Source organism: Streptomyces sp. WAC00040 (genome assembly GCF_056835925.1).
The window spans coordinates 3,513,775-3,629,117 of record NZ_JAKQZE010000001.1 but is presented as its reverse complement, the minus strand read 5'-3'; the positions used below and the strand labels follow the sequence as shown (position 1 = coordinate 3,629,117).

At 70.0% G+C, this 115,343-nt stretch carries 86 protein-coding genes, 1 tRNA gene, 3 rRNA genes and 1 riboswitch (2 of these 91 only partly in view); of the genes, 26 read left to right on the top strand and 64 right to left on the bottom strand.

Annotated elements, in window-relative coordinates:
• The 3 genes from MDN94_RS16755 to MDN94_RS16745 all read right to left on the bottom strand — a co-directional run.
• Nucleotides 1-1,502 carry the 5' portion of a DNA translocase FtsK gene (locus tag MDN94_RS16755; protein ID WP_482726562.1) on the bottom strand. 1,252 nt of this gene lie to the left of the window's left edge, so only the first 1,502 of its 2,754 coding nucleotides appear in the window; its start codon is at nucleotides 1,500-1,502; its stop codon lies beyond the left edge, outside the window.
• A gap of 148 nt (nucleotides 1,503-1,650) precedes the next feature.
• Nucleotides 1,651-2,334, bottom strand: a complete 684-nt coding sequence (locus MDN94_RS16750; RefSeq protein ID WP_482726561.1) for a response regulator — start codon at nucleotides 2,332-2,334, stop codon at nucleotides 1,651-1,653.
• A gap of 274 nt (nucleotides 2,335-2,608) precedes the next feature.
• Nucleotides 2,609-8,074 carry a HAMP domain-containing protein gene (locus tag MDN94_RS16745; protein ID WP_482726560.1) on the bottom strand — a complete coding sequence of 1,822 codons (5,466 nt, stop codon included), beginning with the start codon at nucleotides 8,072-8,074 and terminating at the stop codon, nucleotides 2,609-2,611.
• A gap of 266 nt (nucleotides 8,075-8,340) precedes the next feature.
• Here MDN94_RS16745 and MDN94_RS16740 point away from each other — a divergent pair, with 266 nt between their 5' ends.
• The gene (locus MDN94_RS16740) at nucleotides 8,341-10,992 is read left to right on the top strand and encodes a SpoIIE family protein phosphatase (protein ID WP_482726559.1); all 2,652 of its coding nucleotides are present in this window, start codon (nucleotides 8,341-8,343) and stop codon (nucleotides 10,990-10,992) included.
• A gap of 75 nt (nucleotides 10,993-11,067) precedes the next feature.
• Here the strand turns inward: MDN94_RS16740 and MDN94_RS16735 are convergent.
• The 7 genes from MDN94_RS16735 to thyX all read right to left on the bottom strand — a co-directional run bounded on the left by MDN94_RS16735 (nucleotide 11,068) and on the right by thyX (nucleotide 20,644).
• Nucleotides 11,068-11,140 (bottom strand) — tRNA-Thr (locus MDN94_RS16735).
• A gap of 172 nt (nucleotides 11,141-11,312) precedes the next feature.
• Nucleotides 11,313-11,429 (bottom strand): 5S ribosomal RNA (gene rrf / locus MDN94_RS16730).
• A gap of 75 nt (nucleotides 11,430-11,504) precedes the next feature.
• A 23S ribosomal RNA gene (locus MDN94_RS16725) occupies nucleotides 11,505-14,629 on the bottom strand.
• Between the two features lie 278 nt (nucleotides 14,630-14,907).
• Nucleotides 14,908-16,435: ribosomal RNA gene (locus MDN94_RS16720) — 16S ribosomal RNA — on the bottom strand.
• Together the 16S, 23S and 5S rRNA genes with 1 tRNA gene alongside form the textbook arrangement of a ribosomal RNA operon.
• 523 nt (nucleotides 16,436-16,958) lie before the next feature.
• Nucleotides 16,959-18,644: a ribonuclease J gene (locus MDN94_RS16715; RefSeq protein ID WP_482726558.1), complete on the bottom strand. Its 1,686-nt coding sequence runs from the start codon at nucleotides 18,642-18,644 to the stop codon at nucleotides 16,959-16,961.
• A 165-nt stretch (nucleotides 18,645-18,809) separates the two neighbouring features.
• Nucleotides 18,810-19,709, bottom strand: a complete 900-nt coding sequence (dapA, locus tag MDN94_RS16710) for a 4-hydroxy-tetrahydrodipicolinate synthase (protein ID WP_482726557.1) — start codon at nucleotides 19,707-19,709, stop codon at nucleotides 18,810-18,812.
• 194 nt (nucleotides 19,710-19,903) lie between these two features.
• On the bottom strand, nucleotides 19,904-20,644 hold the full coding sequence (gene thyX / locus MDN94_RS16705) for an FAD-dependent thymidylate synthase (protein WP_482726556.1): 741 nt from the start codon (nucleotides 20,642-20,644) through the stop codon (nucleotides 19,904-19,906).
• A 201-nt stretch (nucleotides 20,645-20,845) separates the two neighbouring features.
• Here thyX and MDN94_RS16700 point away from each other — a divergent pair, with 201 nt between their 5' ends.
• Both MDN94_RS16700 and MDN94_RS16695 read left to right on the top strand, forming a co-directional pair.
• Nucleotides 20,846-21,112 (top strand): hypothetical protein, encoded by a 267-nt coding sequence (locus tag MDN94_RS16700; protein WP_441266338.1) that lies wholly within the window; start codon nucleotides 20,846-20,848, stop codon nucleotides 21,110-21,112.
• 121 nt (nucleotides 21,113-21,233) lie between these two features.
• Complete coding sequence (locus MDN94_RS16695; protein ID WP_482726555.1) at nucleotides 21,234-21,782, top strand: hypothetical protein; 549 nt, start codon at nucleotides 21,234-21,236, stop codon at nucleotides 21,780-21,782.
• A 36-nt stretch (nucleotides 21,783-21,818) separates the two neighbouring features.
• On the opposite strand, the gene MDN94_RS16690 is transcribed toward MDN94_RS16695, so the two are convergent.
• The 6 genes from MDN94_RS16690 to eccD form a co-directional block, all read right to left on the bottom strand.
• Nucleotides 21,819-22,271 carry a hypothetical protein gene (locus MDN94_RS16690; protein WP_482726554.1) on the bottom strand — a complete coding sequence of 151 codons (453 nt, stop codon included), beginning with the start codon at nucleotides 22,269-22,271 and terminating at the stop codon, nucleotides 21,819-21,821.
• 9 nt (nucleotides 22,272-22,280) lie between these two features.
• Nucleotides 22,281-23,033: a 4-hydroxy-tetrahydrodipicolinate reductase gene (gene dapB, locus MDN94_RS16685; protein ID WP_482726553.1), complete on the bottom strand. Its 753-nt coding sequence runs from the start codon at nucleotides 23,031-23,033 to the stop codon at nucleotides 22,281-22,283.
• An 18-nt stretch (nucleotides 23,034-23,051) separates the two neighbouring features.
• A complete protein-coding gene (locus MDN94_RS16680; RefSeq protein WP_482726552.1) occupies nucleotides 23,052-24,431 on the bottom strand; it encodes a M16 family metallopeptidase in 1,380 nt (459 codons plus the stop codon).
• Complete coding sequence (locus MDN94_RS16675; RefSeq protein WP_307708593.1) at nucleotides 24,428-26,644, bottom strand: polyribonucleotide nucleotidyltransferase; 2,217 nt, start codon at nucleotides 26,642-26,644, stop codon at nucleotides 24,428-24,430. The genes MDN94_RS16680 and MDN94_RS16675 overlap by 4 nt, the downstream gene beginning before the upstream one ends.
• A 274-nt stretch (nucleotides 26,645-26,918) precedes the next feature.
• A complete protein-coding gene (rpsO, locus tag MDN94_RS16670; protein ID WP_482726551.1) occupies nucleotides 26,919-27,209 on the bottom strand; it encodes a 30S ribosomal protein S15 in 291 nt (96 codons plus the stop codon).
• Nucleotides 27,210-27,429: 220 nt separating this feature from the next.
• The gene (gene eccD, locus MDN94_RS16665) at nucleotides 27,430-28,908 is read right to left on the bottom strand and encodes a type VII secretion integral membrane protein EccD (protein WP_441266342.1); all 1,479 of its coding nucleotides are present in this window, start codon (nucleotides 28,906-28,908) and stop codon (nucleotides 27,430-27,432) included.
• A 186-nt stretch (nucleotides 28,909-29,094) separates the two neighbouring features.
• On the opposite strand from eccD, the gene eccCa reads away from it, so the two are divergent.
• On the top strand, nucleotides 29,095-33,045 hold the full coding sequence (gene eccCa / locus MDN94_RS16660) for a type VII secretion protein EccCa (protein ID WP_482726550.1): 3,951 nt from the start codon (nucleotides 29,095-29,097) through the stop codon (nucleotides 33,043-33,045).
• A 124-nt stretch (nucleotides 33,046-33,169) separates the two neighbouring features.
• Nucleotides 33,170-33,415 (top strand): DUF397 domain-containing protein, encoded by a 246-nt coding sequence (locus MDN94_RS16655; RefSeq protein ID WP_441266344.1) that lies wholly within the window; start codon nucleotides 33,170-33,172, stop codon nucleotides 33,413-33,415.
• Nucleotides 33,416-33,482: 67 nt separating this feature from the next.
• Here the strand turns inward: MDN94_RS16655 and MDN94_RS16650 are convergent, their stop codons facing one another.
• The 4 genes from MDN94_RS16650 to eccB form a co-directional block, all read right to left on the bottom strand.
• Complete coding sequence (locus tag MDN94_RS16650; protein ID WP_159686316.1) at nucleotides 33,483-33,779, bottom strand: WXG100 family type VII secretion target; 297 nt, start codon at nucleotides 33,777-33,779, stop codon at nucleotides 33,483-33,485.
• Nucleotides 33,780-33,836: 57 nt separating this feature from the next.
• The gene (locus tag MDN94_RS16645; protein WP_441266345.1) at nucleotides 33,837-34,175 is read right to left on the bottom strand and encodes a WXG100 family type VII secretion target; all 339 of its coding nucleotides are present in this window, start codon (nucleotides 34,173-34,175) and stop codon (nucleotides 33,837-33,839) included.
• Nucleotides 34,176-34,313: 138 nt separating this feature from the next.
• Complete coding sequence (gene mycP / locus MDN94_RS16640; protein WP_482726549.1) at nucleotides 34,314-35,558, bottom strand: type VII secretion-associated serine protease mycosin; 1,245 nt, start codon at nucleotides 35,556-35,558, stop codon at nucleotides 34,314-34,316.
• Between the two features lie 9 nt (nucleotides 35,559-35,567).
• Complete coding sequence (gene eccB / locus MDN94_RS16635) at nucleotides 35,568-37,109, bottom strand: type VII secretion protein EccB (RefSeq protein WP_482726548.1); 1,542 nt, start codon at nucleotides 37,107-37,109, stop codon at nucleotides 35,568-35,570.
• A gap of 220 nt (nucleotides 37,110-37,329) precedes the next feature.
• Here eccB and eccE point away from each other — a divergent pair, with 220 nt between their 5' ends.
• The 8 genes from eccE (at nucleotide 37,330) to MDN94_RS16595 (ending at nucleotide 48,793) form a co-directional block, all read left to right on the top strand.
• Entirely contained in the window at nucleotides 37,330-38,625 is a 1,296-nt protein-coding gene (gene eccE, locus MDN94_RS16630) for a type VII secretion protein EccE (RefSeq protein ID WP_482726547.1), read from the top strand.
• Complete coding sequence (locus tag MDN94_RS16625; RefSeq protein WP_441266349.1) at nucleotides 38,625-39,344, top strand: hypothetical protein; 720 nt, start codon at nucleotides 38,625-38,627, stop codon at nucleotides 39,342-39,344. The genes eccE and MDN94_RS16625 overlap by 1 nt, the downstream gene beginning before the upstream one ends.
• Nucleotides 39,345-39,627: 283 nt before the next feature.
• Entirely contained in the window at nucleotides 39,628-42,732 is a 3,105-nt protein-coding gene (locus tag MDN94_RS16620; protein ID WP_482726546.1) for an SCO5717 family growth-regulating ATPase, read from the top strand.
• A gap of 199 nt (nucleotides 42,733-42,931) precedes the next feature.
• Nucleotides 42,932-44,815 (top strand): ABC transporter substrate-binding protein, encoded by a 1,884-nt coding sequence (locus MDN94_RS16615; RefSeq protein ID WP_482726545.1) that lies wholly within the window; start codon nucleotides 42,932-42,934, stop codon nucleotides 44,813-44,815.
• 3 nt (nucleotides 44,816-44,818) lie between these two features.
• Entirely contained in the window at nucleotides 44,819-45,868 is a 1,050-nt protein-coding gene (locus tag MDN94_RS16610) for an ABC transporter permease (protein WP_482726544.1), read from the top strand.
• Nucleotides 45,865-46,827: an ABC transporter permease gene (locus MDN94_RS16605; protein WP_482726543.1), complete on the top strand. Its 963-nt coding sequence runs from the start codon at nucleotides 45,865-45,867 to the stop codon at nucleotides 46,825-46,827. Before MDN94_RS16610 ends, MDN94_RS16605 begins: the two co-directional genes overlap by 4 nt.
• On the top strand, nucleotides 46,824-47,795 hold the full coding sequence (locus MDN94_RS16600) for an ABC transporter ATP-binding protein (RefSeq protein ID WP_482726542.1): 972 nt from the start codon (nucleotides 46,824-46,826) through the stop codon (nucleotides 47,793-47,795). The genes MDN94_RS16605 and MDN94_RS16600 overlap by 4 nt, the downstream gene beginning before the upstream one ends.
• A 14-nt stretch (nucleotides 47,796-47,809) precedes the next feature.
• Nucleotides 47,810-48,793, top strand: coding sequence for an ABC transporter ATP-binding protein (locus tag MDN94_RS16595; protein ID WP_482726541.1), 984 nt, complete (start codon nucleotides 47,810-47,812; stop codon nucleotides 48,791-48,793).
• A 74-nt stretch (nucleotides 48,794-48,867) separates the two neighbouring features.
• On the opposite strand, the gene MDN94_RS16590 is transcribed toward MDN94_RS16595, so the two are convergent.
• From MDN94_RS16590 to rimP, 9 genes are all read right to left on the bottom strand, one after another.
• Nucleotides 48,868-49,824, bottom strand: a complete 957-nt coding sequence (locus tag MDN94_RS16590; protein WP_482726540.1) for a bifunctional riboflavin kinase/FAD synthetase — start codon at nucleotides 49,822-49,824, stop codon at nucleotides 48,868-48,870.
• A gap of 41 nt (nucleotides 49,825-49,865) precedes the next feature.
• Nucleotides 49,866-53,648 (bottom strand): serine protease, encoded by a 3,783-nt coding sequence (locus tag MDN94_RS16585; protein ID WP_482726539.1) that lies wholly within the window; start codon nucleotides 53,646-53,648, stop codon nucleotides 49,866-49,868.
• A gap of 266 nt (nucleotides 53,649-53,914) precedes the next feature.
• Nucleotides 53,915-54,814, bottom strand: coding sequence for a tRNA pseudouridine(55) synthase TruB (gene truB, locus MDN94_RS16580; protein ID WP_482726538.1), 900 nt, complete (start codon nucleotides 54,812-54,814; stop codon nucleotides 53,915-53,917).
• On the bottom strand, nucleotides 54,811-55,254 hold the full coding sequence (gene rbfA, locus MDN94_RS16575; RefSeq protein WP_100109456.1) for a 30S ribosome-binding factor RbfA: 444 nt from the start codon (nucleotides 55,252-55,254) through the stop codon (nucleotides 54,811-54,813). Before rbfA ends, truB begins: the two co-directional genes overlap by 4 nt.
• A 27-nt stretch (nucleotides 55,255-55,281) precedes the next feature.
• On the bottom strand, nucleotides 55,282-55,575 hold the full coding sequence (locus MDN94_RS16570) for a DUF503 domain-containing protein (protein ID WP_005311234.1): 294 nt from the start codon (nucleotides 55,573-55,575) through the stop codon (nucleotides 55,282-55,284).
• Between the two features lie 178 nt (nucleotides 55,576-55,753).
• Nucleotides 55,754-58,849, bottom strand: coding sequence for a translation initiation factor IF-2 (infB, locus tag MDN94_RS16565; RefSeq protein WP_482726537.1), 3,096 nt, complete (start codon nucleotides 58,847-58,849; stop codon nucleotides 55,754-55,756).
• A 153-nt stretch (nucleotides 58,850-59,002) separates the two neighbouring features.
• Nucleotides 59,003-59,281 carry a YlxR family protein gene (locus MDN94_RS16560; RefSeq protein ID WP_364601568.1) on the bottom strand — a complete coding sequence of 93 codons (279 nt, stop codon included), beginning with the start codon at nucleotides 59,279-59,281 and terminating at the stop codon, nucleotides 59,003-59,005.
• Nucleotides 59,282-59,411: 130 nt separating this feature from the next.
• Nucleotides 59,412-60,407: a transcription termination factor NusA gene (gene nusA, locus MDN94_RS16555; RefSeq protein ID WP_441266359.1), complete on the bottom strand. Its 996-nt coding sequence runs from the start codon at nucleotides 60,405-60,407 to the stop codon at nucleotides 59,412-59,414.
• A gap of 2 nt (nucleotides 60,408-60,409) precedes the next feature.
• Nucleotides 60,410-60,907, bottom strand: coding sequence for a ribosome maturation factor RimP (gene rimP / locus MDN94_RS16550; protein ID WP_482726536.1), 498 nt, complete (start codon nucleotides 60,905-60,907; stop codon nucleotides 60,410-60,412).
• Between the two features lie 152 nt (nucleotides 60,908-61,059).
• Between rimP and MDN94_RS16545 the strand changes: the two genes are divergently transcribed.
• From MDN94_RS16545 to MDN94_RS16535, 3 genes are read left to right on the top strand one after another with little or no spacing between them, the layout of a single operon-like run.
• Entirely contained in the window at nucleotides 61,060-61,614 is a 555-nt protein-coding gene (locus tag MDN94_RS16545; RefSeq protein ID WP_482726535.1) for a hypothetical protein, read from the top strand.
• Entirely contained in the window at nucleotides 61,611-62,066 is a 456-nt protein-coding gene (locus MDN94_RS16540; RefSeq protein WP_482726534.1) for a ferritin-like domain-containing protein, read from the top strand. Before MDN94_RS16545 ends, MDN94_RS16540 begins: the two co-directional genes overlap by 4 nt.
• Nucleotides 62,067-62,087: 21 nt before the next feature.
• On the top strand, nucleotides 62,088-62,951 hold the full coding sequence (locus MDN94_RS16535) for an aminoglycoside phosphotransferase family protein (RefSeq protein ID WP_482726533.1): 864 nt from the start codon (nucleotides 62,088-62,090) through the stop codon (nucleotides 62,949-62,951).
• Between the two features lie 282 nt (nucleotides 62,952-63,233).
• Here the strand turns inward: MDN94_RS16535 and MDN94_RS16530 are convergent, their stop codons facing one another.
• The 13 genes from MDN94_RS16530 to MDN94_RS16470 all read right to left on the bottom strand — a co-directional run bounded on the left by MDN94_RS16530 (nucleotide 63,234) and on the right by MDN94_RS16470 (nucleotide 81,368).
• On the bottom strand, nucleotides 63,234-64,928 hold the full coding sequence (locus MDN94_RS16530) for a proline--tRNA ligase (RefSeq protein ID WP_482726532.1): 1,695 nt from the start codon (nucleotides 64,926-64,928) through the stop codon (nucleotides 63,234-63,236).
• Between the two features lie 65 nt (nucleotides 64,929-64,993).
• Nucleotides 64,994-65,563, bottom strand: a complete 570-nt coding sequence (locus MDN94_RS16525) for a GNAT family N-acetyltransferase (RefSeq protein WP_482726531.1) — start codon at nucleotides 65,561-65,563, stop codon at nucleotides 64,994-64,996.
• Between the two features lie 50 nt (nucleotides 65,564-65,613).
• Nucleotides 65,614-66,456, bottom strand: coding sequence for a GNAT family N-acetyltransferase (locus MDN94_RS16520; RefSeq protein ID WP_482727091.1), 843 nt, complete (start codon nucleotides 66,454-66,456; stop codon nucleotides 65,614-65,616).
• A 175-nt stretch (nucleotides 66,457-66,631) separates the two neighbouring features.
• The gene (gene ispG, locus MDN94_RS16515) at nucleotides 66,632-67,801 is read right to left on the bottom strand and encodes a flavodoxin-dependent (E)-4-hydroxy-3-methylbut-2-enyl-diphosphate synthase (RefSeq protein WP_159686382.1); all 1,170 of its coding nucleotides are present in this window, start codon (nucleotides 67,799-67,801) and stop codon (nucleotides 66,632-66,634) included.
• A 169-nt stretch (nucleotides 67,802-67,970) separates the two neighbouring features.
• A complete protein-coding gene (locus MDN94_RS16510) occupies nucleotides 67,971-69,272 on the bottom strand; it encodes a M50 family metallopeptidase (protein ID WP_482726530.1) in 1,302 nt (433 codons plus the stop codon).
• On the bottom strand, nucleotides 69,269-70,519 hold the full coding sequence (gene dxr / locus MDN94_RS16505; protein ID WP_482726529.1) for a 1-deoxy-D-xylulose-5-phosphate reductoisomerase: 1,251 nt from the start codon (nucleotides 70,517-70,519) through the stop codon (nucleotides 69,269-69,271). The genes MDN94_RS16510 and dxr overlap by 4 nt, the downstream gene beginning before the upstream one ends.
• A gap of 87 nt (nucleotides 70,520-70,606) precedes the next feature.
• Nucleotides 70,607-72,565, bottom strand: a complete 1,959-nt coding sequence (locus MDN94_RS16500; RefSeq protein ID WP_482726528.1) for an acyl-CoA dehydrogenase family protein — start codon at nucleotides 72,563-72,565, stop codon at nucleotides 70,607-70,609.
• A gap of 351 nt (nucleotides 72,566-72,916) precedes the next feature.
• A complete protein-coding gene (locus tag MDN94_RS16495; protein WP_482726527.1) occupies nucleotides 72,917-73,612 on the bottom strand; it encodes an ester cyclase in 696 nt (231 codons plus the stop codon).
• A gap of 251 nt (nucleotides 73,613-73,863) precedes the next feature.
• On the bottom strand, nucleotides 73,864-74,304 hold the full coding sequence (locus MDN94_RS16490; protein ID WP_482726526.1) for a VOC family protein: 441 nt from the start codon (nucleotides 74,302-74,304) through the stop codon (nucleotides 73,864-73,866).
• A gap of 271 nt (nucleotides 74,305-74,575) precedes the next feature.
• Nucleotides 74,576-76,021 (bottom strand): aldehyde dehydrogenase family protein, encoded by a 1,446-nt coding sequence (locus MDN94_RS16485; protein ID WP_482726525.1) that lies wholly within the window; start codon nucleotides 76,019-76,021, stop codon nucleotides 74,576-74,578.
• Nucleotides 76,022-76,151: 130 nt separating this feature from the next.
• Nucleotides 76,152-77,111 (bottom strand): EamA family transporter, encoded by a 960-nt coding sequence (locus MDN94_RS16480; RefSeq protein WP_482726524.1) that lies wholly within the window; start codon nucleotides 77,109-77,111, stop codon nucleotides 76,152-76,154.
• Nucleotides 77,112-77,383: 272 nt separating this feature from the next.
• Nucleotides 77,384-78,967: a PucR family transcriptional regulator gene (locus MDN94_RS16475; protein ID WP_482726523.1), complete on the bottom strand. Its 1,584-nt coding sequence runs from the start codon at nucleotides 78,965-78,967 to the stop codon at nucleotides 77,384-77,386.
• A 178-nt stretch (nucleotides 78,968-79,145) separates the two neighbouring features.
• Nucleotides 79,146-81,368: a type IV secretory system conjugative DNA transfer family protein gene (locus tag MDN94_RS16470; protein ID WP_482726522.1), complete on the bottom strand. Its 2,223-nt coding sequence runs from the start codon at nucleotides 81,366-81,368 to the stop codon at nucleotides 79,146-79,148.
• Between the two features lie 404 nt (nucleotides 81,369-81,772).
• On the opposite strand from MDN94_RS16470, the gene gabT reads away from it, so the two are divergent.
• Both gabT and MDN94_RS16460 read left to right on the top strand, forming a co-directional pair.
• Nucleotides 81,773-83,107, top strand: coding sequence for a 4-aminobutyrate--2-oxoglutarate transaminase (gene gabT, locus MDN94_RS16465; protein WP_482726521.1), 1,335 nt, complete (start codon nucleotides 81,773-81,775; stop codon nucleotides 83,105-83,107).
• Nucleotides 83,108-83,209: 102 nt separating this feature from the next.
• The gene (locus tag MDN94_RS16460) at nucleotides 83,210-84,028 is read left to right on the top strand and encodes a phosphatase PAP2 family protein (protein WP_482726520.1); all 819 of its coding nucleotides are present in this window, start codon (nucleotides 83,210-83,212) and stop codon (nucleotides 84,026-84,028) included.
• Here MDN94_RS16460 and MDN94_RS16455 read toward each other — a convergent pair.
• The 8 genes from MDN94_RS16455 to MDN94_RS16420 all read right to left on the bottom strand — a co-directional run bounded on the left by MDN94_RS16455 (nucleotide 83,979) and on the right by MDN94_RS16420 (nucleotide 93,692).
• On the bottom strand, nucleotides 83,979-85,787 hold the full coding sequence (locus MDN94_RS16455; RefSeq protein WP_482726519.1) for a chitinase: 1,809 nt from the start codon (nucleotides 85,785-85,787) through the stop codon (nucleotides 83,979-83,981). The genes MDN94_RS16460 and MDN94_RS16455 overlap by 50 nt on opposite strands.
• Before the next feature lie 58 nt (nucleotides 85,788-85,845).
• Entirely contained in the window at nucleotides 85,846-86,349 is a 504-nt protein-coding gene (locus MDN94_RS16450; protein WP_482726518.1) for a hypothetical protein, read from the bottom strand.
• 149 nt (nucleotides 86,350-86,498) lie between these two features.
• On the bottom strand, nucleotides 86,499-87,911 hold the full coding sequence (locus MDN94_RS16445; protein WP_482726517.1) for an NAD(P)/FAD-dependent oxidoreductase: 1,413 nt from the start codon (nucleotides 87,909-87,911) through the stop codon (nucleotides 86,499-86,501).
• A 55-nt stretch (nucleotides 87,912-87,966) separates the two neighbouring features.
• Entirely contained in the window at nucleotides 87,967-88,764 is a 798-nt protein-coding gene (locus tag MDN94_RS16440; protein ID WP_441266383.1) for an ABC transporter permease, read from the bottom strand.
• A complete protein-coding gene (locus MDN94_RS16435) occupies nucleotides 88,764-89,693 on the bottom strand; it encodes an ABC transporter permease (RefSeq protein ID WP_482726516.1) in 930 nt (309 codons plus the stop codon). Before MDN94_RS16435 ends, MDN94_RS16440 begins: the two co-directional genes overlap by 1 nt.
• Nucleotides 89,690-90,841 (bottom strand): ABC transporter ATP-binding protein, encoded by a 1,152-nt coding sequence (locus tag MDN94_RS16430; RefSeq protein ID WP_482726515.1) that lies wholly within the window; start codon nucleotides 90,839-90,841, stop codon nucleotides 89,690-89,692. The genes MDN94_RS16435 and MDN94_RS16430 overlap by 4 nt, the downstream gene beginning before the upstream one ends.
• Before the next feature lie 37 nt (nucleotides 90,842-90,878).
• On the bottom strand, nucleotides 90,879-92,126 hold the full coding sequence (locus MDN94_RS16425) for a polyamine ABC transporter substrate-binding protein (protein ID WP_482726514.1): 1,248 nt from the start codon (nucleotides 92,124-92,126) through the stop codon (nucleotides 90,879-90,881).
• Nucleotides 92,127-92,177: 51 nt separating this feature from the next.
• Nucleotides 92,178-93,692, bottom strand: a complete 1,515-nt coding sequence (locus MDN94_RS16420; RefSeq protein WP_482726513.1) for a gamma-aminobutyraldehyde dehydrogenase — start codon at nucleotides 93,690-93,692, stop codon at nucleotides 92,178-92,180.
• Between the two features lie 175 nt (nucleotides 93,693-93,867).
• Here MDN94_RS16420 and MDN94_RS16415 point away from each other — a divergent pair, with 175 nt between their 5' ends.
• Entirely contained in the window at nucleotides 93,868-94,422 is a 555-nt protein-coding gene (locus MDN94_RS16415; RefSeq protein WP_482726512.1) for an NADAR family protein, read from the top strand.
• Between the two features lie 44 nt (nucleotides 94,423-94,466).
• Here the strand turns inward: MDN94_RS16415 and MDN94_RS16410 are convergent, their stop codons facing one another.
• Nucleotides 94,467-95,165 (bottom strand): DUF4190 domain-containing protein, encoded by a 699-nt coding sequence (locus tag MDN94_RS16410; protein WP_482726511.1) that lies wholly within the window; start codon nucleotides 95,163-95,165, stop codon nucleotides 94,467-94,469.
• Between the two features lie 150 nt (nucleotides 95,166-95,315).
• On the opposite strand from MDN94_RS16410, the gene MDN94_RS16405 reads away from it, so the two are divergent.
• Together MDN94_RS16405 and MDN94_RS16400 are read left to right on the top strand one after the other, a co-directional pair.
• Nucleotides 95,316-96,341: an adenosine deaminase gene (locus tag MDN94_RS16405; protein WP_482726510.1), complete on the top strand. Its 1,026-nt coding sequence runs from the start codon at nucleotides 95,316-95,318 to the stop codon at nucleotides 96,339-96,341.
• A gap of 1 nt (nucleotide 96,342) precedes the next feature.
• Nucleotides 96,343-97,050: a glycerophosphodiester phosphodiesterase gene (locus tag MDN94_RS16400; protein ID WP_482726509.1), complete on the top strand. Its 708-nt coding sequence runs from the start codon at nucleotides 96,343-96,345 to the stop codon at nucleotides 97,048-97,050.
• 236 nt (nucleotides 97,051-97,286) lie between these two features.
• Here the strand turns inward: MDN94_RS16400 and MDN94_RS16395 are convergent, their stop codons facing one another.
• From MDN94_RS16395 to MDN94_RS16380, 4 genes are all read right to left on the bottom strand, one after another.
• Nucleotides 97,287-97,484, bottom strand: a complete 198-nt coding sequence (locus tag MDN94_RS16395; RefSeq protein WP_482726508.1) for a hypothetical protein — start codon at nucleotides 97,482-97,484, stop codon at nucleotides 97,287-97,289.
• A complete protein-coding gene (locus tag MDN94_RS16390) occupies nucleotides 97,481-98,029 on the bottom strand; it encodes a hypothetical protein (protein WP_482726507.1) in 549 nt (182 codons plus the stop codon). Before MDN94_RS16390 ends, MDN94_RS16395 begins: the two co-directional genes overlap by 4 nt.
• Before the next feature lie 36 nt (nucleotides 98,030-98,065).
• Complete coding sequence (locus MDN94_RS16385) at nucleotides 98,066-98,596, bottom strand: HXXEE domain-containing protein (protein WP_482726506.1); 531 nt, start codon at nucleotides 98,594-98,596, stop codon at nucleotides 98,066-98,068.
• A gap of 204 nt (nucleotides 98,597-98,800) precedes the next feature.
• Nucleotides 98,801-100,240: a gamma-aminobutyraldehyde dehydrogenase gene (locus MDN94_RS16380; protein WP_482727090.1), complete on the bottom strand. Its 1,440-nt coding sequence runs from the start codon at nucleotides 100,238-100,240 to the stop codon at nucleotides 98,801-98,803.
• A 164-nt stretch (nucleotides 100,241-100,404) separates the two neighbouring features.
• Between MDN94_RS16380 and MDN94_RS16375 the strand changes: the two genes are divergently transcribed.
• The 5 genes from MDN94_RS16375 (at nucleotide 100,405) to MDN94_RS16355 (ending at nucleotide 105,554) form a co-directional block, all read left to right on the top strand.
• Nucleotides 100,405-100,920: an Lrp/AsnC family transcriptional regulator gene (locus MDN94_RS16375; protein ID WP_307708535.1), complete on the top strand. Its 516-nt coding sequence runs from the start codon at nucleotides 100,405-100,407 to the stop codon at nucleotides 100,918-100,920.
• Complete coding sequence (locus tag MDN94_RS16370; RefSeq protein WP_482726505.1) at nucleotides 100,905-102,284, top strand: aspartate aminotransferase family protein; 1,380 nt, start codon at nucleotides 100,905-100,907, stop codon at nucleotides 102,282-102,284. The genes MDN94_RS16375 and MDN94_RS16370 overlap by 16 nt, the downstream gene beginning before the upstream one ends.
• Nucleotides 102,285-102,467: 183 nt before the next feature.
• Nucleotides 102,468-103,196: an ABC transporter ATP-binding protein gene (locus MDN94_RS16365; RefSeq protein WP_482726504.1), complete on the top strand. Its 729-nt coding sequence runs from the start codon at nucleotides 102,468-102,470 to the stop codon at nucleotides 103,194-103,196.
• Entirely contained in the window at nucleotides 103,178-104,287 is a 1,110-nt protein-coding gene (locus MDN94_RS16360) for a hypothetical protein (protein WP_482726503.1), read from the top strand. Before MDN94_RS16365 ends, MDN94_RS16360 begins: the two co-directional genes overlap by 19 nt.
• Before the next feature lie 154 nt (nucleotides 104,288-104,441).
• Entirely contained in the window at nucleotides 104,442-105,554 is a 1,113-nt protein-coding gene (locus MDN94_RS16355) for an LOG family protein (RefSeq protein WP_482726502.1), read from the top strand.
• Here the strand turns inward: MDN94_RS16355 and MDN94_RS16350 are convergent.
• The 9 genes from MDN94_RS16350 to rpsB all read right to left on the bottom strand — a co-directional run.
• Nucleotides 105,548-106,585, bottom strand: coding sequence for an ABC transporter ATP-binding protein (locus tag MDN94_RS16350; protein WP_482726501.1), 1,038 nt, complete (start codon nucleotides 106,583-106,585; stop codon nucleotides 105,548-105,550). The two genes, MDN94_RS16355 and MDN94_RS16350, sit on opposite strands and share 7 nt — an antisense overlap.
• Nucleotides 106,585-108,201 (bottom strand): ABC transporter permease, encoded by a 1,617-nt coding sequence (locus MDN94_RS16345; protein ID WP_482727089.1) that lies wholly within the window; start codon nucleotides 108,199-108,201, stop codon nucleotides 106,585-106,587. The genes MDN94_RS16350 and MDN94_RS16345 overlap by 1 nt, the downstream gene beginning before the upstream one ends.
• Before the next feature lie 38 nt (nucleotides 108,202-108,239).
• Nucleotides 108,240-109,340: a thiamine ABC transporter substrate-binding protein gene (locus tag MDN94_RS16340; protein ID WP_482726500.1), complete on the bottom strand. Its 1,101-nt coding sequence runs from the start codon at nucleotides 109,338-109,340 to the stop codon at nucleotides 108,240-108,242.
• A riboswitch (TPP riboswitch) is annotated at nucleotides 109,336-109,457 on the bottom strand. Its footprint overlaps the gene before it by 5 nt.
• A gap of 63 nt (nucleotides 109,458-109,520) precedes the next feature.
• The gene (gene rlmN, locus MDN94_RS16335) at nucleotides 109,521-110,627 is read right to left on the bottom strand and encodes a dual-specificity RNA methyltransferase RlmN (protein ID WP_189473355.1); all 1,107 of its coding nucleotides are present in this window, start codon (nucleotides 110,625-110,627) and stop codon (nucleotides 109,521-109,523) included.
• 611 nt (nucleotides 110,628-111,238) lie between these two features.
• The gene (locus tag MDN94_RS16330; protein ID WP_482726499.1) at nucleotides 111,239-112,387 is read right to left on the bottom strand and encodes a phosphatidate cytidylyltransferase; all 1,149 of its coding nucleotides are present in this window, start codon (nucleotides 112,385-112,387) and stop codon (nucleotides 111,239-111,241) included.
• Nucleotides 112,387-112,944 carry a ribosome recycling factor gene (gene frr, locus MDN94_RS16325; RefSeq protein WP_005311329.1) on the bottom strand — a complete coding sequence of 186 codons (558 nt, stop codon included), beginning with the start codon at nucleotides 112,942-112,944 and terminating at the stop codon, nucleotides 112,387-112,389. Before frr ends, MDN94_RS16330 begins: the two co-directional genes overlap by 1 nt.
• A 127-nt stretch (nucleotides 112,945-113,071) precedes the next feature.
• Complete coding sequence (pyrH, locus tag MDN94_RS16320; protein ID WP_482726498.1) at nucleotides 113,072-113,836, bottom strand: UMP kinase; 765 nt, start codon at nucleotides 113,834-113,836, stop codon at nucleotides 113,072-113,074.
• Nucleotides 113,837-113,997: 161 nt separating this feature from the next.
• Entirely contained in the window at nucleotides 113,998-114,834 is an 837-nt protein-coding gene (gene tsf / locus MDN94_RS16315; protein WP_482726497.1) for a translation elongation factor Ts, read from the bottom strand.
• Nucleotides 114,835-114,939: 105 nt separating this feature from the next.
• On the bottom strand, nucleotides 114,940-115,343 hold the 3' end of the coding sequence (gene rpsB / locus MDN94_RS16310) for a 30S ribosomal protein S2 (RefSeq protein WP_453455079.1). It continues 502 nt past the right edge of the window; the window shows 404 of its 906 coding nt (coding positions 503-906); its start codon lies off the right edge, out of view; the stop codon is at nucleotides 114,940-114,942.

The following is a 115,343-nucleotide window of genomic DNA, read 5'->3' as shown; positions in this document are numbered from 1 at the left end:
TTGGTGAGGGCCGTGATGCGCTCGACCTTTACGGCGGGGCCGAGTTCCACCTCGTACCGCGTGACCGTCGGACCGCGGGTGAAGCCCGTGACGGCGGCGTCGACCTTGAACTCCATGAACACGTTGGTCAGCGAGGCCACGACCGCGTCGTTGGCGGCGCTGCGGGTCTTGCCGGGGCCGCCTCGCTCGAGCAGGTCGAGCGACGGCAACGAGTAGGTGATGTCCCCCGACAGTTGGAGCTGCTCGGCCCGCGGCGGCAGGGGCTGGGACTCGTCGGGCGCCGGCTTCGTCAGGTCGGGTACGGCTCCCTTTGCCCCGGGGGCCTTCTGCTCGCGGCCGGGCATCTCCGGTTCCCGTGCGGTGGGGACGGGGGAAGCGGCACGCTGCCGCTCCGCGGTGACGTCCCGGGTGAGATCGGCGACGAGCGGCGAGGGCGGCATACCGTTCAGTACGGCTCCGTCGAGCGCGGCGGCCGCCGCCGCGGCGACGTCGACCGCGTCCATCTCCCTGCCCAGGGCCGGCTGGGCCGACGGCCTGCGCGGCCGGCGGCGCCGGGAGAGGGCCTCCTCCTCCGCCGCGGCCGGGCCGGCTTCCGCGACTGTGCGGCCGCGGCCGGCCGAACGGCCCGGCCGGGCCGGCCGGGCCGGCAGAGCCTCGCGCCACTGCTCGTCGTACCGCTCGTCGTCCGTCTCGGCGTCGGGGCCGGGCAGCGGCTCGATGATGCCGAGCTTGGAGCCGAGCAGCCGCAGCCGCTGAGGGATGGCGTTGACAGGCGTGGCGGTGACCACGAGCAGGCCGAAGACGGTGAGCAGTACGAGCAGCGGCACCGCGAGCACCTCGCCCATGGCGAAGATCAGCGGTTTGGACACGGCCCAGCCGATCAGGCCGCCCGCGTCCTGGATCGCCTCTGTACCTTCGCCCCGGCCGGGCGAGCCGCACGCCATGTGCACCTGACCGAGCACGCCGAGGACCAGAGCGGAAAGGCCGATGACGATACGGCCGTTGGCCTCCGGCCGCTCCGGGAAGAGGATCAGCCGCACGGCGATCGCGCCCAGCAGTATCGGCGCGAGCAGATCGAGCCTTCCGAAGGCTCCGGTGATGAGCATTTCCACGAGATCGCCGACGGGGCCGCGCAGATTCGACCAGGTGCCCGCCGCCACGATCAGCGCCAGGCCGAGCAGCAGCAGAGCCAGCCCGTCCTTGCGGTGCGCCGGGTCGAGACCCTTGGCTCCACGCCCTATGCCGCGGAACATCGCTCCGACGGCGTGCGCGATCCCGAGCCAGACGGCACGCACCAGCCGGTACACACCCCCGGTGGGAGAGGGTGCGGGCTTCGGCGCGACCACCTTCTTCGCCGCCGCCTTTTTCGGAGGCACGGCCTTCTTGGCGGCGCTCTTCTTTGCGGGCGCTGCCTTCTTCGCGGCGCCGGTCGTACGGCCGGCGCGCGGCTTCGCGGTGCCCGCCGTGCCCTGGGAACCCTTGCCGGACGTACGTGAGGCCATGGTGGTGAGGTTACCGGTGTCGACCGCAACGGACACGTGTGCCCACTGCTTCACCCGTTCGTGTCGTTGCTGATGGTGCGAAGAACTGACGTGACATCAAGCGCCGGTCGGACACCGGCAGGTGCCCGACGCCCGGCGCCTGATGCCGCTAGTTCTGCGAGGGAAGGGTCGGCGAACCGCCGCCCGTACCGGGTTCCAGGGCGTCAAGAGCCCTGCGCAGTCCGGTGAGTTTGCGCTCGAGGTGGGCTGCCGTCGCCACGGCCGCCGCGTCCGCCGAGTCGTCGTCGAGCTGCTTGGAGAGGGCCTCTGCCTGCTCCTCGACGGCGGCGAGCCGCGCGGACAGTTCGGCGAGGAGACCCGCGGATTCCCGGCCGGCTCCCGTTTCCGTCTGGTTGCCGCCCTCGAGCTGGAGGCGCAGCAGCGCCGCCTGCTCGCGCAGTTGGCAGTTCTTCATGTAGAGCTCGACGAAGACGGAGACCTTAGCGCGCAGCACCCACGGGTCGAAGGGCTTGGAGATGTAGTCCACGGCGCCCGCGGCATAGCCACGGAAGGTGTGATGGGGGCCGTGGTTGATCGCGGTCAGGAAGATGATCGGAATGTCCCGCGTCCGCTCCCGGCGCTTGATGTGCGCGGCGGTCTCGAATCCGTCCATTCCGGGCATCTGGACATCCAGCAGAATGACCGCGAAGTCGTCCGTCAGCAGCGCCTTGAGCGCTTCCTCCCCTGACGATGCCCGCACCAGCGTCTGATCGAGCGCTGAGAGAATGGCCTCCAACGCGAGCAGATTCTCCGGCCTGTCATCGACCAGGAGGATCTTGGCCTTCTGCACCATGCCCCGTCCTCCTCGCCCCGGCATGGGGTCTCCCCAGCTCGATGAGCCGGGGGACGCACCGGGCGCCGCCCCAGGGGACGACTCCCTTGCGCCGCCCGTCCTTGTGCCGGTCATCGTAGCCGCACCCCGCCCGTCGCCACACCCTGTCACCGTGATGTCACTGTGCACGTACCGCAAACGTGGGGGGAGACCGGATAGTTCCCCGGATCCTCCCCTCCCACACGCCTCCGGCCAAAGTCGATCAGCGACTCGCACACAATCACACGACCTGCTGTCACTTCTCGCGCATCCACTGCTCCATCACCGACAGGAGATGGTCGGGATCCACCGGCTTGGTCACATAGTCGGATGCCCCGGACTCGATGGCCTTCTCCCGGTCGCCCTTCATGGCCTTCGCCGTGAGCGCGATGATCGGCAGGCCCGCGAACTGGGGCATCCGCCGGATCGCCGTGGTCGTCGCGTACCCGTCCATCTCCGGCATCATGATGTCCATCAGTACGACAGTCACATCGTCGTGCTGCTCCAGGACTTCGATGCCCTCCCGGCCGTTCTCCGCGTACAGCACGGACAACCCGTGCTGCTCCAGAACACTGGTGAGCGCGAAGACATTGCGGATGTCGTCGTCGACGATCAAAACCTTCTCACCGTCGAAGGTGAACACCCGCCGCTGCTCCGGACCCTCCTGCTCGCCGGCCGCCCACGGCTCCTGTCCGGGCGTCTCCCCCGGCTGCCCCGCGCCCGGCGACGGCTCCAGGGCCGCCTGGGCCTTGCGGCGCCGCCGCAGCAGAGCCGCGGGGCCGGTGGCAGCCGCCTGGGTCGGCTGCGGCCGCACCTGCGCCCCGCCGTCCTCCGCGACGCCCTCCTCGCCCGGACGGCTTCCGACACCGCCCGGTCCGAGCTGCGGGTAGCCCTGCGGCGGCAGTTCGCTCGGGTGGAGCGGCAGGTACAGGGTGAACGTCGAACCGCGCCCCGGCTCGCTCGCCGCGTGGATCTCGCCACCGAGGAGCCGCGCGATCTCCCGGCTGATCGACAGTCCGAGGCCCGTACCGCCGTACTTACGGCTGGTCGTCCCGTCGGCCTGCTTGAACGCCTCGAAGATCACCCGCATCTTGCCGGCCGCGATCCCGATGCCCGTGTCGGTCACGGAGAAGGCGATCAGGTCCCCGTCCGGGTCGCGCAGCGATCCCGCCTCCAACAGCTGCTCGCGGATCGACTGCGGCACATCCGCACCGGCCGGCCTGATCACCAGCTCGACCGCACCGCTGTCGGTGAACTTCACCGCGTTGGACAGCAGATTGCGCAGCACCTGCAGCAGCCGCTGTTCGTCGGTGTGCAGCGTCGCCGGCAGCTCCGGTGAGACGCGGACGGAGAAGTCGAGTCCCTTCTCCGCCGTCAGTGGCCGGAACGTCGCCTCGACGTAGTCCACCAGCTGCACCAGCGCGATTCGGGTCGGGCTCACGTCCATCTTGCCCGCCTCGACCTTCGACAGGTCGAGGATGTCGTTGATCAGCTGCAGCAGATCGGAACCGGCGCCGTGGATCGTCTCCGCGAATTCCACCTGCTTCGGGGAGAGATTGCCCTCCGCGTTGTCCGCGAGCAGCTTGGCCAGGATGAGCAAGGAGTTGAGCGGCGTCCGCAGCTCGTGCGACATGTTCGCCAGGAACTCCGACTTGTACCGCATGGAGACCGCGAGCTGTTCCGCCCGCTCCTCCAGCACCTGCCGGGCCTCCTCGATCTCGGTGTTCTTCACCTCGATGTCGCGGTTCTGCTGCGCCAGCAGCTCGGCCTTCTCCTCCAGTTCGGCGTTGGACTCCTGGAGCGCCTTCTGCCGGTTCTCCAGCTCGGCGGAGCGCTCACGCAGCTGCTCCGTCAGCTCCTGCGACTGCTTGAGCAGCACCTCGGTCTTGGTGTTGACGCTGATGGTGTTGACGCTCGTCGCGATCATCTCGGCGATCTGGTTCAGGAAGTCCCGCTGGATCTGCGTGAACGGCTGGAACGACGCCAGCTCGATCACTCCGAGGACCTTCCCCTCGAACAGCACCGGAAGCACGATCACATAGGCGGGCGACGCCTCACCCAGCCCCGAGGAGATCCGCAGGTAGCCCGGCGGAACGTTGACCTGGATGGTCCGCTTCTCCTCGGCAGCCGTCCCGATCAGGGTCTCCCCCGGCCGGAACGACGTCGGCATCAGCCCGGCCGAGTATCCGTAACTGCCGCGCATGCACAGCTCGTACGACTCACCGCCGCCGGTCTCCGAGCCGTTGCCGGCGGGCACGGCCAGGAAGAAGGCGCCGTGCTGCGCCGAGACGACCGGGGTGAGCTCGCTCATGATCAGCGACGCGACGTCGTCGAGGTCGCGGCGGCCCTGCATCAGACCGGAGATACGGGCCAGATTGCCCTTGAGCCAGTCCTGCTCCTCGTTCGCGAGGGTGGTGTCGCGCAGGTTGGCGATCATCGTGTTGATGTTGTCCTGGAGGACCTGGATCTCACCGGCGGCGTCCACATCGATCTTGAGGTTCAGGTCGCCGCGGGTGACCGCGGTCGCCACGGCCGCGATGGCACGCACCTGGCGGGTCAGGTTCCCGGCCATCTCGTTCACCGACTCGGTCAGGTCGCGCCAGGTGCCGTCGACGTCACGGACCCGGGCCTGACCGCCCAACTGTCCGTCGGTGCCCACCTCGCGGGCCACTCTGGTGACCTCCTCGGCGAACGAGGACAGCTGGTCGACCATGGTGTTGATGGTGGTCTTCAGCTCGAGGATCTCGCCCCGCGCATCGATGTCGATCTTGCGGGTCAGGTCGCCCTTGGCGATGGCGGTGGTGACGGTCGCGATCTGGCGCACCTGACCGGTCAGGTTGGACGCCATCGAGTTCACCGACTCGGTCAGGTCCTTCCAGGTGCCGGAGACACCGGGCACCCGCGCCTGACCGCCGAGACGGCCGTCGGTGCCCACCTCACGGGCCACCCGGGTCACCTCGTCGGCGAACGACGACAGCGTGCGCACCATCGTGTTCACGGTGTCGGCGAGCTCCGCGACCTCGCCGCGCGCCTCCACCGTGACCTTCTTCGTCAGGTCGCCGTTGGCGACCGCCGCGGAGACACGGGAGATGTTGCGCACCTGGCTGGTGAGGTTGTTGGCCATCAGGTTGACGTTGTCGCTGAGGTCCTTCCAGATGCCGGTCACACCGCGGACCCGCGCCTGACCGCCCAGCACACCCTCGGTACCCACTTCGCGGGCGACCCTGGTCACCTCGTCCGCGAAGTCGGACAGCTGGTCGACCATCGTGTTGACGGTCGTCACCAGCTCCAGGATCTCGCCCTTGGCGTCGACGGTGATCTTCTTCGACAGGTCGCCCTTGGCGACCGCCGTCGTCACCTCCGCGATGTTGCGCACCTGACTCGTCAGGTTGTTCGCCATGAAGTTGACGGACTGGGTGAGGTCCTTCCAGGTGCCGGAGACTCCCTGCACCTCCGCCTGACCGCCGAGGATGCCCTCGGTGCCCACCTCGCGGGCCACCCTGGTGACCTGCTCCGCGAAGTTCGACAGCTGGTCGACCATCGTGTTCAGAGTGTTCTTCAGCTCGAGGATCTCGCCCCGCGCGTCCACGTCGATCTTCTGCGACAGGTCACCCCGCGCCACCGCCGTGGCGACCTGCGCGATGTTGCGGACCTGTGCCGTGAGGTTCCCGGCCATGCCGTTCACCGAGTCGGTCAGGTCGCGCCACACACCCGCCACGCCCGGCACCTGCGCCTGACCGCCGAGGCGGCCGTCGGTGCCCACCTCACGGGCCACCCGGGTCACCTGCTCCGCGAAGGCGGAGAGCTGGTCGACCATGGTGTTGATGGTGTTCTTCAGCTCGAGGATCTCGCCCCGCGCGTCCACGTCGATCTTCTGCGACAGGTCACCCCGCGCCACCGCCGTCGTCACCTGCGCGATCTGACGCACCTGCGACGTCAGATTGCCGGCCATGAAGTTGACGGAGTCCGTCAGCTCCTTCCAGGTACCGCTGACGCCGTCCACCCGTGCTTGGCCGCCCAGGCGGCCCTCCGTACCCACGTCCCTGGCCATGCGCGTGACCTGGTCGGCGAAGGAGGAGAGCTGCGCGACCATCGTGTTGACGGTGTTCTTCAGCTCCAGCATCTCGCCCGCGACATCCACGGTGACCTTCTGCGACAGGTCACCGTTGGCGACCGCGGTCGTCACCTGCGCGATGTCACGCACCTGGCCGGTGAGGTTCCGGAACGCGGTGTTCACCGAATCGGTGAGGTCCTTCCACGTACCCGCCGCACCCGGCACCTCGGCCTGACCGCCGAGACGGCCCTCGACACCGACCTCGCGGGCCACCCGGGTCACCTCTGAACCGAAGGACTGCAGCTGGTCCACCATCGTGTTGACGGTGTTCTTCAGCTCCAGCATCTCGCCCGCGACATCCACGGTGACCTTCTGCGACAGGTCACCGTTGGCGACCGCGGTCGTCACCTGCGCGATGTCACGCACCTGTGTGGTCAGGTTCCGGAAGACGGTGTTCACCGAATCGGTGAGGTCCTTCCACGTACCCGCCGCACCCGGCACCTGCGCCTGACCGCCGAGCAGACCCTCCGCGCCGACCTCGCTGGCGACGCGCGTGACCTCGTCCGCGAACGTCCGTAGCGTCTCGGTCATCTGGTTGATGGTCTCGGCGAGCTGGGCCACCTCGCCCCGCGCGTTGACCGTGACCTTCTGCGACAGGTCACCGTTGGCGACGGCCGTCGTCACCTCGGCGATGCCGCGCACCTGGGAGGTGAGGTTTCCGGCCATCGTGTTCACCGAATCGGTGAGGTCCTTCCACACGCCGGCCACACCGGGGACGGTCGCCTGGCCGCCCAGCTCGCCCTCGGTGCCCACTTCCCGGGCCACCCTGGTCACCTCGGAGGAGAAGGACGACAGCTGGTCGACCATCGTGTTGACGGTGTCCTTCAGCTGAAGCATCTCGCCGGCCACGTGAACCGTGACCTTGCGGGACAGATCCCCCTTCGCGACGGCCGTCGTGACCAGAGCGATGTCCCGTACCTGCGCCGTCAGCCGGTACGCCATGGTGTTGACCGAATCCGTGAGGTCCTTCCACGAACCGGACATACCGCGTACCTGGGCCTGGCCGCCGAGCTTGCCCTCCGTGCCCACCTCGAGAGCGACCCTGGTCACCTCGTCGGTGAACGCCGACAGCTGGTCGACCAGGCTGTTGACCGTACGCGCGACCTTCAGGAACTCGCCACGCAGCGGGCGCACCGCCGCCGCCCCGTCCTGACCGTCCGCGGCGGGCGAGCGCAGCTCCATCCGCTGCTCGAGATCACCGTCGGCGACCGCGGAGAGCACGCGCCCGACCTCGGAGACGGGCCGCGCCAGGTCGTCCACCAGCTCGTTCGCCGCGTCGATCGCCGCCGCCCAGGACCCCTCGCATGCACCCGTCTCCAGACGCTCCGTGAGCTTTCCCTCACGGCCGACCATCCTGCGGACTCTCGCGATCTCACCCGTGAGGTGGAGATTCCGGTCGGCGACCTCGTTGAAGACAGCCGCGATCTCGGCCATCACACCGTCGCCGGACACCGTGAGACGGCGGCGGAAATTCCCGTCGCGCATCGTCACAAGCGCCGCCAGCAGCCTGTTCAGGGCCGCCGTATCGACTTCGGTTGTCCCATTGCCCCGGGACCGTCCGCCTTTCGCGCGCGTATCCTTTGCCCGCGCCGTCACGCCAGACTCCACCGTGTCCCTCCCGCAGGGGTTGACCGTTACTGCCTGGGCAGTCTCAGGAAGCCTGCCCAGTGTTTCACCATGCCGGAACCAGGCGATAACAGTTCGGCAGCTTCGCATAGCGTCCCCACCCCCGGAGGGCGGAAACAGCGGCAACCGGCATCCGCTCGGACAGCGAAGGTAAGTAACCTGGCATCCGGCTGTCCAACCGCCCCGTCCGCCCGGCGGGGGCGGTGTGGTGCTCGCTACCACCGGGCACCGGGAGGGGTAGGCCGATCATGGCAGAGCCGGGCGTCGAGACGCGTACGAGGAGTTCTGTGATCACCGCGCGGGCGGCTGCCAGCTTCGACCCTGTCGGGCGGTCCGTCGCGACCGCTCGTGCTTTCGTCCGCGACACCCTCCAGGGGTGGGGATATTCCGACGTGGTGGACGACGCGGTGGTGCTCACCAGCGAGCTCGTGACCAACGCCGTCATCCACGCGGGAACCTCCGCGGAGGTTCTGTGTCTGCGCTCCGAGGACGGCGTCCGCGTCGAGGTCGCCGACCGCTACCCCGAGCGCGAGGTCCCGATACAGGGCGCCGGCCGCGCCATCGCGAACCTCGACAGCGAGAACGGCCGCGGGCTGCTGCTGTGCGCGGCGCTCGCCTCGCGGTGGGGCGTCGAATACACCCCCACCCACAAGACGGTGTGGTTCCAACTGGATCTGCCGCAGCGGCCCGTGGGCACCAGGGCGGCCGGCCCGGTACTGCCCACCGCGATGCTTCCGGTGGCCGAGGAACGGGTTCGGGTCGCCGTCACCCAGATCGATCGCACCGGCACGATCTCCGCATGGAACGAGGACGCTGAGCGTCTGTTCGGTTACGCGGCGGACCAGGTCGTCGGCAAGCCGCTCACCGACCTGGCGGCCTGGCCGCAGACACCGGGCATCGGCACGGGCATCGCAGAGGCCCTTCAGATGTCCCGCTGGGAGGGCAGCTACGGAATCCGCGGCCTCGACGGCCGTGTCCTCCCGGTTTACGCCTCGCACCTGCGCGTACGGGACGCGGACGGCGAGCCGTCCACGGTGTGCCTCTTGGTGCGCGACGACGAGCGTGCCGTACTGCAGACCCCTCAGCGCGCCCCCGACAGCGGCGCGGAGCACCGCAGCACGGACCCGTTCGAGGTCTTCATCGGCTCACCCGCCCCCGACGACCTCGACGGACTGCTCCAGCGCACCGTCGAACGGGCCAGGGACATGCTCGACGGCGACGCCGCGTTCCTGCTCCTCGCCACCGACGACGAGACGGAGCTGGAGGTACGGGCCACGACGGGCCTTCCCTCCGCCCGTCAGCGCTTCGCACGCGTCCCGGTGGAAGCGGGCGCCGGGCGGTACGGATCCGCCCGCATGCCGGCGGTCCACGAGGACCTCACGGCCGTCCCCGGCGCCGTGCCGCTCCTCAACTCCACGGGCATGCGCTCGGTGGTCACGGTGCCGCTGAAGGTGGAGGGCCGGCTCACCGGCTCCCTCGGCGTGGCCGCCGAATCCGCGGGCCGCTACTCCAACGAGGAGGCGCTGCGGCTCCAGTTCGCCGCCGACCGGATCGCGCTGGCCGTCGAATCGGCCCGCCTCGGCGAACTGGAACGGCTGCGCCGCGGCTCCCTGTCCTTCCTCGTCGAGGCATCCGACCTGCTGGCCGGCACCCTCGACCGGGACCAGACGCTCGCCCTGATGGCGCAGATGACGGTTCCCACGCTCGCCACATGGTGCGCGGTCTACACGATCGCCGACCAGTCGTCCGAGCCGTACCTCAGCTATGTGCTGCACGAGGACGAGGAGCGCATCGACGGCCTCAAGGCCCTCCTGTCGAAGATCGCCCCTCCCGACCCCGTCCCGACGCCCGGCGCCCGCGTATGGAACGCACCCGCGGAGGCCGCCCAGCGCGCCGCCCTGCTCGCTTCCAAGCGTGAACTGGGCCTCGGTTCGACTCCGCCCGTCTCCTCCGGGATCGGCACAACACTGGCCACAGCGGCGGCTGTCGGGGGCGAGACCGTCGTGCTGCCACTCGTGGCCCGCAACCGAGTGATCGGCATGCTGACCCTCGGCAAGCCCTCCGACGACCACTTCCGCCAGGAGATCCTGGAACTGGCCGAGGACCTCTCCCGGCGAGCGGCCCTTGCGCTCGACAACTCGCGGCTCTATTCGGAACGCGTCGCGATCAGCCAGTCCCTGCAGCGCAGCCTGCTGCCGCCGGAGCTGCCGCTGATCGAGGGCGTGGAGGTCGAGGTCATCTACCGCGCGGCGGGTGAGGGCAACGAGGTCGGCGGCGACTTCTACGACCTGTTCCCCATCCGGGACGGCGCGTACGGCTTCGCCATCGGCGATGTCTGCGGCACGGGCCCCGAGGCCGCGGCCGTGACGGGCCTGGCCCGCCACGCGCTGCGCCTGCTGGCCAGGGAGGGTTTCGGAGGCCCCGCGGTCCTGGAGCGGCTGAATGCGGCCATTCTCGACGAGGGGGCCCGCAGCCGGTTCCTGACGCTCCTCTACGGCGAGTTGTGGCCGCAGGAGGACGGCAGCGCGATCCTCAAGGTCGTGTGCGCCGGCCACCCGCTGCCGCTGCGGCTGCGCCAGGACGGCACCGTGGAGCCGGCGGCCGAACCGCAGCCGCTGCTCGGGGTGATGGAGGACCTGGAGCTCTACGAGCAGATGGTGACGCTCGATCCGGGTGACGTCCTGCTGTGTGTGACCGACGGCGTCACCGAACGCCGCGAGGGCACGCGCATGCTGGGCGACGACGGCCTGAGCGACGTTCTGACGACGTGTACGGGACTCACCGCCGGTGCGGTGGCGGCCCGGGTGTTGAGGGCAGTGGAGCGCTTCGCGGCGGAGCCGGCGTCGGACGACATGGCCATCCTCGCGATGCGCGTCCCGGAGCCGCGTCGCCACAGCTGACGGCAGCCGGCTTCGTCAGCGAACGGCACACGAGAAAGGCCCCCGCCTTTCGGCGGGGGCCTTTCTGTTGTCCGGAGCCCCCAAACGGAATCGAACCGTTGACCTTCTCCTTACCATGGAGACGCTCTACCGACTGAGCTATAGGGGCCTGTTGCCCTGCGGCAACGAGGTAAAGCATACCCTGCACCAGGGGATGCTCATAACCACCGGCCGCAGCAATCCAGCAGCCCTTCCCGCTCCCTGGAAGCCGGCCTGTGCAGTGCCCCCCTTGAACGCAGGAAAGCCCCGCACCAGAGGTGCGGGGCTTTCCCACAATGATTGTTCGGCGGCGTCCTACTCTCCCACAGGGTCCCCCCTGCAGTACCATCGGCGCTGAAAGGCTTAGCTTCCGGGTTCGGAATGTAACCGGGCGTTTCCCTAACGCAATGACCACCGAAACACTATGAAGTTGGAACTCAAGCCGACAAGGCGAGTTCGTTACTTCAGAACTAACACAGTGGACGCGAGCAACTGAGGACAAGCCCTCGGCCTATTAGTACCGGTCAACTCCACCCCTTACAGGGCTTCCATATCCGGCCTATCAACCCAGTCGTCTACTGGGAGCCTTACCCTCTCAAGGAGGTGGGAGTCCTCATCTCGAAGCAGGCTTCCCGCTTAGATGCTTTCAGCGGTTATCCTTTCCGAACGTAGCCAACCAGCCATGCCCTTGGCAGGACAACTGGCACACCAGAGGTTCGTCCGTCCCGGTCCTCTCGTACTAGGGACAGCCCTTCTCAAGACTCCTACGCGCACAGCGGATAGGGACCGAACTGTCTCACGACGTTCTAAACCCAGCTCGCGTACCGCTTTAATGGGCGAACAGCCCAACCCTTGGGACCGACTCCAGCCCCAGGATGCGACGAGCCGACATCGAGGTGCCAAACCATCCCGTCGATATGGACTCTTGGGGAAGATCAGCCTGTTATCCCCGGGGTACCTTTTATCCGTTGAGCGACGGCGCTTCCACAAGCCACCGCCGGATCACTAGTCCCGACTTTCGTCCCTGCTCGACCCGTCGGTCTCACAGTCAAGCTCCCTTGTGCACTTACACTCAACACCTGATTGCCAACCAGGCTGAGGGAACCTTTGGGCGCCTCCGTTACCCTTTGGGAGGCAACCGCCCCAGTTAAACTACCCATCAGACACTGTCCCTGATCCGGATCACGGACCCAGGTTAGACATCCAGCACGACCAGAGTGGTATTTCAACGACGACTCCACCTGAACTGGCGTCCAAGCTTCACAGTCTCCCACCTATCCTACACAAGCCGAACCGAACACCAATATCAAACTGTAGTAAAGGTCCCGGGGTCTTTCCGTCCTGCTGCGCGAAACGAGCATCTTTACTCGTAGTGCAATTTCACCGGGCCTATGGTTGAGACAGTCGAGAAGTCGTTACGCCATTCGTGCAGGTCGGAACTTACCCGACAAGGAATTTCGCTACCTTAGGATGGTTATAGTTACCACCGCCGTTTACTGGCGCTTAAGTTCTCAGCTTCGCCACCCCGAAGAGTGACTAACCGGTCCCCTTAACGTTCCAGCACCGGGCAGGCGTCAGTCCGTATACATCGCCTTACGGCTTCGCACGGACCTGTGTTTTTAGTAAACAGTCGCTTCTCGCTGGTCTCTGCGGCCACCCCCAGCTCACCGAGTAAATCGGATCACCAGTGATGGCCCCCCTTCTCCCGAAGTTACGGGGGCATTTTGCCGAGTTCCTTAACCATAGTTCACCCGAACGCCTCGGTATTCTCTACCTGACCACCTGAGTCGGTTTAGGGTACGGGCCGCCATGAAACTCGCTAGAGGCTTTTCTCGACAGCATAGGATCATCCACTTCACCACAATCGGCTCGGCATCAGGTCTCAGACTATGTGTGAGGCGGATTTGCCTACCCCACGTCCTACACCCTTACCCCGGGACAACCACCGCCCGGGCTGGACTACCTTCCTGCGTCACCCCATCGCTTACCTACTACAAGTCTGGTTCGTCGGCTCCACCACTCCGACCTCGTCCGAAGACTCAGCCGGCGGCTTCACGGACTTAGCATCGCCTGATTCGATATTGGGCGTTTCAAAGCGGGTACCGGAATATCAACCGGTTGTCCATCGACTACGCCTGTCGGCCTCGCCTTAGGTCCCGACTTACCCTGGGCAGATCAGCTTGACCCAGGAACCCTTAGTCAATCGGCGCACACGTTTCTCACGTGTGTATCGCTACTCATGCCTGCATTCTCACTCGTGAACCGTCCACAACTCGCTTCCGCGGCTGCTTCACCCGGCACACGACGCTCCCCTACCCATCCCAGCGGGCGTTGGCCCTCATGCTGGAATGACACGACTTCGGCGGTACGCTTGAGCCCCGCTACATTGTCGGCGCGGAATCACTTGACCAGTGAGCTATTACGCACTCTTTCAAGGGTGGCTGCTTCTAAGCCAACCTCCTGGTTGTCTCTGCGACTCCACATCCTTTCCCACTTAGCGTACGCTTAGGGGCCTTAGTCGATGCTCTGGGCTGTTTCCCTCTCGACCATGGAGCTTATCCCCCACAGTCTCACTGCCGCGCTCTCACTTACCGGCATTCGGAGTTTGGCTAAGGTCAGTAACCCGGTAGGGCCCATCGCCTATCCAGTGCTCTACCTCCGGCAAGAAACACACGACGCTGCACCTAAATGCATTTCGGGGAGAACCAGCTATCACGGAGTTTGATTGGCCTTTCACCCCTAACCACAGGTCATCCCCCAGGTTTTCAACCCTGGTGGGTTCGGTCCTCCACGAAGTCTTACCTCCGCTTCAACCTGCCCATGGCTAGATCACTCCGCTTCGGGTCTAGAGCGTGCAACTCGATCGCCCTGTTCGGACTCGCTTTCGCTACGGCTTCCCCACACGGGTTAACCTCGCTACACACCGCTAACTCGCAGGCTCATTCTTCAAAAGGCACGCAGTCACGACTGCATGTGCAAGCACATACAGCGACGCTCCCACGGCTTGTAGGCACACGGTTTCAGGTACTATTTCACTCCGCTCCCGCGGTACTTTTCACCATTCCCTCACGGTACTATCCGCTATCGGTCACCAGGGAATATTTAGGCTTAGCGGGTGGTCCCGCCAGATTCACACGGGATTTCTCGGGCCCCGTGCTACTTGGGTGTCTCTCAAACGAGCCGCATGAATTTCAGCTACGGGGGTCTTACCCTCTACGCCGGACCTTTCGCATGTCCTTCGCCTATTCATACGGTTTCTGACTCGTCTCATTGCCGGCAGACAATGAAAGAGAGATCCCACAACCCCGTATGCGCAACCCCTGCCGGGTATCACACGCATACGGTTTGGCCTCATCCGGTTTCGCTCGCCACTACTCCCGGAATCACGGTTGTTTTCTCTTCCTGAGGGTACTGAGATGTTTCACTTCCCCTCGTTCCCTCCACACTGCCTATGTGTTCAGCAGCGGGTGACAGCCCATGACGACTGCCGGGTTTCCCCATTCGGAAACCCCCGGATCAAAGCCTGGTTGACGGCTCCCCGGGGACTATCGTGGCCTCCCACGTCCTTCATCGGTTCCTGGTGCCAAGGCATCCACCGTGCGCCCTTAAAAACTTGGCCACAGATGCTCGCGTCCACTGTGTAGTTCTCAAGCAACGACCAGCCACCCATCACCCCACCTGCAAGGTGAGTTCACTGGGGCCGGCATCCCGAAGGACGAGCAAACGCTCGCACCCTCAGACACCCAACAGTGTGCCCGGAACAGTCCCGGATGATGATCACGTTCCACGCCGAAGCAGTACTGGTGAATTCATCCATCAACTGTGCCGAATAATCAACGTTCCACCCATGAGCAACCGTGCGAGTCATTCGCTCGCAGTCGGCCATGTGCTCCTTAGAAAGGAGGTGATCCAGCCGCACCTTCCGGTACGGCTACCTTGTTACGACTTCGTCCCAATCGCCAGTCCCACCTTCGACAGCTCCCTCCCACAAGGGGTTGGGCCACCGGCTTCGGGTGTTACCGACTTTCGTGACGTGACGGGCGGTGTGTACAAGGCCCGGGAACGTATTCACCGCAGCAATGCTGATCTGCGATTACTAGCAACTCCGACTTCATGGGGTCGAGTTGCAGACCCCAATCCGAACTGAGACCGGCTTTTTGAGATTCGCTCCGCCTCACGGCTTCGCAGCTCTTTGTACCGGCCATTGTAGCACGTGTGCAGCCCAAGACATAAGGGGCATGATGACTTGACGTCGTCCCCACCTTCCTCCGAGTTGACCCCGGCAGTCTCCTGTGAGTCCCCATCACCCCGAAGGGCATGCTGGCAACACAGAACAAGGGTTGCGCTCGTTGCGGGACTTAACCCAACATCTCACGACACGAGCTGACGACAGCCATGCACCACCTGTATACCGACCACAAGGGGGGCACCATCTCTGATGCTTTCCGGTATATGTCAAGCCTTGGTAAGGTTCTTCGCGTTGCGTCGAATTAAGCCACATGCTCCGCTGCTTGTGCGGGCCCCCGTCAATTCCTTTGAGTTTTAGCCTTGCGGCCGTACTCCCCAGGCGGGGAACTTAATGCGTTAGCTGCGGCACCGACGACGTGGAATGTCGCCAACACCTAGTTCCCAACGTTTACGGCGTGGACTACCAGGGTATCTAATCCTGTTCGCTCCCCACGCTTTCGCTCCTCAGCGTCAGTAATGGCCCAGAGATCCGCCTTCGCCACCGGTGTTCCTCCTGATATCTGCGCATTTCACCGCTACACCAGGAATTCCGATCTCCCCTACCACACTCTAGCCTGCCCGTATCGAATGCAGACCCGGGGTTAAGCCCCGGGCTTTCACATCCGACGCGACAAGCCGCCTACGAGCTCTTTACGCCCAATAATTCCGGACAACGCTTGCGCCCTACGTATTACCGCGGCTGCTGGCACGTAGTTAGCCGGCGCTTCTTCTGCAGGTACCGTCACTTTCGCTTCTTCCCTGCTGAAAGAGGTTTACAACCCGAAGGCCGTCATCCCTCACGCGGCGTCGCTGCATCAGGCTTTCGCCCATTGTGCAATATTCCCCACTGCTGCCTCCCGTAGGAGTCTGGGCCGTGTCTCAGTCCCAGTGTGGCCGGTCGCCCTCTCAGGCCGGCTACCCGTCGTCGCCTTGGTAGGCCATCACCCCACCAACAAGCTGATAGGCCGCGGGCTCATCCTTCACCGCCGGAGCTTTCAACCGCAGACCATGCGATCCGCAGTGTTATCCGGTATTAGACCCCGTTTCCAGGGCTTGTCCCAGAGTGAAGGGCAGATTGCCCACGTGTTACTCACCCGTTCGCCACTAATCCCCTCCCGAAGGAGGTTCATCGTTCGACTTGCATGTGTTAAGCACGCCGCCAGCGTTCGTCCTGAGCCAGGATCAAACTCTCCATGAATGTTTACCCGTGATCGGGTGCACATCCGAAGAGCGGAACAACCGGTCGGAATAAGACCGGTCGTTCACAGCGTCCTCGCTGTGATTGCCACCCCGCAAGCGGGATGGACTTTTTCAAAGGAACCTCGACCATCCGAAGATGGACGGGGTATCAACATATCTGGCGTTGATTTTTGGCACACTGTTGAGTTCTCAAGGAACGGACGCTTCCTTTGTACTCACCCTCTTCGGGCTTTCCTCCGGGCGCTTCCCTTCGGTCTTGCGTTTCCGACTCTATCAGACTCTTTCGTGTCCGATTCCCGGTCGGCGGGTTTTGCCTTTCAGTTCTCCGCTTTCGCGTTTCCCTTTCCGGCTGTTCCGACTTTATCAGAAGTTCTGAGTCGGAATTCCCCGCCCCCTGCGGGCAGCCCACAGCACACATGAGTGTGCGGGGTTCCCGTTCAGGCGGAGACGTAAACGTACTGGAGCGGAGCGCCCCGATGCAAATCGGGGGCCCCGCTCCGGAGTTGGCGGTGCCGGAGGCGTCAGACCTCGACGACGACCGGGAGGATCATCGGACGCCGGCGGTAGGTGTCGGAGACCCACTTGCCGACCGTGCGACGCACGAGCTGCTGCAACTGGTGCGGCTCGGCGACGCCGTCGGAGGCCGCCTTGGCGATCGCGTCCTCGATCTTCGGCATGACGGCCGCGAAGGTCGAGTCCTCGATGCCCGAGCCCCGGGCGTGGATGTTCGGTCCGCCCACGACCTTGCCGGTTGTGCTGTCGACGACGAGGAAGACCGAGATGATGCCTTCTTCACCGAGGATGCGACGGTCCTTGAGTGCGGGCTCCGTGACGTCGCCGACGGAAAGACCGTCCACGTACACATAGCCGGCCTGGACCTTGCCGACGATCGTGGCCTTGCCGTCGATCAGGTCGACGACCACGCCGTCCTCGGCGATCACGATGCGGTCCTTGGGGACGCCTGTCAGGGCGCCGAGCTCCGCGTTGGCACGCAGGTGGCGCCATTCACCGTGGACCGGCATCAGATTCTTCGGCTTGCAGATGTTGTAGAAGTACAGCAGCTCGCCGGCCGACGCGTGGCCCGAGACGTGGACCTTGGCATTGCCCTTGTGGACGACGTTCGCGCCCCAACGGGTCAGGCCGTTGATCACGCGATACACCGCGTTCTCGTTACCCGGGATGAGGGACGAGGCCAGGATGACCGTGTCGCCCTGGACGATGCGGATCTGGTGATCGCGGTTGGCCATCCGGGAAAGAGCGGCCATCGGCTCCCCCTGGGAACCGGTGCAGACGAGCACCACCTCGTGGTCGGGGAGATCGTCGAGGGTCTTGACGTCGACGACCAGGCCGGCCGGGACCCGCAGATAACCGAGATCCCTGGCGATGCCCATGTTCCGGACCATCGAACGGCCGACGAAGGCCACGCGCCTGCCGTACTCGTGGGCGGCGTCCAGGATCTGCTGGATTCGGTGGACGTGGCTGGCGAAGCTGGCCACGATGATGCGCTTCTGCGCGTTGGCGAAAACCGTGCGCAGGACGTTCGAGATGTCGCGCTCGGGCGGGACGAATCCCGGGACCTCCGCGTTCGTCGAGTCGGAGAGGAGGAGGTCGATGCCCTCCTCGCTCAGCCGCGCGAAGGCGTGGAGGTCGGTGAGGCGCCGGTCCAGCGGAAGCTGGTCCATCTTGAAGTCGCCGGTGTGGACGACCATGCCCGCAGGGGTGCGGATGGCGACCGCCAAGGCGTCCGGGATGGAGTGGTTGACCGCGATGAACTCGCAGTCGAAGGGACCGATGCGCTCACGGTGCCCCTCGGTCACCTCGAGGGTGTACGGGCGGATCCGGTGCTCCTGGAGCTTGGCCTCGATCAGCGCGAGGGTCAGCTTGGAGCCGATCAGCGGGATGTCCGGCTTCAGCCGGAGCAGGAACGGGACGCCGCCGATGTGGTCCTCGTGGCCGTGCGTGAGCACGATGCCGTCGATGTCGTCGAGGCGGTCCCTGACGGTGGTGAAGTCCGGCAGGATCAGGTCGATGCCGGGCTGCTCCTCCTCGGGGAAGAGGACACCGCAGTCGACGATGAGCAGCCGGCCGCCGTATTCGAAGACGGTCATGTTGCGGCCGATCTCACCGAGACCGCCGAGCGGCGTGACGCGCAGACCGCCCTTCGGCAGCTTGGGCGGCGCGCCGAGTTCAGGATGCGGATGACTCAAAAGACTCTCCTCACCATGTACGCCACCTGCCGCGGGGGCACGTGGCGTACATGACATTCGTGCACTTGCTGTTGTCCGTGTCCGGCCGGGTCCGTCGGCCGACCACTGCGGGTCGGCCCGTCTCGGTCTCGTCAGCCGGTTCGTCTATTCAGTTGTGAAGTCTGTTCAGAGCTCTACCCCGCCGGCTGCCAGGTCGACCTTGAGCTGCGCGGTTTCTTCCGGCGAGAGCTCGACGAGGGGAAGTCGGAGCGGACCGGCGGGCAGCCCCTGGAGGGTCAGTGCCGCCTTGGTCGTGATGACGCCCTGGGTGCGGAACATGCCGGTGAACACCGGCAGCAGCTTCTGGTGGATCTCTGTGGCCTTCTGGACGTCACCGCCGCGGTGGGCGTCGAGCAGCGCACGCAGCTCGGGCGTGACGACGTGGCCCACGACGGAGACGAAGCCGCAGGCGCCGACGGAGAGCAGCGGCAGGTTGAGCATGTCGTCGCCCGAGTACCAGGCGAGGCCGCTGCGGGCGATGGCCCAGCTGGCGCGGCCGAGGTCGCCCTTGGCGTCCTTGTTGGCGACGATCCGCGGGTGCTCGGCAAGGCGGACGATCGTCTCCGTGTCGATCGGCACGCCACTGCGGCCAGGAATGTCGTAAAGCATCACGGGCAGCTCGGTCGAGTCCGCGATGGCCCGGAAGTGGCGGAGCAGGCCCTCCTGAGGGGGCTTGTTGTAATACGGCGTGACGGCGAGCAGACCGTGCGCGCCGGCCCGTTCGGCGGCGCGGGCGAGCTCGATGCTGTGGCGGGTGTCGTTCGTGCCGATACCGGCGACGACATGGGCCCGGTCTCCGACCGCTTCCAGCACTGCCCGTACGAGCTGGTCTTTCTCCGCGTCGCTGGTGGTGGGCGACTCGCCGGTGGTGCCATTGACGACCAGGCCGTCGTTGCCTGCGTCCACCAGATGGGCGGCCAGCTGCTGGGCGCCCGCGAGATCAAGTGCGCCGTCCGCCGTGAAGGGCGAAACCATGGCGGTGAGGACCCGCCCGAAGGGGGTCTGCGGAGTGGAGATCGGAGCCATGGGTAACACGCTACTCGCTGCTCATCGCCGGATGCCCCCTTGGGGGGACGTGATGTACGACGTGGCATGCGGAGCCCGGCACTGCCTGCTCGGGGGTTCAAGCAGTGCCGGGTCCGTTTGATCAGCCTAGATGAACTTCTCGAAACGCCGCAATACGGACACCTCGTCCGGGTCCGCCGTACATGTGTGCCCTACTACGGTGCGATGCGTCCGTTGGCGTTGAATGCGGCGTATGTGAGCGGCATGAGCTTCGCCCAGTGCTGCTCCATCTTCTCGCCGACCATCTCGATCTCACGCTGTGGGAAGGACGGGACCTTCGCCAGCTCGTGCTGGGTGCGCAGGCCGAGGAAGTGCATCAGCGAGCGGGCATTGCACGTCGCGTACATCGAGGAGTACATACCGACGGGCAGAACGGCCCGGGCCACCTCGCGGGCGACGCCGGCGTCGAGCATCTCCACGTACGCCTCGTACGCACGGGTGTAGGAGTCGGTCATCACCCGGCCGGTCAGCTCCTGCTGCGCCTGGGTGCCCTCGACGAAGACGTACTTCCCCGGACGGCCTTCCTGGACGAGCTTGCGCTCGGCGTCAGGGATGTAGAAGACCGGCTCGAGGCGGCGGTAGCGGCCGGACTCCTCGTTGTACGACCAGCCGGCGCGGTGCCGCATGAACTCACGGAAGACGAAGATCGGTGCGCTGATGAAGAACGTCATCGAGTTGTGCTCGAAGGGGCTTCCGTGGCGGTCCCGCATCAGGTAGTTGATCAGACCCTTGGAGCGCTCCGGGTCCTTCGAGAGCTCCTCCAGGGACTGCTCGCCCGCGGTGGAGACGCGGGCGGCCCACAGCACGTCGGAGTCTCCGGCGGTGTGCTTCACCAACTCGACGGTCACGTCGCTCCGGAAGCTGGGCTTGGCCATCTCTGCGGGGGTCTCACTCACCGGCGGGGTCCTTCCATCTGCATCGCTCGGGCGGCGCCCACTCTACGGCGCGGCACCGACAGCGCCGACCATGCCGTCCGTTCGAGGTGTCCTTTGGTCAATTCGGGGAATTCGGGCACCGAATGACGTCCGCACTCGTCTGTACGAGTAGCGGTGCTCAACCACGCAGCCGTTCCGTCACGAGTTACAGGAGAGTCCCTGATGTCCCTCCCCCAGCCATCGCTGGGCGGTGCCCCCCGGCGAGAGGCCGTCCCCTTCGCGTTCGTCGCCGAGGCCGATGCCTTCCGCAGTAATGTCACTCCCCCTCCCCCCGTCCGCCCCAGCCGTTCAGAGCTCGCCGGTCGGGTTCTTGTCGGGCTGACCGTCGTGGCCGGCCTGGTGGGGTCGCTGCTCTTCGGGCTGCCGGCGCTGGACGCCGGGGGCACGCCCTCGCAGCCCAAGAAGTCCGAAGCGTCCCAGAACCGCTGAGGCCGTCGCCGCCGGGCGGCAGGGGGACGCCCAAGACCCCCTGGGGTGGTCGGCGTCCGGCGGCCTCGGTAGCCTCACCGGGCACAGCCCAACCGAGTGTGCTGGTGAGTGAGGATCAGTCGTGCCCCTGCCCTTCCTGACGGCCGACCGTGCTTTTGACACGCAAGAGGACGACGTCGCGCTGCCTTTCGACGATCACGACCAGTGGCGGCGTCCGTACCGGCCCGGCCCATGGCGGGTCGGGGCCGCCGCCCTGCTGTTGCTGCTCGCCTCGTTCGTGCTGATCGCAGGCGTGATCATCGCCTTCGCGGGTGCCCTGCCGGGTTCCGGGGCGTGCTTCGTGCTCGGCCTCTCGATGATCGCGGCCGCGCTGCGGCTGCTGCGCATGGGTGTCTGGGTCAGCCGGCACGGGCTGCGGCGCGTGGCCTTCTTCGCGACGACCACCGTCCCGTGGCGCCGTACCTCGGAACTGCGCACCGTGCAGCAGCCGGTGCGCTGGCTGGGCCTGCCCCGTACGGTGCAGGGTCAGGCGCTCGTGGCCGCCCGCCCGGGCGGGGAGCCGCTCACGCTCCTCACCTCCCACAACGCCGACTTCCTCTCACGCCCGGAAGCCTTCGACCGCGCCGCGGACACCGTGGAGGCGTGGGGCGCGGAGTACCGGACCGGCTGACCAGCCCTGCCCCCGCCGCCCCGGACGGCGCCGGATTCAGTTCGGGACGGGCCTGCCGTCGTGCAGCGCGATCGCGCGCTGCATCGCGCGGCGGGCCCGCGGTGTGTCACGGGCGTCGTGATAAGCGACGGCCAGCCGGAACCAGCAGCGCCAGTCGCCGGGGGAGTCCTCGGTCTCCGCGCGCCGCTTGGCGAACACGGCGTCCGCGGAATCACGGTCGATGCGCCCGCCGGGCGTACGGACCCGCTCGTCGACGGGCAGCCCGCCCTCGGCCTCCAGCTCGGCGGCCAGTTGATTGGCGCGGTTGACGAAACGGGTGTTCATCCACAGGAACCAGACGCCGATCACCGGCAGGATCAGCACCGCGACGCCGAACGTGACGGTCAGCGCGGTGCCCTGCTTCAGCAGCATCACGCCCCGGCTGCCGACGAGGACGAAGTAGACGACCAGGACGGCAGCCGTGACGAAGTACGTGATCTTTGCGCGCATGGGTCCGCTTCAGCCGAGGTCGAGGAAGTTCTCCAGGCCGAACGTGAGGCCGGGAGCGGACACCACACGGCGGACGCCGAGCAGGATGCCGGGCATGAAGCTGCTGTGGTGCAGGGAGTCATGACGGATGGTCAGGGTCTCGCCCTCCCCGCCGAGCAGCACCTCCTGGTGGGCCAGGAGCCCGCGCAGCCGGACGGCGTGCACCGGGACGCCGTCGACGTCCGCCCCCCGCGCACCCTCGAGGGCGGTGACGGTGGCGTCGGGCTGCGGCGCGCAGCCGGCCTCGGTGCGGGCCGCGGCGATGAGCTGGGCGGTGCGGGTGGCGGTGCCGGACGGGGCGTCGGCCTTGTTCGGGTGGTGCAGCTCGACGACCTCGACCGACTCGTAGTAACGAGCGGCCTGCTGGGCGAACTTCATGGTGAGGACAGCGCCGATGGAGAAGTTGGGCGCGATGAGCACGCCGGTCTCCGGGGAGGCGGCGAGCGACGTGTTCAGCTGCGCCAGGCGGTCGTCGGTCCAGCCGGTGGTGCCGACGACCGCGTGCATGCCGTGGCGTACGCAGAAGTCCAGGTTGCCCATCACGGAGGCCGGAGTGGTCAGCTCGACGACGACCTGGGTGCCGGAGTCCACAAGGGTCTCCAGCTTGTCGCCGCGGCCGAGCGCCGCCACCAGTTCCATGTCCTCCGCGGCCTCGACGGCGCGTACGGCTTCGGAGCCGATACGGCCCTTGGCGCCCAGGACGGCCACGCGCAGCTTGCTCATCGCTAACTTCCCTCGTTCCTAGGAGACCGATTCGTGGAGGCGGTCCGCCTGCTTGTCCTTGAGCGGGCCGATGACCGACAGCGACGGGCGCTGTCCCAGCACCTCGCCGGCCACCGCGCGCACGTCGTCGGGGGTGACGGCCGATATGCGGGCGAGCATCTCGTCGACCGACATCTGGGAGCCCCAGCACAGTTCGCTCTTGCCGATGCGGTTCATCAGCGCGCCGGTGTCCTCCAGGCCGAGGACCGTTGAGCCGGAGAGCTGACCGATGGCGCGCTCGATCTGCTCGTCGGGCAGGCCGTCGGAGGCGACCCGGTCGAGTTCGTCCCGGCAGATCTTGAGCACGTCGTGGACCTGGCTGGGCCGGCAGCCGGCGTATACGCCGAACAGGCCGGTGTCGGCGAAGCCGGACGTGTACGAGTACACGCTGTAGGCGAGGCCGCGCTTCTCCCGGACCTCCTGGAAGAGGCGGGAGGACATGCCGCCGCCGAGCGCGGTGTTCAGGACACCGAGCGCCCAGCGCCGCTCGTCGGTACGGGCGAGGCCCGGCACGCCGAGCACAACGTGTGCCTGTTCCGTCCTGCGGTTCTGGAGTTCGACCTTGCCCGCTGTGCGCAGCGCGCGGCTGCCGTCGCGGGGCGGCGTGGGGACGGCGTCCGTACGGGACAGTGCGCCGGCCCTGTCGAAGGCGCGGCGGACCTGGCGCACGACCGTGGCGTGGTCGATGTTGCCCGCGGCCGCGACGACGAGGTGGGTCGGGTCGTAGTGCTTCTTGTAGAAGCGCCGCACGCGGTCCGCGGTCAGGGCGTTCACGGTGTCGACGGTGCCGAGTACCGGGCGGCCGAGGGGCGTGTCGCCGAACATGGTGTGTGCGAACAGGTCGTGCACACAGTCGCCGGGGTCGTCCTCGGTCATCGCGATCTCCTCGAGGATGACACCGCGCTCCGCGTCGACGTCCTCCTGAAGGATCAGCGAGCCGGTGAGCATGTCGCAGACCACGTCGATGGCGAGCGGCAGGTCGGTGTCGAGCACCCGCGCGTAGTAGCAGGTGTACTCCTTGGCCGTGAAGGCGTTCATCTCGCCGCCGACCGCGTCGATCGCGGCGGAGATGTCGAGGGCGGACCGCTTGTGGGTGCCCTTGAAGAGGAGGTGCTCGAGGTAGTGCGTCGCGCCGCCGAGGGAGGGCGTCTCGTCGCGTGAGCCGACGTTCGCCCAGATGCCGAAGGTGGCGGACCGTACGGAGGGCAGCGTCTCGGTGACGACGCGCAGACCGCCGGGGAGGGTGGTGCGCCGGACGGTGCCGATTCCGTCCTTGCCCTTGAGCAGGGTTTGGGTACGGGCGACGGCCCGCGCCTCCGAGGAGGTGCGGGCCGTCGCCTGTGAACTACGGGACGTCACTTGGCAGCGTCGTCCTTCGTCTCGTCGCCCTCTTCGCCCTCGACCACGGGGATGAGGGAGAGCTTGCCGCGCGAGTCGATCTCGGCGATCTCGACCTGGACCTTGGAGCCCACGGCGAGCACGTCCTCGACGTTCTCCACGCGCTTGCCACCGGCGAGCTTGCGGATCTGCGAGATGTGCAGCAGGCCGTCCTTGCCCGGGAGCAGGGACACGAACGCACCGAAGGTCGTCGTCTTCACGACGGTGCCCAGGTAACGCTCGCCGACCTCCGGCATGGTCGGGTTGGCGATGCCGTTGATCGTGGCGCGGGCGGCCTCGGCGGCCGGGCCGTCGGCGGCACCGATGTAGATGGTGCCGTCGTCCTCGATCGTGATGTCGGCGCCGGTGTCCTCCTGGATCTGGTTGATCATCTTGCCCTTGGGGCCGATGACCTCACCGATCTTGTCCACCGGGATCTTGACGGTGATGATGCGCGGCGCGTTCGGGGACATCTCGTCCGGAACGTCGATCGCCTCGTTCATCACGTCGAGGATGTGCAGACGCGCGTCACGGGCCTGCTTCAGCGCGGCGGCCAGGACCGAGGCGGGGATGCCGTCGAGCTTGGTGTCGAGCTGAAGCGCGGTGACGAAGGTCTTGGTGCCGGCGACCTTGAAGTCCATGTCACCGAAGGCGTCCTCCGCACCGAGGATGTCGGTGAGGGCGACGTAGTGCGTCTCGCCGTCGATCTGCTCGGAGATCAGGCCCATGGCGATACCGGCGACGGGGGCCTTGAGCGGCACACCGGCGTTCAGCAGCGACATGGTGGAGGCGCAGACCGAGCCCATGGACGTCGAGCCGTTGGAGCCCAGCGCCTCGGAGACCTGGCGGATGGCGTAGGGGAACTCCTCGCGCGTCGGCAGCACCGGCACGATGGCGCGCTCGGCGAGCGCTCCGTGGCCGATCTCGCGGCGCTTGGGCGAGCCCACGCGGCCGGTCTCACCGACGGAGTACGGCGGGAAGTTGTAGTTGTGCATGTACCGCTTGCGGGTCACCGGGGAGAGGGTGTCCAGCTGCTGCTCCATGCGGAGCATGTTCAGGGTGGTGACGCCCAGGATCTGGGTCTCGCCACGCTCGAACAGCGCGGAACCGTGCACGCGCGGGATGGCCTCGACCTCGGCCGCGAGCGTACGGATGTCCGTGATGCCTCGGCCGTCGATGCGGACCTTGTCCTTGATGATCCGCTCGCGGACCAGCTTCTTGGTCAGCGCGCGGTAGGCGCCCGAGATCTCCTTCTCGCGGCCCTCGAAGGCCGGGAGGAGCTTCTCGGCGGCGAGCTCCTTGATGCGGTCGAGCTCGGTCTCGCGCTCCTGCTTGCCGGCGATGGTCAGCGCCTGGGCGAGCTCGCTCTTGACGGCGGCGGTCAGCGCCTCCAGGACGTCGTCCTGGTAGTCGAGGAAGACCGGGAACTCGCCGGTGGGCTTGGCAGCCTTGGCGGCGAGGTCCGACTGCGCCTTGCAGAGGACCTTGATGAACGGCTTCGCGGCCTCGAGACCTGCGGCGACGACCTCCTCGGTCGGCGCCTCGGCGCCGCCCTTGACGAGCTCGATCGTCTTCTCGGTGGCCTCGGCCTCGACCATCATGATCGCGACGTCGCCGTCCTCGAGGACGCGGCCGGCGACCACCATGTCGAAGACGGCGTCCTCGAGCTCGGTGTGCGTCGGGAACGCGACCCACTGGCCCTTGATCAGGGCGACACGGGTGCCGCCGATCGGGCCGGAGAAGGGCAGACCGGCCAGCTGCGTGGAGCAGGAGGCGGCGTTGATGGCGACCACGTCGTACAGGTGGTCGGGGTTGAGAGCCATGATCGTCTCGACGATCTGGATCTCGTTGCGCAGGCCCTTCTTGAAAGAGGGGCGCAGCGGGCGGTCGATCAGGCGGCAGGTGAGGATCGCGTCCTCGGAGGGCCGGCCCTCACGGCGGAAGAAGGAGCCGGGGATCTTGCCGGCTGCGTACATCCGCTCCTCGACGTCCACCGTGAGGGGGAAGAAGTCGAGCTGGTCCTTGGGCTTCTTCGAAGCGGTGGTGGCCGACAGCACCATGGTGTCGTCGTCCAGGTACGCCACGGCGGAACCGGCGGCCTGCTTGGCCAGGCGGCCCGTCTCGAAGCGGATGGTGCGGGTGCCGAAGGCGCCGTTGTCGATGACGGCCTCGGCGTAGTGGGTCTCGTTCTCCACTATGGGTTTCTCCTACGTGTTCGTCTTTTCGTCCGTCGGCCCGTGTGGCCGGGGACGGTGGTGGAGGAGAAGCGCCTTGGGTGCGGGCCGGTCTTCGATCGAAGCACCCGGGACGATGTCCGGGGGCCACTACCGAGGACCGGCGGCGAGCAGGCGGCTTCTCGCTCTTTGGATATGGCGTTGTGCGACCAGACTAATTGGCGTCCGGCACATCGCGCACGTACAGCAAAGGGAGCGGCCCCCTAAGAGTGGGAACCGCTCCCTTCACGGCGTCTTACTTGGCACCGCCGGCAGCACCGCGGCGGATACCGAGCCGGTCCACCAGCGTACGGAAGCGCTGGATGTCCTTCTTGGCCAGGTACTGCAGCAGGCGGCGGCGCTGGCCGACCAGGATCAGCAGACCACGACGGGAGTGGTGGTCGTGCTTGTGCGTCTTGAGGTGCTCGGTCAGGTCCGAGATGCGGCGGGTGAGCATCGCAACCTGGACCTCGGGGGAGCCGGTGTCGCCCTCCTTGGTGCCGAACTCGGTCATGATCTGCTTCTTCGTAGCGGCGTCGAGAGACACTCGGTACTCCTCATGGTTTCGATGCGCCCGCGAGTGCCCCTGGTCTCTGTCTCAGGGGAGCTTCCGTGACTCGGAGGCAAAGGTCCGACAGGCGCTGCACTCCGGAATCCGCAGGACTCCGGGATCGCGTACACAATCGGCCGTTACACAGCGTACCAGCCTGCCGGAGCCCGCCCGGCCCGGTACCGGCCGGGCGCAGCCACGCCCGGCCGGCCCACGGCTAGCTGGTGAGTGAGCGGGCCGCGTCGTAGACGTCCAGGACGGCGAGGCAGAGCGGGACCAGGGAGAGCAGCACGGCGCCCTCGGTGATGTCCAGCAGCCGGCCCCAGAAGGGGGAGAGGCCCTTCTTGGGGATGACCAGTCCGATCGCCGTGATCAGCGCGGCACCGGCGGCCACGGCGGCCGTCAGCCAGATCGTACGGATGTCCAGGCCGCCCCGGTCGCCGTACATCAGGAAGTCCTTCATCAGGTCGACCGGCGGGTTCAGGGAGAGGCCGAGGACCAGCAGGGCGATGGCCGCGATGCCCGCCACCAGGGTGCAGGCGACCTGCGAGGTGTAGCGGAACAGGCGGGCGCGCAGCAGCATCGCCAGGCCCGCGGCCAGGGCCAGGAACTGCCCCCAGACGTTGCTGGAGAAGCCGAGCACGGCGGCGCAGCCGACGACGACCGCGGCGCAGCCGCCGACCAGGCCGAGCAGCATCTCGTGGCCGCGGCGCGCCTGGGCGGCGATCCGCTCGGCGTCGACCGGCTCGGCCTCGGGCGGTTCGTTCGGGTCCGTGTAGCCGTCGCCCTCGAACTCGTCGGCGGCGCTGCGGGGCGCGGCATAGCCGATGGGGAGGCGGGCGAAGCGGGCCGAGAGTCCGGGCAGGAAGGCCACCAGGCCGATGGCGACCGGCACCACGACGGCCGCCGTCCCGGTCGCGGACCACTCCGTCATGATCGCCAGGAACGTGGCGGCGGTGCCGGTGACGGCCAGGAACGTGGCCGCGACGAATGGGGCGTCGCCGCTGGGCGTGAGGGCGACGAGGGCCACAGAGGCGATCAGCACCGTCACACAGCCGAGGAGGAACTGCAGCCTGCCGGGGCCGTGGCCCGCGTCGGGGCCGATGATTCCGGAGCCGGCGATGAGCAGGAGGGGCAGCGCCCCGAGTCCGAGGGCCACGGCCGTGCCTCGGTCCGCGTAGACGCGTGCCCGCACACCGGCGAAGGCGGTGAGCAGCACGCCCGCGGCGCCCGCGATGATGCCCGGCAGGCTGTGCATGTCGTGACGGACGGGATCGGCGAACCACAGCACGAAGCCCATCAGGACGAGCAGCAGCACGCCGCCGACGAGGCCGGCTCCGCGAAGCAGGTCGTCGCTCCACAGGTGACGGTCGCGGACCACGGCGGACGCCACGGCGTCGGAGACGTCGTCGAAGACGGCCGGGGGCAGGGACTCCGCGAACGGACGCAGGCTCAACACGTCGCCGTCCACCACCCGTTGGGCGGCGAGGGACCGTGCGCCGTCGAGGACCGTGCCGTCCCTGCGGACCAGGTGGTAGCCGGTGGGTGCGCCCGCCGCCTGAGTCTGTCCGGTCAGGCGCAGGATCTCCGGATAGACATCGGCAACGGCGATGTCCTCGGGGAGGGCAACATCGATACGACTGTCCGGCGCCACAACGGTGACGCGGCAGAAGCCGGTCGCTGCGGTCGTACTCACGTGTGTGGACCCCCTGATTCGCGGTTGCGCACGATGCGCGCGCCACCCTACCGGGACACGTGGGACCGGTCTGCAAGTAGGATCACCGTCGCGCGGAGGGGAGCGCGCCGATCACCCGGTCCCGGGGGCGTCGGTGGCGGAACCGGCCCATCCGTCTTCCGTCCGTCTCGAGGGATTGATGCTCCGGTGAGCCAGATCGTCGTGAAACGCCCGCCGAGGTCCCTGCCGCCCGAAGTCCCCACAGGGGAACTGGTTCTGGAGGCGCCTCCAGAGCTGCCGCGAGGCCAGCAGGAGGGCATGCTGATGCAGGTCCTGCCGGTTCTCGGCATGGGCTCCTCCGTGGTCTTCTTCTTCTCGCCGCAGGCACCTCCGTTCATGCGCATCATGGGTGTGCTGATGCTGGTCTCGACAGTCGCGATGGTTGTGGCACAGGTCGTCAGGTACCGCCGCGGTACGCAGGGGCAAATGGCCGATGTCCGTCGTGACTACCTCAAATACCTCGCCCAGACGCGGCGCACGGTGCGCAAGACCGCACGTAAGCAGCGCGACGCGCAGCTCTATCTGCACCCCTCCCCCGAGCAGTTGTGGTCGGTGGTGGCCGAAGGGTCCCGCCTGTGGGAACGACGGGTGGGAGACAAGGACTTCGCCCAGGTCCGTATCGGCCTGGGCGCGCAGCAGCTCGCGACGCCGCTGATCGCTCCGGACACGGCGCCGGTCGACGAGTTGGAGCCGCTGGCGGCCGGTGCGATGCAGCAGTTCCTGGCTGCCCACGGTTCGTTGGACGGCCTGCCGATGGCCGTCTCGATGCGCGCCTTCTACCACGTGACGGTCTCCGGCGAGCCGGAGTCGGCGCAGGCCACGGCCCGTGCGCTCGTCTCCCAACTGGTGACGCTGCATTCGCCGGACGACCTGATGCTGGCTGTCGTCGCGGCGCCCGGCGCGGTGGCGCGCTGGGACTGGACGAAGTGGCTCCCGCACACCCAGGTGCCCGGTCAGGTGGACGGCGCCGGCACCAAGCGTCTGTTCGGCGACGACCTCGGTGAGCTGGAGCAGATGCTGCACAGCCGGCTCGACGGCCGGCCGCGCTTCAGCCGCGAGAACCAGCCCGTGATGGACCAGCCCCACATCGTCGTCGTGCTCGACGGCGGGATGGTGCCACCGGACTCCCTGTTCGCGGCGGCGGAGGGCCTGCAGGGCGTCACCATCGTCGAGGTCGTCTCAGGGGACCTGGACGAGCCCCGCGGCGGACTGTCCGTCGTCGTGCGGCCGGGCAGGCTCCGGCTGGAGTCCGGCTCGCGGGTGGCCTACGAGGGCATTCCCGACGGCATCTCGCTGCCCGCGGCTGAGGCGCTCGCCCGTCAGCTCGCGCCGCTGCGCATGGGGGGCGGCGACGACGACGAACCGCTGCTCTCCAACCTCGACTTCACCGATCTGCTGAACCTCGGCGACGCCGCGGGTATCGACGTGGCCCGCACGTGGCGGCCCCGTTCCGTGGCCGAGCGGCTGCGTGTGCCGATCGGCGTGGGCGAGGACGGCCAGCCGGTCATGCTCGACCTCAAGGAGGCCGCGCAGGAGGGCATGGGCCCGCACGGCCTCTGCGTCGGCGCGACCGGTTCCGGCAAGTCGGAGCTGCTGCGCACCCTGGTCCTCGGGCTCGCGGTGACCCACTCCTCCGAGACGCTCAATTTCGTTCTCGCGGACTTCAAGGGTGGTGCGACGTTCGCGGGAATGTCGCAGATGCCGCACGTCGCGGCGGTCATCACCAACTTGTCGGACGACCTGACGCTGGTCGACCGGATGGGCGACGCGATCCGCGGTGAGCTGCAGCGCCGCCAGGAACTGCTGCACAAGTCGGGCAACTACGCCAACATCCACGACTACGAGAAGGCCCGCGCGGCGGGCGCCGCGCTCGAGCCGCTCGCCTCGCTCGTGCTGGTTCTTGACGAGTTCTCCGAACTCCTCACCGCCAAGCCGGACTTCATCGACATGTTCATCCAGATCGGCCGCATCGGCCGTTCGCTGGGTGTCCATCTGCTGCTTGCGTCGCAGCGCCTCGAGGAGGGCAAGCTGCGCGGTCTGGACACGTACCTGTCGTACCGGATCGGTCTGCGCACCTTCTCGGCGGCCGAGTCCCGCACGGCGATCGGTGTACCGGACGCGTACCACTTGCCTTCCGTGCCCGGTTCCGGCTACCTGAAGTTCGGTACCGACGAGATGACCCGCTTCAAGGCGGCCTACGTGTCCGGTACGTACCGCACCGGGGGGCCGGACCTCTCGGTCGGCCATCTGTCCGTCGAGCGGCGGCCGGCGCTGTTCACCGCGGCTCCGGTGCCGGTCGTGTACGCGGCCCCCGATCCGTCGGCGACCGCACCGAGCGGTTCGGACGACGAGGCCCTCGCCGACACGGTCCTCGACGTGATCGTGCGCAGGCTTGAGGGTCAGGGCGTGCCGGCACACCAGGTGTGGCTGCCGCCGCTGGACCAGGCGCCGACGCTCGACCAGTTGCTGCCCGGCCTCGCTCCCACCGCGGATCGCGGACTCACCGCGACCGAGTACACCCGGCCGGGTGGTCTGATCGTGCCGCTGGGCCTGATCGACAAGCCGTTCGAGCAGCGGCGTGAGGTGCTGTACCGCGACTTCTCCGGTGCCGCGGGCCACATGATGGTGGTCGGCGGTCCGCAGTCCGGCAAGTCGACACTGATGCGCACCCTGATCTCCTCCTTCGCCCTCACCCACACACCGGGCGAAGTGCAGTTCTACGGGCTGGACTTCGGTGGTGGCGGTCTGTCGTCCCTCTCGGACCTGCCGCACGTCGGTGGTATCGCCTCGCGTCTCGACCCCGAACGGGTGCGGCGTGCCGTGGCCGAGGTCATGGGCGTCCTGAACCGGCGTGAGGAGTTCTTCCGGGCGAACGGCATCGACTCCATCCAGACGTACCGGCGCAAGCGCGCCGCGGGTGAACTGCCGGGCGAGGCCTGGGGAGACGTCTTCCTGGTCATCGACGGCTGGGGCGGCTTCAAGAACGACTACGAGATGCTGGAGCCCATCGTCTCGGACATCGCCGCCCGCGGCCTGGGCTACGGCATCCATGTCGTCATCACCGCCGCCCGCTACATGGAGGTGCGCGCGGCGCTGAAGGACCAGATGCTCGGCCGTCTCGAGCTGCGTCTGGGCGATGTGATGGACTCCGAGTTCGACCGCAAGGTCGCGGCCAACGTCCCGGCCGGGGTGCCCGGCCGTGGCCAGGTGCCGGAGAAGCTGCACTTCATGACGGCGCTGCCGCGGATCGACTCGGTGAGCAGCTCCGGCGACCTCGCCGACGGTGTTTCCGCGTTCGTCCAGGCGGTGAAGGGCAACTGGTCCGGTCCGGCGGCTCCGACGATCCGGCTGCTGCCGCGCAGGCTGCCCGCGGAGCAGCTGCCGAAGGGCTTCGAGTACCCCCAGCACGGCATCGCGATCGGCATCGACGAGACGAACCTGGAACCGGTCTTCGTCGACTTCGAGACCGATCCCTTCCTGATGGTCTTCGGCGAGAGCGAGTCGGGAAAGACGAACCTGCTGCGGCTCGTCGCCAAGCAGATCGCCGAGCGGTACACGCCGGAGCAGGCGCGCATCGTGGTGGGTGACTACCGGCGCACCATGCTGGAGGCCGTCCCGGCGTCCCACCTGCTCGAGTACGCGCCGATGGCGTCGGCGATGGAGATGCACATGGAGGCGATCTCCACGGTGATGGAACGGCGTGCTCCGAAGCCGGACATCACACCGCAGCAGCTGCGTGACCGCAGCTGGTGGTCGGGTCCGCAGCTGTTCGTCGTGATCGACGACTACGAACTGGTCGCCACCAACTCCGGCAATCCGCTGGCGTCGCTGGCCGAGAAACTGCCGTACGCGCGCGACGTGGGTGTCCGCTTCATCGTGGCGCGCAACGCCGCGGGAGCGTCCCGCGCGATGTACGAGCCGTTCATGCAGCGGATGAAGGAACTGGGCGGCCAGGGTGTCATCCTGTCCGGCAGCCCGGCCGAGGGCGACATCATGGGCAACGTGAGGGCCCGTCCGATGCCGCCGGGACGGGGCACCTTCGTGTCACGCAAGAGGGGCAACCCGCTGATCCAGGTCGGCTGGTACCCGGGTCAGTAGCGGCGCGTCGGCCGGCTCCCCGGTCGCCTTGCACACCGCCCGGCCGTTCGTCAAGAACGGCCGGGCGTACGCAGTAGTGTGACCATCTGCAACTGCTGGGTGACATGCATGGAGGGACGCGCCGATGACTGACGCAGTCGACAAGGAACGTCAGAAGGAAGAGCTGTACGCCCTCGACATCTCCGGTGTGGAGTGGGTCGGCGCTCCCGGCACGAGTCCGGACGAGGAACGGGTGGAGATCGCCCACCTGCCGGGCGGCGCCGTCGCGATGCGGTCATCGCTGGACCACGACACGGTGCTGCGCTACACGGACGCCGAATGGCGGGCCTTCGTGCTGGGCGCGCGGGACGGCGAGTTCGACCTCAAATAGCGGCGTCACGACGAAGGGGGCTGCCCGCCGGTGCGGGCAGCCCCCTTTCGCGTGGGAGACGGGCGGTTCAGCCCATCATCATGCGGAACCGTGCGGCGTTGCCCTTGTCGGTGTCCTGGTAGCCGATGACGGCGTCGCCCAGCAGGCGGGCGATCGTCTGCAGGTCCTGGTTCATGCCGTCCATGTCGGTGGCGAGCTGCTTCTGGATGGCCACGTAGGCCTCCTTGGCCTCACCCTGCCACGCGCCGGCGACACGGTTGACGTGGCCCAGCAGGATGCGGAGTTCGTCCGCCAGGTCCGAGGCGGTCTTCACCGTGTCGCGCGCGGCCTGGGTCACTGTGTCGTAATTGACGGCAGTGGTCATTGATCTCTCCTGGTAGTGAAGTTCGGCGAACGGTCGATGCGGACGGGACTGTCCGGCTCAGACTTCGAGGATGGCGCTGGTGTTGCCCTTGGCGTTCTCCATGCCGGCGAAGCTCGACATGCGCTTGCGCTCTTCCTCGTCGAAGCCGTCGGCGCTCATCTTCACAATGTTCTGGAGGTTCTCGAGGCTCTGCTGCAGGTTGGCCAGACGGCGGTTCACCTGGGTCTGCACCTGGTCGTACTGCTGGCTCGCCGCACCCTGCCAGCCCGCCTGAATGCGGTCGACAACGCCGTTCAGGGAGGTGATCCGACTGTTCAGCTCGGTCGAGAAGTTCTGGATCTTGCCGCTGAGTTCGGTGATATCACCGGTGGTTACGTCGAGATTCTTGTCCGACATCGTGCCCCTTCTTCCTGCGACAGTGACTGTAGACGGAAGCCGTTCGGATGCCGCCCCCGTGCCGGACCATTGGTCCGACTGTCACTCTATCCACTTGGTACGACGGTTCCAACTGCAAAGCAGTTTCGGCTACTTGCTTCAGCGTGCCCGTTTCCGAGCGGTGTCGCGGACGACCGTCGCGGTCCCCGCGATCACCGCCACCAGTACGACGCCGATACCCAGCGCGTAGGTTGCATAGCGTTCGTTGCGTTCCTGGACGGTCTCCGTCATGGCCAGGTGCGCCGGTTCCGGCGCGGGCGGTTTGGCCGGTCCGGGGTCCGGCCGGGGGGCGGCCTGGGGCTTGTCGTCGCCGCTCAGGGCGCGTACGGGGTCGATCACTCCCCAACCGACGAAGTTGTCATGGCCGTTGATGCTGCGGGTCGCGGTCTGCTCGATCTCGGCGATGATCTCGGCCGGCGTCCACCGGGGGTGCTTGGCCTTCAGCAGGGCCGCCACCCCGGCGACGTAGGGGGCCGAGAAACTGGTGCCGTTGTCGATGCACTGGCCGTTGCCCGGAACGGTGGAGACGATGTCCACGCCCGGGGCGGCGACGCCCACGAATTCACCGGCCTGTGAGAAGACCGCCCGCTCGTTGTTCCGGTCGGAGGAGGCGACGGCCAGCACACCCGGAAAAGCGGCCGGGTAGGTGTTCTTGACCTCGCCGTCCATGCCGTCGTTGCCGGCCGACGCGACGACGACGACGCCCGCCGTTATCGCCCGCTGCACCGCCTTGCCCAGCGCCGAATCGGGTCCGAGCGGCTTGACGGTGTCCTGGGAGATGTTGATGACATCGGCGCCCTTGGCGATGGCGTGGTCGATCGCCGTCGCCATGGTGCGGTCGTTGCCACTGTTGTTCTCGTCGTTCTGGCGGATCGGGATGATGGTCGACTCGGGTGCGATGCCGACGAAGCCGGTTCCCTCGCGGGGCCGTGCGGCGATGATGCCCGCCACCTTGGTGCCGTGGCCCACCAGGTCGACGGTGCCGTCCGTCTTGCCGCGCTTCTCGTCGCTGTTCTTCTTGTCCGGCTTGAGGAGGTCCTTGCCCGCTGAGGCGTCGACGGCCGGCTTCAGCTGCACGTTGTCGTTGTCGACCCCGGTGTCGATGACCGCGACCCGGACGCCCTTGCCCTTGGTGTCCTGCCACAACTCGTCGAGCAGGACCCGCTGAAGGGGCCACGGGGTGCCCGCTATCTGCTCCTTCATGGGGAAGGTGCACTCGCCGCTGCCGTCGAGGGCCGGTCCTCCCGCCCCATCGGCGGCCACGGCCGCCGGCGTCGCGGCCGTCAGGGCGGTGAGCAGCGCGGCGGCGGCCGTGGCCGCGGCCCGCTTGAGCGGATACAGCATCGGCGCTCCTTACGAACCCTGCGGCTGGCGTGCGCTGTTGGTGTCCAGCCGCGGGCCCTTGGACAGGAACTCGGACCAGGTGATCGGGACCAGCGACGGGACGATCTTGCCGTATCCGAGCCGAATCTGCGCCTGGCTGGGTTCGGGGCGGCCGTCCTGCTGCTGCCCCTCGCCTCCGGCGCCGATGTCGGAGCGGTCGGAGTCGCTGTCGCCGTTGGCCTGCACCGCGTAGCGCAGCCCGGTGTCGGTCACGAGGAAGAGAGAACCGTCGGGCTTGGTCTGGTTGCCCTGGACCTGGGTGTAGAGCAGTCCGGAACCGGGAGTGACGTAGGTGCTGGTGCCGCCGGCGGTGATCTCCGCCGGGTAGGCGGAGCCCGCCCAAGTGGACAGGGTGGTGCGGCCCTTGTCGTCGACCTTCCGGAGCACGCTGCAGACGGTGTCGCGCCCGCCGTTCGCGGAGTTGACGTGCTCGGCCCTCGGTTCGGGCCAGCGGTTCTGCGCGCCGAAGACCTCGGACTCCGGGGCGAAGGAGGCCGCGTCGACCACCGCAGCCTGTCCGCCCATGTCGAGCTCGTCCGTCTGGGGAGAGTTGATCAGGAGCCACGCGGTGAAGTCCGACACCGGCTGGACCTTGCCCTCGAGCACGACGTAGTGCCGTGGCCCGGCGCCCGTCTGGGCCTGGAGCACCATGCCCACCCGGTCCTGCTCGGCGGTCAGTCCGCCGCCGACGCCGGCCGGTACGCCCACCTGACCCTGGATCACGGGGAAGTCGATCGGGCTGCCGTCGTGGAGCGTCGCCAGCCACTCCTCCGTGACGGGCTGCGGCTCGGTGCGGTCGCCGACCAGGGCGCGGGTGAGGAGGTCGGCGTCGTTCTCCGTTCCGCGAACCAGGTACTTGGTGCCTGCCGCGTCGATGAGGTAACGCCCGCTCTTGCCCTCTACGTACAGGACCTGCCCACCGGTCAGCCGGTTCTTCCCCTCGGTCCTCTTGAGGTCCCGGTCGGCGAAGATGAACGTCGCCTTCTGCGCCGACGCGCCCTGGCCGGCGCCCGGTTGCTCGCACACCGCCCAGCGCTTGGCCTGGCCCGCCTCCTTCTCGCTGGGCAGGCGGTCGGGCGCGTACGGGATGCCGAGGATCGGGCCACGGGCCGGCTTGCCCGAGTCCAGGATGTCGTCGGCGACCTGAATGACCTTGAACTGCTCCGGGGTGAGCAGCAGTCGGGCCGAGGCGAGGTTCAGCACCGGGTGCAGCAGGACCTTCTTGTTCTTGCCCTTGCCGGTCTCGAGTACCACGTAACGCGTGGTGGAGTCCTTGCCGACGATCACCTTGGTGCCCGGAGCCGCCCAGTCCTTGGGGGCCTTGGGCTTGAACATGCCGAACGCGCCGAAGCCGGCCAGGATCAGCACTCCCACGATCAGGCCGGGGACGATCGCGCGCAGCGGCCGCGGCGCCCCCTCCTCCGTGCCGGACGGGGAGGGTTGGAGGAATGCCGCCACTGTGCGCTTCTTCGCAAAGGTGTATGCGTTGAGCTCATCCCGCCGTGATGCCATGAGTCCCCATTGGTAAAGAAGGCACTGTCTCCCCGCGAGGCCCGTGTGGTGAGCGCGGCCCCGGGCCCTGCCGTTCGGACCGGCCCCCTACTATGCCTGTTGATCGGTGGTGCTCGTGGGGCGGGTAGGGTGATCCAGCCGCCGGAAGCCTTGCTGGGCGGGGCTGGACAGGGGTGATCGGGATGAATTGGGGCCTAATGAACCGGGGGGTGCCGGAGTAATGGCGTCCGCAACGCGCGCGCGGCCCGCGGCCCGCAGACAGTCCTCCGCACGACCGCCCGCCCATTCCTCCGGCCCTGGCGCACCCCGTCTGCGGGCACGGCCCGGCCACTTCGGAACATTCCGACTGCAACAACTCGTCCTGGTCGAGATCGCCGCCGCCCTGCTGCTGGTCGCCTGGGTCGCCGACCCGCTGCTCCTGGTACCCGCCGGTGTCCTGGCGGCCGTTCTGGTGCTGCTGGCCGTGGTGCGCAGGCATCGCCGGTCGCTGCCCGAGTGGCTCTCCACCGTGTTCGCCCTGCGCGCGAGGACGCGCCGGGCGAAGTCGCTGACCATCGAGCCCGGGACCGAGCCGGGACTGGCTCCCGTCGTCGAATGCGACCCGGCGCTGCGGACGTACACGTACAGCGACCGGGACCGGCGGCCCGTGGGGATGATCGGCGACGGCACGTTCCTGACGGCCGTCCTCCAGGTCGAGGCGGACGCGACGGCGCTGCGGCCGGAGCGCATGGCGCGGCCGCTCCCCATGGCCCTGATCAAGGACGTCATGGAAGTGGACGGGATCCGGCTGGAGTCGGTCCAGATCGTCCAGCACACCCAGCCCGCTCCGGCTCCGCACCTGCCTCAGCAGTCCGTCGCGGCACGCAACTACGCGCCGCTGCAGGCCCAGACCGGCTCACCGGCGCTGCGCATCACCTGGATCGCGCTGAAGCTCGACCCGGAGCTGTGCCCGGAAGCGGTGGCGGCCCGCGGCGGCGGCATCGAAGGCGCACAGAAGTGTGTGGTGCGGACAGCGGACCAGTTGGCCAGCCGCCTGACCGGAGCCGGCTTCCGGGCGACCGTACTCACTGAGCAGGAACTGACCTCCGCCCTCGCCACGTCGTCCTGCGCCAGCCCCATGGCCATCGCCCAGGCGGGCAGGGCGGAGGTGCCCGCGCGGCGCACTCAGGAGACCTCCCGCACCTGGCGCGTCGACGACCGCAGGCACACGACGTACTGGGTGGGCCGGTGGCCCCAACTCGGCGGCGGCGGGGCCCAGATGCCGCAGCTGGTCGCGCTGCTCACGTCGATCCCCGCGCTCGCGACGACATTCAGCCTGACCCTCGGCCACGGCGACCGGCAGGGGGTGACGGTCACCGGACACGTCCGGATCACGGGACGCAGCGACGAGGAACTGGTCACCGCACGCCACGAACTGGAGCGGGCGGCCCGTGGTGTGAAGACGGGTCTGGTGAGGCTCGATCGTGAGCAACTGCCCGGAATGCTCGCCACGCTGCCGCTCGGGGGAGCCCGCTGATGTCTGCACCTGCCGCAAAGCCGCGTATCGGTTTCGGTCTCATCGGGCCCCGCAGGGACCGGCACGCGATGACCCTCGACCAACTGGCCGCCCTCACACTGCCGGTCGGTGACGACGGCGTGGTCATCGGCGTCGACGCCGAAGGCAGGCCCGCCGTACTGGGCATCAACCGCCCCACCCCGTACGACGTGACACTGATCGGTGGCCTGTGGACGGCCCAGGTCCTCGCGCTGCGCGCCGCCGCGACCGGGGCCAGGGTCACGGTCGAGACGGGTCGCGCGCCGGCCTGGACCGCGCTCGCTCAGGCCGCGGGCGGCGGACAGCAGTGCATCTCGCTGCACGACGTGGGCCGGGTGCCGCCGCAGGGCGCTTCCGCCGGGAGCCCCGTGGTCGTCGTACGGGACTGCGGAATGCGGCCGCCGCGCGGCCGGGTCGTCTCCGGGCCCTGGCAGTCGGTGCTGACGCTCCTGCCGTATCTGAGCCCGGTCGCGCCCCGGTTGATGGAGAAGTCGGGACTCGTCGGCGTCCAGCGTGTCTCCCCGGACGAAGCACGGCAGATCGGACGCATCATGCATCTGCCTCAGGCCGAGACCGAGGCGCTGTCCACGCTCGCCGACGGAGTCACCCTCTGGTGCACGCCGCGGGACCGGCAGTTCGTCATGACGCAGGCCACCGATGCCGAGACCGGATTGTTGGGCAGCGCACGGCGAATGGACTGAGCGGGCGGTTCCGTTCAGGGTTGTCCCGCTTTGGTCTGCCGGATTTCTCGCGCTCCGGTGGAGAAGGGTCACCTGTGGGCAGGGCGTGACGCACGGGACAGCGGCCGACGGCCTGACGGGCCTGACGGAGTGGCGTTGTTGGCGATTAGGGTGGGTCGGGGCGCGGCACAAGAACCTACGGGTGTGCCGACAGCGTCCCAGGGGGAGAGCCGGGCCGATCCGAAGAAGGCGGTGGCCCCCACCCACGACGGCACAAGGGTGCTCGACCACACCAGGAGGCAAAGTGAACGGCGATCGGGACGACATCCACGGGGGCTGGAACATTCCCGTCGACGAGTCCGACGCGGAGCCCGCCGAGCTGACGGGTGAGTTCACCATCGACTACACCCCGCCTGCCTGGTACACACAGAACGCGTCGGGTGACACTTCTGGTGGGGGAAGCGGGGCGCAGACGCCCCCGCCACCCCCGCCGCAGGGCGCGCCCGTCGCGGTGCCGGGACTGCCCTCGGGCAGCGGGTTCGAACCCAACTGGTCGCAGACGCCGCCGCCCGCGCCTGCGCCCGCCCAGCAGCAGGAGTCCACGCCGCAGGAACCCGCGCCCGTCGCGCCTCCGGCGGTTCCCGCTTCCGCACCCCTGCCCGAGGCCGAGCAGGCGCCCGCCCCGGCCGAGCCCGCGCAGGCGTCGACGACACCGCAGGCGCCGGAGTTGTCGTGGCAGTCCTTCGGCGGCGGGGACCTGGAGAGCGGCGCGACCATGCGCTTCTCCCCCGCCGCGCTGAAGCGCGAGATGGCCGAGCTGGCCGCCGCGGAGGCGGGCGGGACGGACGCAGAGGCGGCCGACGGCCCGCAAACGGAGACGGATACGGAACCGGCTGCGGAGCCCGAGGCCCCGGTGGAGACGCAGACCGTGCCGGAGGCCGAGGCCGAGGGCGCCGCCCCCGACACCGCTGTGACGGACGACGCCGACGATCCCCGCCGTGCCGACGGCCCGGACAGCGACGCCTCCGAAGAGCCCGTGGCCGACGACGCATCGACCGTCGACGGCCCGGCCGCCGACCTGAGCGGCCATGAAGGCAGCGCAGGCGAGGAAGGCGACGACGCGGCCGTCACGGACTCCGGTCCGCAGGCCGACGACGAGCCCTCCGACGCCACACCCGCTCCGGCCGCCCCCCAGGACACCGCACCCCCTGCCCCTGCCGCCCCGCAGGACGCCCCCTCGGGAGCCGCGCCGTGGGCGCCCGCTCCCGCGTCGCCGCCGCAGGGCGGTGGACTGCCGCCTCTCCCGCCCGAGTTCCAGCCTGCGGCGCCGGCGGCCGCGCCTCAGTGGACCGTGCCCGCACCGGCCGCGGACCCGGCCGCCCAGGTACCCGCCCAGGCGGCCCCCGGCTACGGCTTCCCGCAACAGGCGCAGCAGCAGGCACAGCAGCAGCAAGGGCAGCCCGGCGGGCCCGTGCCCCCCGCCCCGCAGGGCGGCTACGGCTTCCCCCAGCAGGGTGTGCCGGGGCAGCCCCCCGCCGCACCCCAGGGCGGCGGCTACGGCTTCCCGCAGCAGACCGGGCCCGTCGCACCGGCGCAGCCCGCGCCGGCGCCCGCGCCCGCGCCGCAGGGCGGTTACGGCTTCCCGCAGCAGGCCGGGCCGGGACAGGCCCCCGGCGCGCCGCCCCAGGGCGGTTACGGCTTCCCCCATCCGGGTCAGCAGCCCGGTCAGCCGGGGCCGCAGGCGGGCCACCCAGGACAGCCGCAGCCCGGACAGCAGCAGGCGCAGCCGGGCGCCCAGGTACCGCCGCAGAACCAGGGTCAGCCGCCCCAGGGCCTGCCGCCGCAGGGCCACCAGCCCCCGCAGGGCCAGGCGCCGCACGGTCAGCCTCCGCAAGCGCCCCAGCCCGGTGGGGCCCACGCCTACCCGCAGCCGCCCGGTCCGGCCGTGGACCCGCGCACGGGTGGTGCCTGGCCCACGCCGGTCACGCACGACCAGCGTGAGCGTTCCGTGCCGGGAGCTCCGCTCGGATACACGGCCGCCGTCGAGCTCTCCTCCGACCGGCTCCTTCGCAACAACAAGCAGAAGCCGAAGTCGAGCCGTAACCCCTCCGGCGCCACGCGCTTCAAGCTCGGCGGCAAGAAGGAGGAGGCCGAGCGGCAGCGCAAGCTCGACCTGATCCGCACGCCGGTTCTGTCCTGCTACCGGATCGCGGTCATCTCGCTCAAGGGCGGTGTCGGCAAGACAACGACCACCACGGCGCTCGGCTCGACCCTCGCCACGGAGCGGCAGGACAAGATCCTCGCGATCGACGCCAACCCTGACGCCGGAACGCTCGGCCGCCGGGTGCGCCGCGAGACCGGGGCGACGATCCGGGACCTGGTCCAAGCGATCCCGTACCTCAACTCGTACATGGACATCCGCCGGTTCACCTCTCAGGCGCCCTCCGGACTGGAGATCATCGCCAACGACGTGGACCCGGCCGTCTCGACGACGTTCAATGACGAGGACTACCGGCGCGCGATCGACGTGCTGGGCAAGCAGTACCCGATCATCCTCACCGACTCGGGCACCGGCCTCCTCTACAGCGCCATGCGCGGTGTGCTGGACCTGGCCGACCAGCTGATCATCATCTCGACGCCCTCCGTCGACGGTGCGAGCAGCGCCTCGACGACACTCGACTGGCTGTCCGCCCACGGGTACGCCGAGCTGGTGCAGCGTTCCATCACGGTCATCTCCGGGGTCCGCGAGACCGGCAAGATGATCAAGGTGGACGACATCGTGCAGCACTTCCAGACCCGCTGCCGCGGCGTGATCGTGGTGCCGTTCGACGAACACCTCGCGGCGGGCGCCGAGGTCGATCTCGACATGATGCGGCCCAAGACCCGTGAGGCGTACTTCAATCTGTCCGCGCTGATCGCCGAGGACTTCGTCCGCGCCCAGCAGCAGCAGGGGCTCTGGACGGCGGACGGCAACCCGCCGCCCCAGGCGGCCCCGCCGATGCCGGGCCACGGGCAGGGGCAGTGGCAGGGACACCCCCAGGGGCAGCCCCAGCAGCCGCACACGCAGCACCCGCAGGGCCACCAGCCCGCCCCCGGCGGACCGGTGCCCGGTCAGCCGTACCAGCCGCAGCCCCACCAGCCTCAGCACCCGCAGCAGCCCCAGCCGCCGTACGGCATGCCTCAGGGACAGCACCCGCCGCAGGGCTGGCAGCAGCAGCCTCACCAGCAGCCGCCGCACCCGCAGCAACCGCATGTGCAGCAGACCGCAGCGCCGGCGGAACCCGCCGGTCCGACACCTCCCGCGGCCGGCGGAACCGATCAACAAGGACACGTTCCGCCCGGCCAGTTCCCGCCCGGCGGATGGCCGCAGCAGCAGCCTCCGCAGGCACCGCCAGCCCCTCAGCAGTAACGCGACAGAGGTCTTGACCAATGAGGGCCCGCACCGACTCCCCGGTGCGGGCCCTCGTCGCATTCCCGCAGCCCACAAGGGGTTTGAGCGGCCGTTGACGCGGCATGACCACCCTGATAAACCTTCGCTTCACCAACTGGCGAACCAGAGATCACCAACCGGCCCTCTCCGTGCGAGCAATGACGCGAGGTCACTGTCCATGGTCACAACGGTTTCACCCAAGAGAACCCGGCAACGCCCCCGCTTCCGATTGGTCCTGGCCACTGGCGCCGCGGCCACGGCACTGGTGACGGCGGGGGCCGTGGCCCCCCAGGCCCAGGCCCAGCCGCAGGACCGGTTACTCGCCCAGTCGCAGGCGCGGGCGGCGGGCGCCGACGACGGCAAGCAGGTCCTCACCGTCGCCGTGTCGCAGAGCATCGACTCGCTGAGTCCGTTCCTGGCGCAGCGCCTGGTGAGCACCTCCGTCCACCGCCTGGCCTACGACTACCTGACGAACTACGACGTCAAGGACGGCCACACCGTCCCGGGGCTCGCCACCGCGTGGGAGCCGTCCGCCGACAAGCTGACGTGGACGTACACCATCCGCGACGACTCCAAGTGGTCGGACGGCAAGCAGGCCACCGCTGAGGACGCGGCCTGGACGTTCAACAAGATGATGACGGACGAGAACGCCGCCACCGCCAACGGCAGCTTCACCGCCAACTTCAAGAAGGTCACGGCTCCCGACCCGAAGACGCTGGTCATCGAGCTGAAGAAGCCTCAGGCGACGATGACGGCGCTCGACGTGCCCATCGTCCCGAAGCATCTGTGGGAGAAGGTCGACGACTTCTCCAAGTTCAACAACGACAAGCAGTTCCCGATCGTCGGCAACGGCCCGTTCGTCATAACGGACTTCAAGGTCGACCAGTATCTGAAGCTGAAGCCGAACAAGGACTTCTGGCGCGGCACGCCCAAGTTCGACGAGCTGGTCTTCAAGTACTACAAGGACGGTGACGCGGCGGTCGCGGCCCTTCAGAAGGGCGAGGTGTCGTTCGTCCAAGGCCTGACCCCGGCCCAGGCCGATGCGCTGAAGAGCGCCGAGAACATCAAGGTCAACGACGCTCCCGGCCGTCGCTTCTTCGCGCTCGCCACCAACCCGGGCGCGCGGTCCAAGGACGGCAAGAAGTTCGGCAACGGTCACAAGGCGCTGCTCGACCCGGTCGTGCGCAAGGCGCTGTTCCACGCCACCGATCGCGCCACCATCGTCGACAAGGTCTTCCAGGGCCACGCCGTCGAGGGCGAGGGCTACATCCCACCCCGCTTCGAGTCGTACTTCTGGAAGCCGGAGGCGAGCCAGAAGATCGCGTACGACCCGGCCAAGGCGGCCCAGCTTCTGGACCGGGCCGGATACAAGAAGAACGCCGACGGCAAGCGCCTGGACAAGGACGGCAGGCCGCTCGACTTCCGGATCCTCTGCCACGCCACCGACCCGAACGACAAGGCGATCGGCAAGTACCTCCAGGAGTGGTGGGGCGAGCTCGGCATCGGACTGAAGGTGGAGTGCCTCGACAACGTCTCCGACCCGTGGCTCGCGGGCGACTACGACCTGGCCTTCGACGGCTGGTCCGTCAACCCCGACCCGGACTTCGTCCTGTCGATCCACACCTGCGCGGCACTGCCCGCCACGCCCAAGGACACCGGCGCGACGGACAACTTCATCTGCGACAAGCAGTTCGACGACCTCTACGCCAAACAGGCCGTCGAGTACGACGCGGCCAAGCGCGCCGACCTGGTCAAGCAGATGCAGTCGCGGCTCTACGACACGGGCTACATGAACATCCTCGCGTACCCGAACGCCGTCGAGGCGTACCGTACGGACCACATCAAGTCCATCACGACGATGCCGGAAGCGGCCGGCAACATCTACGGCCAGGACGGCTACTGGAGCTGGTGGTCGGCGGAGCCGGCCGCGTCCGACAGTGGTTCGGACAGCGGCTCCTCCGCGGGTGTGGTGATCGGCATCGGCGCGGTCGTCGTCCTCGCGGCCGCTCTCGGGCTGTTCGTCGCGATGCGTCGCCGTTCCACCGCGGAAGACCGTGAATAGTCGATGAGCACCACAAGCACCACCGGCACGACCGCTGTGGCGCGGGCCTCCGAGGCCCGCGCCGCGCGCGGCAACGTAAGCGCCTATCTGCTCTATGTGGCGGGCAAGATCGGCGGAGCGGGGGTCTCCCTCGTCGCCGTTCTCGTCACCAGCTTCTTCCTGTTCCGGATCATCCCCGGCGACCCGGTGAAGGCCATGACCCATGGCATGCCGACGTCGGCCGAGCAGATGGCCACGCTGAGGCGGCAGTTCGGCCTCGACAAGCCGATGTGGCAGCAGTTCACCGACTACTGCACCGGCGCGCTGAGCGGCGATCTGGGGATGTCGTACCAGTTCCGTGCGCCCGTCGGCGAGCTGATTCTCCAGAAGGTACCGGCGACGCTGCTGCTCACGGGTGTGGCGGTCGTCATCTACTCGGCCATCGGACTGTGGCTGGGCACCCGCTCCGCCTGGCGGCACGGCAGCCTCGGCGACAAGCTCAACACGGGCGTGGCGCTCACCCTGTGGTCGGTGCCCGGATTCTGGCTGGGCCTGCTGCTGATCATCACCTTCTCGGTGGGGCTCGGCCCGATCCCGGGGATGTTCCCGACCGGAGGCATGGAGTCGGGCACCGCGAGCGGCTTCGCGTACGTGGCCGACGTCGCCCATCACATGGTGCTGCCGGTCCTCACGCTGGTCGCCGTCGGGTACGCGCAGACGCTTCTGGTGATGCGCTCCTCGCTGCTCGACGAGATGGGCAGCGACTACCTGACGACGGCACGGGCCAAGGGCCTGCGTGACGACGTCGTACGGCGCCGGCATGCCGTTCCGAACGCGCTGCTGCCGACCGTCACCATGGTGTTCATCAACCTGGGTCATGTGGCCGCCGGTTCGATCCTGGTCGAGACGGTGTTCTCCTGGCCCGGGCTCGGCGGGCTCTTCTACCAGGCGCTCAGCGTGCCCGATCTGCCGCTCGTCCAAGGGCTGTTCGTCGTCTTCGCCGGCGCGATGATCGTGATGAACCTCCTCGCCGACCTTCTGTATCCGCTGCTCGATCCCCGGGTGGGCCGATGACGACGACACCGACGCCGCCGACGAAGACCACTCCCTCCGCCCCGGCCGGCCCGGTCGGGAAGAACGCCCCGACGGCGAGGTCCCTGACGTGGGCGCGCCGCCGGCATTCGGCGGCCCGCTTCTGGACTTCGTACCGCGGCCACCGGGCAGGGCTCTTCGGTCTCGCCGCGCTGGCACTCATCGCGCTGATCGCGCTCGCCGCGCCGCTGCTCGTCGGGGGCGATGTCCAGAGCGTCACCAACGCGCCGGGCACGGCGATGGAGAAGCCGAGTGGCGAATTCCCGCTCGGCACCGACCAGTTCGGCCGCTCGCTGCTGGGACTGCTGGTGTGGGGCGCTCGGATCTCGCTGACCGTGGGTCTGCTGGCCGCGGCACTGTCGGTCGCCATCGGCACTCTCGTCGGCATCATCGCCGGTCACTACGGCGGCTGGTTCTCCACCGTGCTGATGCGGATCACGGACTGGTTCCTGGTCATGCCGGCACTGGTGCTGGCGATCGTGCTGGCGACCGTGATGTCCCGCAACGTGTGGACGGTCATCCTTGCCATCGGCGTCACCAGCTGGCCCACCACGGCGCGGCTCGTCCGGGCGCAGACCATCGCCGTGGAGTCCCGCCCCTACATCGAACGCGCCAAGGCGCTCGGTGGCGGCCACCGGCACATCATGAACCGGCACGTCCTGCCCAACGTGATGCCGTTGGTCCTCGCCCAGACGACACTGGGCATCTCCAGCGCCATCCTCACCGAGGCGACGCTCGCCTTCCTCGGGCTCGGTGACCCGACCGTCGTCTCCTGGGGCGGAATGCTCCAGGACGCGCGTGAGGCGGGCGCCGTCTCATCGGGCCACTGGTGGTATCTCGCCCCGCCCGGAATCGCCATCGCACTCGTGGCGCTCGCCTTCACCCTGTGCGGGCGCGCGATCGAGTCCGTACTCAACCCGAAGCTGGGAGTGGCGCGTTGAGTGTGCTCGAGGTCAGGAACCTCCATGTGACCTACGGCTCGGGGAAGCACGCCGTGCCCGCCGTCCGCGGTGTCGACCTGTCCCTCGGGGCCGGGCAGAAACTCGGTGTCGCGGGCGAGTCGGGGTGCGGCAAGTCGACGCTGGCCCTCGCCCTGCTGCGGCTGCTGCCTGCCTCCGCCCGGCTGACCGGCGAGATCATGCTCGACGGCGAGGACGTCCTCACGATGAAGTGGGGCCGGCTGCGGGCCGTGCGGTGGGCGGGCGCGTCGATCGTCTTCCAGGGCGCGATGCACTCCCTGAACGCCGTGCACCGCGTCGGCGACCAGATCGCCGAGCCGATCACGCTGCACCGCGGGTCGACACCGGCCGAGGCGAGACGCCGTGTCGGTGAGCTGCTCCAGCACGTCGGGCTGCCGTCCGCCCGGGCGGACGCGTACCCGCACGAGCTGTCCGGTGGACAGCGCCAGCGCGTGATGATCGCCATGGCTCTGGCCTGCGATCCGCAGCTGATCGTCGCCGACGAGCCGACGACCGCCCTGGACGTGATGATCCAGGCGCAGATCCTGCGGCTGATCGAGCAGTTGGTCGCCGAGCAGGACATCAGCCTGCTGATGATCAGCCACGACCTGGGCGTCCTCGCCGACACCTGCGACCGGCTCGCCGTGATGTACGCGGGCCGGGTCGTGGAGGAGGGCCCGGCCCGCGCCGTGTACGGCGCGGCGGAACATCCCTATGGGCGGGCCCTGTCCGCCGCGTTCCCGCGCATCGGCGACCCGGCCTCCCGCCGGGCCCCGCGCGGGCTGCCGGGCGACCCGCCCGACCCGTCGTCGCTTCCGGGCGGCTGTACGTTCCACCCGCGCTGCCCCGTCGCCCTCGACTCGTGTGCCGAGCAGGACCAGGAGCTGATCACGGCGGGTGAGGGACACCGGGCCGCGTGCGTGCTGGTCGGGGCGGAGAAGCAGCAGTGACACAGGAGCACGTCATGACCACGCCCTCTCCCCTGCTCTCCGCCACCGGACTGCACGTCACCTTCCCCGGCCGCCGCGGCGGGCCCTCCGCCCGGGCCGTCGACGGCGTCGACCTCGACATCGGCGCGGGCGAGATCGTCGCCCTGGTCGGCGAGTCCGGCTGCGGCAAGACCACGCTGGCGCGTTCCCTCCTCGGCCTGGTGCCGCCCACCTCCGGGCGGGTCACCTTCGGCGGGGAACCGCTCGGGTACGCCTCGCGCGCCCTGAAGGCGTACCGCAAGCGGGTGCAGCTGGTGCTCCAGGACCCGAGCGGATCGCTCAACCCCCGGCACACCGTGTACGACGCCGTGGCGGAGGGCCTGCGCATCCACGGCTACGCGGGCGACGAGCGCGCGGCGGTCGCCCAGGCGCTGTCCCGGGCCGGACTGCGCCCGCCTGAGCGCTTCTTCCTCCGCTATCCGCACGAGCTGTCGGGCGGCCAGCGGCAGCGCGTCGTCATCGCGGGCGCCCTCGTGCTGGAGCCCGAGCTGATCGTCGCCGACGAACCGGTGGCCTCCCTCGACGCCTCCGTACGCGGCGAGATCCTGGCGCTCCTGTTGCGGCTGCGGGACGAACTGAGGCTCTCCGCGCTGGTCGTGACGCACGACCTGGGCCTCGCCTGGAACATCGCGGACCGGGTGGCGGTGATGTATCTCGGGCGGATCGTCGAGTCGGGGCCCGTGGAGGAGGTGCTGACGTCACCTCAGCACCCGTACACCAAGGCGCTGTTGTCGGTGCTGCCGGAGTCGGAGTCCGCACCGGTGGTACTCACCGGCGAACCGCCGGACCCGTCCCGCATCCCGGAGGGCTGCCGCTTCCACGCCCGCTGCCAGGTCCTGGCGTCGGGCGAGGCGGCCCGTGCCGGCGTGGCCGACCTGTGCCGGTCGCGGGAGCTGCCGATTCTGGCGAACGCGCCCGGACCGCAGGTGGCGTGTCACTGGGCGACAGCGGCCGGCTGAGGCTCGTTCGCCGGGGCCTGCCCGGGGCTGCCTCGCCCCGGGCAGGCGCGAGGGCCGGCCTGCGACGGGTCGGGTCAGTGACCGGCGTCGTACGACGCTGTGAGCTCGCGGCACTTCTTCACGTCGTCCGCCATCGCCACGAGCAGCGAGTCGATGGTGTCGAACTTCTCCTGGCCGCGTACGTACGCCAGGAAGTCCACAGTGACGTGCAACCCGTACAGCTCGAGTCCCACCCGGTCGATCGCGTACGCCTCCACGGTCCGCTCCGTACCGTCGAACTGGGGGTTCGTGCCCACCGAGATCGCCGCCGGCATCCGCTCGCCGGCTGCCGTCAGCCAGCCCGCGTACACGCCGTCGGCGGGGATCGCCGTGTGCGGCAGGGTTTCGACGTTGGCCGTCGGGAAGCCCAGCTCGCGCCCGCGCTGGGCACCGCGCACGACGACGCCCTCGACGCGGTGGGGGCGGCCGAGGACCTCAAGGGCCCCCTCGACGTCGCCCTCCGCGATCAGCCGGCGGGTGAGGGTCGAGGAGAACGGCTCACCGCCGCCCGCCTCGCCCCGCACGTACAGGTCGACGACCTCGACCTCGTAGTCGTACGTCCGGCCCATCTCCGCGAGGAAGGAGACATTGCCCGCCGCCCGGTGGCCGAAGCGGAAGTTGGGGCCCTCGATGACCGCCCGCGCGTGCAGCTTGTCGACCAGCACCTTCACGATGAAGTCGGACGGTGAGAGCTTGGAGAACTCGGCGGTGAAGGGCAGGACGAGCACCGCGTCCACGCCGAGCTCGGCCATCAGATCCGCACGGCGGTGGTGCGGTGCGAGCAGCGGCGGGTGGCTGCCCGGGCGGACGACCTCGCTGGGGTGCGGGTCGAAGGTCACCACGACGGACGGCACGCCCAGCTCGCGCGCCCGCTGCACCGCGCGCCCGATGATCAGCTGGTGTCCGCGGTGCACGCCGTCGTAGGAGCCGATGGTGACGACGCTGCGTCCCCAGTCCTGGGGGATGTCCTCCAAGCCACGCCAGCGCTGCACTGTGACCGCTCCTCGCCCGAACCTGTGTACGTGATTGCCGATTACGCAGGTCTAAGACTGCCATGCCCGGCGGCCGGGGTCGGCATCGGCATCGGGCTCCCCCGTATCCCGAGAGCCCGGCAGGCCTCCACCTCGGCCCATTGCTCCGGATCCACGATCGGCCAGCGTGCCATGAGCACGGCGAAAGCGGGCACCTCGCGGGCCAGCTCGGTGAGCCTCCGGTCGAGGCACGCCGCGCCCTTGGGGGTGCGGACGAGCAGCAGGCCCGTCCGGTGGACCAGCGACCGGGTCCGCTCCTCCTCGCGCGTCCCGCAGCCGTGTGCGGCGGCACGCAGCAGGTCGTCGAGGACGGTGAGGTCGCGGGCCTCGTACTGCTCGTACCGCAGCAGGACCTCGAGAAGCTCGGCGCGCAGCGGGCGGGAGGCGGGAGCCCCTGCCGCGGCGAGCACGGGCGCGAGAGCGCCACGAACCCGGGCCGGCCGGCCGCGCACGAGGTGGGTGACGAGCGGGAACAGCACGTCCCGCCCGTCCGGTCCGTGCTCGAGGCGGCGGTGGACGTACGCGGCGGCGTGCACCGCGCCGTCCGGGCGATGGTCGACGTACTCGCACACGAGGGCGGCAGCCCGGCGGGCCACGGCCGGGGTGGTGGCGGCATCGGCGAGCGCGGCGAGCGTCTCTCCCGCTCGGGAGGAGGCCTCCGGCCTCAGCAGCCGGCTCCGGAAGGCGGCGAGCACGGGGCGGGGATGGGTCGTCAGCGCGTCGGTGAGGGCGTCGGCGGGCAGGCACGGGTCGCCGGCGGCGAAGAGCTCGAGGGCCCGCAGCAGATGCCGGTCGCGGCTCACCGGGTCGCGGACCAGCAGGGTGAGTGCGGGGCCGTGCGCGCCCCGGGTGCCGGCGAGCAGGGCGCGGGCGGCCCGCCGCAGCAGTTCCCGGTCCGTGTCGCTGACGGCCGGGGCCGCGATGAGCGGCCCGTAGGCGGCGGCTGCCGTCCGACGCCCGGGCCGCGGGTCGCGGGCCCAGCGGTCCACGGCCCGGCACATCGCGGACGGTTCGTCCTCCGCGAGCGCACGGAGAAGTTCGCCGGCACGGGGGTGGGAGGTGTCCGCGAGGGCTTCGGCGAGATCGTCGGGCGCGAGGTCCCGGCGGGCGTAGAGCAGCGCCTGTGCCGCGGCGCCCACCGTGGGGCGCACCGTCGCGCCGGGACCCACGTTGAGGGGCGTGTCGTCGTAGAACCACCGGCACAGCAGCGGCTGCACGGCCGCGGGGTCGGCCGCCAGCCGCGCGTCGGCGAGTTCCAGGAAGTGGGGGGTGGCGGTGCCGCTCGGCGGGTAGGGGTCGCCGGGCAGGAGCCGCCGCAGGAGGTCGAACCTCGCCGGGTCCCCGAGCCGCAGACCGGCCCAGAAGGCGTGCCCGAAGGCGTCTCCCGGCCGTGCCGCCAGCCGTTGCAGGACGGCGAGGCACGGCTCGGCGTCCTGCAACCGGCCGAGCACCTCGTGCAGCAGCCTGGAGGCCCACCAGCGAGCGTCCGGGTCCCGCCTGCCGTGGGCGTCGTCCTGGACCACGTCGGCCAGTTCGGCGAGCCGGTGCGCCAGTCGGTGTGCGCCGCGCTCCCGGCCGAGGTACAGCAGGGCCTGGGCGACGGGACCGATGCGATGCCGGGGCACGGGCGGCGGGCCGTCCTCACCCGGACCGTCGTGCTCGCGGCGGTGGACGAGCGAGCGGAGCGCCGCGTCGACGTCGAGATGCGCGCCCTGGATCCAGTCGGCGAGCTCCTCATGGGCGAAGCGGTAGCCGCTGCCCGCCGGGACGAGCAGGGTCTCCGTGAGGACCGCCGACGCCCAGCCGCCCGCCCAGGGGAACAGCTCCTCGAACGAGGCGCGGTCGAGTTGGCCGTGACCGGTCCCGAGGCAGCGCCGGGCGGCCTCGTGCACCCTCCCGGCCACTCGGGCGGCGAGCCGGCGGACGGCGGTGCCCCGGGGCGGGGACCCGGCCGCGGCGGCGATGCGCACCGCGATCCGCAGGGAGAGGAGGTCGAGGTAGGCGCCGAAGACGTCGTCCCGCCCCGGTGCGCCGGGCACGGCACCGGGCAGGGCACGGTGCACCTCCGAGAGGAGCCTCAGCACGTAGGGATGCCGCGCGTCACGGGCATCCACGCTGCCGGGCCCCAGCCCGTACCTCTGCCGCGCCGACCCGGCCTGTTCGGGGGTCAGGTCGCCGAGACGCACGACGGGCGGCGGCTGCGGGTCCCGGACACCGGGGCGGGGACAGCCCGGCCCCACGGCGAGCGGCGGCGGGACCACGACCGGCAAGCGGGGCCCCGGCACCGTGCGTTCCGCCTCGCCCGCGATCAGCGGCGCGGCGGGCGCCCGGAGAGCTTGGGCTGCCTTCGCCGCATGTGGTCCGTGTGCGCTGCGAGCTGCATGCGCCGTTGGCCCCGCGTGTGCTGCCTGCGCCGCGTGTGCCGCATGAGCTGTACGGGCGGTGTGTGCCGTCTGCGCCGCTTGTGCTGCCTGTGCGGCAGGGCCCCGCACCGCCTGCGCCGCCGCAGCCCCTTGCGACCGCGCCGGGCCCCGCAGCGGCGCGGGCGGGGCGACTTCGGCCTCCGCAAGGCCCGCCCCGGCCGGCCCTTGTGCCGCCCCGCCGACCGGGCGGTACAGCAGGTGCGGTGGGTAGAGCGCCCCGGCCTGCTCCCAGTGCTCCGGACGGCATGCCACGACCAGCCGGGTGCCGGAGGCGGCCAGCCACGCCACGGTGGCCGCCGCCCAGCCCGGCAGCGCCGTCGCCGTCGCGAGTGGCATCTCCTCCAAGCCGTCGAGGACGACGAGCAGCGGCCGGCCCGCCTCGGCGGCCAATCGCGCCACCCGCTCCGCGTTCGCACCGCGTTCGCGGCCGTCCGCCTGCTCCGGTACGGCGACGACGCGGGCGGCCCCGCGCAGTGCGCGGGCCACGGCGTCGGCAAGGCCGGTGTCGCCGGCCCGGACGTCGGCGCCGCGCAGCCACAGCGTGGGCGCCGGCCGCGGTCCCCGGGCGCGGCGTGCGGCAAGCGCGCGCAGCTCCGTCGTACGGCCCGTGCCTGGTGCGCCGGCGAGTCCAAGGACCAGAGCCGCGCCGTCGTGTGCGGTGAACGCCGCGAACTCCCGCGCGACCTCGGGCCGCGGGACGGGCTCCGGCCTTGCGTCCGGACCGGCGGCCTGGGCGAGCGAGGTCGCGGTCAGCTCCAGTACCGCGGCCAGGTTGAGGTCCGGTCCGTACGCGGCCGCGGTGGCGGCGTTCCTGCGCAGGAGCTCGGCGTGCGGCTCCGAGCGTGCGGTGCCCAAGGGGTGCGCGAGCGCGGCGGAGGTGGCCGTGCCCGGCGGCGGTGGGGCGGCGAGCACGCCGAGGACCGCTCCGGTCGCCGCGTCGAGCACCGGCCCGCCGGTGGCTCCGCCCACGAGGCGCAGGGCGTCGCTGCCGTCCGTGCCGATGGCGAGCTCCAGGACGCCGTGAGTGGCGGCGAGTACGCGCGCCTCACGCCAGCCGCCCGCCACGAGACGCACGTACGTACCCGGCTCCACGCGTTCGCGCGCCCCGATCGGCAGGGGCACGACGCGAAGGCCGCTCGTGTGCAGGAGGGCGAGGCCGCTGCCGGGCAGCGGGGTGACGGAGTCGGCCTCGATCGCGGGTCCGCCGCCGTCCAGGGGCTGGACGACGGGCCGGGGAAGGCCATGGACCACGTCATGCCCGGTCACGACCGTTCCGAGGTCGTCGGCGACGAAGCCGGTGCCGTACGGCCGACCGGCCGGATCGCAGATCCGTACCAAAGTTGCGAGGTCAGCGCGTCCCATACGGACGACGTTAGGCAGACGATGATCAAGAAGAGAAGCGCGGATCTCGAACGCGCCCCCCAGTGCACCCCGGTTCACTCCGAGCGCCTGCTCGAAGGGGTGAATCCAGGGGCCTGGGTGGATAGACACTGTGCGGGGGAATCGAGGGGGGATCGTGGGGCGGACGGCGAAGCCGTCCGCCCCACGACGAAACGGGCCCCCGACGAAGCGACGCCCAAGACAGGACGCCGGCAGCCTCGGTCCCCCAGGACCGTCACGCGCTCGGGTCAGCCGAAGACGGCCAGGCTCTTCGCCTTGCCGTTCTGCTCCTCCACGAGCGCCAAGAAGCGTCCGTCGGGCCCGAAGACGGCCACCGGAGCGCGATCGTGGGCCGGCATGTCGAGCCGCACGCCGTTCGTGAGCAGCTTGGCCCGCCGCTCGTCCACGTCCCACCGGGGGAACGCGGCGGCCGCCGCCTCGGCGATCGGCATCACGGTCAGCTCCTCCTGGAGCTGGTCGAGGGTCTTCGCCGCGTCCAGGCCGTACGGGCCGACCCGGGTGCGCCGCAGCGCCGTCAGGTGTCCGCCCACTCCGAGCACGGCGCCGAGATCGCGGGCGAGCGCCCGGATGTAGGTGCCGGAGGAACAGACCACGGACACGACCAGGTCGACGACGGGCAGGCCGTCCTCCGTGGTCGTCGGGCGGACGTCGTAGACGCGGAAGGAGGAGACGGTCACCGGGCGGGCAGGGATGTCGAACTCCTCGCCGCCGCGCACCCGCGCGTACGACCGCTTTCCGTCGATCTTGATGGCGCTGACCTTGGACGGCACCTGCATGATGTCGCCGGTGAGGCCGGCGACACCCGCGTCGATGGCCTCACGCGTGACGGCCGAGGCGTCGGCGGAGGAGGTGACCTCGCCCTCGGCGTCGTCCGTGACGGTGTCCTGGCCCAGCCGGATCGTGCCCAGGTACTCCTTCTCGGTCAGCGCGAGATGCCCGAGAAGCTTGGTGGCCTTCTCGACACCCAGCACCAGTACGCCGGTGGCCATGGGATCGAGCGTCCCCGCGTGTCCGACGCGCCGGGTCCTGGCGATCCCGCGCATCTTGGCGACGACGTCGTGCGAAGTGAAGCCCGACGGCTTGTCGACGATGACAAGTCCGTCGGGCGTGACGGTGCGCTGCGTCATTCCGAGGCTTCGTCCTCGTCCTCGGGCTTGCGGTACGGGTCGGCCTCGCCGGCGTACGTGGCGCCGGAGGACACCTCGCGGACCTTGGCGTCCGAGGCGCGCGCCTTGTCGAGGAGGTCCTCGATCGTCTTGGCGTTCTCCGGGAGCGCGTCGGCCACGAAGGTGAGGGTCGGCGTGAACTTGGTACCCGCCGCCGCGCCGACCGCCGAGCGCAGGATGCCCTTGGCGCTCTGCAGGCCCGCAGCGGCACTGGCCCTGTCCTCGTCGTCGCCGTAGACCGTGTAGAAGACCGTGGCCTCCCGCAGGTCACCGGTGACGCGGGTGTCCGTGATGGTCACGTGCGAACCCAGGCGGGGGTCCTTGATGCCACGCTGCAGCTTCTCCGCGACCACCTCCCGGATGAGGTCTGCCAGCTTTTTCGCCCGCGCGTTGTCGGCCACTGGTCCGTCTCCTTCTTTGCCTTGCATTCAGTCTTCGTCGCTGTGGAGTCTGCGTCGTACCGACAGCAGCTCCACCTCCGGCCGGGCGGCGACGAGGCGCTCGCACCGGTCGAGTACGTCCGTGAGGTGCCCTGTGTCCCCGGACACCACGGCGAGGCCGATCTCGGCCCGCCGGTAGAGGTCCTGGCCGCTCACCTCCGCCGCGCTCACCGCGTACTTCCGCTGGAGCTCGGCGACGATCGGTCGGACCACGGAGCGCTTCTCCTTCAGCGACCGTACGTCGCCGAGAAGCAGATCGAAGGACAGTGTCCCCACATACATGTATGTCCGGATGTCCCGCCGGTCCGGGTTCGTCGTGCCGGGGGTCCGGGGCTTCCCGCCGGACCGGCACGGTCGGGTCCCCGCCGTACTTGGCAGGGACACCCAAACCGTACACGCAACGGCCGGGGCCGATCGACGGAAATACTTCCGCCGACCGGCCCCGGACGAGTGCCGTGCGTCAGCCGCGCGGCTTCTCGCGCATCTCGTACGTCGCGATGACGTCGTCGACCTTGATGTCGTTGAAGTTTCCGAGGTTGATACCACCCTCGAAGCCTTCGCGGATCTCGGTGACGTCGTCCTTGAAGCGACGCAGACCCTCGATGTTGAGGTTCTCCGCGATGACCTTGCCGTCGCGGATGAGGCGTGCCTTGGTGTTGCGCTTGACCTCGCCGGAACGGATGAGGACACCCGCGATGTTGCCCAGCTTGGACGAGCGGAAGACCTCGCGGATCTCCGCCGTACCGAGCTCGACCTCTTCGTACTCCGGCTTGAGCATGCCCTTGAGGGCCGCCTCGATCTCCTCGATGGCCTGGTAGATCACCGAGTAGTACCGGACGTCGACGCCCTCGCGCTCCGCCATCTGCGAGGCACGGCCGGCCGCGCGGACGTTGAAGCCGATGACGATGGCGTCGGAGCCCATCGCCAGGTCGATGTCCGACTCGGTGACCGCACCGACACCGCGGTGCAGCACCCGGATGTCGACCTCTTCGCCGACGTCGAGCTGGAGCAGCGAGGACTCGAGAGCCTCCACCGAACCGGACGCGTCGCCCTTGATGATGAGGTTGAGCTGCTGGACCTCGCCCGCCTTGAGCACCTTGTCGAGGTCCTCGAGGGACACCCGGCGGGTGCGCTTGGCGAATGCGGCGTTGCGCTCACGGGCGGCACGCTTCTCGGCGATCTGACGGGCCGTACGGTCCTCGTCGACGACCAGGAAGTTGTCGCCGGCGCCCGGGACGTTGGTGAGACCGAGGACGAGGACCGGGGTCGACGGACCCGCCTCTTCCACGTTCTCGCCCTTGTCGTCGAGCATCGCGCGGACACGGCCGTACGCGTCACCGGCGACCATCGTGTCACCGACGCGCAGCGTGCCTCGCTGGACCAGGACGGTCGCGACGGCGCCGCGGCCACGGTCGAGGTGGGCCTCGATCGCAATACCCTGTGCGTCCTGCTCGGCGTTGGCCCGCAGGTCGAGCGAGGCGTCCGCGGTCAGGACCACGGCCTCCAGCAGGGAGTCGATGTTGAGACCCTGCTTGGCGGAGATGTCGACGAACATGGTGTCGCCGCCGTACTCCTCGGCCACCAGACCGAACTCGGTGAGCTGACCGCGCACCTTGGTCGGGTCGGCGCCCTCGACGTCGATCTTGTTGACCGCGACCACGATCGGCACGTCGGCCGCCTTGGCGTGGTTCAGCGCCTCGATCGTCTGCGGCATCACACCGTCGTTCGCCGCCACCACGAGGATCGCGATGTCGGTGGACTTCGCACCACGGGCACGCATGGCGGTGAACGCCTCGTGACCCGGGGTGTCGATGAAGGTGATGGCGCGCTCTTCGCCGTTGACCTCGGTGGCGACCTGGTAGGCACCGATGTGCTGCGTGATACCGCCGGCCTCACCCGCGACGACGTTCGTCTTGCGGATGGCGTCCAGCAGCCTGGTCTTACCGTGGTCGACGTGACCCATGACGGTCACGACCGGCGGACGGGAGACGAGCATCTCCTCGCCGCCCTCGTCCTCACCGAACTCGATGGAGAAGGACTCGAGAAGCTCGCGGTCCTCTTCCTCCGGGCTGACGATCTGAACGGTGTAGTTCATCTCGTCGGCGAGGAGCTGAAGGGTCTCGTCGGAGACGGACTGCGTGGCAGTGACCATCTCGCCGAGGTTCATCATCACGGCGACGAGCGACGCCGGGTTGGCGTTGATCTTCTCCGCGAAGTCGGTGAGGGACGCACCGCGCGACAGGCGAACGGTCTCGCCGTTGCCGCGAGGCAGCATCACACCGCCGACCGACGGGGCCTGCATGGCCTCGTACTCCTGGCGCCTCTGCCGCTTCGACTTACGGCCACGACGGGCCGGGCCGCCGGGACGGCCGAAGGCGCCCTGCGTGCCACCACGGCCACCGGGACCGCCGGGACGGCCACCGAAGCCGGGACGACCGCCGAAGCCGCCGCCACCGCCGCCGGGGCCACCGCCGCCGGGACGACCGGCGAAGCCGCCGCCGCCACCGGGACGACCGCCGCCGCCACCGCCGCCGGGACGACCGGCGAAGCCGCCGCCACCACCGGGACGACCGGCACCGCCGGGACGGCCTGCGCCGCCCGTGCCGGGACCGCGACCGCCGCCACCGGGGCCGCCACCAGGACGGGGACCGGCGGCAGGACGCTGCGGCATCATGCCGGGGTTCGGACGGTTACCGCCGGGCGCGCCACCGGGAGCACCGGCACGCGGAGCCTGCGGACGGGGCATACCGCCGGGGGTCGGGCGGGCACCGCCCTGGCCCTGCGGACGCGGGGCGCCACCGGGGCCGCCCTGCGGACGCGGAGCGCCGGGAACAGCGCCGCCGGGGCCACCGGGGCCGGGACGTGCGCCACCCGGACGGGGCGCCTGCGGACGCGCCATGCCCGTGGAGCCACCGGACGTGAAGGGGTTGTTGCCCGGACGGGGACCGGCCGGACGGCCGCCGGGACGCGGGGCGCCCTGGCCGCCGGCGGGACGCGCCGGACGCTCGCCGCCACGGCCGCCGTCACGCTGGCCGCCGTCACGCTGACCGCCGGCCGGGGCCGGACGGGCAGGGCGCGGACCGGGGGTGGCACCCGCGGGACGCGGGGCCTGCGGTGCGGCGGGCTGGGCCGGAGCCGGGGCCGAGAACTCGGCAGCGGGCACCGGAGCCGCCGGGGCGGGCTTGGCCGGCGCGGGCTTGGGACCCGGTGTCGGACGCGGTCCCGGAGCCGGGGCCACGGAAGAGGGGGTGCTGCTCGCCGGGGCCGGCTTGGGGGCCGGTGCGCCGGGCTTGGGGGCAGCAGGACGTCCCGCCTGCGCCGAGGGCGCGGCAGGCTTCGAAGGCGTCGCCTTGCGGGGCGCGCCGGGCTTCGCAGCGGACTTGCCGGCGTTGCCGCCGGGCCCCTGCAGTGCATCAGTCAGTTTGCGTACAACCGGCGCCTCGATCGTCGAGGACGCCGAACGGACGAATTCACCGAGTTCTTGGAGCTTGGCCATGACGACCTTGCTCTCTACGCCGAACTCCTTGGCGAGTTCGTATACCCGGACCTTAGCCACTTCGCTCCTTTTAGGTCCGGGTTACCGCCGGACCGTCGCTACTTCATGGGCGTACTCATCGCGTACTCATCGAGTGCTCATCGCAATCTCGACCTACTTCCAACTCGCGAGGTACCTGACCGCACGGGGGTATCCGTGCCGTACTTCTTTCTCTTACGGTGCTGCCTGCTCGACATACCGCCGCACTGCGGCGGTATCGAGCGGTCCCTGGGCCCGGAAGGCCCTCGGGAACGCCCGGCGGCGGACCGCCAGGTCGAAACAGACCAAGGCGGGGTGCACGTACGCACCCCGGCCGGGCAGCGTACCGCGATCATCGGGGACGCACTCGCCCTCGATCACCACGATCCGCAGCAGATCGCTCTTGGCCGCTCGCTCCCGGCATCCCACACAGGTTCGCTCAGGGCACACGCGGGCATGCGTCCGGCCAGACACGGTTAAGTCTACCTCCCCGCACCGACCTCACCCCTTGGGGGCAAAAATCGAACGGTTGTTGTCCTGATCCTTGTGAGATCTTGGTCGGCTCCCGTCCTCACTGCAACGGGATTCGGCCCCTGCCCATTCCTCAGCCCTGGTCGGGGCCCTGCTCGGTGTCGGGGCGGATGTCGATGCGCCAGCCGGTCAGGCGGGCGGCCAGGCGGGCGTTCTGCCCCTCCTTGCCGATCGCCAGCGACAGCTGGTAGTCCGGGACCGTCACCCGGGCGGAGCGGGCGCCGAGATCGACGACCTCCACCTTGCTGACCCGTGCGGGCGACAGCGCGTTCGCCACCATCTCCGCCGGGTCGTCGGACCAGTCCACGATGTCGATCTTCTCGCCGTGCAGCTCGGCCATGACATTACGCACACGGCTGCCCATCGGGCCGATGCAGGCGCCCTTGGGATTCAGGCCGGAGCGGGTCGAACGGACGGCGATCTTGGTGCGGTGGCCGGCCTCGCGGGCGATCGCGGCGATCTCCACACTGCCGTCGGCGATCTCCGGAACCTCCAGCGCGAAGAGCTTCTTCACCAGGTTCGGGTGGGTGCGGGACAGGGTGACGGAGGGACCGCGCACACCCCTGGCCACACGCACCACATAGGTGCGCAGGCGCAGACCGTGCGTGTACTCCTCGCCGGGGACCTGCTCCTGCACCGGCAGGATCGCCTCGAGCTTGTCGTCCAGCCTCACCAGGACGTTCTTGGGGTCCTTGCCCTGCTGGACCATGCCCGCGACGATGTCGCCCTCACGGCGGGCGTACTCGCCGAAGGTGACGTCGTTCTCCGCGTCACGCAGCCGCTGCTGAATGACCTGGCGGGCCGTGGTGGCGGCGATCCGGCCGAAGTCGGAAGGAGTGTCGTCGAACTCCTTCGGCTCCTGCCCCTCCTCCAGATCGGCCGGGTCCTCCTTGGCCCACACGGTCACGTGACCGGTGTTCCGGTCGAGCACCACACGGGCGTGGCGGCGACTGCCCTCGGTGCGGTGGTACGCGATGAGGAGGGCCGACTCGATGGCCTCGACCAGCAGGTCGAAGGCGATCTCCTTCTCCTGGGCCAGGCCCTTCAGGAGCTTCACGTCGATGTCCACGGCTACGCCTCCTCTTCCTTCTTGTCCTTGCGGTTGAACTCGATCTCCACGCGGGCCTTCACGATGTCGTCGAAGGCCACCCGGCGGGCGGTTGGCTTGCGCCCCTTCACACCGGGCACCTCGAGGTCGAGTCCCTCGTCGTCCACGGTCAGGAGGCGGGCCACCAGATCCCCGCCCTCCTTCAGCTGCAGTTTGACCAGGCGGCCGGTGGCGCGCACGAAATGACGGCGCTCGGTCAGCGGCCGGTCGGCGCCGGGGGAGCTGACTTCGAGGACGTACTCGTCCTCGCCCATCACGTCCGTCTCGTCGAGCTTCTCGGAGATGGCGCGGCTCAGCTCGGCACAGGCGTCCAGTTCCACGCCCTCGTCGGAATCGACGGTGATCCTCAGCATGCGGCGCCGGCCCGCCCGGGAGATCTCGATCTCTTCCAGATCCAGCTCCGCGGCGCTGACGAGCGGCTCAAGCAGCCCGCGCAGCCTCTCGCTCTGGGTGGTGCTCATCCGGGTGACTCCTCGGCCGCGTGTGCTGTTGTGGGATCGTCGCGTGTCGAAGAAAGGGTATCCGGTCGCGGGGGGTGTTGCCGTCCACCCGCCCGGGAGCCGCAGGTACGCTCGCCTGCGGCGATGATCACTGCGAGCCCGAGGAGACACGCGTGGGGCGCACGGGGACGACACGCAGACGTGCGCTGTTGGCGACGGGGGCGGCCGCTGCCGCCATGTTGACGGGCTGTTCGAACGACTCCCCCGCGACGCGGCGCCCGTCCGGCCGTTCCGCGGACCCGGCCCGCGCGCAGGCGGCGCTGCGGGCACGGCTCGCGGCCGCGAGCACGGCGCTCGGCGACGAGTACGACGCCGTCATCGCCCGCCACCCTGAGCTCGCCGAACGGCTGACACCGCTGCGTACCGCGGTCGCCGCGCACGCCGTGGCACTCGCCGGCGGCCGGCCCGGGCAGACGTCCGCCGCTCCCTCGCCGTCCGTCACGCCGTCCACCGCTCCCCCGGTCACGCCGTCCGCCACCGCGGCCGGCTCCGTCCCGGAGGACCCCGCCGCCGCGCTCAAGGCCCTGGCCGCGGCGGAGCGCCGCACCTCCGACAGCCACACGGCCGCCCTCGCCGACGCGGAGCCGGAGCTCGCACGCCTCCTGGCCTCCGTCGCTGCGGCCGGTGCCGGGCATGCGTACCTGCTGACGAAGGGGGAACCGCGTTGACCACGCTCGACTCACGGGACGACACGGCGCGCGAACTCGAGGCCCTCCAGGCCGCGCTCGCGGCGGAACACGCCGCCGTCTACGGATACGGGGTGGTCGGCGGCCGGGTCGGCGAGGACCGCGAGAACGAGGCCGCCGCCGCTCACGCCGCACACCGCTCACGGCGGGACTCACTGGCACGCACCGTGCGCGACCTCGGCGGAAAGCCCGCGGCGGCCGCCGCGGGCTACGCCCTGCCCTTCCCCGTGCCGGACGCCGTGGCCGCGATACGGCTCGCCGCCGTCCTGGAGGAACGGGTGGCGGCGGTCTACTCCGATCTCGTACGGGCCGCGGAAGGTCCGCTGCGGCTGGATGCCGCGGGCGCGCTGCGCGAGGCGGCGGTCCGCGCGGTGCGCTGGCGCGGCAGCGGCGTAGCCTTTCCTGGGCTCGCCGAGCGGGCCGGCCGGGACTGACGGGGAAGGAACAACGGGCGTATGGCTTTCGAACCCCCGCAGCGGCTGGTCCGGGCACTCGGTGAGGACGACGCGTGGCTGACGCGGCTGCCGGAAACGGTCCAGGAGACCGTGGACCGGCGGAAGCTGGACGTCGAACGGACCGTGGTTCCGGGTGGCCGGAGCAGCCTGCTCCTTCTCGTACGGCAGCCGGACGGCACACCCGCCGCGTTGAAGCTGGCGCCGCCGTCGGCGGTCCCGGGGCGCGAGGCGTCCGCGCTGGAGCACTGGAACGGCTGGGGCGCGGTACGGCTGCTGGACGCCGCCGACGGCGAACTCCTGCTGGAGCGGCTGCACCCCGAGGTCTCGCTCCGCTCGCTCCCTGAAGCCAAGGCGCTGCTGGAGGCGGCGGGAACGGTGCGGCGGCTGTGGGTCGAGGTGCCGGCCGGCCATGCCTTCGAGACGGTGGCGGACCGTACGGCACGGCAGGCGGCGGCGATGCGCAGCTCCGTGGAACCGCTCGTAGCGGCCGCGTTGGCGGCGCGGGACGAACTGGTCGCGGCGGCACCGGAAGAGCTGCTGCTGCACGGCAACTTCCGCCAGGGGAAGGTGCTTTCCGGCGACCGCGCGCCGTGGCTGGCGGTCGGGCCCGAGCCCGTGGTCGGCGAACGCGCGTACGACCTGGCCCGCCTCGCCCGCGACCGCGTCGAGGACCTCGTCGCGTCCTCCGCCGGCGCGTCGGCGGCCCGCCGCAGGCTGAACCGCCTCGCGGACTCCCTCGAGGTCGACCGCGACCGGCTGCGCGGCTGGACGCTGTTCCGCGCGGTGGAGTCGGGTCTGCGGGCGGTGGCCGCGGGGCGGCGCGCGGAGGGGGAACTGGCACTGGAGTTCGCGGGCTGGCTGTAGCCGGTCCGCGAGCGTGCCGCTGCGCGGGGCCGTTGCCCCACCCCGCCCCTTCCCGAACCGGGCTCCGCGCCCGGACCCCCACGCCTCGAACACCGTGCGAGGCCGACAAAGTCAGCCCGCATGGGGACACCTCCCACGGCCGCCGGGCCGTAGGGGGAGACTGAGGGCACGGCCGAAGGCCGTGGTCCGGGGTATGCCCCGCCACGCGGCGGAGCCGCCCATCGGTACAGCGGGAAGGGTCGGGGAGGGACAAGCCCGCCACAGGCGCGCACGCGGTCCGCGCTACCCCCGCAGCCGCGCCACCGCGTCCGCCACCGTGAGCTCCTCACGCTCGCCCGTCCGGCGGTCCTTCAGCTCCACGACGCCCTCGGCCGAGCGGCGGCCTGCCACCAGGATCTTGGGGACGCCGATCAGCTCCGCGTCCGTGAACTTGACGCCCGGGGAGACGCCCGCACGGTCGTCGACCAGAACCCGCAGGCCCGCCGCACCGAGCTGCTCGGCGACGTCGAGGGCGAGTTCGGTCTGCAGCGCCTTGCCCGCGGCGACCACGTGCACGTCGGCCGGGGCGATCTCGCGGGGCCAGCACAGGCCCTGCTCGTCGGCGGTCTGCTCGGCGAGCGCCGCCACCGCGCGGGAGACGCCCACGCCGTACGAACCCATCGTCACGCGGACGGGCTTGCCGTTCTGGCCGAGCACGTCCAGCTGGAAGGCGTCCGCGTACTTGCGGCCGAGCTGGAAGATGTGGCCGATCTCGATCGCGCGGTCCAGCTTGAGCCCGGTGCCGCACGAGGGGCACGGGTCGCCGTCCTCGACGACCACGACGTCGAGGTAGTCGTCGACCTCGAAGTCCCGGCCGGCGACGACGTTCTTCGCGTGGAAGCCCGCCCGGTTGGCGCCGGTGATCCACGCGGTGCCGGGGGCGACGCGCGGATCGGCGATGTAGCGGACCTTCTCCAGGCCCTGCGGGCCGACGTAGCCGCGGACCAGGTCCGGGCGGTCCACGAAGTCCTCCGCGGTGACCAGTTCGACGTCGGCGGGAGCCAGGTGGTCGCCCAGCTTGCCGAGGTCGACCTCGCGGTTGCCGGGGACGCCGACCGCGACGATCTCGCCGTCGACCTTGACCAGCAGGTTCTTCAAGGTGGCGGATGCCGGAACGCCCAGATGGTCGGCGAGCGTCTCGATGGTCGGGGTGTCGGGGGTGTCCAGCTCCTCGACCGGGCCGTGCGCGGCGCCCTCGGCCGGGGCGAGCGCGAAGGTGACGGCCTCGGTGTTGGCCGCGTAGTCGCAGGACGGGCAGTACACGAAGGTGTCCTCGCCCGCGGGGGCCGGCGCCAGGAACTCCTCGGAGGCGGAGCCGCCCATCGCGCCGGACACCGCCGAGACGATCTTGTGCTCGAGGCCGAGGCGCTCGAAGATCCGGACGTACGCCTCGCGGTGCAGGGCGTAGGACCGGGCGAGGCCCTCGTCGGAGGTGTCGAAGGAGTACGAGTCCTTCATCAGGAACTCGCGGCCGCGAAGGATGCCCGAGCGGGGACGCGCCTCGTCGCGGTACTTCGTCTGGATCTGGTACAGGATCACCGGCAGGTCCTTGTAGGACGTGCACTGGTCCTTGACGAGCTGGGTGAAGATCTCTTCGTGGGTCGGGCCGAGGAGGTAGTCGGCGCCCTTGCGGTCCTTGAGACGGAACAGCTCCGCGCCGTACTCCTCCCAGCGGCCCGTCGCCTCGTAGGGCTCCTTGGGCAGCAGCGCCGGCAGCAGGACCTCCTGTGCGCCGATCGCGTCCATCTCCTCGCGCACGACGCGGGTGACGTTCTCCAGGACGCGCTTGCCGAGCGGCAGCCAGGACCAGATGCCCGCGGCGTTGCGGCGGACGTAACCGGCGCGCACGAGGAGCTTGTGGCTGAGCGTCTCTGCGTCCGCCGGGTCGTCGCGCAGTGTCTTGACCATCAGACGGGACATGCGCTGGACCTGGGCCATGGTGAACTCCTGCTCGGAACGTGTGATGTGCAGGAGGTTAGCCGGGGCGCAGCCGCAGGCGGAAATCAGTTCGCGCGGCGCAGCGGCAGCGGGGCGCCCATCACCGCGTAGGGACTGGGGGCGCTCGGAAAGAGCACCTGCCCGGCGAGGTCCTGGTAGCCGAGCCTGCGGTACAGGGCGCGGGCCGGGCTCTCGGTGTCGATCGCGGACAGGATCGAGCGGGGCAGGCCGCATCCGTCGGTGATGGTGGTGATCAGTTCGCGTCCGATGCCGCGTCCCTGGAAGCCGGGGTGGACGTGGAGTTCGGTGATGACGAAGGAGTCGTCGAGCCAGTCGTCGGTGCCGTTGCGGCGCAGATACGGCTCGACCACGGTGGACCACCAGTGGCTGCGGTCGTTGGGCATGCCGTAGACGAATCCGACGAGCCTGCCCCCCTCTGTGGTCGCTCCGAGCGCCCGGGCACCGGGGTTCTGCAGGTGGCGCAGCACGATGTAGCGGCGGATGTCGATCTCGTCGTCGCTGAGCCCGAAGGCGAGTGCCTGCACGGCGAGCGCCTCGTCGACCCGTGCCGTCAGATCGAGCGGCTCGACGACGACGTCGGGGGCCTGCGAGCCGTCCCCGGTGAGTGCTGCCATGGGCCGAACCCTACTTGCCGTCGTGACCGCTCAGCACTGGGTGCCGGGAATCAGAACAGCACGCTCATGAAGGCGCCGACCTCGCGGAAGCCGACCCTGCGGTAGGACGCCCTTGCGGCGGTGTTGTAGTCGTTGACGTACAGGCTGACGACCGGCGAGACGTCCGCCAGGGCGTAGCGCAGTACGGCCGCCATACCGGTCTTCGACAGTCCCCTGCCCCGGTACTCGGGGTCGACCCAGACGCCCTGGATCTGGCAGGCCCGGGGGGTGGCCGCGCCGATCTCGGCCTTGAAGACGACCTTGCCGTCGTCGATGCGGGCGAAGGACCTTCCGGTGCCGATGAGTTCGGCGACGCGGGCCTGGTAGAGGAGTCCGCCGTCGCCGGCCATCGGCGAGACGCCGACCTCCTCCGTGAACATGGCCACGCACGCCGGCATGATCACGTCCATCTCGTCCTTGTGGATACGGCGCACGCCGGGGTCGGGCTCGATGTCGTCCGGCATCCGCTCGGTGACCATGAGCGGCTGGTTGGCCCGTACGTCCCTGGCCGGGCCCCAGTTCGGTTCGAGGAGCCGCCACAGCAGGGCAGTGGACTCAGCTGGGCCGACGATGGACGAGCAGCGGCGGCCGGCCCGGCGCGCGCGGTCGGCGAAGGCGCGTACGGCTTCCGGACCGGCGCAGATGGGCACGAGGTTGGCGCCGGAGTAGCACAGGGAGCGCAGATGTCCGTCCGCGTAATAGCCCCACATCTCGCCCCCGAGTCGCCACGGGTCGAGGCCGGCGACCTGCACACGGGCGGTGACGAAAGCATTCGTCACCGGCTCGCTCTCGAGGATGGCGAGCGCGGCGCCGAGATCGCCCGGGCCGAGGACCCGGGTGGTGGTCTGCGTCAACACGAGGGCGCCTCATCACACGGTTTGCTGGTTCTGGAACTGTACCCGGCACGTCCACGGCGTGGCGCGTGCACGGGAAGACCCCGCCGACCGGAAGGGCGACGGGGCCTTGTGGATCCGGGTGCAGGGCGGGCTCGGGGCTGCGAGCCCGCCGGCGGGGTCCTCAGGGTGCGGGTCAGGCGCCGGGCTCGCCCACGGCGACCACGTCCGGGGTGCCGGAGGCGACGCCGTCCTTCTCCATCTGCTCCGCGATCTTCATGGCCTCTTCGATGAGGGTCTCGACGATCTTCGACTCCGGCACGGTCTTGATGACCTCGCCCTTGACGAAGATCTGTCCCTTGCCGTTGCCCGAGGCCACACCGAGGTCGGCCTCACGGGCCTCGCCGGGTCCGTTGACAACGCAGCCCATGACGGCGACGCGCAGCGGGACCTCCATGCCCTCGAGCCCGGCGCTGACCTCGTCGGCGAGCTTGTAGACGTCGACCTGGGCGCGGCCGCAGGAGGGGCAGGAGACGATCTCCAGGCGGCGCTGGCGGAGGTTCAGCGACTCCAGGATCTGGATGCCGACCTTGACCTCCTCCGCCGGCGGCGCCGACAGGGAGACGCGGATGGTGTCGCCGATGCCCTCGCTGAGCAGCGCGCCGAAGGCGACGGCGGACTTGATGGTGCCCTGGAAGGCGGGACCGGCCTCTGTGACACCGAGATGCAGCGGGTAGTCGCTCTGCGCGGCGAGGAGGCGGTAGGCGTTGACCATCACGACGGGGTCGTTGTGCTTGACCGAGATCTTGATGTCGCGGAAGCCGTGCTCCTCGAAGAGCGACGCTTCCCACAGGGCGGACTCGACGAGCGCCTCGGGGGTGGCCTTGCCGTACTTCTCCAGCAGCCGGCGGTCCAGGGAGCCCGCGTTGACGCCGATCCGGATCGGCGTGCCGGTCTCGCCGGCGGCCTTCGCGATCTCCTTGACCTTGTCGTCGAACTGCTTGATGTTGCCCGGGTTCACCCGCACCGCGGCGCAGCCGGCATCGATGGCCGCGAAGACGTACTTCGGCTGGAAGTGGATGTCCGCGATCACCGGGATCTGGGACTTCCTGGCGATGGTCGCCAGCGCGTCCGCGTCGTCCTGGGTCGGGCAGGCGACCCGGACGATCTGGCAGCCGGAGGCCGTGAGCTCCGCGATCTGCTGGAGGGTGGCGCCGATGTCGGACGTCCGGGTCGTCGTCATCGACTGCACGGAAACGGGCGCGTCACCGCCGACGGCGACGGAGCCGACCTGGATCTTCCTGCTGACCCTGCGGTCGGCGAGCTTCGTCGGAACGGACGGAATTCCGAGAGAAATTGCAGTCATCTGCTGTGCAACCCCAAGGTGTGGATCGTGGTCCCGGATCGGCGGGCTCCAGCCCTTGAGATTACGGCACTGGCGTTCGGCGGGGCACATCGGACACCGAAGTCCACCCAAAGGTGACGGCCGGGCACGAAGCGTGCCCGGCCGTCACGGCAACCCGCGGGGGAACCGCTCAGCTGATCTTCACCGGGTTGACGATGTCCGCCACCAGCACGAGCAGCGTGAAGCAGATGAAGATCCCCGCCACCACATAGGCGACCGGCATCAGCTTCGCCACGTCGAACGGGCCCGGGTCGGGCCGCCGGAAGACCTTGGCGATGTTCCGCCGTACCGACTCCCAGAGCGCTCCGGCGATGTGTCCGCCGTCGAGCGGCAGCAGGGGCAGCATGTTGAAGAGGAACAGGGAGAGGTTGAAGCCCGCGAGCAGCATCAGGAAGGTCGCGACGATGTTGGTCGTCGGCACGTCGAGGTTGAGAACCTCACCGCTGATGCGCGCCGCGCCGACGACGCCGACCGGGGAGTCGTCCTTGCGCTCACCGTCACCGAAGGCCGCGTCCCACAGGTCGGGCACCTTGGACGGCAGGGCGACGATCGCCTCCGCGCCGTTCTCGATCATGCCGCCCATGCGGTCGACGGAGTCGCCGAACGACAGCGGGAGAATCTCCGTCTTGGCGGCGAAGCCCAGGTACCCGGCCGGGACGAACTCCTCGGGGATCACCTCCCCGTCCTCGTCCTTCTTCGCCACCGTGTTCTCGATGAGCGTGGCCTGAAGGACCTGCTCCGTGCCAGCGCGCTCGACGGTGATGGTGGCGGGGCCGATCGTTTCCCGGATACGGGTCGACAGCGTGGCCCAGTCGTCGACGGGCCTGCCGTTGAACGCGACGATCTTGTCGCCCTCCCGCAGCCCGGCGGCGAAGGCCGGCGACTCGGGGTCGCTCTTCGCGCAGGTGTCGCGCTGCTCGCTCTGGGCGATGACGCACTTCTGCACGCCGGCGACCTCGGTGGTCTGCGTCGGCGAGCCGAAGGTCATCATCACGCCGAGGAAGATCGCCACGGCGAGGACGAGGTTCATGAACGGGCCGGCGAACATGACGATGACGCGCTTCCACGGCTTGCGCGTGTAGAACAGGCGGGTCTCGTCGCCGGGCTTCAGCTCCTCGTACGCCGCCGAGCGGGCGTCTTCGATCATTCCGCGCCACGGCGAGGTGGAGCGGGCCTCGATACGGCCGTCCTCGCCGGGCGGGAACATCCCGATCATGCGGATGTAGCCGCCCATGGGGATGGCCTTGATGCCGTACTCGGTCTCTCCCTTGTGCCTTGACCAGAGGGTCGGGCCGAAGCCGACCATGTACTGGGGCACGCGGATGCCGAAGAGCTTGGCCGTGGAGAGGTGGCCGAGCTCGTGCCAGGCGATGGAGAACAGCAGCCCGACGGCGAAGAGCGCGATGCCCAGAATGGTCAACAAAATGGTCATGCGCGAGCCTCCGCCGTTGCCTTCGCTGCCGTCTCACGGGCCCTGGCCCTGGCCCAGGTCTCCGCTTCGAGGACGTCCGCCACCGTCAGGGAAGTTCCCGACGCGGGGGCGCCGTGTGCGGCGACCACCTCGGTGACCGTATCCATGATTGCGTTGAACGGCAGCCGTCCGCCGAGGAATGCCTCCACGCACTCCTCGTTCGCGGCATTGAACACCGCCGGCGCCGTACCGCCCAGCTCCCCCACATGGCGGGCGAGGCCCACCGACGGGAACGCCTCGTTGTCCAGCGGGAAGAACTCCCACGTCGAAGCGGTGGACCAGTCGAAGGCGGGGGCCGCGTCCGGGACCCGCTCCGGCCAGCCCACACCGATCGCGATCGGCCCCCGCATGTCGGGCGGCGTGGCCTGGGCGAGCGTCGAACCGTCCGTGAACTCCACCATCGAGTGAACATACGACTGGGGGTGGACGACCACCTCGATCCGGTCGAAGGGAATGTCGTAGAGCAGATGCGCCTCGATGACCTCGAGCCCCTTGTTCACGAGCGTCGCGCTGTTCACCGTGATCACCGGGCCCATCGCCCAGGTGGGGTGGGCGAGGGCGTCCTCGCGGGTCACACCCGCCAGCTCCGCCCTGCTCCGGCCGCGGAACGGGCCGCCCGACGCGGTCACGACCAGCTTGCGCACATCGCCGCGGGTGCCTGCGGCGAGCGCCTGGAAGAGGGCGGCGTGCTCGGAGTCGACGGGGATGATCTGCCCCGGCTTGGCGAGCGCCTTCACCAGCGGCCCGCCGACGATGAGCGACTCCTTGTTGGCCAGCGCGAGGGTCCGGCCGGCCTCGAGGGCGGCCAGGGTGGGGGCGAGACCGATGGAGCCCGTGATGCCGTTCAGCACGGTGTGGCACGGGGAGGCGGCGAGCTCCGCGGCGGCGTCCGGACCGGCCAGGATCTCCGGCAGCGGCTCCGTCCCGTACAGCGCGGCGAGCGCCTCGCGCAGCGCGGGCACGGCGTCCTCGCGTGCCACCGCGACCGTCCCGGCACGCAGCTTGCGCGCCTGCTCGGCAAGAAGACCGACCCGTCCGCCGGCGGCGGACAGGGCGGTCACCCGGAAACGGTCTGGGTTACGCAGCACGAGGTCGATGGCCTGCGTACCGATGGACCCGGTGGAGCCGAGGACGACGATGTCCCGGCGGCCTTCGGAGGGATCGAAGACGATGTGCGGGTCCGCGAGGGGAGATGGGCTGTCGCTCATCCCCCCATTGTGGCCGTACTCCCTGTCCGCGTTGACAGGGAGTACCCGGCGGGCCGTCGTGATCGGGCCCGCCACGGCCGTGGCCCGTCAGCGGATCGGGCGGTGCACGTTCTCCTTCACTGTCGGGCCCGGTGTGGCGTCGGCGATCCACGGGCCTTCGCCGCTCGCGTCGACCACGCCCTCCTCCAGCCAGCTGTACGTTCCGGAGAGCACGCCGTTGACGACCTTGCGGTCCAGGTCGTCGGTGTTCGACCAGAGGCGGTTGAACAGTTCCTCGACGCGGATCCTCGCCTGGCGGCAGAAGGCGTCGGCAAGCTGGTAGGCCTCGCGGCCGTGGTCGTCGGACGCCCGGAGCATGTCCGCGCGGACGCAGGCCGCGCTCATCGCGAACAGTTCCGCCCCGATGTCGACGATCCTGCCGAGGAAGCCCTGCTTGGTCTCCATACGGCCCTGCCAGCGTGACATGGCGTAGAAGGTCGAACGGGCCAGTTTGCGGGAGCTGCGCTCGACGTACCGCAGATGCGTGGACAGGTCCTGGTGCCCCGCGGGGTGGAACTCGGCGTACGTACGTGGCAGCTGGCCCGGGCCGGTGACGAGTTTGGGGAGCCAGCGGGCGTAGAAGGCGGCCGCGTTCGCCCCGGCGCGGGCCTTGGCCGACATCGGCTTGTCGGGGTCGATGATGTCGCCGGCGACGGCCAGGTGCGCGTCCACCGCCTCGCGGGCGATGAGCAGGTGCATGATCTCGGTCGAGCCCTCGAAGATGCGGTTGATGCGCAGGTCACGCAGCAACTGCTCGGCGGGGACGGCGCGTTCGCCGCGTGCGGCCAGCGACTCGGCCGTCTCGAAACCGCGGCCGCCGCGAATCTGGACCAGCTCGTCCGCCATCAGGCAGCCCATCTCGGACCCGTAGAGCTTGGCGAGCGCGGCCTCGATGCGGATGTCGTTGCGGTCCTCGTCGGCCATCTGGGAGGCCAGGTCGACGACGGCCTCCAGAGCGAAGGTGGTCGCGGCGATGAAGGAGATCTTCGCGCCGACGGCCTCGTGCCGGGCTACGGGCTTGCCCCACTGCTCGCGCACCGCCGACCACTCGCGAGCGATCTTCAGGCACCACTTGCCGGCTCCGACGCACATCGCGGGCAGGGAGAGCCGGCCGGTGTTGAGCGTCGTCAGCGCGATCTTCAGCCCGGCGCCCTCGGGGCCGATGCGGTTCTCCGCGGGGACGCGCACCTGATGGAAACGGGTGACGCCGTTCTCGAGTCCGCGCAGCCCCATGAAGGCGTTGCGGTTCTCGACTGTGATGCCCGCGCTGTCGGCCTCGACGACGAAGGCCGTGATGCCGCCCTTGTGGCCCTCCGACTTCGGCACCCGCGCCATCACGACGAGCAGGTCGGCGACGACACCGTTGGTGGTCCACAGCTTGACGCCGTCCAGGACGTAGTCGTCGCCGTCCGGGACGGCCGTCGTGGCGAGGCGGGCCGGGTCGGAACCGACATCGGGCTCCGTCAGTAGGAAGGCGGAGATGTCGGTGCGGGCCAGCCGCGGCAGGAACCGCTGCTTCTGCTCCTCGGTCCCGAACTGCTTCAGCGGCTGGGGCACGCCGATCGACTGGTGCGCGGACAGCAGCGCGCCGATCGCCGGGTTCGCGGAGCCGACCAGGGCCAGCGCCTTGTTGTAGTACACCTGGGTGAGGCCGAGACCGCCGTACTTGGGCTCGATCTTCATGCCGAGCGCGCCGAGCTCCCGCAGACCGTTGATCACCTCGTCGGGGATCCGTGCCTCGCGCTCGATGCGGGCGCCGTCGATCTCCGTCTCGCAGAACCGGCGGAGTTTGGAGAGGAACTCCTCGCCCCGCCGAGCGGCCTCGCCGGTCGGCATCGGATGGGGATGAATGAGGTCGAGCCGGAAACGGCCGAGGAACAGCTCTTTGGCGAAGCTGGGCTTCCGCCAGTGTTGTTCGCGCGCCGCCTCCGCGACCTGTCGCGCCTCGCGCTCGCTGATCTTCGGGGTATGGGGCTGATGCAGGGGCTTGTCCGTTGGAGCGGACATTGAGGCTCACCTCGCCGCGAATCGGGGACCGCCGGGTCGATGACCGGCCGGTGGCTACTCGTTCGTAGTACCCGATTCCCGGCACCTCCACCAGCCCACGTACGGCACAGGGGGCAACGAGCAGCGGCCGGATACCCCGCCCGCTGTGCTTTTCGCAGTGCCCCTGTCCTGCGCTCTCCGTCGGCCGTTCGGGCTCCGTGCCGCCGCGGTCCGCGGTCACCGTCCGCGCCCCGACCGGCTCAGACCCGCGCAGGGTACCCGCCGGGCCGGGCAACCGGCCCGTACGGCCCGGAACGCGGCCTCCCGGCCGTGCGCCCGCGTCTCCCGGCGGGGATCGGTGTGCCCGTGGGATCAGACGTCGATCGCACCGAGCTGCTGCAGCAGACCGAAGTCGTCGAGGTTCCACCAGCTCTCGGCGATCTTGCCTCCCTCGCAGCGGAAGGTCGCGTGGCCGGTTCCCGAGATGTCCCGGCCGGTGGCCTCCATGCCCTGGTACGTGCCCACGTGTCGCCCCTTGAAGGACGCCCGTACGCACACCAGGTCGCCCTCGGCCACGAGACTCTCGATGGTGGCGACCGGTTCGAACGCCTCCATCGTTTCCTTGTTCTCGGCCTTGGCCTGCGCGAGCCCCACGTCGTAAGACGACAGGGACGGGTCGTGCTCCCGGTAGTCGGCGGTGCAGATGTCGTCCGCCGCGTCGAAGTTCCTCGCGTTGATCACGTTCTCGAAGAAACTCCGGACCACGATCTTGTTCAGCTGCTCGTCCCGCATGACGTCGAGGTCCGTGAACGACGGTTCCCCGTCGCAGAGAGCGACCATCTCCTGGAAGATCCGGTCCGTCTCCGGCAGGTTCGAGTTCTTCATCGCCTCCTCGTACGAGGGGAATTCCACGATCTCCACCACATGCGTCGAATCGGCCCGGTCACGGCCCATGATCGAGTGGGTTGCTGTCCGCTTGCCCTGCGTCGACTCGATCCAGGCGTCCATCAACCTGTCCAACTCATCGGCCCTGCTGGTCCTGCAGTCGATGACCTGCATGAATGTCATGACTTCTCCCATGGATCGGAGATCTCGGGACACCTTCAGGCTATGCCCGGCCCAGGTCGGTCGCCCTGTTGGCCGACTGGAGGGAAGGGCACGACACCGCGCCTGCGACGCCTGCGTCCGTTGGGGGATCCATCAGCGATACGGGTCGGTGAGCGCCGGGGCAGACGCCTGCCTCGATGATCGGTCGCCTTCGCCGGGGCCGTGTCGCGGCGGCCGCGCGGCGAGGGACGGTGGTAGGCGCCGAAGCCTTCTCAGCGCAGTTGCTCGGCCAGTCCGACGATGATGCCCTCCGGGCCGCGGAGGTAGCACAGCAGATAGCTGTCCTCGAACCGGGCGATCTCGCCGACGAGTTCGGCGCCGTGTGGGCGCAGGCGGGCGACGGTGTCCTCGATGTCGTCGACGGCGAACATGACGCGGTGCGTGCCCAGAATGTTGTGCGGCCGGTTGCGCGGCCCGGTGCTGATCGCCGCGGGGCTGCGGTACTTCGCCAGCTCGATCCGGCTGTGGCCGTCCGGGGTGCGGACCATCGCGATGTCACAGCGGACGCCGTCGAGTCCGGTGCACCGGTCGGCGACGGGGCCCTCGATCTCCGCCCTGCCCTCCAGCTCCATACCGAGTTCCACGAAGAACGCGATGGCGGCATCCATGTCCTCGACGACGATGCCGACGTTGTCCATCCGCTGAATCGCCATGCTGGTTTCTCCTGTTTCCTCGCGCGGCCGGTGGTCGCCTCTGATGTCCTTGGGACGGTGCCGGTGGCACGACGATTCGCCGCCGCGCGCTCGAGCATTGCGCCTCCCCCCATTGATTCACCAGTGCGGGGTCACCTCGAGTTCCCCATGTTGCCCGCCCTCCGAAGAGTCAGCCAAGATCCGTCCGTCCACGCAGGTCAGGCCCTGGATACGCAAAGACGGCCGGAGCCCCCGCACAGTGGGCTCCGGCCGCCGGTCGTGGCGTACGGCGCTACAGCGCCAGGCCGGTGAGGACCAGCACCCGCTCGTACGTGTAGTCGTCCATCGCGAAGGCCACGCCCTCGCGGCCGACGCCGGACTGCTTGGCGCCGCCGTACGGCATCTGGTCGGCGCGGTAGGACGGGACGTCGCCGATGATCACGCCGCCGACCTCGAGGGCACGGTGGGCACGGAAGGCGGTCTGCACGTCGTGCGTGAACACGCCTGCCTGGAGGCCGTACTTGGAGTCGTTGACCGCCGCGAACGCCTCGGTCTCGCCGTCGACCTTGGTCACGGTCAGGACCGGGCCGAAGACCTCCTCGCACGCGAGGGTGGCGTCGGCCGGGACGTCGGTCAGCACGGTGGGCGCGTAGGTGGCGCCGTCACGCTTGCCGCCGGTGAGCAGCTTGGCGCCGCCCTGCACCGCCTCGTCCACCCACGTCTCCACGCGCTTGGCGGCGTCCTCGCTGACGAGGGGGCCGACGTCGGTGGCGGCGTCCGACGGGTCGCCGGTGACCTGGGCCTCGACGGCGGCGACGATCCTCGGGAGCAGGCGGTCGTAGACGGTCGTGTCGGCGATCACGCGCTGCACGGAGATGCAGGACTGGCCGCCCTGGTAGTTGGAGAACGTGGCGATGCGCGTCGCCGCCCAGTCCAGGTCCTTCTCGCTCGCGAAGTCGGCGAGGACGACGGCCGCTCCGTTGCCGCCGAGCTCCAGGGTGCAGTGCTTGCGCGGAACCGAGTCCATGATCGCGTAGCCGACCTTGTCGGAACCGGTGAAGGAGATCACCGGCAGGCGCTCGTCCTGCACCAGGGCGGGCATCTGCTCGTTCGGCACGGTCAGCACGGACCAGGAGCCGGCGGGCAGGTCGGTCTCCGCGAGCAACTCACCGAGGATCAGCCCGGAAAGCGGGGTCGCCGGGGCGGGCTTCAGGATGATCGGCGCGCCGACCGCGATCGCCGGAGCGATCTTGTGGGCGCAGAGGTTGAGCGGGAAGTTGAACGGCGCGATGCCGAGCACGACGCCCTTGGGGAAGCGGCGGGTGAGCGCGAGACGGCCCTGGCCGCCGGCGTCGGTGTCGAGGCGCTGAGCCTCTCCGCCGTTGAAGCGGCGGGCCTCCTCCGCGGCGAACCGGAACACCGAGACGGCCCGGCCGACCTCGCCGCGGGCCCACTTGATCGGCTTGCCGTTCTCGGCGGAGATCAGCTGCGCGATCTCCTCCGTGCGCTCGACCAGGCGCTTCGACACGTGGTCGAGGGCGGCGGCGCGGACGTGGGCCGGCGTGGCGGCGAACTCGTCGCGCACGGCGTACGCGGCGGCGACGGCCTCCTCGACCTGGTCGGCGGTCGGTACGGACACCTTGCCGACGAGACGGCCGTCCCACGGGGACGTGACGTCGAGGACGGTCTCGCCGGTGGCCTGGCGGCCGGCGAGCCAGAAGGCGTGGGTGGAAGTCATGCGGAGTCCCGGCCCTTCCGAAGTAGTGGGGTCTGCTCGGTTGCTCTCCCCACACGGTAGGGCCGCGCGTCCGCCGGGTCGTTTGTCCGGCATGGAGTGGTCGCCTTCCGCGACTGGCCGCTTTGGCGAGTCAGCGACGCCGTTCCGTGGACACGATCAGGCAGACGCCCGCCACGACGACGACACCGCCCACCGCGATCGGCCAGGACAGCCGCTCGTCGAGGACCAGGGCGCCGAGCAGCACGGCGACCACCGGGTTGACGTACGCGTAGGTGGCCACGAGCGAGAGCGGGGCGTTGTGCAGCAGCCAGGCGTAGGCGGTGAACGCGAGCAGCGAGCCGAAGACGACCAGGTAGGCGAGCGCGGTCCACGAGCGGGCGGAGACGTCTCCCAGGACGAAGCCGTGGTGTTCGCCCCTTCCGAGGGCGACGAGGGCGCAGCCGACGCCGCCCGCGACCATCTCGTAGGCACTGGCGGCGAACGGATCGGCCGGCATCGGGATCCGGGAGGAGGAGAAGGAACCGATCGACCACATCAGGGACGCGGCGACGATGGTGAGCACGCCGGTGATGCGCACGTCGCCGCTGAGGCCGGGCAGGGTCAGCACGGCGAGTCCCGCCAGTCCGAGCGCCACTCCGCCGTAGGCGCCGCGGCCGGGCCGCTCGCCGGACGCCCGGCGCAGGACGACGACCCAGGCGGGGACCACGGCGATCAGCAACGCGGCGAGCCCCGAGGGGACGGAGGTCTCCGCGAGGACGACCAGACCGTTGCCGCCCAGGAGCAGCAGCAGCCCGACGACGGCGGCGGAGGCGAGCTGCCGCCCGGTGACCTTGAGAGCGGCCGGTCCGCGCCGCCAGGCGACCAGCGCGCCGAGGACCAGGCCGGCGACTACGAAGCGGATCGCCGCGGAGGCGAACGGCGGCATCGTCTCGACGACGATGCGTATGCCGAGGTAGGTGGAGCCCCAGACGACGTACACGATGACGAGGGCGGCCCAGACGGCTCCGGAGAGCCGGCGGCGGGCGGGGGCGGCCGGGCGCGCGGTAAGGGCGGGCGCGGCGGACGCCGGCTCAGTGGCGGGGTTTGTCATGAGCAGGAGATTAGGGAGACGTGAGCCTCGGATCCAACAATCCTGCCCGTATCCGGGCAGGATCCAGAGCATTCGGCATCCTGTTTCGAACCCGGCCCGCCTTATGGGCCCATCGCTGGAGACATGCCCCGGCTGATCGCCGCAGACCGGCGCCCGACGCAACGCTGCCTGCCGGGACCACTGCGGACCAGGAATCCCAGGCCGAACGCACCGCCGCCCTCCGGGACCGCCGCGGACCCGCAACCGCCGTTTCCCCAGAGCGGTGCCGCGCCCTACCGGGGCCGCTGGGGCTCGCCCGACGCCTTGAGCGCCAGCCACAGCTCCATGCGCACGTCCGGGTCGTCCAGCGAGCGGCCGAGGATCTCCTCCACGCGGCGCATCCGGTACCGCAAGGTGTGGCGGTGCACGCCGAGGTCGGCCGCGGCGGCGTCCCACTGGCCGTGGCGCGAAAGCCAGGCCCGGAGCGAGGCTACGAGGTCGCCCCGGCCGGTCGCGTCGTGCTCGTGCAGCGCGCGGAGCATGCCGTCCGCGAACGCGCGAACGGCGTCGTCGCCGAGCAGGGGCACGATGGATCCCGCCGCCAGTTCCTCGTGCTCGACGAGGGCGCGTCCGCGCCGCCGGGCGACCGAGAGCGCCTGCTCGGCCTGCTTGTAGGCACCCGCGGCCGCTGTAGGGCCGGTGGGCGCGGAGAGTCCGACGTAGACCTCGGCCTCGTCGGCGTCCTTGTCCCCGTAGGCCGCCAGGCAGCCGGCGGCCACCGCTCCGCCGTCCACGGCGAGCAGCACGGTGCGGCCGTCCGTCCCGTCGGGGACGGCGAGGAAGGTCTCCCCCGCCCGGCCGGCAGCCGACTCGACCGACTCGGCGAACGCGCTCAGGGCCGCGGGCCGGTCGCCCGCGCCGGTGTCCGGGTCACCGGCGGTCTCGGCGATGAGCAGCCGGAACGGGGCGTCGAGCAGTCCGCCGTACAGGTCGCCGGCGACGGCTCTGGCATGGTCCGGCTGTCCGGACAGCAGCATCCGCAACACCGCCGCGCCGAGCCGCTGTTCGGCGGCCTGAAGCGACCGGGACTGCTCCGTCGCCAGGGTCAGCAGGGCGACCGCGGAGTGCACGGCGTAGCGTTCCGCGGTCCCGAGCGGGGCCCCGGTGCCGACGGCGAGGGCGCCGCGGACCCGGCGTCCGGTGCCGAGCGACTGGAGCTCGACGCGGTCGTCGTCCTCTGCGCCGCCGACCACGGCGCTCGCGGGCGCGGCCCGCTCGCGCAGCCGCTCGACGTCGCCCGTGAGGCGGGCCGCCCGCCGGGCCGCCCAGTCGGGCGCGGCGGCGACGACCGCGCCTGAGGTGTCGTACAGCGCCGCCCATCCGTCGATGTGCGCGGCGAGCCGCGCGACGACGGCTCCCGGCCCCTCGGTGAGCGCGGCCCGGGTCAGCTCACGCTGTGCCTCGAAACCGGCGGTCACGGCCCTGTACTGGTCGGCCGCGATGGCCGCCGAGACCGCTTTGCTGATGGCGAGGAACGGGGTGCGGCGCGGCACTTCGAGGAGCGGCAGCCCTTCCTCCCTGGCGGCCTCGACGAGCGCATCGGGAATGTCCTCGTAGTAGACGCCGACCGCGAAGCCCAGTCCGACGACTCCCGCGCCGACCAGCCTGCGCACATAGCGGCGCATGGCGTCGCGGTCCTCCGCGTCGAGGGTCATGGCGGTGACGAGCAGCAGTTCGCCGCCCTCCATGTACGGCACGGGGTCGGCGAGCTCGCTGACGTGTGCCCACCGCACCGGTGTCTCGAGCCGGTCCTCTCCGGCGCGCACGGTGAGTTTGAGCGCCGAGTGCTGGACGAGCGAGGCGAGGGTGGGCGGCATGGGACCTGGGGCCCTTCGAAAGGGAGGCGGCGGGTTCGGATTTCGCCGTCCCGTATGAACGGCGTATCTCGATTCTGCCAGGGCGTAGCAGTCACCGACCGCCGGCCGTACCCGCTCGGGCCCAGGCCGGCCCCTTGAGCCCGGCTGCCCCGCTCATGCCGCGCCCGGCGGTGCCCCCTCAGGTCCGCAGGTCCACCAGCAGCGGCGGCGCGTGCTCCCCCCGTACGGACGTCAGCGACAGCACCGCGTGCCCGGCGGGCACCGAGTGGGCGAGGTCGGACGCCGACCAGCGCGCACGTTCGACCTCACGCACGGTGACCGCCTCCGCGGTGGCCGCCTTTCCGGTGACCAGGCGGCGCATCATGTGCAGCGCCTTCGTGAGGGGCTCGTCGGAGATGATCTGCCGGTTGGTGACGTCGCGGGTCTGGACCCACTCGGTGCCCCAGGTCTCGGCGAACCGGCCGCCGTCCCAGGGGGCGAGGCCGGAGAAGGCCATCCGGCAGCCGACGGCGCCGAGCAGGGGGCCGCGCAGCGGCTCGGGCACGTCCTCGAAGGTGCGCAGCGCGAGGACGACGCCGGCGTTGGCGGAGCGCAGCCGTTGCAGCGCGCGTACAGAGTCGGCGGTGACTGTGCTGGTCGCGTCGTCCAGTACGAGGCAGGCGAAGAGAGAGCGGTCGGAGCGGGTGAGCGCCGCCTCGGTGAACTGGGCGAGCACCAGCCGGGCGACGATCCGCGAGGCCTCGGCGTGGCCGCGCTCCGGCAGGTCGACACGGACCCGCAGGGGGTGCTCGATGGCGCGCAGCGAGAACGTCCGCCCCTCGCCGTCGGTACGGAAGAACGAGGCGAACGCCGGCCGGTCGAGGAAGGCGATCCGTTCCGCGAGGAGCACCCCGATGTCGTCGCCGCGGGCCGACTGCCTTTCGCGCGCGTCCAGTTCACGCAGCTGCGACGCCTCGCCCGCCTGTTCGAGGGCCCTGCGCAGCGCGTCGAGCGCGGCCGGCGCACCGCCGAGCAGTTCCCGCAGTTCCGCGACCGCGGGGAAGTGTCCGTGCACGCACCGGTAGGGGCCGATGAGCTGGGCGAGCGCGGTGGCGGCGCGCCTGCTGTCGCCGCCGGGCAGACCGGCGGCGAGGTCCCCGACGAGCGCCTCCGCGAGGATCCGGGCGGCCTCGTCGGGGTCCTCCGCGCCGCCGTAGAGGTCGAGGTCGTGAGTCGAGTCGGGGCGGCCGACGGAGACGACGAGGTCGAAGTCGCCGTCCGCCGCGACGGCGGCCCCGTGGGCGGTGACGGCCACGACGGCGGCGCGGTTGGCGAGCGCCAGCAGGCACAGCGACTCGACGACGGGCCGTACGAGCCGCACGCTCTTGCCGGACCCCGAGGGCCCGACGGCGAGCAGGGACGTGCCGAGCAGGGCGGGCTCGAGGGCGACGCCTGTGGTGCGGCGGGCGTACGGGTTGCGTGCGTCGTCGACCACGGTGCCGATCCTGACCTGGCCGGTCGCCAGGTCGTGCGTCGCCGTGCGCACCGGCAGGTCCCGCAGGCCCGACGGGTGGGCGCAGGCGGCGGGGCCGTGCCTGCGCACGGTCTCGGCGAAGGCGGCGAGCCGCTCCGGCCGGGCGTGGACGCCCTGCCATGCGCGCCGGATCCGCGCGTAGTCCACATCGCCGAGGGTCCCGGCGCGGGCCGCCTCGGCGAGCCGATCGGCGGCCTCCGTCAGGCCTGCGCTGCGCAGCTCCGGCCATTCGGCGGGATCCTTCGGCGGTGGAGGGGCGTCTTGCGGCGGTCCCGCGGTCCTCGCGCGCCTGCGCTGCACGACCGGCCAGGTGCCGGCCCGGCCGACGGCGGCGACGACCGCCGCGGCGAGGAGCACGTAGTAGATGTTCGAGACCCAGGTGAGCCAGGTGACGGTGCGCGGGATCTCGCGCCAGACGCCCGGCAGGAACACGAAGAGCGGCCACAGCGGCACCCCGTACCGCTGCCAGATCTCCTGCCAGTTCCCGACCCGGCCGAAGCCGACGGCGAGCAGCCCCAGGACGAGGCCGTTGTAGAGGTAGCTGGCCAGGACGTACATCTCGAAGTTGGCGTTGTCGGGTGACCGCCAGTCGTCGGGCACGGCCCACAGCATCGGCAGCAGCCACCAGTCGTCGACGAAGAACCACCATCCCTCGAGGTAGCGGTTCCACAGCAGGGACCAGAGCAGCCAGCCGCACAGGTAGGCGACGAAGGCTCCGCCGAAGAGCTGACGGGCGGGGACGAGGTCCGGTTCCTCTTCCGGGCGGTCACGGTGGCCCAGCCGCCAGATCCCGGGGGCCGCTGCGGGCCGGGGCACACGCAGCCACTCCGCGACCCGGGGCCGGGTGGCCGGGGCGTGGCCGGGCCGGGCGGGGGTGCCGGGCGGCACGGACGGTACCTCCGCCGGTGGACCGGCGGGACGTGGCACGGGATTGGCGCGTGTGCCGCGTGCGTCGTATGTGCCTTCGGATTCCATGAACCGCTGCCCCCTGACCAGCCAGGCCCGCTCTCTGCACGGTCAATCTAGTGCGTGCGCCCGTGGGCGGACGCACACCGGGCCATGATCCCGTCTCCCGCGGGGCCCAACGGCTCCGTGCCGTACGGAACCGGCCGGATTTCGCCCTCTCCTGCCCGTCCCGCGCCTCCGGGACCGGGCACACTCGCGCGCCTATGGCCGTGACGGACAACGACACACCCCCAATACTCCCGATCGGCGCATGCCCGCACCGGCGCGGCGCCCCTAGCCTGCGGAGAAAGACAACAAGCGTCCGGATACACCCCCAGGAGCCCCTCATGACCGCAATCCCGCAGGAGCGCCGCGTCGTCACCGCCATCCCCGGCCCGAAGTCGATCGAGCTGCAGGCCCGCCGTACCGCGACGGTCGCCGGCGGGGTGGGGTCCGTGCTGCCCGTGTTCACGGCTCGTGCGGGCGGCGCAATCATCGAGGACGTCGACGGCAACCGCCTGATCGACTTCGGCTCCGGCATCGCCGTGACCTCGGTCGGCGCCTCCGCGGAGGCCGTTGTACGCCGGGCGAGCGCGCAGCTCCAGGACTTCACGCACACCTGCTTCATGGTGACGCCGTACGAGGGCTACGTGGAGGTCTGCGAGGCGCTGGCCGAGCTGACCCCGGGCGACCACGCCAAGAAGTCGGCGCTGTTCAACTCGGGTGCCGAGGCCGTCGAGAACGCCGTCAAGATCGCGCGTGCCCACACCAAGCGCCAGGCGGTCGTCGTCTTCGAGCACGGCTACCACGGCCGCACCAACCTCACGATGGCGCTGACGGCCAAGAACATGCCGTACAAGCACGGCTTCGGCCCCTTCGCGCCCGAGGTGTACCGCGTGCCCGTGGCGTACGGCTACCGCTGGCCGACCGGCCCGGAGAACTGCGGCCCCGAGGCCGCGGCGCAGGCCATCGACCAGATCACCAAGCAGATCGGCGCGGAGAACGTCGCCGCGATCATCATCGAGCCGGTGCTCGGCGAGGGCGGCTTCATCGAGCCGGCCAAGGGCTTCCTGCCCGCGATCGTGAAGTTCGCGAACGACAACGGCATCGTCTTCGTCGCCGACGAGATCCAGTCCGGCTTCTGCCGGACCGGCCAGTGGTTCGCCTGTGAGGACGAGGGCGTCGTCCCCGACCTGATCACGACGGCCAAGGGCATCGCCGGCGGTCTGCCGCTGGCCGCGGTCACCGGCCGCGCCGAGATCATGGACGCCGCGCACGCCGGCGGCCTCGGCGGCACCTACGGCGGCAACCCGGTGGCCTGCGCCGGTGCGCTGGGCTCCATCGAGACGATGAAGGAGTTGGACCTCAACGGCAAGGCGCGGCGCATCGAGGAGGTCATGAAGGGCCGCCTGGCCGCGATGCAGGAGAAGTACGACATCATCGGGGACATCCGCGGGCGCGGCGCGATGATCGCCATCGAGCTGGTGAAGGACCCCGCGACGAAGGAGCCGAACGCCGAGGCGGCCGGCGCGCTCGCCAAGGCGTGCCACGCGGAGGGCCTGCTCGTCCTCACTTGCGGCACCTACGGCAACGTGCTGCGCTTCCTGCCCCCGCTGGTCATCGGCGAGGACCTGCTGAACGAGGGTCTCGACATCCTCGAGCAGGCGTTCGCCCGCGTCTGACCGGCGGCGACGAAGCCACTCTGTGAAGAAGCTGTGGGGGGCCGATGGCGGGATGGAGATCCGGCTGTTGGTCCCCTTCCGCCTGACGTACGGTTTCCGCAGATGAGAGAAACACCCCGCTCGCAGGAGACTGCGGGCGATCCCAGGCCGGAGCCTCCCCAGCCCCGACCTGGTCGTGCCCTCGCGCACACCACTGGAGCTGCAGGCTCCGGAACTCCTCACCGATCGGATGGCCGCCCGCCCCAAACCCCCCGGGGCGCGCGGCAAACCGGTCCGGCCGGCCACCTCGGAACCACCCCCCCTGTTCCGATGTGGCCGGCCTCTCGGCGTTCCCGGGCCGCCGTCCTTCTCTGCGTGACGCTCTTCGCGCTGATCACCTGGCAGGTGGCCGTCGAGGGGCCGCTGTTCGCCGCGGACGTTCGACTGGGACGTGCCCTGTTCGGCGCCGGGCCCGCCACCGTCACGGGACTCCTCGCCGATTTCGGCAGCATGGCCGTCGCGCTGCCTGTGCTCGCGGCGGCGGTCGGACACTCCCTCCTGCGTGAGAAGCGTCGGTGGGTGCCGGCGCTGGCCGCCGTGGCCGCGATGGCGGCGGTGCCGGCGCTTGTCGTCCCGCTGAAGCTGTGGATCGCCCGTCCCGCCCCGCTGGAGCCGGGCACCGGCTGGTACCCGTCGGGCCACACGGCGACCGCGATGGTCGCCTACTGCGGCGCCGCGCTGCTCGTCACGCCGTATCTGCGCCGGAGATGGGCGATGCCCGCCGCCGGGGCGCTCACCCTGGCGACGGGCATCGGTCTGGTGCTGCGCGGCTACCACTGGCCGCTGGATGTGCTCGGCAGCCTGTGCCTCTTCGGGGCGCTGCTGCCGTTCCTCAACTCCATCTGTAGGCGTCGAAGTTCCTGGAGAACTCGAACTGGTTGAAGCGGTCCCAGTTGATGGACCAGGTCATCAGGCCGCGCAGGGCCGGCCAGGTGCCGTGAGTTCGGTACGAGCCGCAGGCCGAGGCCACCTTCTTCGTCAGGCAGTCGAGTGCCTTGTTCACCTCGGCGGGCGAGGTGTGGCCGTTGCCCGCCTGGGTGGAGGCCGGGAGTCCGATCGCCACCTGTTGGGGCACGAGGGCGGGGAAGAACTTCGCCTGGTCGCCTGCGACCGGGAAGCCGGTGAGGAGCATGTCGGTCATGGCGATGTGGAAGTCCGCGCCGCCCATGGAGTGGTACTGGTTGTCCAGGCCCATGATCGGGCCGGAGTTGTAGTCCTGGACGTGCAGCAGGGTGAGGTCGTCGCGCAGGGCGTGGATGACCGGGAGGTACGCCCCGGCGCGCGGGTCCTGGCCGCCCCAGGGGCCGGACCCGTAGTACTGGTACCCGAGTTGGACGAAGAAGGTCTCGGGGGCCATGGTGAGCACGAAGTCCGGGCCGTACTTGACCTTCAGGGTCTTGAGCGCCGAGATCAGGTTGACGATCACGGGCGAGGTGGGGCTGCGGAAGTCGGTGTCGCCGGTGTTCAGTGACAGGGAGTGGCCCTCGAAGTCGATGTCGAGGCCGTCGAGGCCGTAGTCGTCGATGATCTTCGAGACCGATGTGACGAAGGCGTCGCGAGCACCCGTCGTGGCGAGCTGCACCTGCCCGTTGGCGCCGCCGATGGAGATCAGCACCTTCTTGCCGGCGGCCTGCTTGGCCTTGACGGCGGCCTTGAACTCCGCCTCCGACTCCACGTTCGGGCATTCGGCGACCGGGCAGAGCCTGAAGCGGATGTCGCCGGAAGTGACGGAGGTCGGTTCGCCGAAGGCGAGGTTGATGACGTCCCACGAGTCGGGGACGTCGGCCATGCGGGTGTAGCCGGAGCCGTTGGCGAAGCCGGCGTGCAGATAGCCGACGAGGGCGTGGGCGGGCAGGTCGCCGCCGGTGTCGCCGCCGCCGGAGGTGGTCGTGGCGCTGACGGCGGCGGACTTGGGCGACTCGCCCGCCTCGTTGGCGGCGGAGACCTGGAACGTGTAGCTCGTGGCGGCGGTCAGCCCGGTCACGGTGGTGGAGGTGCCGCCGACGGTCGCGACCCGCGCGCCGTCCCGGTAGACGTGGTAACTGGTCGCACCGGAAGCGGAGTTCCACGTCAGCGGTACGGAGGTGGACGCGGGGCTGCCGGCACGCAGGCCACCGGGCGCGGCCGGGACGGTGGCGGGGTCGCCGCCGGGGCCGAAGAGCGAGATGTCGTCGGCGTGATAGGCAGGGGTGCCGTACCAGCCGTGGGTGTAGAGCGTCACGGAGGTGGTCGACGGCCCGGTACGGAACGAGGTCGTCAGCTTCTGCCAACCGGGCGCGGACGCCGTCCAGGTGGAGACGTCGGTGGTACCGGTGCCCGACGCGCCGAGGTAGACGTAGCTGCCCTGGACCCAGCCACTGAGCGTGTAGGCGGAGTCAGGCCTCACGGTGACGGTCTGGGCGCACTTCGCGTTGTCGCTGCCGGCCGGGGTGGCCTTGAGCACGGAGGTGCCACCGTGGGTGGGCGAGGCGACGGCGACGCCGCTGCCCGCGGTGCAGGTCCAGCCTGCGAGCCCGGCTTCGAAGCCTCCGTTGCGGGCGAGTTCGGTGTCGGCCGCCGCCGCTGACCCGGTGGTGGCGACGAGTCCTGTGACAGCGAGGACGGCTGCCGCAACGGCAGCCGTAAGTCTTGTGCGGTCCACAACAGCCTCCGGGCGTGGGGGGATTCGAGTGCGGCGGCCACAACATGGTCCAGACCAATCAGGTTGTCAAGACCTCTGGCATTCCTGGAGCGCCACGCCGCGCTCGGTCCCTGCCGTCGCGCGCGAGCCCCGCGGCGGCCTCGTGCATGGCGAGCTCCAGCAGTGAGGGATCGGTGAGTGTCCCGGAGCCGTCCGGAGGGATCAGCCAGCGCACCCGCCCCGCCCTCCTGCCCGGACAAGGGACGACGATCCAAGTGCCCTGCCCCGCCGTGCGGACACCGGTGCCCAGCCACCGTCCCGCGGTGCCGGGCGGCACGAAGAAGCCCATGCGGGACTCACCGAATCCGGAGAGGACCGGACCCGGCCGGTCGACCAGCCGGGTCAGCACATCCAGCGTGGAATACCCCAGCTCGCCGGGCAGGATCAGTACGTCCCAGCGCCGGCCGGCCGGCAGGAGGGCGACCCCGTGCTGGTTCCGCTCCCACTCCCACCGGCAGGCCTCCGGTTCCGGCGCCACCGCCGCCAGCCGCTCCATCGCGATCCTGCCGCTCGTTCCGGTCATGGTCCGGTCTCCGTTTCCGTGTGCACGAGGGTGCTTGTACGCACAGAGGGCGGAGCGAGCCCATCCATTAGGCGGCTCGGGGGATCAACCGTCGGTGAGCCGCACCGCGCGTCCGGGACGCGGCGGGCAGCGTCGGCCGGGGCGGCGGGTCAGCTGTCGAAGCCCAGGCCGAACCGGTCCATCGTCCGCAGCCACAGATTGCGCCGGCCGCCGTTGGCGTCGGCCCTCGCCATGGCCCACTTGGTCAGGCCGATACCGGCCCACGCCACCGGTTCCGGCGGGAACGGGAGCGGCTTGCTTCGCACCATCTTCAGCTCGGTCCGCTCGGTCCGCTCCCCTGACAGCAGGTCGAGCATCACGTCGGCGCCGAACCGGGTCGCGCCGACGCCGAGGCCCGTGAAGCCGGCCGCGTAGGCGACCTTGCCGCCGTGCGCGGTGCCGAAGAACGCGGAGAAGCGGGTGCAGGTGTCGATGGCACCGCCCCAGGCGTGGCTGAAGCGGAGCCCTTCGAGCTGCGGGAAGCAGCGGAAGAAGTGCGACGCCAGCTTCAGATAGGTCTCCGGCCGGTGGTCCATCTCGGCGCGCACCTTGCCGCCGAAGGGATAGACGGCGTCGTAGCCGCCCCACAGGATGCGGTTGTCGGCGGTGATACGGAAGTAGTGGAACTGGTTGGCGCTGTCGCCGAGCCCCTGACGCCGCTGCCAGCCGACGGAGGCGAGCTGGGCGGCGCTGAGCGGCTCGGTCATCAGCGCGTAGTCGTACACCGGGACGGTGTAGGCGCGTACCCGCCGGACCAGCGAGGGAAAGACGTTCGTGCCGAGCGCCACCCGGTGCGCGAGGACGCGGCCGTAGGGGGTGCGGACGACGATGCCCGGGCCGAAGGGCGTGAGCCGCAGGCCGGGGGTGTTCTCGTAGATGCGCACCCCGAGCTCCAGACACGCCCGGCGAAGGCCCCAGGCCAGCTTCGCCGGGTGCAGCATCGCCACCCCGCGGCGGTCCCACAGCCCGCCGAGGAAGGTCGGCGAGTCGACCTCCGCGCGCATCGCGTCCGCGTCGAGGAGTTCGAGGCCGGTGAATCCGAGCCGGGTGGCCTCCTTATGCGTCTCGCGGAGCTCGGCGAGCTGGTGGGGCTCGGTGGCGACGTCGATCTCACCGGTGCGTTCGAAGTCGCAGTCGATGCGGTACCGGCCGACGGCCTCCTCGATGGCGTCGAGGTTGCGCCCGCCGAGCTCCTCCAGCTTGGTGAGCTCCTCCGGCCAGCGGGCCAGTCCGTTGCCCAGGCCGTGGGTGAGCGAGGCGGCGCAGAAGCCGCCGTTGCGGCCGGAGGCGGCCCAGCCCGCCTCCCGGCCCTCGATCAGGACGACGTCCCGTGCCGGGTCCCGCTCCTTGGCGAGCAGCGCCGTCCACAGTCCGCTGTATCCGCCCCCGACGACAAGGAGGTCGCACCTCTCGTCGCCGGCGAGGGCGGGCAGCGGCTCGGGCTTGCCGGGGTCTTCCAGCCAGAACGGCGCGGGCCGCGCGTCGGAGAGTGATCGTGCAGATGTCATGGCGGCTGGGGCCATGGTTCCCACTCCTTCTGGGTGCTACCGGATCCGGTGCCGGTGGGGCCGGTCCGGTCTACCGGGTCAGGGCGCGCTTCTTCCGGCGGCTGCTGATGATCTGACCGCCGGCCACGATCAGTACGGCGACGACGAACATGGCCGTACCGATGACGTTGATCTGGACCGGCGTACCGCGCTGGGCCGAACCCCACACGAACATGGGGAAGGTGACGGTGTTGCCGGAGTTGAAGTTGGTGATGATGAAGTCGTCGAAGGACAGGGCGAAGGCCAGCATCGCGCCGGCGGCGATGCCCGGTGCCGCGATCGGGAGCGTGACCCGCAGAAACGTCTGAACGGGCCCGGCGTAGAGGTCTCTCGCCGCTTCCTCCAGCCTGGGGTCCATCGACATGACCCGCGCCTTCACCGCCACCACGACGAAGCTGAGACAGAACATGGTGTGCGCGATGAGGATGGTCCAGAAGCCCAGCTCGGCCCCGAGGTTGAGGAAGAGCGTCAGCAGCGAGGCGGCCATGACCACTTCGGGCATCGCCATCGGCAGGAAGATCAGCGAGTTGATCGTGCCGCGGGCCCGGAACCGGTAGCGGACGAGCGCGAAGGCGATCATGGCGCCGAGGACGGTCGCGCCGACCGTCGCCCACAGCGCGATCTGCAAGGAGAGCGCGAGCGAGCCGCACAGGTCGGCGACGCCGCACGGGTCGCGCCACGCGTCGGTGGAGAACTCCCGCCAGGCGTAGTTGAAGCGCCCGGCCGGCTTGTTGAACGAGAACACCATCACGACGATGTTCGGCAGGATCAGGTACGCGAGCGTGAGCAGTCCCGCGATGACGACGATGTTGCGCCTTGCCCAGCTCATCAGACCAGGTCCTCCGTTCCGGCCCGGCGGATGTAGACGGTGACCGTGATCAGCACGATCGCCATCAGGATGAACGACAGCGCGGCCGCCGTCGGGTAGTCGAGCACCCGCAGGAACTGCGACTGGATGACGTTTCCGATCATGCGGGTGTCGGTCGAGCCCAGCAGCTGGGCGTTGACGTAGTCACCGCTCGCCGGGATGAACGTCAGCAGCGTCCCGGAGACCACGCCCGGCATGGACAGCGGGAGGGTCACCTTGCGGAAGGTCGTGGCGGGCCTGGCGTACAGGTCCCCGGCCGCCTCGTGGAGCCGCGGGTCGATCCGCTCCAGCGAGGTGTAGAGCGGAAGGATCATGAACGGCAGGAAGTTGTACGTCAGACCGGTGACGACCGCCAGCGGTGTGGCGAGCACGCGGCTGCCTTCGGTGAGACCGAGCCAGCTGGTGACGTCCAGGAACCCGACGGCGCCCAGCGCCTCCACCACGGGTCCGCCGTCCGCGAGGATCGTCTTCCAGGCGAGTGTGCGGATCAGGAAGCTGGTGAAGAAGGGTGCGATCACCAGTACCAGCAGCAGATTGCGCCAGCGGCCGGCCTTGAACGCGATGAGATACGCGAGCGGATAGCCGAGCAGCAGGCACAGTGCGGTGGCGGTGCCCGCGTACAGCAGCGATCGCAGGAACTGCGGGTAGTACTCGCTCAGCGCGTCCCAGTAGGTCGCGAAGTGCCAGGTGACCTTGAAGCCCTCCTCCAGGGACCCCGTCTGCACGGAGGTCGACGCCTGGTAGACGAGGGGCAGCACGAAGAAGACGACCAGCCACAGGATGCCCGGGAGCAGCAGCCAGTAGGGGACCAGCCTGCGGCGCACCGGCGTCCTGTGGGCGGGCGGCCCGCCGGGGGCGGGCGACAGCGGCGGTGCCTGGGTGACGGTCATGGGCGCTCCCCCACCGTCTCCACACCAGCGTCGATGGCCTGGGCGGCGTCGAGGCCGAAGGTGTGCTCCGGGTTCCAGTGCAGGACGACCTCGGCGCCCGGCTCCAGGCCTGCCCGGTGTTCGACGTTCTGTGCGTAGACCTCGAGGCCCTTGCCCGCCGGGCTCTCGACGACGTACTGCGTGGAGACGCCGATGAAGGACGAGTCGAGGATCCGGCCCGTGACAGAGTTGCGGCCGGCGGGTACGGCGTCCGCGTCGGCGACGGGAGTCAGGGAGATCTTCTCCGGCCGGACCCCGACCAGGAGCCGGCCGCCGGCGGCGGTGGCCTCCGGACAGCGCCCGCCGGGCAGCCGGAGCTTGCCGCCGCCCGCGGTGACGACGACCTCGCCGCCCGAGCTCTGGACCACCTCGGCCTCGATGAGGTTGGAGGTGCCGAGGAAGTTGGCGACGAAGGTGGTCCGCGGGTTCTCGTACAGCTCCGCCGGCGCTCCGAGCTGTTCGACCCTGCCCCCGTTCATCACCGCGACCGTGTCGGCCATGGTCATGGCCTCCTCCTGGTCGTGGGTGACATGGACGAAGGTGATGCCGACCTCCGTCTGGATGCGCTTGAGCTCGAGCTGCATCTGGCGCCGCAGCTTGAGGTCGAGAGCGCCGAGCGGCTCGTCGAGCAGCAGGACCTGCGGGTGGTTGATGAGCGCGCGGGCGACGGCGACCCGCTGCTGCTGGCCACCGGAGAGCTGGTGCGGCTTGCGCTGGGCGAAGTCGCCGAGCTGGACGAGCTCCAGCATGTCGTCGACCTGCTTCTTAACGGACTTGACGCCGCGGCGTCGCAGGCCGAAGGCGACGTTCTCGTAGATGCTCAGGTGCGGGAAGAGCGCGTAGCTCTGGAAGACCGTGTTCACGGGGCGCTTGTGCGGCGGCAGGGCGGTGACGTCCTTGTCGCCGAGACGGACGGTGCCCGTCGTCGGGTCCTCGAGTCCGGCGATCATCCGCAGCGTGGTTGTCTTTCCGCAGCCGGAGGCGCCGAGCAGGGCGAAGAACGAGCCCTGGGGGACGGTCAGGTCCAGCGGGTGGACGGCCGTGAAGGAGCCGTAGGTCTTGCTGATCCCGGAGAGGCGGACATCGCCGCCCGCTTGCTTGTCAGTCATGGGTCGCGATCCCAGGTGTCGGGGGACGGGGGGCGGGTCAGGCGCCGATGAGCTTGGCGAACTTCTCTTCGTACGCCGTCTCTTCCTTGGAGGAGAGCGAGCGGAACGAATGGGACTTGGCGGCCATGGCCTCGTCCGGAATGATCAGCGGGTTCTTCGCCAGCTCCGGATCGATCTTGGCGAGTTCGGCGCCGACGCCGGCGACCGGGCACACGTAGTTGATGTACGCGGCGAGCTGCGCGGCGACGGGCAGCTCGTAGTAGTAGTCGATGAGCCGGGTGGCGTTCTTGCGGTGCCGTGCCTCGGCCGGGACGAGCAGGTTGTCGGTCGCCGTGACATAACCGGCGGCCGGGATCGCGTACTTGATGTCGGGGTTGTCGGCCTGGAGCTGGATCACGTCACCCGCCCAGGCGAGACAGGCGGCGATGTCGCCCTTGGCCAGGTCGGCGGTGTAGTCGTTGCCGGTGAAGCGGCGGATCTGCTTCTTGTCGACGCCCTTCTGAAGGCGCCCGATGGCGGCGTCGTAGTCGGCGTCGGTGAACTTGCCGGGGTTCTTGCCCATGTCGAGCAGGGTCATCCCGACGCTGTCGCGCATCTCGGTGAGGAAGCCGACGCGGCCCTTGAGCGCCGGGTCGTCGAGCAGCTGTGTGACGGAGTCGACCTTCCGGCCGCGGGTCGCCTTCGAGTTGTAGGCGATGACGCACGGGATGCCGGTCCACGGGTACGAGTAGGCCCGGCCGGGGTCCCAGTCCACGGTGCGGAACTGGGGGGAGAGGTTGGCGTAGGCGTGCGGCAGCAGCGACGGGTCGAGCTTCTGGGCCCAGCCGAGCCGGATGATCCGGGCCGCCAGCCAGTCGGTGACGTTGATCAGGTCGCGGCCGGTGTCCTGGCCGGCCGCCAGCTGCGGCTGGATCTTGCCGAAGAACTCGACGTTGTCGTTGATGTCCTCGGTGTACTTGACCTTGATCCCGGTCCGCTTCGTGAACGCCTCGAGGGTCGGGCGGCTCTTCCCGTCCTCGCTGGTGTCCATGTACTCGGTCCAGTTGGAGAAGGTGAGCTGTTTCTCCTTGTCCGAGTGGTCGTCGGAGTCGGCGGCTCCGCTCTCTCTCTTGGCGGGCGGGATGCCGCAGCCGCTCAGGATGCCCGCGCCGCCGACGGCGAGCGCGCCGGCGCCAGACACCCGCAGCAGCGAACGGCGGGACAGCGCCCCTCGCCCGTTCGTCAGGCTGCGCCGCATGGCCGCCAGCTGGGCCGCGGAGAGGCGCTCGGTCTCGTACTGCTCCATGACGCTCTGCCCTTTCGGGGTGGATGTGGCCGCGACGAGCGCGGCCGGCGGCTATCGGCCTGTGAAGATCGTGCGGTGCCAGTCCTTGCGGACCACGGCGGTGTTGTCGTACATCACGTGCTTGACCTGCGTGTACTCGTCGAAGGAGTACACCGACATGTCCTTCCCGAAGCCGCTGGCGCCGTATCCGCCGTGCGGCATCTCGCTGATGATCGGAATGTGGTCGTTGACCCACACGCAACCGGCCCTGATCTCCCGGGCGGCACGGCCGGCGCGGTACACGTCCCGGGTCCAGGCGGAGGCCGCCAGCCCGTAGGGCGTGTCGTTCGCGAGAGCGAGGCCCTCGTCGTCGGTGTCGAAGGGCAGCACGACCAGGACGGGTCCGAAGATCTCCTGCTGGACGATCTCGCTGTCCTGGGCGGCACCGGTGATCAGAGTGGGCAGGTAGTAGGCGCCGTCGCGCAGCTCCCCTTGTGGCGCTTCGCCGCCGGTCACCACGGTGGCGTAACCGCGGGCCCGGTCGACGACGGCGGCGACGCGGTCGCGCTGCAGATGGGAGACGAGCGGACCGAGGTCCGTCGCCGGGTCGAACGGGTCACCGAGCCGGACCGTCGCCATCAGGTCGGCGACCGCGGCGACGAAGGCGTCGTACAGCGGCCGCTGGACATAGGCGCGGGTGGCCGCGGTGCAGTCCTGGCCGGTGTTGATGAGCGATCCGGCGACCGCCCCGTGCGCGGCGGCCTCGAGGTCGGCGTCGTCGAAGACCACGAACGGGGCCTTCCCGCCGAGTTCGAGGTGGAGGCGCTTGACGGTGTCGGTGGCGATACGGGCGACGCGTTTGCCGACTGCGGTCGAGCCGGTGAAGGAGGTCATGTCGATGTCCGGATGGCCGACGAGGTGCTCGCCGGCGTCCCTGCCGGCGCCGCTGACGATGTTGACGACGCCGTCGGGGACACCGGCCTCGGTGGCCGCCTGGGCGAACATCAGCGAGGTGAGCGGGGTGATCTCGGCGGGCTTCAGCACGATGGTGTTGCCTGCGGCGATGGCTGGCAGAACCTTCCAGGCGGCCATCTGCAGCGGATAGTTCCAGGGGGCGATGGAGCCGACCGTGCCGATCGGTTCACGCCGTACGTACGAGGTGTGGTCGCCGCTGTACTCGCCCGCGGACCGCCCCTCGAGGTGACGGGCGGCGCCGGCGAAGAACGCGGTGTTGTCGATGGTGCCGGGGACGTCGAACCCCGTACTCAGTCTGATGGGCTTGCCGCACTGCAGCGACTCGGCACCCGCCAGGTCCTCGGCCTGGTCGGCGAGGACGGCCGCGAAGCGGTGCAGCGCCTCGGAGCGCTCGCCGGGGGTGGCACCGGCCCAGCCGGGCCGGGCGTCGCGAGCGGCGGCAACGGCCGCGTCCACGTCCGCGGGGCCGGCCAGTTCGTACGTGTGGATCGTCCGCCCCGTGGCCGGATCGACGATGTCCTGCGTACGCCCCGAGGTTCCGGGTCGCAGCTTTCCGCCGATGAACTGCGCGCCGGCAGCGAAGCGGTCCTGCGTCTGGAAGCGGTTGCCCATAGCGCTCTCCGTAGTCCCAGCTCGAATTGAGTGCCGATCCTGACAGAGGGTGACCCATGCAACAAGGGATTCCGTTGTTGCCATTTGATTACGCGACGGAATCGGTCGACCATGTGTCGCGTCATCGGGGCCCGCACAGGACGGGATGTCAGTGGTGGCTGCCAGACTCCTGTGCATGGGGACGATCAATGAGCTGATCGAGAGCACGGCGGCCGGGCGACGGGTGAAGTACCTGCACTTCTGGGGGCACACACCACGCAGGGACGGCACCGTCGGCAGCAGTTGCCTGAGTCAGTGGTGGCCGTCACCGTTCGAGGTCGACGGCGTGCGGTACGCGACGGCGGAGCACTGGATGATGGCGTCCAAGGCCCGGCTGTTCGGCGACGCGGAGGCGGAGCGGCAGGCGCTGGCCGCGAAGTCACCGGCGGAGGCCAAGAAGGCCGGGCGGCTGGTGCGCGGCTTCGACGACGCCGTATGGGAGCGCGAGCGGTTCGACATCGTGCGCTCGGGCAGCGTGCACAAGTTCGGGCAGGACGCGGCGCTGCGCGACTTCCTGCTGGCCACGGGGGACCGGGTGCTCGTCGAGGCCAGCCCGATGGACCGCATCTGGGGCATCGGGCTGGCCGCGGACGACGAGCGGGCGCAGGACCCCGCGCGCTGGCGCGGGCTCAATCTGCTGGGGTTCGCGCTGATGGAGGCACGCGAGGAGCTGCGGAGCGGCCTCGGCTGACAGCGGCCGGACCGGGGCATCCCGCCCGGTCCAGGAGGAAGGACCTAGCGGGTGACGTCGACGACCAGGTGGTTCGAGTAGCTGTCGTAGTCGTAGTCGTCCTGCTTGTTCTCCTCGTTGATCGCCGTGGTGATGCCCCAGGCGATCAGCGCGATGACGACGGCACCGATGACGATGCCGCACGCGCCGAGGATGATGCCCGCCAGCGCCATGCCGCCGTTGGTGGCCTCGCCCCGCTGGGCGCGCTTGCGGCCCAGGATGCCGAAGATCAGCGCGAGGATGCCGAGGACGATGGCGACGACGCCGTACAGACAGAACAGGCAGACGGAGAGGATGCCGAGCACCATCGCGGTGATTCCCATGCCGTTGGCCGGCTGCTGCTGCCAGCCCGCGGTCTGGCCGTAACCGGGGTAGCCCGGGTACCCCGCGCCGTACGGGTCCGGGGCGCCGAAACCGGCGGCCGGGGGCTGCGGCAGGCTCGGGGCGGCCGGGTAGCCGTAAGCTCCCGCGGCCGGCTGGGCGGGTGCGGGCCCGCCCGGTGCGACGGGCGGCGGCGGGACGGACCCGGTGTCCTCGGGGCCCGAGCCGGGCATCGAGATGACCGTGGGCTGGTCGTGCACTCCGGGCGGGGCCGCTGCCGGCTTGTCCAGGGGCACCTTGCCGGCTGCGCTGCTGCTCTCCGGCGGAGCCCACGGGTCGTGCGGCTGAGGCCCGCCGGGCGGCTGGGCCTGATTGTCGGACATCGTTCTCCCCCATCGGTGGTCCGGCCATGTTACGGCCTCGGTCCCCGGCGTCGGGGGCCGCCTACCATGATCCCGGAGCACAACCACCGCCCGGCGAACGGGGCCTGTCGCCGGTACGCGGGAGCGGCCCGTCCCACCTGGAGGAATCCGATGACCGATCTGCGTCCTTTCATCGCAGGGCTGCCCAAGGCGGAGTTGCATGTGCACCATGTCGGTTCCGCCTCTCCGCGGATCGTCGCGGAACTGGCCGCCAACCACCCGGACTCGAAGGTGCCCGCCGATGCCGAGGCACTCGCCGACTACTTCACCTTCACCGACTTCGCGCACTTCATCGAGGTCTACCTCTCGGTCGTGGACCTGATCCGCACCCCTGAGGACGTTCGGCTGCTCACCTTCGAGGTCGCCCGTGACATGGCGCGGCAGAACATCCGCTACGCGGAGCTGACCATCACGCCCTTCAGCTCCACCCGCCGCGGCATCGACGAGAAGGCCTTCATGGCCGCCATCGAGGACGCCCGCGTCGCGGCGGAGCGGGAGCTCGGGGTGGTGCTGCGCTGGTGCTTCGACATCCCCGGCGAAGCAGGTCTCGAGGCGGCGGCGGAGACCGCCCGGCTCGCGGTCGACCTGCGGCCGGAGGGCCTTGTCTCCTTCGGTCTCGGCGGACCCGAGATCGGCGTTCCGCGCCCGCAGTTCAAGCCGTACTTCGACCGCGCGATCGCCGCCGGGCTGCGTTCGGTGCCGCACGCCGGCGAGACGACCGGGCCGCAGACGATCTGGGACGCGCTGAACGACCTGCGGGCCGAGCGCATCGGGCACGGCACCAGCGCGGTGCGGGACCCGAAGCTGCTGGCGCACCTCGCCGAGCACCGGATCCCGCTGGAGGTGTGCCCCACGTCCAACCTCGCCACCCGGGCGGTCACCGACCTCGAGCAGCACCCGGTCAAGGAGATGGTCTCCGCCGGCGTCCTGGTCACGGTCAACAGCGACGACCCGCCTATGTTCGGCACCGACCTCAACCACGAGTACGCGGTCACCGCCCGGCTGCTGGACCTGGACGAACGCGGTGTCGCCGGACTCGCCAAGAACGCGGTGCAGGCGTCGTTCCTCGATCCGGCCGGCAAGGCCCGGATCGTCTCGGAGATCGACACCTACACCGCCGAGTGGCTCTCCCGCTGACATGGGCGCGGTGACGGTGGTCGCCCACCGCGGCGACCCGTACCGGTTCCGTGAGAACACCCTGCCCTCGCTGCGCTCGGCCCTGGAGCGCGGGGCGGACGCGGTCGAGATCGACGTGCGCCTCACCAGGGACGATGTCCCGGTGCTGCTGCACGACGCGACACTGAAGCGGTTGTGGGGTCACGACCGGCCGCTTGCGGGGCTCACGAAGGCGGAGCTCGACGGCCTCACCCACGGCGGGGTGCCCACCCTGCGCGAGGCGCTGACCGGACTCGGGCCGCACCGGCTGATGATCGATCTGCCCGGCGCGACGCCGGAGTCGGTGCGGCGCGTGGTGGACACCGTCCGCGACTGCGGTTCGGCGGATCTCGTCTACTACTGCGCCGGCCCGGCGACGATGCTCGCCGTCCGCGCGGCCGACGCCGCCGCGGAGATCGCGATGACCTGGACGACGCTGGCTCCGCCGCGGCCCGCGCTGCTCGAGGCCGTGAAGCCGCGCTGGCTCAACTACCGTTTCGGCCTGGTGGGGCGGGAGTTGACGGACCGTGTGCACCGGGACGGTCTGCTCGTCTCCGCGTGGACGGCGGACACCCGCCGTACGATGCGGCGACTGATCGACTGTGGCATCGACTCGATCACCACGAATCGGGTCGACGCCCTCAAGGCCGTCCTCGAAGACTCGCGCTCTTCGAAGGGACCTCGCAGGTGACGGACCGGATCCGCACGGACATGGCCCACAACTGCCGTGTCCCGAACGACATCGTCCCGTGCGCACACCGGGGAGCCCCGCAGGCGGCGGCGGTGCCGCGGTTCGGCACGCGCTGCCTCCGCAGGCCGAGCGCCTGGGCGTGCTGCCCTCACTGCCGCTGATCGTGGCGGCCTCCGTGGGGCTGAACAGCGGGTCGCTGCGGGAGCCGACTTCTCCCTGTTCGTGGCCGGCGCTGACTACGCCTTCGGGCGGCTCGCCGACACCAGGAAGGCGTACATCGCGGCGGTGGAGGACCGGGCGTTCCAGCCGGAGCGGGCGAACCGGATCGAGGCGGAGCAGTCGGCCTCGCGGGAACGGGCTCGGATCGCCCGGGAGACGCACGCCATCCTCTCCCAAGGACGGTTGCGGGCCGGGTCCGTGACGAAGGTCCTCACCGCGGCGACGGTGCTGACGGCACCGGTCCGGCCGCGCTCGACGGGGCCGTCAGCGCCTCGAGCCGCTTGATCCTGCGGCGGACGAGGTACAGCGGGATCACGCCGAAGACGCCGAAGGACATGTCGATGACCGACCACCAGAAGGGGATGCCCCGGATCGGGCCGCAGATCAGGGCGAGCGGAATGATCCCGGCGCAGGCGATCATGCCGAACTCGACGACCCAGACGTTGCGCACGGGGTCGCGGTAGGGCCCGTAGAAGGCGACGGCGATCACGAGGTGGGCGAAGGCGAGCCAGTCGGTGCCGTAGAGCACGAACGGGTACTTCGCCTCGGTCGCGTCGAGTCCTTCCCGTACCCGCCCGATCCACTCCATGAGGGCGGGCAGTTGCTCGGGGAGCGGGGAGGCGGACGACCCCAGTAGATCCTCGAGCAGGCGCAATTCCGTCACCAGGGGAAACGCCGTCGCCCCGCTGAGCACCAGACACACGACGAAGAAGGCCAACCACACGCGTATCCCCCGCACGAGGGCTGCTCGCTCGCTCATACCGGCACCCTACGGCAGAAGTGAACGTGTTCAAAACTAGCGGGACCCGCGGATCCTCCGGCCGACCGCGTGGGCCACCGCGGTCGCACCGGCGGCCATCGCCAGCCCCGCCACCACATCCCGCGACCTGGCCGGCCGCAGCACACCGGCGCGCCGGAGCCGCCCCCTGGCCCACAGCGCGAACGGCACCACGATCAGCGGGGAGGTCACCGAGCCCGGGGTGTAGCCGCGGAAGGCGGCCGCCTGGGCGAGATGCACCAGGCCATGCAGCCCGAACCCGTCCACCGCGCCCTGATAGAAGGCCGACCTGCCGCCCGTGCGGTGTCCCGCGACGGCTGCCGCCCCCACGATCGCGGCCATCACCCCCACCGCCGCGGTGAACTCCCGCTCGTCCACCGCCTCCATCGCCCGCCAGACCCGGTCGGGGGCCTGCGGAAACCGCTTGCGGAGCACGGGAAGGTTCTCCCGTATCCACCGGGGCCCGGTGGCCAGCTCCTCCAGGTCGTGCAGGGCCCAGGCGGCCAACAACCCGTATGTCACAGTCGCGTTGAGACGGTCGTCGCTCATGATCCCAAGTCTGCTCCATGAGCCGTCGCGGTACCGCGCTCTCACGGATCCCCGTGGGCTTTGAGGGGGCCGGGGCCTGCGGACGGCCTCGCGGTTCGTTCGCCGTGGATGCGGTCGCATTCGTCAGCAGCCCAATGGGACCCGCCGCACGGCAGCGCGCCCGGTGCACAAGTGCACCGGGCGCGCAGCGATCTCGGAAGGAACTCAGCCGTCGAGCGAGGTCATCACGTGCTTGATGCGCGTGTAGTCGTCGAAGCCGTACGCCGACAGATCCTTGCCGTAGCCGGACTTCTTGAAGCCGCCGTGGGGCATCTCCGCGACGAGCGGGATGTGGGTGTTGATCCACACACAGCCGAAGTCCAGCGCCTTGGACATCCGCATGGCCCGCGCGTGGTCCTTGGTCCACACCGAGGAGGCCAGCGCGTACTCCACGCCGTTCGCCCACTCGAGGGCCTGCGACTCGTCCGAGAAGGACTGCACGGTGATGACCGGTCCGAAGACCTCGTTCTGGATGATCTCGTCGTCCTGCTTGAGGCCGGAGACGACGGTGGGGGCGTAGAAGTAGCCCTTGTCTCCGACCCGCTGCCCACCCGACTCGACCTTGGCGTGCGCCGGGAGGCGGTCGATGAAGCCGGTGACCTGGTCCAGCTGGTTCGCGTTGTTCAGCGGACCGTAGAGCACGTCCTCGTCGTCCGGGGCGCCGGTCTTCGTCTCCGCGGCCGCCTTGGCGAGCGCTGCCACGAACTCGTCGTGGATCGAATCCTGCACGAGCACGCGGGTGGCCGCCGTGCAGTCCTGGCCGGCGTTGAAGAAGCCCGCCACCGAGATGTCCTCGACGGCCTTGGCGATGTCGGTGTCCTCGAAGACCACGACCGGCGCCTTGCCGCCGAGCTCGAGGTGGACACGCTTGACGTCCTTCGCCGCGGAGGCCGCGACCTGGATGCCGGCCCGCACGGAACCGGTGATGGACGCCATCGCGGGGACCGGGTGCTCGACCATCGCACGGCCGGTGTCGCGGTCGCCGCACACCACGTTGAAGACACCCTTGGGCGCGATCGCACCGATGATCTCGGCCATCAGCACGGTCGAGGCCGGCGTGGTGTCGGACGGCTTCAGCACGACGGTGTTGCCCGCCGCGAGAGCCGGCGCGAACTTCCATACGGCCATCATCATCGGGTAGTTCCACGGGGCGACCTGCGCGCAGACGCCCACCGGCTCGCGCCGGACGATGGAGGTCATGCCCTCCATGTACTCACCGGCGGAGCGGCCCTCGAGCATGCGGGCGGCGCCGGCGAAGAAGCGGATCTGGTCCACCATCGGCGGGATCTCTTCGGTGCGGGTCAGCCCGAGGGGCTTGCCGGTGTTCTCCGACTCGGCCGCGATCAGGTCCTCGGCCCGCTCCTCGAACGCGTCGGCGATCTTCAGCAGCACCTTCTGGCGCTCCGCGGGCGTGGTGTCGCGCCAGGCGGGGAAAGCGGCCGCGGCTGCGTCCATGGCGGCGTCGACGTCGGCCTGGCCGGAGAGAGGCGACGTGGCGTACACCTCGCCCGTAACGGGGTTGACGATGTCGATCGTCCGGCCGTCGGCGGCGTCCTTGAACTCCCCGTTGATGTAGTTGCGCAGTCGACGCAGCTCGGTGGTCACTGTTGCCACCCCTCCTGTCGTGTCCGATGGGTGAGACACCCCACCCTAATCTCTCAGCGGACGGTTTCAACAGGCCCGCCACCCGCCAACTTCGGATTCAGTGAAGTTTTGCCCCCACGACAACGAATTTCATCGCTCAGGGCTTGCCAGACAGACGAGTCGCGGTGCAGAGTGAGGTTGTGGCCAGTCGTAGCGCAGACTCCAGGAACGGGACCGCAGGTGGTTCGTCGACCCCGACGATCGACGCGGTCTCCCTCGCGATCATCGAACAGCTCCAGGAGGACGGTCGCCGTCCCTACGCCGCGATCGGCAAGGCCGTCGGCCTTTCCGAAGCGGCCGTGCGGCAACGCGTCCAGAAGCTGCTCGACCAGGGCGTGATGCAGATCGTCGCCGTCACCGACCCGCTCACCGTGGGCCTACGGCGCCAGGCGATGGTCGGCATCAAGGTCGAGGGCGACCTCGACCCCGTCGCGGACGCGGTGACGGCCATGGCCGAATGCGAGTACGTGGTCATGACCGCGGGCTCCTTCGACCTCATGGTGGAGATCGTTTGCGAGGACGACGACCACCTGCTCGAAGTGATCAACAAGCGGATCCGTGCGCTCCCCGGCGTGCGCTCCACCGAGAGCTTCGTCTACCTCAAGCTCAAGAAGCAGACCTATATGTGGGGAACCCGATAGCCGTGAGCAAGGACCTCTCCAAGACCGCCTACGACCACTTGTGGATGCACTTCACCCGCATGTCGTCGTACGAGCACGCACCCGTGCCCACCATCGTGCGTGGCGAGGGCACCTACATCTACGACGACAAGGGCAAGCGCTACCTCGACGGCCTCTCCGGCCTGTTCGTGGTCAACGCGGGCCACGGCCGGCACGAGCTCGCCGAGACCGCCTACAAGCAGGCCCAGGAGCTCGCGTTCTTCCCCGTCTGGTCCTACGCGCACCCCAAGGCGGTCGAGCTCGCGGAACGCCTCGCGCACCACGCGCCGGGCGACCTCAACAAGGTCTTCTTCACCACCGGCGGCGGCGAGGCGGTCGAGACCGCCTGGAAGCTGGCCAAGCAGTACTTCAAGCTGCAGGGCAAGCACACCAAGTACAAGGTGATCTCCCGCGCGGTCGCCTACCACGGGACCCCGCAGGGCGCCCTGTCCATCACCGGCCTGCCCGCGCTCAAGGCCCCCTTCGAGCCGCTGGTCCCCGGCGCGCACAAGGTGCCGAACACCAACATCTACCGCGCCCCGATCCACGGCGACGACCCCGAGGCCTTCGGCCGCTGGGCCGCCGACCAGATCGAGCAGCAGATCCTCTTCGAGGGCCCGGAGACCGTCGCCGCGGTCTTCCTCGAGCCGGTGCAGAACGCGGGCGGCTGCTTCCCGCCGCCGCCCGGGTACTTCCAGCGGGTCCGCGAGATCTGCGACCAGTACGACGTGCTGCTCGTCTCCGACGAGGTCATCTGCGCCTTCGGCCGGCTCGGCACGATGTTCGCCTGTGACAAGTTCGACTACGTGCCGGACATGATCACCTGCGCCAAGGGCATGACCTCGGGCTACTCCCCGATCGGCGCCTGCATAGTCTCCGACCGCGTCGCGGAGCCGTTCTACAAGGGTGACAACACCTTCCTGCACGGCTACACCTTCGGCGGTCACCCGGTGTCCGCGGCCGTGGGTCTCGCCAACCTCGACATCTTCGAGCGCGAGGGCCTCAACCAGCACGTCCTCGACAACGAGGGCAACTTCTTCTCCACGCTGCGGAAGCTGCACGACCTCCCCATCGTCGGCGACGTCCGCGGCAACGGGTTCTTCTACGGCATCGAGCTGGTGAAGGACAAGGTCACCAAGGAGTCCTTCAACGACGAGGAGACCGAGCGCGTCCTGTACGGCTTCCTCTCCAAGGCGCTGTACGACAACGGCCTGTACTGCCGGGCCGACGACCGGGGCGACCCGGTCGTCCAGCTGGCGCCGCCGCTGATCTCCGACCAGTCGACGTTCGACGAGATCGAGCAGATCCTGCGCGGCGTCCTCGCCGAGGCGTGGACCAAGCTCTGACCCCACCCCGTCCTTCCCGCACACGGCCCGGGTACCTCCATCCGAGTGAGATGGACGGTGCCCGGGCCGCGTGCTTCCCGGGAGCCAGGCAGTGACTCCTTAGCGTGCCCAGTGACCGATCGGCCCTGCCTTCGTTCCCCCGTACGGGGGGCCGGAAATCTGATCAGAACCGAGGTGTACGTCATGGTGGCCCCGCCCGACAACGATGTGATCTGGGCTCGCTCCCTGCTCCACGCCCACCGCGGCTCCCCGGCCCTCGTGGGCGTGTCGCTCGGCGTGCGGGAGGGCGAGATCCTCGCCGTGCTCGGTGCGCGCGGCAGCGGCAAGACCACACTGCTGCGGTGCCTGTCCGGGCAACTCGTCGCGCAGCAGGGCGAGGTGTGGTTCAACAGCTCCCCCGTGCACACCATGCCCGCCCTGGTGCGTGAGCGGCTGCGGCGCGACCGCTTCGGCTGGATCGACCCCGAGCCCACGCTCGTACCGGAGCTCAACGCCTGGGAGAACACCGCCCTGCCGCTGCTGCTCGCCGGCGTCTCCCGCCGGGCGGCGCGGACCACGGCGATGGAGTGGATGGAACGCCTGGACATCGGCGCCTGCGCGCGCAAGCGCCCCTACGCGCTGCTGCGGGCCGAGCAGCAGCGCGTCGCCGTCGCACGGTCCCTGGTCACCACCCCGTCCGTTCTCTTCGCGGACGAGCCGACCGCCTCGCTGCACAGCCAGGACCGCGCCCAGGTGCTGCGCACACTGACGGCCGCCGTCCGCTCGCACCGGATCACCATGGTGCTCGCCACCCACGACGCGGACGTCGCCGCGGTCGCCGACCGTACGATCACGCTCGCCGACGGGCGGCGGGTGGGATCCCGGGCGACCGCCGACGCGGAAGGGCGGGCCGCGTGCTCGCTCTCCGTCTGACGCGCGGGTCGCATCCACTGGTACTGCTGCGCCGGCTCACGGTGGCGGCGGCATCGGCGGGTGTCGGCTTCCTGCTGCTGTGCACACTGACGCACGCGCTGTCGCATCCCGACGACCGGTCCTCCGTGGAGCGCCTGCTGTGGTGCGCGCTGCCGCTCGCCGCCACGGTGTACCTCGCGGTGGCCGTGGCCCGCACGGACCCGGGCACCCGGCCGCGCTCCGCCCTCTCCGCGGTCGGACTCGGGCCCGTACGCCTCGCCGTGCTCGCCGCGTCCTCCACCGCCCTCTCCTGCACGCTCGGCAGCGTCCTCGCGCTGCTGTTCTTCCTGCACCTGCGGGGCGACCTGACGGGGCTGCCGTTCGACGGGGCCGCGGCCGAACTGCTCTCCGCAGGAACGCCGCTGCCGCTGCCGGCCGCGCTCACCCTGCTGTCGCTCGTGCCGCTCGCCTCCACCGCGGCGGCCGCCGTCGCCCTCCGGCCGCGCCCGGCGGTACCCGACGCCGAGGAGCCGCCCGGCGCCCCGGCCGGGCTGCCCTGGGGCGTCGCGCTGATCGCGGTGGGCCTGGCCGTCGAGACATACGTGAGCGGAGCGGAGGCCGACACCCGGCCGCCCGGCGTGATGGCGGGCTGGGGCCTCACGGCGGCAGGGCTGTGGCTCGCGGGACCTGCCCTCACCCACTTGTGCGGCCGTCTGCTCCAGTCGGCCCGGCCGAGCACGATCCGGCTGCTGGCCGGCCGCATCCTCATGGCGGAGTCACGACGCGTCGGCCGCCCCCTCGGCGTGTTCTGCGCGGTGGCCTCCGGAGCGATGGCGGCCGTCGCCGCGTACGGCTCCGCCCCGCGCCCATGGGGCCCGATGACGGCACTGGGCACGACCCTGGTCGTCGTGTGCACGACGGCGGCGCTGCTGACGGCGGTGCTGGAGTCCCGCCAGTCCCGCACGGCGGCGACCGCGGACCTGGTCCGGCTGGGCGCGCCGGCGACGGTGCTGCGGCAGGCGGCGGCCCTGCGGGCGGGAGTCCTGTTCGTGGTCTTCGTCCCGCTGACCCTGACCGTCGGGGCCTTGGCGGCCACCCCGCTGACCCGCTGAACCGTTACCGCGGGGCGGGTTACAGCGGGGCGCCGAGGTGCGCCGTCCTGCGCCGTCGAGCCGGCGGCGACCCTCTCTGCGCGTCCGGCCGGGGGCGGCCGGACGGCGCCGGGCGGGTTGGGGGAGCGACGCCAGGCCCGCCTATCGTGGGCGCATGACGGCCACCCCGCACGAACGCGAGATCGAGTCCCTCGAAGAATTCGACGACGCCGTCGCCCGCGGCTCGCTCGCCGGGCACCGCGTCCAGTCCGTGGATCTCACCGGGCGGACCGCCGACCTCCTGCGCGCCGAAACGGCCTCCGCCGTGTTCCTCGGCTGCCCCATGGAGCCCGAGGCCGCCGCCAAGGTCCGCGCGGACGGCGCCCTCGTCTTCCCGCCCGTGCCCGATCTGCCCTTCGACCCGTACAGCGGCCGGCTCTACTCCCCCGACGACCTGTTCGAGGGCCTTGACGACGGCGGGTACGAGTCGACGCCCGACGCCCTGGCCTACACGTGGTTCCGGCGGACGAAGGCCGACGGGGACGTCTTCGCGTCCATGCTCCGCGCCGTCCACGACGACTCGATCTCCGACGCCCTGGGCGAACACCTCGCCGGCGAGCGGGTGGTGGGCGTGATGGGCGGCCATGCGATGGGCCGCGGGACCGACGCGTACGCCGGTGCCGCACGGCTGGGCCGCGAGCTGGCCCGTGCCGGGTTCACCGTCGCCACCGGCGGCGGGCCGGGCGCGATGGAGGCAGCCAACCTGGGCGCGTACGCGGCACCGTACCGGGACGGGATGCTGGACGACGCGCTGCTGCTGCTCGCCAAGGCCCCGTCGTTCATGCCGTCCGTCTCCGACTGGGCGCGGGCCGCCTTCGAGGTCCGTCACCGCTGGCCGAGCGGCGGCGACTCCATCGGCATCCCGACCTGGTTCTACGGCCACGAGCCGCCGAACGCCTTCGCCGGGCACATCGCCAAGTACTTCGCCAACGCCACCCGTGAGGACGGCCTGCTGGCCAGGTCCGACGCGGGTGTCATCTTCCTGCCGGGCGCCGCCGGAACACTCCAGGAGATCTTCGACAACGCCACGCCGAACTACTACGAGTCGCGCGGCGGACCGACCCCCATGGTGCTCGTCGACCGGCACCACTGGACGGATCACCTGCCGGCGTGGCCGCTGCTGCGCTCACTCGCGCGCGGCCGGTCGATGGAGGCGCGGATCGCCCTTGTCGACTCGGTCGAGGAGGCACCGGACGCCCTGCGGCGGCTGCTGGCGGACGCTCACTGAGGGGCGTCCGGTCCGAGCACCACCACCTCGTCGGCGGTGAACACGACACCCACCGCGGTGCCCACGGCAGGGGCCCGCCCGAGGGAACACTCCGCCTCCAGCGGGGGCCCCTCCTCGGCGCGCAGCCGCACGGCCACGTGGCTCCCGCGGAAGGTGCGCGACTCGACCGTGCACCGCAGGCCCTCCGACGGGTCGGTGAGCCGCACCCCGTCGGGCCGTACGAGCACCGTCCGCGCCCCCTGGGGTGACCCGTCCGGCACCGGCACCTTTCCCCACTCGGTGTTCGCGGCCGTGCCCTCGACCCTCGCCGCCACGACGTTGTCGAAACCGAGGAAGCGGGCCACGAACGCTGACGCGGGCCGCTGCCAGACCTCCAGCGGGGTCCCCGCCTGCGCGATCCGGCCGTCCCGCATGACGACGACCCGGTCGGCCAGCGCCAAGGCCTCGCCCTGGTCGTGGGTTACCGCGAGCACCGTCGTGCCCAGCCGCCCGAACAGGTCGCGCAGTTCGACGACGAGCCGCTCCCGCAGACCACGGTCCAGTTGGCCGAGCGGCTCGTCGAGCATCAGCAGTCTCGGCTCCGGCGCCAGCGCCCTGGCGAGGGCGACTCTCTGCTGCTCGCCGCCGGACAGGGCCGCGACGGACCTCTTCCGCGCACCCGGCAGCCCCACCAGCCGCAGCAACTCGTCCGTCCTGCGGCCCTGTTCCGCACGGTCTGCGCCGTGCATCCGCAGCCCGAAGGCGACATTGCCGCCGACGTCCCGCTGCGGGAACAGCTGGTGGTCCTGGAACATGAGCCCCACCCCACGCCGGTGCACCGGTACGCGCGCCTGGTCGGCCCCGCCGAGCAACACCCGCCCCGCGTCGGGCTCCTGGAGCCCGGCGACCACGCGCAGCAGCGTCGACTTGCCGCTGCCGCTCGGTCCGAGCAGGCACACGATCTCGTGCTCGGCGACCTGGAGGTCCACCGAGTCCAGGGCGGTGCGCGGCCCGAACCGTACGGTCACGCCCGCCAGTTCCAGCAGCGCCATCACAACTCCTCGGTGGTGGACTCGGTACGGATGCGTTCGAGCAGCAGCAGCGCCGCTGCGCACACCACCATCAGGATGGTGCTCAGTGCCATCGCCTGCCCGTAGTTGAGCTCCCCGGGCCGTCCGAGCAGCCGCGCGACCGCCACCGGCAGCGTCGGGTTGTCGGGCCGGGCGATGAAGACGGTCGCGCCGAACTCGCCGAGGGAGACGGCGAACGCGAAACCGGCAGCCACCGCCAGCGCCCTGCGCACCAGGGGCAGATCGACCTCCCGCCAGGCCCGCAGCGGGGACGCGCCGAGAACCGCGGCCGCCTCCCGCAGGCGTTCGTCCACGGCGCGCAGCACGGGCAGCATCGTGCGGACGACGAAGGGCACGCCGACCAGCGCCTGGGCGAGGGGCACCAGGATCCACGAGGCCCGCAGGTCCAGCGGCGGTTCGTCGAGGGTGATGAGGAAGCCGAAGCCGACGGTCACGGCGGAGACGCCGAGCGGCAGCATGAGCAGTGCGTCGAAGCCCCGGACGAGCCTGCCCGCCCGACGGGTGAGGGCGGCCGCGGCAAGACCGCCGACGGCTACCGAGATGGCGGTCGCGGCCAGGGCGTAGCGCAGGGAGTTCCAGACGGCTTCGATCGGCGGCACGAGGAACGCGCCGCCGGACGGGTCCACGGTGCCGAGTTCCCGGTAGTAGCCGAATCCGTAGCCGGCCGGGGTGTCGAAGGAACGCTCGACCAGCACCGCGAGCGGCACCAGGAGCAGCACCACGACCGTGGTCAGGACGCCGCCGAGCAGCAGCCACTGAACAGTGCCGCGCGGCCGTCGCGCGGTGCGCGCCGGATCGACGAGCCGCAGCGTGCTCTCCCGCCGCCGCACCGTCCAGGCGTGCACGGCCAGGACCGCGCCGACCGCGAGGAACTGCACCAGCGTCAGCACGGCCGCCGTCGGCAGGTCCAGGAACTCGGCGGTCTGCCGGTAGATCTCCACCTCGAGGGTGGAGAAGGCGGGACCGCCGAGGATCTGCACGACACCGAAGGAGGTGAAGGTGAAGAGGAAGACCATGAGGGCGGCCGCGGCGAGCGAGGGCACCAGCGCGGGCAGTGTCACCCGTCGCCAGGCGGCGAGGCGCGCCGCGCCCAGCACCCGGGCGGCCTCCTCCTGGCGGGGGTCGAGCTGCGACCACAGACCGCCGACGGTGCGGACGACGACGGCGTAGTTGAAGAAGACATGCGCGAGGAGGATCGCCCACACCGTGGTGTCCAGCCGGATCCCCCACAGTTCGTCGAGGAGTCCGCCGCGCCCCAGCAGGGCGAGGAACGCCGTACCGACGACGACGGTCGGCAGCACGAACGGCACGGTGACCACCGCGCGCAGCAGACGCTTCCCGGGAAAGTCGAGCCGCGCGAACACATACGCGCCGGGCAGCGCGATCAGCAGGGTCAGTGCCGTGGACGCCAGCGCCTGCCAGGTGGTGAACCACAGCACGTCGCGGATGTCCGGCCGGCCGAGCACCTCGCCGAACCGGCCGAACTGCCAGGCTCCCTCGGCGTGTAGGCCGCGGCCGATGATCGCCGCGACGGGGTAGGCGAAGAAGAGCCCGAAGAACGCGACCGGACCGGCCATCAGGCCGAGCCGTGCCGCGTTCCCGCGCAGCGACGTGCCTACTTCACGACGAGCGAGGACCACGACCGGACCCACTGCTCACGGTTCTTCGCGATGGTGTCCGCGGCGACGGTCTCGGGCTTCTCGACCACCGCGCCGTGCTTGGTGAACAGCTCGGGCAGCTTCGCGTCCTTGACGACCGGGTTGACGAACATGTTGAGCGGCATGTCCTCCTGGAACTTCTTGCTGATCAGGAAGTCCAGCAGCGCCTTGCCCCCCGCCTCGTTCTTCGCGCCCGTCAGCAGGCCCGCGAACTCGATCTGCCGGAAGCAGGTGCCGGTGGCCACGCCGGTGGGCGCCTGGGCGGGCTGCGGCTCGGAGTAGAGGACCTCGACCGGCGGGCTGGAGGCGTACGAGACGACGAGCGGGCGGTCGGCCTTGGCCTTCTTGCCGCCGGCGGAGCCGGAGAACTCCTCGTTGTACGCCTGCTCCCAGCCGTCGACGACCTTGACGCCGTTGTCCTTGAGCTTGTTCCAGTAGCCCTGCCAGCCGGACTCGCCGTACTCGCCGATGGTGCCGAGCAGGAAGCCGAGGCCGGGAGAGGAGGTGGCGGCGTTCTCGACGACCAGCATGTTCTTGTACTCGGGCTTCGCGAGGTCGGCGAAGGTCTGCGGCGGCGCGAGCTTCTTGTCGGCGAAGAACTTCTTGTCGTAGTTGACGCAGATGTCGCCGGTGTCGACGGGCGTCACGCGGTCCTTGCCCGCGTCGAGCCGGAACTCCTGCGCGACCTGGTCGATGCCCTTGGCCTCGTAGGGCGTGAAGAGGTCGTTGTCGAGAGCACGGGACAGCAGGGTGTTGTCCACGCCGAAGAAGACGTCGCCCTGCGGGGAGCCCTTGGTGAGGATCTCCTTGTTGAGCGCGGTGCCCGCGTCGCCGCTCTTGAGCACCTTGACCGTGTATCCGGTCCGCGCGGTGAACTCCTTCAGCACGGCGTCGGACGCCGCGAAGGAATCATGGCTGACGAGCGTCACGGTCTTCGGGCCGCTCGCCCCGCCGGACACGTCCTTGTCCTTGGACTCCCCGCCGCATGCCGCGAGTACGCAGACGCCGACGGCGCCGACGAGTGCCGTGCGGACGGCACGCCGAAGCTGGCTGTTCATGATGCTGCTGACTCCCTACGCCGGTATGACCCGGATCAGGTCCGAGGGTCTGCGGCCCGTGGCCGTGAAGGCCTCGCCGCACTCTCAGCGCTGTGGTGCGCTCCCCTGTCGGAATGTTTCGTTGTTCATTTGTGCGAACGCACAGGGCACAGTATCAGCCACGGCCGACGACCCTGCGGGTCACCGCTCCTGCGCCGCGAGCTGCCCGCAGGCGCCGTCGATCTCCTGACCGCGGGTGTCCCGGACGGTGACGGGCACGCCATGTGCGGCGATGGCCTCCACGAACGCCTTCTCGTCCTCGGGTCGCGAGGCCGTCCACTTCGAACCGGGCGTCGGGTTGAGCGGGATCAGATTCACATGAACCCTCTTGCCCTTCAGCAGCCGGCCGAGGAGGTCACCGCGCCAGGCCTGGTCGTTGATGTCGCGGATCAGTGCGTACTCGATGGAGATCCGGCGCCCCGACTTCTCCGCGTACTCCCAGGCGGCGTCGAGGACCTCGCGGACCTTCCAGCGGGTGTTGACCGGGACCAGGGTGTCGCGCAGCTCGTCGTCCGGGGCGTGCAGCGACACCGCGAGGCGGCACTTGAAGCCCTCGTCCGCGAAGCGGAGCATCGCCGGCACCAGTCCGACGGTCGAGACCGTGATCCCGCGCTGCGAGAGACCCAGACCGTCCGGCTCGGGGTCGGTGAGCCGACGGACGGCTCCGACGACCCGCTTGTAGTTGGCGAGCGGCTCGCCCATGCCCATGAAGACGATGTTGGACAGCCGGGCCGGCCCTCCGGGCACCTCGCCGTCGCGCAGTGCGCGCATGCCGTCGACGATCTGGTGCACGATCTCGGCGGTCGACAGATTCCGGTCGAGACCGGCCTGCCCGGTGGCGCAGAAGGGGCAGTTCATCCCGCATCCGGCCTGCGACGAGATGCACATGGTGACCCGGTCCGGGTAGCGCATCAGCACCGACTCGACGAGCGTGCCGTCGTGCAGACGCCACAGCGTCTTGCGGGTGGTGTCGTCGTCGCACGAGATGTGCCGCACCACGGACATCAGATCCGGCAGCAGCTCGGTGGCGAGCTTCTCCCGTGCGGCCGCCGGGATGTCGGTCCACTGGGCGGGGTCGTGGGCGTACCGCGCGAAGTAGTGCTGGGACAGTTGCTTGGCGCGGAACGGCTTCTCGCCGATCGCGGCGACGGCGTCCTTGCGCTCGGCGGGCGTGAGGTCGGCAAGGTGCCGCGGGGGCTTCTTGGCTCCGCGGGGCGCGACGAAGGTGAGTTCTCCTGGCTTGGGCATGGTTCATCCAGTGTCGCAGACCCCGACCGGTGACCCTGCGGCCGATGATTCCGGCGGGGGCGTCGAAGACGGTCGTTGGTCACACCGGTGATCGCGAAGGACGTCCATCACGGCCGCGAATGCCCCCGTGGACCACCTGCTGCACTCGACCGCACACTCGACGAGCCGGATCCGCCCCGCTGGACGGCTTCTGCCCCTGACGCGACCCACCTGGTCCGCAATGTGCACGGGCCGCGGCCCGTTCCGCTGGCCGGCTCGGTCCGGCGTATCTGCGCACGCTCGTCACACGGCACATGGTCCCTGCCCCACGTGCATCCGCCGGTGGTACGCCTGCTCCTCGAGGAGCCGCTGCTGGACGCGCACTCTACGAAGGAGACTGCCGCCGGCCGACGTCGAGGCCCCGGCCTCCGCCCGGGACCTGCTGCCGGACCTCGGCGCCCGGCTGCGCTCCGTGATCACGGCACTGCCGGAGGAAGCGGTCGCCGGCCTCCCTCGGGGCGCCGCCGAGGAGCTCGCCCGTTTCGCGGCAGGACCGGTGTCACCTCGCTGATCCGACGAAGCGGGCCCGCCGCCCTGCTGGACGACGGGCCCTCACGCGCGGATCCACGGGGTCAGCCCGACCCCACGAAGACCACCAGCAGCAACCACACCACCGGTGCCGTCGGCAGCAGCGAGTCGAGGCGGTCCATGATGCCGCCGTGGCCCGGAAGCAGCGTGCCCATGTCCTTGATGCCGAGGTCCCGCTTGATCATCGACTCCCCGAGGTCGCCCAGCGTGGCGCTGACGGCGACGGCGAGGCCGAGGAGGAGTCCCTGCCACCAGGTCCCGTCGTCGATGAGGAACTGCATGCACAGCGCCCCGGCGGCCATCGCGAACGACACCGCTCCGAGGAGCCCCTCGCGGGTCTTGCCGGGGCTGATGCGCGGCGCGAGCTTGTGCTTGCCGAAGCGCCAGCCGACCGCGTACGCGCCGGTGTCGCTGACCACGGTGAGCAGCAGGAAGGTGAGCACCCGCTCCGGACCGTCGTCCGCCGTCAGCATCAGCGCGACGAAGGTCGCCAGGAAGGGGACGTAGAAGGCGGCGAACACACCGGCCGTGACGTCCCTCAGATAGCCCTCCGGCCGCTCTGTCATGCGCCAGACGAGCACCGCGAGCGCGGTGAGAGCCATCGCCACCCACGCGCCCTCCGCCCCGCGGACATAGCCGGCGACGACCATCGCCGCGCCGCCCACCGCGAGGGGGACGAGGGGCGCCTTGATCTGCTTGCGCTCCTCGAGCCGGGAGGTCAGCTCCCAGAGCCCGACGACGACGGCGACAGCGATCACGCCGACGAAGACGGCCTTGACGAGGAAGAGCGAGACGACGATCACCGCGCCGAGCCCGACGCCGACCCCTATCGCCGCGCGAAGGTCCCGGCCTGCGCGCTTCTTCTGCGGCGGTCCGGGCCGGGCGGAGGGCTGCGGAGTGGGATCGCCCGGCGGCGGCGGGGTGGGCATGGGCTCCTGCGGCATCTCGTCGCGGAACAGGGGGCCGCCCGGCCGAGCGGCCCCCTGGTCACGGTCCTCGCGGTGTTCGCCGCCGCGATGGTCCTCGGCGTCTCTACCTGCGTCGGGAGGGTCCGGCACGATGGGCATGGGGCGAGTCTGCTGCGCGTCGCGCCCATCGTATGCGGGACCCGCCGGGAGGGGCCCCTGGTCGGGCGGCGGCCACGCTCCGGCGTATCCGGCGCCGTGCGGGGCCCCCCAGGAAGAGTCGTTCATCAGACCTCGAGCAGCTCGGCTTCCTTGTGCTTGAGCAGCTCGTCCACCTGCGCGACGTACTTCGCGGTGGTGTCGTCGAGCTCCTTCTCCGCACGGCGGCCCTCGTCCTCGCCGACCTCGCCGTCCTTGATCAGCTTGTCGATCGTCTCCTTGGCCTTGCGGCGCACGGAGCGGATCGAGATCTTGGCGTCCTCCGCCTTGGTCTTGGCGACCTTGATGTACTCCTTGCGGCGGTCCTGGGTGAGCTCCGGGAACACCACCCGGATGATGTTGCCGTCGTTGCTCGGGTTGACGCCCAGGTCGGAGTCGCGGATCGCCTGCTCGATGTTGCGCAGAGCGGTCTTGTCGAACGGCGTGACGACTGCCATCCGCGGCTCGGGAACCGAGAACGAGGCCAGCTGGTTGATCGGGGTCAGGGCACCGTAGTAGTCCGCCACGATCTTGTTGAACATCGCCGGGTGCGCACGTCCGGTGCGGATCGCGGCGAAGTCATCCTTGGCGACCAGGACGGCCTTCTCCATCTTCTCCTCGGCCTCGAGGAGGGTCTCTTCGATCACCACTTGCTCCTGCGTGTCTTGAGGTTGGCCCGGCTCGTACCACTGGGCCGGCGGGACCTGCGTCGCGTATTGCCTGCACGGTGTCCGACCGGCAGGACTTTGTCCATCCCTCGAGGGAGCGCCCGGATCAGGCTCGGGTGCCCCGGTCGCTCACGAGCGTGCCGATCTTCTCACCCTTGACGGCCCGGGCGATATTGCCCTCGGTAAGGAGCTCGAAGACGAGGATCGGCAGGGCGTTGTCACGGCAGAGCGTGATCGCCGTGGCGTCGGCGACCTTGAGGTTGCGCGACAGCACCTCGCCGTACTCCAGCGCGTCGAACTTGACCGCGTCCGTGTTGGTCTTGGGGTCGGAGTCGTAGACCCCGTCGACACCGTTCTTGCCCATGAGGAGCGCTTCCGCGTCGATCTCGAGGGCCCGCTGGGCAGCGGTGGTGTCGGTGGAGAAGTACGGCATGCCCATACCGGCGCCGAAGATGACCACGCGGCCCTTCTCCAGGTGACGCACGGCGCGCAGCGGGATGTACGGCTCCGCGACCTGGCCCATCGTGATGGCGGTCTGGACACGCGAGTCGATGCCTTCCTTCTCCAGGAAGTCCTGGAGGGCGAGGCAGTTCATGACCGTGCCGAGCATGCCCATGTAGTCGGAGCGGGCCCGGTCCATGCCGCGCTGCTGGAGCTCGGCCCCGCGGAAGAAGTTGCCTCCGCCGATGACGACCGCGATCTCTGCCCCGTCCCGTACGACCGCGGCGATCTCGCGGGCGATTGCGTGTACGACGTCGGGGTCGACGCCCAGACCCCCTCCTCCGGCGAAGGCCTCACCGGACAGCTTCAGCATGAAGCGTCCGGACTTCTTGCCGTGGTTGTCGTCGCTTTGTGCGGCGCCCTGATTCATGGAGATCTCCTCGTGCACATGCGAAGAAGGCCATTGCCAGTGGGTCCTTGCGGTTTCCCGTACGGCAATGGCCTCCTCGTCAGATCTGCGATCGTCCGGCGCGAACACCGAGGACGACTGCTTCAGACCCTACCGGGGTCCGGTGTCCGTAGCGTACGGACTCAGATGCCGACCTTGATGCGCGTGAAGCGCTTCAGGGCGACGCCGGCCTCGTCCAGAATCTGCTGGACGGACTTCTTGTTGTCGAGCGCGTACGGCTGGCCGAGGAGGGTGGCCTCCTTGAAGAAGCCGTTGACGCGACCCTCGACGATCTTCGGGAGGGCGGCCTCGGGCTTGCCCTCGGCGCGGGTGGTCTCCTCGGCGACGCGGCGCTCGGCCTCGACGACCTCGGCCGGGACGTCCTCGCGCGAGAGGTACTTCGGCGCGAAGGCGGCGATGTGCTGCGCAACGCCCTTGGCGAGCTCGGCGTTCGCCTTGTCCAGCTCGACCAGGACACCGATCTGCGGGGGCAGGTCGGGCATGGTGCGGTGCATGTAGGCGGCGACGTACGCGCCGGAGAACTGCGCGAACCGGTCCAGGACGATCTTCTCGCCGAGGTTGGCGTTGGCCTCGTCGACGTACGCCTGCACGGTCTTGCCGGGCTCGATCTCGGAGGCGAGCAGCGCCTCGAGGTCGGCCGGGGAAGTCTTGGCGACGTGCGCGGCGAGCGCGCCGGCGACGACCTGGAACTTGTCACCCTTGGCGACGAAGTCCGTCTCGCACTTCAGCTCGACGAGGACACCGGAGGTGTTGTCCTCGGCGATGAGGGAGACGACGGCACCGTTCTCGGCGGAGCGGCCCTCGCGCTTGGCGACGCCCTTCTGGCCCTTGATGCGCAGGGCCTCGACGGCCTTGTCGACGTTGCCTTCGGCCTCGTCCAGCGCCTTCTTGCAGTCCATCATGCCGGCGCCGGTGAGCTCGCGGAGCTTCTTGACGTCAGCGGCGGTGTAGTTCGCCATGTCCTTGAATCTCTCTCGAAAGTCGAAAGTCGAAGATCTACGGGTGATCGGCGGGGGCGATGCCCACTGGCCCCGTCCCCGCCGTCAACAACCGAACCTGTGAGGTCAGGCCTGCTCGGCGTCCGCCGGCTTCTCAGCCTCGGCGGCCGGAGCCTCCGCAGCGTCGGCGGCCGGGGCCTCGGCAGCGGCCTCGGCCGGCTTGGCCTCGGCAGCGTCCTCGGAGTCGGCCTTCTTCTCGCCCTCGAGGAGGTCACGCTCCCACTCGGCGAGCGGCTCGCCGGCGGCCTTCTCGCCCGGCTTGGAGTCACCGGTGGCGACGCCGGAGCGGGCGATGAGGCCCTCGGCGACGGCGTCGGCGATCACGCGGGTGAGCAGGGTGACGGAGCGGATCGCGTCGTCGTTGCCCGGGATCTTGTAGTCGACCTCGTCGGGGTCGCAGTTGGTGTCCAGGATCGCGACGACCGGGATGTGGAGCTTGCGCGCCTCACCGACGGCGATGTGCTCCTTCT

Excerpts from the sequence above, each read along its gene's own strand:
- MDN94_RS16445 (WP_482726517.1), bottom strand. The coding sequence starts at position 87,911 with ATGGCCCCAGCCGCCATGACATCTGCACGATCACTCTCCGACGCGCGG.
- ispG (WP_159686382.1), bottom strand. The coding sequence starts at position 67,801 with ATGACTGCAATTTCTCTCGGAATTCCGTCCGTTCCGACGAAGCTCGCC.
- truB (WP_482726538.1), bottom strand. The coding sequence starts at position 54,814 with ATGACGCAGCGCACCGTCACGCCCGACGGACTTGTCATCGTCGACAAG.
- pyrH (WP_482726498.1), bottom strand. The coding sequence starts at position 113,836 with ATGAATCAGGGCGCCGCACAAAGCGACGACAACCACGGCAAGAAGTCC.
- MDN94_RS16440 (WP_441266383.1), bottom strand. The coding sequence starts at position 88,764 with ATGAGCTGGGCAAGGCGCAACATCGTCGTCATCGCGGGACTGCTCACG.
- MDN94_RS16490 (WP_482726526.1), bottom strand. The coding sequence starts at position 74,304 with ATGGCGATTCAGCGGATGGACAACGTCGGCATCGTCGTCGAGGACATG.
- MDN94_RS16410 (WP_482726511.1), bottom strand. The coding sequence starts at position 95,165 with ATGTCCGACAATCAGGCCCAGCCGCCCGGCGGGCCTCAGCCGCACGAC.
- MDN94_RS16750 (WP_482726561.1), bottom strand. The coding sequence starts at position 2,334 with ATGGTGCAGAAGGCCAAGATCCTCCTGGTCGATGACAGGCCGGAGAAT.
- MDN94_RS16345 (WP_482727089.1), bottom strand. The coding sequence starts at position 108,201 with ATGGCCGGTCCGGTCGCGTTCTTCGGGCTCTTCTTCGCCTACCCCGTC.
- MDN94_RS16355 (WP_482726502.1), top strand. The coding sequence starts at position 104,442 with ATGACGGCCACCCCGCACGAACGCGAGATCGAGTCCCTCGAAGAATTC.
- MDN94_RS16405 (WP_482726510.1), top strand. The coding sequence starts at position 95,316 with ATGACCGATCTGCGTCCTTTCATCGCAGGGCTGCCCAAGGCGGAGTTG.
- MDN94_RS16700 (WP_441266338.1), top strand. The coding sequence starts at position 20,846 with ATGTCCCTCCCCCAGCCATCGCTGGGCGGTGCCCCCCGGCGAGAGGCC.
- MDN94_RS16435 (WP_482726516.1), bottom strand. The coding sequence starts at position 89,693 with ATGACCGTCACCCAGGCACCGCCGCTGTCGCCCGCCCCCGGCGGGCCG.
- MDN94_RS16510 (WP_482726530.1), bottom strand. The coding sequence starts at position 69,272 with ATGACCATTTTGTTGACCATTCTGGGCATCGCGCTCTTCGCCGTCGGG.
- MDN94_RS16655 (WP_441266344.1), top strand. The coding sequence starts at position 33,170 with ATGACTGACGCAGTCGACAAGGAACGTCAGAAGGAAGAGCTGTACGCC.
- MDN94_RS16570 (WP_005311234.1), bottom strand. The coding sequence starts at position 55,575 with ATGTATGTGGGGACACTGTCCTTCGATCTGCTTCTCGGCGACGTACGG.
- rlmN (WP_189473355.1), bottom strand. The coding sequence starts at position 110,627 with ATGCCCAAGCCAGGAGAACTCACCTTCGTCGCGCCCCGCGGAGCCAAG.
- MDN94_RS16595 (WP_482726541.1), top strand. The coding sequence starts at position 47,810 with ATGACCACGCCCTCTCCCCTGCTCTCCGCCACCGGACTGCACGTCACC.
- MDN94_RS16740 (WP_482726559.1), top strand. The coding sequence starts at position 8,341 with ATGGCAGAGCCGGGCGTCGAGACGCGTACGAGGAGTTCTGTGATCACC.
- MDN94_RS16645 (WP_441266345.1), bottom strand. The coding sequence starts at position 34,175 with ATGTCGGACAAGAATCTCGACGTAACCACCGGTGATATCACCGAACTC.
- MDN94_RS16365 (WP_482726504.1), top strand. The coding sequence starts at position 102,468 with ATGGTGGCCCCGCCCGACAACGATGTGATCTGGGCTCGCTCCCTGCTC.
- MDN94_RS16650 (WP_159686316.1), bottom strand. The coding sequence starts at position 33,779 with ATGACCACTGCCGTCAATTACGACACAGTGACCCAGGCCGCGCGCGAC.
- MDN94_RS16605 (WP_482726543.1), top strand. The coding sequence starts at position 45,865 with ATGACGACGACACCGACGCCGCCGACGAAGACCACTCCCTCCGCCCCG.
- MDN94_RS16460 (WP_482726520.1), top strand. The coding sequence starts at position 83,210 with ATGAGAGAAACACCCCGCTCGCAGGAGACTGCGGGCGATCCCAGGCCG.
- eccB (WP_482726548.1), bottom strand. The coding sequence starts at position 37,109 with ATGGCATCACGGCGGGATGAGCTCAACGCATACACCTTTGCGAAGAAG.
- MDN94_RS16485 (WP_482726525.1), bottom strand. The coding sequence starts at position 76,021 with ATGACTTCCACCCACGCCTTCTGGCTCGCCGGCCGCCAGGCCACCGGC.
- MDN94_RS16415 (WP_482726512.1), top strand. The coding sequence starts at position 93,868 with ATGGGGACGATCAATGAGCTGATCGAGAGCACGGCGGCCGGGCGACGG.
- dapB (WP_482726553.1), bottom strand. The coding sequence starts at position 23,033 with ATGAGCAAGCTGCGCGTGGCCGTCCTGGGCGCCAAGGGCCGTATCGGC.
- gabT (WP_482726521.1), top strand. The coding sequence starts at position 81,773 with ATGACCGCAATCCCGCAGGAGCGCCGCGTCGTCACCGCCATCCCCGGC.
- tsf (WP_482726497.1), bottom strand. The coding sequence starts at position 114,834 with ATGGCGAACTACACCGCCGCTGACGTCAAGAAGCTCCGCGAGCTCACC.
- dapA (WP_482726557.1), bottom strand. The coding sequence starts at position 19,709 with ATGGCTCCGATCTCCACTCCGCAGACCCCCTTCGGGCGGGTCCTCACC.
- MDN94_RS16625 (WP_441266349.1), top strand. The coding sequence starts at position 38,625 with ATGTCTGCACCTGCCGCAAAGCCGCGTATCGGTTTCGGTCTCATCGGG.
- dxr (WP_482726529.1), bottom strand. The coding sequence starts at position 70,519 with ATGAGCGACAGCCCATCTCCCCTCGCGGACCCGCACATCGTCTTCGAT.
- MDN94_RS16615 (WP_482726545.1), top strand. The coding sequence starts at position 42,932 with ATGGTCACAACGGTTTCACCCAAGAGAACCCGGCAACGCCCCCGCTTC.
- MDN94_RS16385 (WP_482726506.1), bottom strand. The coding sequence starts at position 98,596 with ATGAGCGACGACCGTCTCAACGCGACTGTGACATACGGGTTGTTGGCC.
- MDN94_RS16425 (WP_482726514.1), bottom strand. The coding sequence starts at position 92,126 with ATGGAGCAGTACGAGACCGAGCGCCTCTCCGCGGCCCAGCTGGCGGCC.
- MDN94_RS16340 (WP_482726500.1), bottom strand. The coding sequence starts at position 109,340 with ATGAACAGCCAGCTTCGGCGTGCCGTCCGCACGGCACTCGTCGGCGCC.
- MDN94_RS16350 (WP_482726501.1), bottom strand. The coding sequence starts at position 106,585 with ATGGCGCTGCTGGAACTGGCGGGCGTGACCGTACGGTTCGGGCCGCGC.
- MDN94_RS16390 (WP_482726507.1), bottom strand. The coding sequence starts at position 98,029 with ATGAGCGAGCGAGCAGCCCTCGTGCGGGGGATACGCGTGTGGTTGGCC.
- MDN94_RS16500 (WP_482726528.1), bottom strand. The coding sequence starts at position 72,565 with ATGTCCGCTCCAACGGACAAGCCCCTGCATCAGCCCCATACCCCGAAG.
- MDN94_RS16430 (WP_482726515.1), bottom strand. The coding sequence starts at position 90,841 with ATGACTGACAAGCAAGCGGGCGGCGATGTCCGCCTCTCCGGGATCAGC.
- MDN94_RS16610 (WP_482726544.1), top strand. The coding sequence starts at position 44,819 with ATGAGCACCACAAGCACCACCGGCACGACCGCTGTGGCGCGGGCCTCC.
- MDN94_RS16690 (WP_482726554.1), bottom strand. The coding sequence starts at position 22,271 with ATGCGCGCAAAGATCACGTACTTCGTCACGGCTGCCGTCCTGGTCGTC.
- mycP (WP_482726549.1), bottom strand. The coding sequence starts at position 35,558 with ATGCTGTATCCGCTCAAGCGGGCCGCGGCCACGGCCGCCGCCGCGCTG.
- MDN94_RS16530 (WP_482726532.1), bottom strand. The coding sequence starts at position 64,928 with ATGGCCCAGGTCCAGCGCATGTCCCGTCTGATGGTCAAGACACTGCGC.
- rimP (WP_482726536.1), bottom strand. The coding sequence starts at position 60,907 with ATGAGCACCACCCAGAGCGAGAGGCTGCGCGGGCTGCTTGAGCCGCTC.
- MDN94_RS16450 (WP_482726518.1), bottom strand. The coding sequence starts at position 86,349 with ATGACCGGAACGAGCGGCAGGATCGCGATGGAGCGGCTGGCGGCGGTG.
- MDN94_RS16585 (WP_482726539.1), bottom strand. The coding sequence starts at position 53,648 with ATGGGACGCGCTGACCTCGCAACTTTGGTACGGATCTGCGATCCGGCC.
- eccE (WP_482726547.1), top strand. The coding sequence starts at position 37,330 with ATGGCGTCCGCAACGCGCGCGCGGCCCGCGGCCCGCAGACAGTCCTCC.
- MDN94_RS16525 (WP_482726531.1), bottom strand. The coding sequence starts at position 65,563 with ATGGCAGCACTCACCGGGGACGGCTCGCAGGCCCCCGACGTCGTCGTC.
- MDN94_RS16475 (WP_482726523.1), bottom strand. The coding sequence starts at position 78,967 with ATGCCGCCCACCCTCGCCTCGCTCGTCCAGCACTCGGCGCTCAAACTC.
- MDN94_RS16480 (WP_482726524.1), bottom strand. The coding sequence starts at position 77,111 with ATGACAAACCCCGCCACTGAGCCGGCGTCCGCCGCGCCCGCCCTTACC.
- MDN94_RS16400 (WP_482726509.1), top strand. The coding sequence starts at position 96,343 with ATGGGCGCGGTGACGGTGGTCGCCCACCGCGGCGACCCGTACCGGTTC.
- MDN94_RS16330 (WP_482726499.1), bottom strand. The coding sequence starts at position 112,387 with ATGAACGACTCTTCCTGGGGGGCCCCGCACGGCGCCGGATACGCCGGA.
- MDN94_RS16495 (WP_482726527.1), bottom strand. The coding sequence starts at position 73,612 with ATGACATTCATGCAGGTCATCGACTGCAGGACCAGCAGGGCCGATGAG.
- MDN94_RS16535 (WP_482726533.1), top strand. The coding sequence starts at position 62,088 with ATGGCTTTCGAACCCCCGCAGCGGCTGGTCCGGGCACTCGGTGAGGAC.
- MDN94_RS16420 (WP_482726513.1), bottom strand. The coding sequence starts at position 93,692 with ATGGGCAACCGCTTCCAGACGCAGGACCGCTTCGCTGCCGGCGCGCAG.